This window comes from Streptomyces sp. NBC_01244, assembly GCF_035987325.1.
Lineage (GTDB): Bacteria > Actinomycetota > Actinomycetes > Streptomycetales > Streptomycetaceae > Streptomyces.
In genome coordinates this window covers 6,732,434-6,847,776 of sequence record NZ_CP108488.1, presented here as the reverse complement: position 1 = coordinate 6,847,776, position 115,343 = coordinate 6,732,434, and the positions used below count along the sequence as shown (strand labels likewise).

At 71.6% G+C, this 115,343-nt stretch carries 82 protein-coding genes, 2 tRNA genes, 3 rRNA genes and 2 pseudogenes (2 of these 89 running past the window's edge); 25 read left to right on the top strand and 64 right to left on the bottom strand.

Going from position 1 to position 115,343, the window contains the following annotated elements; genetic code table 11:
* A protein-coding gene (locus OG247_RS30850; RefSeq protein WP_442813461.1) for an AI-2E family transporter crosses the window boundary here: on the bottom strand, nucleotides 1-738 show its 5' portion. Its footprint begins 507 nt before the window's first position; 738 of the gene's 1,245 nt are visible here — the first part of the coding sequence; its start codon is at nucleotides 736-738; its stop codon lies beyond the left edge, outside the window.
* 97 nt (nucleotides 739-835) lie between these two features.
* Nucleotides 836-1,030, bottom strand: coding sequence for a DUF3046 domain-containing protein (locus OG247_RS30845; protein WP_254386113.1), 195 nt, complete (start codon nucleotides 1,028-1,030; stop codon nucleotides 836-838).
* 81 nt (nucleotides 1,031-1,111) lie between these two features.
* Here OG247_RS30845 and OG247_RS30840 point away from each other — a divergent pair, with 81 nt between their 5' ends.
* Nucleotides 1,112-2,083, top strand: coding sequence for a hypothetical protein (locus OG247_RS30840; RefSeq protein ID WP_327255240.1), 972 nt, complete (start codon nucleotides 1,112-1,114; stop codon nucleotides 2,081-2,083).
* Here the strand turns inward: OG247_RS30840 and OG247_RS30835 are convergent.
* Nucleotides 2,052-2,360 carry an AzlD domain-containing protein gene (locus OG247_RS30835; RefSeq protein ID WP_327255239.1) on the bottom strand — a complete coding sequence of 103 codons (309 nt, stop codon included), beginning with the start codon at nucleotides 2,358-2,360 and terminating at the stop codon, nucleotides 2,052-2,054. The genes OG247_RS30840 and OG247_RS30835 overlap by 32 nt on opposite strands.
* On the bottom strand, nucleotides 2,357-3,112 hold the full coding sequence (locus tag OG247_RS30830) for an AzlC family ABC transporter permease (RefSeq protein ID WP_442813460.1): 756 nt from the start codon (nucleotides 3,110-3,112) through the stop codon (nucleotides 2,357-2,359). The genes OG247_RS30835 and OG247_RS30830 overlap by 4 nt, the downstream gene beginning before the upstream one ends.
* Nucleotides 3,113-3,178: 66 nt before the next feature.
* Between OG247_RS30830 and OG247_RS30825 the strand changes: the two genes are divergently transcribed.
* Nucleotides 3,179-3,979, top strand: coding sequence for a DUF4037 domain-containing protein (locus OG247_RS30825; protein ID WP_327255238.1), 801 nt, complete (start codon nucleotides 3,179-3,181; stop codon nucleotides 3,977-3,979).
* Here the strand turns inward: OG247_RS30825 and OG247_RS30820 are convergent.
* On the bottom strand, nucleotides 3,976-4,875 hold the full coding sequence (locus OG247_RS30820) for an AraC family transcriptional regulator (protein WP_327255237.1): 900 nt from the start codon (nucleotides 4,873-4,875) through the stop codon (nucleotides 3,976-3,978). The genes OG247_RS30825 and OG247_RS30820 overlap by 4 nt on opposite strands.
* Nucleotides 4,876-4,955: 80 nt before the next feature.
* On the opposite strand from OG247_RS30820, the gene OG247_RS30815 reads away from it, so the two are divergent.
* Nucleotides 4,956-9,560 (top strand): ATP-dependent helicase, encoded by a 4,605-nt coding sequence (locus OG247_RS30815; RefSeq protein ID WP_327255236.1) that lies wholly within the window; start codon nucleotides 4,956-4,958, stop codon nucleotides 9,558-9,560.
* A gap of 101 nt (nucleotides 9,561-9,661) precedes the next feature.
* On the opposite strand, the gene OG247_RS30810 is transcribed toward OG247_RS30815, so the two are convergent.
* On the bottom strand, nucleotides 9,662-10,306 hold the full coding sequence (locus tag OG247_RS30810) for a dihydrofolate reductase family protein (RefSeq protein WP_327255235.1): 645 nt from the start codon (nucleotides 10,304-10,306) through the stop codon (nucleotides 9,662-9,664).
* Nucleotides 10,307-10,581: 275 nt separating this feature from the next.
* Between OG247_RS30810 and OG247_RS30805 the strand changes: the two genes are divergently transcribed.
* Both OG247_RS30805 and OG247_RS30800 read left to right on the top strand, forming a co-directional pair.
* Nucleotides 10,582-11,472: a DNA-formamidopyrimidine glycosylase family protein gene (locus tag OG247_RS30805; protein WP_327255234.1), complete on the top strand. Its 891-nt coding sequence runs from the start codon at nucleotides 10,582-10,584 to the stop codon at nucleotides 11,470-11,472.
* A gap of 36 nt (nucleotides 11,473-11,508) precedes the next feature.
* The gene (locus OG247_RS30800; RefSeq protein WP_327255233.1) at nucleotides 11,509-12,276 is read left to right on the top strand and encodes an SDR family NAD(P)-dependent oxidoreductase; all 768 of its coding nucleotides are present in this window, start codon (nucleotides 11,509-11,511) and stop codon (nucleotides 12,274-12,276) included.
* An 18-nt stretch (nucleotides 12,277-12,294) separates the two neighbouring features.
* Here the strand turns inward: OG247_RS30800 and OG247_RS30795 are convergent, their stop codons facing one another.
* From OG247_RS30795 to OG247_RS30755, 9 genes are all read right to left on the bottom strand, one after another.
* Nucleotides 12,295-12,654 (bottom strand): hypothetical protein, encoded by a 360-nt coding sequence (locus OG247_RS30795; RefSeq protein ID WP_442813458.1) that lies wholly within the window; start codon nucleotides 12,652-12,654, stop codon nucleotides 12,295-12,297.
* Nucleotides 12,655-12,926: 272 nt separating this feature from the next.
* Entirely contained in the window at nucleotides 12,927-13,307 is a 381-nt protein-coding gene (locus tag OG247_RS30790; RefSeq protein ID WP_112451800.1) for a helix-turn-helix domain-containing protein, read from the bottom strand.
* A 109-nt stretch (nucleotides 13,308-13,416) separates the two neighbouring features.
* Nucleotides 13,417-13,971, bottom strand: coding sequence for a CinA family protein (locus tag OG247_RS30785; protein WP_327255231.1), 555 nt, complete (start codon nucleotides 13,969-13,971; stop codon nucleotides 13,417-13,419).
* A 47-nt stretch (nucleotides 13,972-14,018) separates the two neighbouring features.
* Complete coding sequence (pgsA, locus tag OG247_RS30780) at nucleotides 14,019-14,675, bottom strand: CDP-diacylglycerol--glycerol-3-phosphate 3-phosphatidyltransferase (RefSeq protein WP_327255230.1); 657 nt, start codon at nucleotides 14,673-14,675, stop codon at nucleotides 14,019-14,021.
* Nucleotides 14,672-16,180, bottom strand: coding sequence for a 30S ribosomal protein S12 methylthiotransferase RimO (gene rimO / locus OG247_RS30775; protein WP_327255229.1), 1,509 nt, complete (start codon nucleotides 16,178-16,180; stop codon nucleotides 14,672-14,674). The genes pgsA and rimO overlap by 4 nt, the downstream gene beginning before the upstream one ends.
* Nucleotides 16,181-16,293: 113 nt before the next feature.
* The gene (locus OG247_RS30770) at nucleotides 16,294-17,190 is read right to left on the bottom strand and encodes a helix-turn-helix domain-containing protein (protein WP_327255228.1); all 897 of its coding nucleotides are present in this window, start codon (nucleotides 17,188-17,190) and stop codon (nucleotides 16,294-16,296) included.
* Nucleotides 17,191-17,394: 204 nt separating this feature from the next.
* Nucleotides 17,395-20,229, bottom strand: a complete 2,835-nt coding sequence (locus OG247_RS30765) for an FtsK/SpoIIIE family DNA translocase (RefSeq protein ID WP_327255227.1) — start codon at nucleotides 20,227-20,229, stop codon at nucleotides 17,395-17,397.
* Nucleotides 20,230-20,431: 202 nt separating this feature from the next.
* A complete protein-coding gene (locus OG247_RS30760) occupies nucleotides 20,432-21,118 on the bottom strand; it encodes a response regulator (RefSeq protein ID WP_254386099.1) in 687 nt (228 codons plus the stop codon).
* A gap of 229 nt (nucleotides 21,119-21,347) precedes the next feature.
* Nucleotides 21,348-26,858 carry a HAMP domain-containing protein gene (locus OG247_RS30755; RefSeq protein ID WP_327257698.1) on the bottom strand — a complete coding sequence of 1,837 codons (5,511 nt, stop codon included), beginning with the start codon at nucleotides 26,856-26,858 and terminating at the stop codon, nucleotides 21,348-21,350.
* Between the two features lie 255 nt (nucleotides 26,859-27,113).
* On the opposite strand from OG247_RS30755, the gene OG247_RS30750 reads away from it, so the two are divergent.
* Nucleotides 27,114-29,636: a SpoIIE family protein phosphatase gene (locus tag OG247_RS30750; protein ID WP_327255226.1), complete on the top strand. Its 2,523-nt coding sequence runs from the start codon at nucleotides 27,114-27,116 to the stop codon at nucleotides 29,634-29,636.
* Nucleotides 29,637-29,656: 20 nt separating this feature from the next.
* Here the strand turns inward: OG247_RS30750 and OG247_RS30745 are convergent, their stop codons facing one another.
* The 7 genes from OG247_RS30745 to dapA form a co-directional block, all read right to left on the bottom strand.
* Nucleotides 29,657-29,872, bottom strand: coding sequence for a hypothetical protein (locus OG247_RS30745; RefSeq protein ID WP_327255225.1), 216 nt, complete (start codon nucleotides 29,870-29,872; stop codon nucleotides 29,657-29,659).
* Between the two features lie 186 nt (nucleotides 29,873-30,058).
* Nucleotides 30,059-30,134 (bottom strand) — tRNA-Thr (locus OG247_RS30740).
* 5 nt (nucleotides 30,135-30,139) lie between these two features.
* A 5S ribosomal RNA gene (gene rrf, locus OG247_RS30735) occupies nucleotides 30,140-30,257 on the bottom strand.
* Nucleotides 30,258-30,331: 74 nt separating this feature from the next.
* Nucleotides 30,332-33,454, bottom strand: a 23S ribosomal RNA gene (locus OG247_RS30730).
* A 283-nt stretch (nucleotides 33,455-33,737) separates the two neighbouring features.
* Nucleotides 33,738-35,262, bottom strand: a 16S ribosomal RNA gene (locus tag OG247_RS30725).
* Together the 16S, 23S and 5S rRNA genes with 1 tRNA gene alongside form the textbook arrangement of a ribosomal RNA operon.
* Nucleotides 35,263-35,893: 631 nt before the next feature.
* On the bottom strand, nucleotides 35,894-37,579 hold the full coding sequence (locus tag OG247_RS30720; RefSeq protein ID WP_327255224.1) for a ribonuclease J: 1,686 nt from the start codon (nucleotides 37,577-37,579) through the stop codon (nucleotides 35,894-35,896).
* Nucleotides 37,580-37,696: 117 nt separating this feature from the next.
* Nucleotides 37,697-38,596, bottom strand: a complete 900-nt coding sequence (gene dapA, locus OG247_RS30715) for a 4-hydroxy-tetrahydrodipicolinate synthase (protein WP_266904008.1) — start codon at nucleotides 38,594-38,596, stop codon at nucleotides 37,697-37,699.
* Between the two features lie 372 nt (nucleotides 38,597-38,968).
* Here dapA and OG247_RS30710 point away from each other — a divergent pair, with 372 nt between their 5' ends.
* Nucleotides 38,969-39,208: a hypothetical protein gene (locus OG247_RS30710; RefSeq protein WP_266904009.1), complete on the top strand. Its 240-nt coding sequence runs from the start codon at nucleotides 38,969-38,971 to the stop codon at nucleotides 39,206-39,208.
* A 48-nt stretch (nucleotides 39,209-39,256) separates the two neighbouring features.
* Nucleotides 39,257-39,814, top strand: coding sequence for a PH domain-containing protein (locus tag OG247_RS30705; protein WP_327255223.1), 558 nt, complete (start codon nucleotides 39,257-39,259; stop codon nucleotides 39,812-39,814).
* Between the two features lie 57 nt (nucleotides 39,815-39,871).
* Here the strand turns inward: OG247_RS30705 and OG247_RS30700 are convergent, their stop codons facing one another.
* The 6 genes from OG247_RS30700 to eccD all read right to left on the bottom strand — a co-directional run bounded on the left by OG247_RS30700 (nucleotide 39,872) and on the right by eccD (nucleotide 47,029).
* The gene (locus OG247_RS30700) at nucleotides 39,872-40,324 is read right to left on the bottom strand and encodes a hypothetical protein (protein WP_327255222.1); all 453 of its coding nucleotides are present in this window, start codon (nucleotides 40,322-40,324) and stop codon (nucleotides 39,872-39,874) included.
* Between the two features lie 18 nt (nucleotides 40,325-40,342).
* Nucleotides 40,343-41,095: a 4-hydroxy-tetrahydrodipicolinate reductase gene (dapB, locus tag OG247_RS30695; RefSeq protein WP_327255221.1), complete on the bottom strand. Its 753-nt coding sequence runs from the start codon at nucleotides 41,093-41,095 to the stop codon at nucleotides 40,343-40,345.
* A gap of 72 nt (nucleotides 41,096-41,167) precedes the next feature.
* Complete coding sequence (locus tag OG247_RS30690; protein ID WP_327255220.1) at nucleotides 41,168-42,547, bottom strand: M16 family metallopeptidase; 1,380 nt, start codon at nucleotides 42,545-42,547, stop codon at nucleotides 41,168-41,170.
* Nucleotides 42,544-44,766, bottom strand: a complete 2,223-nt coding sequence (locus OG247_RS30685) for a polyribonucleotide nucleotidyltransferase (protein ID WP_327257697.1) — start codon at nucleotides 44,764-44,766, stop codon at nucleotides 42,544-42,546. The genes OG247_RS30690 and OG247_RS30685 overlap by 4 nt, the downstream gene beginning before the upstream one ends.
* A gap of 297 nt (nucleotides 44,767-45,063) precedes the next feature.
* Nucleotides 45,064-45,351: a 30S ribosomal protein S15 gene (gene rpsO, locus OG247_RS30680; protein ID WP_327255219.1), complete on the bottom strand. Its 288-nt coding sequence runs from the start codon at nucleotides 45,349-45,351 to the stop codon at nucleotides 45,064-45,066.
* A gap of 172 nt (nucleotides 45,352-45,523) precedes the next feature.
* Complete coding sequence (gene eccD / locus OG247_RS30675) at nucleotides 45,524-47,029, bottom strand: type VII secretion integral membrane protein EccD (RefSeq protein WP_327255218.1); 1,506 nt, start codon at nucleotides 47,027-47,029, stop codon at nucleotides 45,524-45,526.
* Between the two features lie 262 nt (nucleotides 47,030-47,291).
* Between eccD and eccCa the strand changes: the two genes are divergently transcribed.
* Nucleotides 47,292-51,275 carry a type VII secretion protein EccCa gene (gene eccCa, locus OG247_RS30670; RefSeq protein WP_327255217.1) on the top strand — a complete coding sequence of 1,328 codons (3,984 nt, stop codon included), beginning with the start codon at nucleotides 47,292-47,294 and terminating at the stop codon, nucleotides 51,273-51,275.
* Nucleotides 51,276-51,396: 121 nt separating this feature from the next.
* Complete coding sequence (locus OG247_RS30665; protein ID WP_327255216.1) at nucleotides 51,397-51,642, top strand: DUF397 domain-containing protein; 246 nt, start codon at nucleotides 51,397-51,399, stop codon at nucleotides 51,640-51,642.
* Nucleotides 51,643-51,767: 125 nt separating this feature from the next.
* On the opposite strand, the gene OG247_RS30660 is transcribed toward OG247_RS30665, so the two are convergent.
* From OG247_RS30660 to eccB, 4 genes are all read right to left on the bottom strand, one after another.
* On the bottom strand, nucleotides 51,768-52,076 hold the full coding sequence (locus tag OG247_RS30660; protein ID WP_327255215.1) for a WXG100 family type VII secretion target: 309 nt from the start codon (nucleotides 52,074-52,076) through the stop codon (nucleotides 51,768-51,770).
* A gap of 46 nt (nucleotides 52,077-52,122) precedes the next feature.
* A complete protein-coding gene (locus tag OG247_RS30655) occupies nucleotides 52,123-52,464 on the bottom strand; it encodes a WXG100 family type VII secretion target (RefSeq protein WP_327255214.1) in 342 nt (113 codons plus the stop codon).
* Nucleotides 52,465-52,571: 107 nt separating this feature from the next.
* Nucleotides 52,572-53,813: a type VII secretion-associated serine protease mycosin gene (gene mycP / locus OG247_RS30650; protein WP_327255213.1), complete on the bottom strand. Its 1,242-nt coding sequence runs from the start codon at nucleotides 53,811-53,813 to the stop codon at nucleotides 52,572-52,574.
* Entirely contained in the window at nucleotides 53,813-55,423 is a 1,611-nt protein-coding gene (eccB, locus tag OG247_RS30645) for a type VII secretion protein EccB (RefSeq protein ID WP_327255212.1), read from the bottom strand. Before eccB ends, mycP begins: the two co-directional genes overlap by 1 nt.
* A gap of 221 nt (nucleotides 55,424-55,644) precedes the next feature.
* Between eccB and eccE the strand changes: the two genes are divergently transcribed.
* The 4 genes and pseudogenes from eccE to OG247_RS30630 form a co-directional block, all read left to right on the top strand.
* The gene (gene eccE / locus OG247_RS30640; RefSeq protein ID WP_327255211.1) at nucleotides 55,645-56,955 is read left to right on the top strand and encodes a type VII secretion protein EccE; all 1,311 of its coding nucleotides are present in this window, start codon (nucleotides 55,645-55,647) and stop codon (nucleotides 56,953-56,955) included.
* Nucleotides 56,952-57,665, top strand: coding sequence for a hypothetical protein (locus tag OG247_RS30635; RefSeq protein WP_327255210.1), 714 nt, complete (start codon nucleotides 56,952-56,954; stop codon nucleotides 57,663-57,665). The genes eccE and OG247_RS30635 overlap by 4 nt, the downstream gene beginning before the upstream one ends.
* A gap of 1,276 nt (nucleotides 57,666-58,941) precedes the next feature.
* Nucleotides 58,942-59,382 (top strand): annotated as a pseudogene (locus OG247_RS44910) (SCO5717 family growth-regulating ATPase); the annotation flags it as partial.
* Nucleotides 59,383-59,481: 99 nt separating this feature from the next.
* Nucleotides 59,482-61,943 (top strand): annotated as a pseudogene (locus tag OG247_RS30630) (AAA family ATPase); the annotation flags it as partial.
* On the opposite strand, the gene OG247_RS30625 reads toward OG247_RS30630, so the two are convergent.
* The 9 genes from OG247_RS30625 to rimP all read right to left on the bottom strand — a co-directional run bounded on the left by OG247_RS30625 (nucleotide 61,861) and on the right by rimP (nucleotide 74,154).
* Nucleotides 61,861-62,817, bottom strand: a complete 957-nt coding sequence (locus OG247_RS30625; protein ID WP_327255208.1) for a bifunctional riboflavin kinase/FAD synthetase — start codon at nucleotides 62,815-62,817, stop codon at nucleotides 61,861-61,863. The pseudogene OG247_RS30630 and the gene OG247_RS30625 sit on opposite strands and share 83 nt — an antisense overlap.
* Before the next feature lie 56 nt (nucleotides 62,818-62,873).
* Complete coding sequence (locus OG247_RS30620; protein WP_327255207.1) at nucleotides 62,874-66,635, bottom strand: serine protease; 3,762 nt, start codon at nucleotides 66,633-66,635, stop codon at nucleotides 62,874-62,876.
* Between the two features lie 292 nt (nucleotides 66,636-66,927).
* Complete coding sequence (truB, locus tag OG247_RS30615; RefSeq protein ID WP_327255206.1) at nucleotides 66,928-67,836, bottom strand: tRNA pseudouridine(55) synthase TruB; 909 nt, start codon at nucleotides 67,834-67,836, stop codon at nucleotides 66,928-66,930.
* Nucleotides 67,833-68,291, bottom strand: coding sequence for a 30S ribosome-binding factor RbfA (gene rbfA, locus OG247_RS30610; protein ID WP_327255205.1), 459 nt, complete (start codon nucleotides 68,289-68,291; stop codon nucleotides 67,833-67,835). Before rbfA ends, truB begins: the two co-directional genes overlap by 4 nt.
* Nucleotides 68,292-68,319: 28 nt before the next feature.
* Nucleotides 68,320-68,613 (bottom strand): DUF503 domain-containing protein, encoded by a 294-nt coding sequence (locus OG247_RS30605; RefSeq protein ID WP_030161467.1) that lies wholly within the window; start codon nucleotides 68,611-68,613, stop codon nucleotides 68,320-68,322.
* Nucleotides 68,614-68,776: 163 nt separating this feature from the next.
* On the bottom strand, nucleotides 68,777-71,938 hold the full coding sequence (gene infB / locus OG247_RS30600; RefSeq protein ID WP_327255204.1) for a translation initiation factor IF-2: 3,162 nt from the start codon (nucleotides 71,936-71,938) through the stop codon (nucleotides 68,777-68,779).
* Between the two features lie 151 nt (nucleotides 71,939-72,089).
* Complete coding sequence (locus tag OG247_RS30595; RefSeq protein ID WP_327255203.1) at nucleotides 72,090-72,377, bottom strand: YlxR family protein; 288 nt, start codon at nucleotides 72,375-72,377, stop codon at nucleotides 72,090-72,092.
* Nucleotides 72,378-72,565: 188 nt separating this feature from the next.
* Nucleotides 72,566-73,654: a transcription termination factor NusA gene (nusA, locus tag OG247_RS30590; protein WP_327255202.1), complete on the bottom strand. Its 1,089-nt coding sequence runs from the start codon at nucleotides 73,652-73,654 to the stop codon at nucleotides 72,566-72,568.
* 2 nt (nucleotides 73,655-73,656) lie between these two features.
* Nucleotides 73,657-74,154, bottom strand: coding sequence for a ribosome maturation factor RimP (rimP, locus tag OG247_RS30585; protein ID WP_266904030.1), 498 nt, complete (start codon nucleotides 74,152-74,154; stop codon nucleotides 73,657-73,659).
* Nucleotides 74,155-74,320: 166 nt separating this feature from the next.
* Between rimP and OG247_RS30580 the strand changes: the two genes are divergently transcribed.
* The 4 genes from OG247_RS30580 to OG247_RS30565 are packed head-to-tail and all read left to right on the top strand — an operon-like array spanning nucleotide 74,321 to nucleotide 77,341.
* Nucleotides 74,321-74,932, top strand: coding sequence for a hypothetical protein (locus tag OG247_RS30580; RefSeq protein ID WP_327255201.1), 612 nt, complete (start codon nucleotides 74,321-74,323; stop codon nucleotides 74,930-74,932).
* Complete coding sequence (locus tag OG247_RS30575; protein WP_327255200.1) at nucleotides 74,929-75,390, top strand: ferritin-like domain-containing protein; 462 nt, start codon at nucleotides 74,929-74,931, stop codon at nucleotides 75,388-75,390. The genes OG247_RS30580 and OG247_RS30575 overlap by 4 nt, the downstream gene beginning before the upstream one ends.
* A gap of 52 nt (nucleotides 75,391-75,442) precedes the next feature.
* Nucleotides 75,443-76,345 (top strand): aminoglycoside phosphotransferase family protein, encoded by a 903-nt coding sequence (locus OG247_RS30570; protein ID WP_327255199.1) that lies wholly within the window; start codon nucleotides 75,443-75,445, stop codon nucleotides 76,343-76,345.
* Between the two features lie 42 nt (nucleotides 76,346-76,387).
* The gene (locus tag OG247_RS30565; protein ID WP_327255198.1) at nucleotides 76,388-77,341 is read left to right on the top strand and encodes a slipin family protein; all 954 of its coding nucleotides are present in this window, start codon (nucleotides 76,388-76,390) and stop codon (nucleotides 77,339-77,341) included.
* 200 nt (nucleotides 77,342-77,541) lie between these two features.
* Here the strand turns inward: OG247_RS30565 and OG247_RS30560 are convergent, their stop codons facing one another.
* From OG247_RS30560 to OG247_RS30510, 11 genes are all read right to left on the bottom strand, one after another.
* Nucleotides 77,542-79,245 (bottom strand): proline--tRNA ligase, encoded by a 1,704-nt coding sequence (locus OG247_RS30560; protein WP_327255197.1) that lies wholly within the window; start codon nucleotides 79,243-79,245, stop codon nucleotides 77,542-77,544.
* A gap of 73 nt (nucleotides 79,246-79,318) precedes the next feature.
* The gene (locus OG247_RS30555; RefSeq protein WP_327257696.1) at nucleotides 79,319-79,888 is read right to left on the bottom strand and encodes a GNAT family N-acetyltransferase; all 570 of its coding nucleotides are present in this window, start codon (nucleotides 79,886-79,888) and stop codon (nucleotides 79,319-79,321) included.
* A gap of 89 nt (nucleotides 79,889-79,977) precedes the next feature.
* Nucleotides 79,978-80,823 (bottom strand): GNAT family N-acetyltransferase, encoded by an 846-nt coding sequence (locus OG247_RS30550; protein WP_327255196.1) that lies wholly within the window; start codon nucleotides 80,821-80,823, stop codon nucleotides 79,978-79,980.
* Nucleotides 80,824-81,090: 267 nt separating this feature from the next.
* Nucleotides 81,091-82,248: a flavodoxin-dependent (E)-4-hydroxy-3-methylbut-2-enyl-diphosphate synthase gene (gene ispG / locus OG247_RS30545; protein ID WP_243337575.1), complete on the bottom strand. Its 1,158-nt coding sequence runs from the start codon at nucleotides 82,246-82,248 to the stop codon at nucleotides 81,091-81,093.
* Between the two features lie 197 nt (nucleotides 82,249-82,445).
* A complete protein-coding gene (locus OG247_RS30540; RefSeq protein ID WP_327255195.1) occupies nucleotides 82,446-83,747 on the bottom strand; it encodes a M50 family metallopeptidase in 1,302 nt (433 codons plus the stop codon).
* The gene (gene dxr, locus OG247_RS30535) at nucleotides 83,744-84,997 is read right to left on the bottom strand and encodes a 1-deoxy-D-xylulose-5-phosphate reductoisomerase (protein ID WP_327255194.1); all 1,254 of its coding nucleotides are present in this window, start codon (nucleotides 84,995-84,997) and stop codon (nucleotides 83,744-83,746) included. Before dxr ends, OG247_RS30540 begins: the two co-directional genes overlap by 4 nt.
* A gap of 20 nt (nucleotides 84,998-85,017) precedes the next feature.
* Entirely contained in the window at nucleotides 85,018-86,337 is a 1,320-nt protein-coding gene (locus OG247_RS30530) for a hypothetical protein (protein ID WP_327255193.1), read from the bottom strand.
* Between the two features lie 97 nt (nucleotides 86,338-86,434).
* Nucleotides 86,435-88,408: an acyl-CoA dehydrogenase family protein gene (locus OG247_RS30525; RefSeq protein WP_327255192.1), complete on the bottom strand. Its 1,974-nt coding sequence runs from the start codon at nucleotides 88,406-88,408 to the stop codon at nucleotides 86,435-86,437.
* A 162-nt stretch (nucleotides 88,409-88,570) separates the two neighbouring features.
* Nucleotides 88,571-90,016, bottom strand: a complete 1,446-nt coding sequence (locus OG247_RS30520; protein WP_327255191.1) for an aldehyde dehydrogenase family protein — start codon at nucleotides 90,014-90,016, stop codon at nucleotides 88,571-88,573.
* Between the two features lie 554 nt (nucleotides 90,017-90,570).
* Nucleotides 90,571-92,148 carry a PucR family transcriptional regulator gene (locus OG247_RS30515; RefSeq protein ID WP_327255190.1) on the bottom strand — a complete coding sequence of 526 codons (1,578 nt, stop codon included), beginning with the start codon at nucleotides 92,146-92,148 and terminating at the stop codon, nucleotides 90,571-90,573.
* Between the two features lie 220 nt (nucleotides 92,149-92,368).
* Nucleotides 92,369-94,564 (bottom strand): ATP-binding protein, encoded by a 2,196-nt coding sequence (locus OG247_RS30510; protein ID WP_327255189.1) that lies wholly within the window; start codon nucleotides 94,562-94,564, stop codon nucleotides 92,369-92,371.
* A 262-nt stretch (nucleotides 94,565-94,826) separates the two neighbouring features.
* On the opposite strand from OG247_RS30510, the gene gabT reads away from it, so the two are divergent.
* Complete coding sequence (gene gabT, locus OG247_RS30505) at nucleotides 94,827-96,176, top strand: 4-aminobutyrate--2-oxoglutarate transaminase (protein WP_327255188.1); 1,350 nt, start codon at nucleotides 94,827-94,829, stop codon at nucleotides 96,174-96,176.
* 480 nt (nucleotides 96,177-96,656) lie between these two features.
* Nucleotides 96,657-97,211 carry a phosphatase PAP2 family protein gene (locus tag OG247_RS30500; RefSeq protein WP_327255187.1) on the top strand — a complete coding sequence of 185 codons (555 nt, stop codon included), beginning with the start codon at nucleotides 96,657-96,659 and terminating at the stop codon, nucleotides 97,209-97,211.
* On the opposite strand, the gene OG247_RS30495 is transcribed toward OG247_RS30500, so the two are convergent.
* The 8 genes from OG247_RS30495 to OG247_RS30460 all read right to left on the bottom strand — a co-directional run bounded on the left by OG247_RS30495 (nucleotide 97,196) and on the right by OG247_RS30460 (nucleotide 107,075).
* Nucleotides 97,196-99,007 (bottom strand): chitinase, encoded by a 1,812-nt coding sequence (locus OG247_RS30495; RefSeq protein WP_442813669.1) that lies wholly within the window; start codon nucleotides 99,005-99,007, stop codon nucleotides 97,196-97,198. The two genes, OG247_RS30500 and OG247_RS30495, sit on opposite strands and share 16 nt — an antisense overlap.
* Nucleotides 99,008-99,158: 151 nt before the next feature.
* Nucleotides 99,159-99,623 (bottom strand): hypothetical protein, encoded by a 465-nt coding sequence (locus tag OG247_RS30490; RefSeq protein WP_327255185.1) that lies wholly within the window; start codon nucleotides 99,621-99,623, stop codon nucleotides 99,159-99,161.
* A gap of 188 nt (nucleotides 99,624-99,811) precedes the next feature.
* On the bottom strand, nucleotides 99,812-101,230 hold the full coding sequence (locus OG247_RS30485; RefSeq protein WP_327255184.1) for an NAD(P)/FAD-dependent oxidoreductase: 1,419 nt from the start codon (nucleotides 101,228-101,230) through the stop codon (nucleotides 99,812-99,814).
* A 22-nt stretch (nucleotides 101,231-101,252) separates the two neighbouring features.
* Nucleotides 101,253-102,059 (bottom strand): ABC transporter permease, encoded by an 807-nt coding sequence (locus OG247_RS30480; protein WP_327255183.1) that lies wholly within the window; start codon nucleotides 102,057-102,059, stop codon nucleotides 101,253-101,255.
* Nucleotides 102,059-102,988, bottom strand: a complete 930-nt coding sequence (locus tag OG247_RS30475; RefSeq protein WP_327255182.1) for an ABC transporter permease — start codon at nucleotides 102,986-102,988, stop codon at nucleotides 102,059-102,061. The genes OG247_RS30480 and OG247_RS30475 overlap by 1 nt, the downstream gene beginning before the upstream one ends.
* Nucleotides 102,985-104,136 carry an ABC transporter ATP-binding protein gene (locus tag OG247_RS30470; RefSeq protein WP_327255181.1) on the bottom strand — a complete coding sequence of 384 codons (1,152 nt, stop codon included), beginning with the start codon at nucleotides 104,134-104,136 and terminating at the stop codon, nucleotides 102,985-102,987. Before OG247_RS30470 ends, OG247_RS30475 begins: the two co-directional genes overlap by 4 nt.
* A gap of 84 nt (nucleotides 104,137-104,220) precedes the next feature.
* Complete coding sequence (locus tag OG247_RS30465) at nucleotides 104,221-105,471, bottom strand: polyamine ABC transporter substrate-binding protein (protein ID WP_327255180.1); 1,251 nt, start codon at nucleotides 105,469-105,471, stop codon at nucleotides 104,221-104,223.
* A gap of 74 nt (nucleotides 105,472-105,545) precedes the next feature.
* Entirely contained in the window at nucleotides 105,546-107,075 is a 1,530-nt protein-coding gene (locus tag OG247_RS30460) for a gamma-aminobutyraldehyde dehydrogenase (protein WP_327257695.1), read from the bottom strand.
* Nucleotides 107,076-107,269: 194 nt separating this feature from the next.
* Here OG247_RS30460 and OG247_RS30455 point away from each other — a divergent pair, with 194 nt between their 5' ends.
* The 3 genes from OG247_RS30455 to OG247_RS30445 all read left to right on the top strand — a co-directional run bounded on the left by OG247_RS30455 (nucleotide 107,270) and on the right by OG247_RS30445 (nucleotide 109,909).
* Entirely contained in the window at nucleotides 107,270-107,821 is a 552-nt protein-coding gene (locus OG247_RS30455) for an NADAR family protein (protein WP_327255179.1), read from the top strand.
* A 61-nt stretch (nucleotides 107,822-107,882) separates the two neighbouring features.
* Nucleotides 107,883-107,944 (top strand) — tRNA-Ser (locus OG247_RS30450).
* A 336-nt stretch (nucleotides 107,945-108,280) separates the two neighbouring features.
* Nucleotides 108,281-109,909, top strand: coding sequence for a TROVE domain-containing protein (locus OG247_RS30445; RefSeq protein ID WP_327255178.1), 1,629 nt, complete (start codon nucleotides 108,281-108,283; stop codon nucleotides 109,907-109,909).
* Between the two features lie 88 nt (nucleotides 109,910-109,997).
* Here OG247_RS30445 and OG247_RS30440 read toward each other — a convergent pair whose 3' ends face one another.
* Nucleotides 109,998-110,768 carry a DUF4190 domain-containing protein gene (locus tag OG247_RS30440; protein ID WP_327255177.1) on the bottom strand — a complete coding sequence of 257 codons (771 nt, stop codon included), beginning with the start codon at nucleotides 110,766-110,768 and terminating at the stop codon, nucleotides 109,998-110,000.
* 121 nt (nucleotides 110,769-110,889) lie between these two features.
* On the opposite strand from OG247_RS30440, the gene OG247_RS30435 reads away from it, so the two are divergent.
* Both OG247_RS30435 and OG247_RS30430 read left to right on the top strand, forming a co-directional pair.
* The gene (locus OG247_RS30435; RefSeq protein ID WP_327255176.1) at nucleotides 110,890-111,915 is read left to right on the top strand and encodes an adenosine deaminase; all 1,026 of its coding nucleotides are present in this window, start codon (nucleotides 110,890-110,892) and stop codon (nucleotides 111,913-111,915) included.
* A 20-nt stretch (nucleotides 111,916-111,935) separates the two neighbouring features.
* Entirely contained in the window at nucleotides 111,936-112,625 is a 690-nt protein-coding gene (locus OG247_RS30430; RefSeq protein WP_327255175.1) for a glycerophosphodiester phosphodiesterase, read from the top strand.
* On the opposite strand, the gene OG247_RS30425 is transcribed toward OG247_RS30430, so the two are convergent.
* The 3 genes from OG247_RS30425 to OG247_RS30415 form a co-directional block, all read right to left on the bottom strand.
* Nucleotides 112,570-113,139 carry a hypothetical protein gene (locus OG247_RS30425; RefSeq protein ID WP_327255174.1) on the bottom strand — a complete coding sequence of 190 codons (570 nt, stop codon included), beginning with the start codon at nucleotides 113,137-113,139 and terminating at the stop codon, nucleotides 112,570-112,572. The genes OG247_RS30430 and OG247_RS30425 overlap by 56 nt on opposite strands.
* Nucleotides 113,140-113,237: 98 nt before the next feature.
* Entirely contained in the window at nucleotides 113,238-114,416 is a 1,179-nt protein-coding gene (locus tag OG247_RS30420; RefSeq protein ID WP_327255173.1) for a polyamine ABC transporter substrate-binding protein, read from the bottom strand.
* Between the two features lie 131 nt (nucleotides 114,417-114,547).
* Nucleotides 114,548-115,343, bottom strand: the 3' portion of a protein-coding gene (locus OG247_RS30415; protein ID WP_327255172.1) for a gamma-aminobutyraldehyde dehydrogenase. 644 nt of this gene lie beyond the right edge of the window; only the last 796 of its 1,440 coding nucleotides appear in the window; its start codon lies off the right edge, out of view — the gene reads right to left on this strand; it ends in the stop codon at nucleotides 114,548-114,550.

The window sequence follows — 115,343 nt, the reverse complement described above, 5'->3', positions numbered from 1 at the left end:
GGCGATCTCCCACGCCCGCAGCACCTCCGCCTGCTTCGCGGGCGGCAGTACGGAGCACAGGGCGCGGCGCAGTCGCGGCCCGTCGGCGGCGAAGTAGAAGGAGAACAGACCGATCGTCAGCAGCTTGAACAGTCCGCCGAGCACGGTGGCGGACACGTCGAGCACGCCGGTCGCACTGTTCTGCACGTACTTCTGCAGCCAGTCCGAGTGCAGCAGGCTGTCCTGGATCTCCAGCCGGGACAGGTCCGTGTGGAAGGTGTCGTTGATCGATCCGATCAGCGAGTCGAGATAGCCGGGGAAGCTCTCCACCAGGTCGACGATCTGCCCGGCGAGCACCGAGCCGAGCAGGACGAGGAATCCGGCGGCCGCGACGAACACCCCGAGGAACACCAGGAAGGTGGCGAGCCCGCGGCGTATCCCGCGGGCCGCCATCCGGGCCACGGCCGGCTCGATCGCGAGCGCGAGGAAGAACGCGATCAGGATGTTGACGAGCAGCCCGATGAGCTGGTGGAAGGCCCAACTCCCGAGCTGGAAACAGGCCACCAGGGCCAGTACGAGGACCACGGCGCGCGGCAGCCAGCGCGGCATCCGGGCATCCGCCGGAGCCGGCACCCCGACCGGGACCGGCACCTCGGGCGCTTCCGTTACGGGGCCTGCGGCCGAGGGGGCCGCCGGACGGGGCGGCGGCGTGCCCTGGGGGTCTTCGGGCCGGTCGGTCGTCTCATCACTGGCTGCCACGCCGACCAGTCTGTCCCACCGGCGCCGCGAACCACGAAGCGGTCACCGCGACCTCGCCCGGGCCGGGCGCAGCGGGCGGCCCGCCGGGCGCACTGCGCTAGCGCAGCGAGGCGGGCACGTCGACCGCCGAACACACCGCGCGCCACACGTCCTTGGTCTCCCAGCCCGCGTCCAGCGCCTCGTGGACCGTGCGTCCCCCGAGCTCCGTCATGACGTGGTCCCGCGCGAAGGAGTCCGCGTAGCCCGCGCCGAAGTGCTCGGCCATCCGCTCCCAGAAAATCGTCAACCGCATGCCTCCAGTATCCCGCCCCGGAGAGTGCACCCTCCCCGTTCGGGCCACCGCGGCGCCGCCCGGGCCCCTACGGTTCCTGGCATGCCTGGAGACGAAGCTTGCGCCCCGGCGGCGCCGACGGCGACGAGTGCGCCGGCCCGCGCCGAACAGTTCATCTGGCTCACGGCCCGCGTGCTGGAGCAGCGGAGGTTCGCGTTCCACTTCCTCGGCGGGGACGCCGACCCGGTCGATGCCGCCCTCGGCGCCTACCTCGGCGGCGACGGCGGATACGGCCACGCCCTCGACCCGGATCTGCGCGGTCCGCTGAGCCACCCGCTGCACACCGCCCACGCCCTGCGCGTCCTGGACGGCCTGGGCCGCTGCGGCGGACAGCGCATCGAGCGGCTCTGTGCCCACCTGACCCGGGTCTCCACCCCCGAAGGCGCGCTTCCGGCGACGGCTCCGGCGTCCGGCGGCTACCCGGCGGCCCCCTACCACCCGCTGCACGACGATCCGCCGGGCGACCTGCTGGCCACCGGCCCCGTCGTCGGAATCCTGCACCGCAACCGGGTGTGGCACGCATGGCTGTTCCGGGCGACGGACTTCTGCTGGGACCGGGTGGAGAACCTGCGCCACTGGCACCCGTACGAGATCCAGAGCGCGGTGGCCTTCCTCGACGGGGTCCCCGACCGGGCTCGGGCCGCGGCGGCCGCCGACCGGCTGGGGCGCCTCGTCCGCGAGCAAGGGCTCGTCGTACTGGACCCCGCGCGCCAGGACGCGCACCCGCCGCTCCCCGGCCATGCGCCGGGCGAGCACCTGTACCCGTACGACTTCGCCCGCCGCCCGGAGTCCCTCGCCCGCGGCTGGTTCACGGACGCGGAGCTGTACGGCTCGCTGCGCTTCCTGGCCGGACTCCAGCAGCCGGACGGCGGCTGGCCGGTGCACCGCGGGGCGTGGGCGCCGGGCAGCTCGCTGGAGCGGCGCCCGATCGCCACGCTGGAGGCGCTGCTGACCCTGCGCGCGTACGGCCGGCTCCCCGGCCCTAGCCTCCCAGGGCCCGCAGCCCCGCGGTGACGGCGACGGCCGCCGCGACCACGACGAGGAACGGGGCCCGCAGCAGCAGCGCGACCGCGGCGGCCGCGAGGCCGGCGGCGCGGGCGTCGAGCACGAGCTCCTGCCCGGTGGCGAAGGTCTGCTGCGCGGTGAGCGCGGCGAGCAGCGCGACCGGCAGGAGCGCGGCGAGCTTGCGCACCGCGGGCCGCTCGAGGGCTCCGGCGGGGACGAGCAGTCCGGCGAGCTTGACGGCGTAACAGCCGACGACGGTGAGCCCGATGGCGATCCAGACGTTCACGAGCGGCGTCCCTTCATCCACAGCACGATCGGCGCGGCCAGCGCCGCGATCAGCACGGGCACCCCGGCGGGCAGCACGGGCAGCAGGCCCAGCCCGAGGACGAGGGCGAGCGCGGCGACGGCCCGCTCGGTGCCGGTCTTCAGCATCGGCGCGAGCAGCGCGAGGAACACGGCGGGCCCGGCGGCGTCCAGCCCCCACGCCCTGGTGTCCCCGATGGCCTCGGCGCCGAGCGCGCCGAGCAGGGTGGTGAGGTTCCACAGGACGTAGAGGCTCAGCCCGGTCACGGTGAACCCGAGCCGCGCGGACTTCCGGTCGGGCTGGGCCAGGGCCACGGCGGTGGTCTCGTCGATCACCCAGTGCGCGGCGAACGGGCGCACGCCCTTGGGCAGCGCGAGCAGTTGGGACAGCCGCAGTCCGTAGAAGGCGTTGCGGGTACCGAGGAAGAAGGCCCCGGCCGCGGCCGTGAACGGATTCCCGCCGGCGGCCAGTGCCCCGACCAGCGCGAACTGCGAGGCCCCGGTGAACACCAGCAGGCTCAGCACGCAGGCCTGGAGGGTGCTGATCCCGGCCCCGGCGGCGGTCACCCCGAAGGCGAACCCGGACAGCCCGACCGCCACGCCGACGCCGAGCGCGTCCCGGACCACGGCGGCGCGCGGCTTGTCCACGGCGAGCGCCCCGCCGGGAAGCTCCCGGCCGGGTACCTGGTCGGGCACTTGGTCAGGCACTTGGTCGGGTTCGTTTTGTATGGCCATCCGATGTTCTCCCACGCCCCGAAATTACGCGGGCCCCGGCATCCCGGTCTTGTACGTTCTTGCACCATGCATGAAGTGATCAAGGAAATGGCGGACCGGCTGGCCGAGGTGCCCGGCGTCCGCGGAGTCATGCTCGGCGGCAGCCGGGCCCGCGGCGAGCACCGCCCCGAATCGGACTGGGACCTCGGCGTCTACTACCGCGGCACCCTCGACCTCGCCGCGCTGGGCGCACTGGCCGGCCCGGACGTGGAGGTGGCCGGCCCGGGCGGCTGGGGCCCCTGGGTCAACGGCGGAGCCTGGCTGCGCGTCGACGGCGTGGCGGTGGACTGGATCCTGCGCGACCTGGACCGGGTGGAGCGGGTGTGGCAGGACTGCCGCGAGGGCCGCTACGAGGTGGGCGTGCAGCCGGGCCACCCCCTCGGCTTCTGGTCCCCCTGCTACCCGGGCGAGGTGGCCCTGGGCCAGGTCCTGGCGGACCCGGCGGGCGAACTGACGGCCCTGCGCACCGCGGTCTCGGCCTACCCGGAGCCCCTGCGGAAGTCCCTGATCGCCGGAGCCTGGGAGGCGGAGTTCCTCGCCGCGGGCGCCGCGAAGGGCGCGGCCCGCGGGGACGCCCTCTACGTCTCCCTCTGCCTGTCCAGGGCCTTCGGCGTCCTCGTCCAGTCCCTGTACGCGGCCGACCGCCACTGGTGCCTGAACGAGAAGGGCGCCCTGTCCGCGGCCGAGCTCCTGCCCTCCGCACCGCCCGCCTTCGGCAAGCGCGTAAGGGCCCTGCTGGGCGCCCAGGGCGCCACCCCCGAGTCCCTGACGGCAACGGTGACCGAGGCCCGCACCCTGATCGAGGAGACCCGCGCGGGGCTGGTTTAGCCGGAGGGGTCCCGGCGGGCAGCGGGCCCGGAATCCCCCGCGCCGCCCCCCGCGCCGCCCCGCCCCCGCCGGTACGCCCCCGGCGGCACCCCCACGATGCGGGTGAAGTGCCGGTTCAGGTGCGGCTGGTCGGTGAAACCGACGGTGACGGCCGCTTCCGCCGGCGGGATCCCCGCGTCGAGCAGCCGGCGCGCCCGCCGGACCCGGGCATCGGTCAGCCAGGTGTGCGGGGGCATGCCGTACCGGTCCCGGAAGGCCCGCAGCAGGGCGAAGGGGCTCGTCCCCAGCTCCGCCGCGAGCTGCTCCAGCGACGGCGGCTCCCCCATCCGCTCCTCCAGTACTGCGCGTGCCCGCTCCGCGTCGGCGGCCCCCGCGCGACCCGCCGTACGGGCGGGCAGCGGCCCGGCGTGCCGGGTCAGCATCCGCGCCACCACCCCGCGCAGCAGGGTGTCGGCGGCCAGCGCGTTGCCGGCCTCGGCGGCCCGGTGGACCTCGGTGATGGCCCGCGAGGCCTGCGGGTCGGCGACCATGTCGGCGGTGAAGCCGGGGGTCCCGCGCAGGGTCCCGATCTCGGTGGCGACCTCGGTGATCAGCGCCCGGGACGGGTAGAGGGTGGCGTAGGCCCAGCCCTCGGGGACCCCGGCGCGGGCGGTGTGCGGGACCTCGGGGTTGATCAGGACCACGCTGCCGGGCCCGGCGCGCAGGGTGTCTCCCGGCAGGCCGATCTCCTCGACGCCGCCGGTGACGGCCGCGATGACGTACCCGTCGTGGGCGTGGCGCGGGAAGGTGTGGCGTACGTAGTGGGCACGCAGGAGGTCCAGCCCGGGCAGTTCCGCGTACTGCCAGTGCCGCGCCCACTCGCGGCGGCCCTCGTCCGCTCCGGTCCCGGTCCCCATCCTCCCATTCTGCGCCCGGCCCGGCCGGGGTGTTTCCACAGGTCCGGCCGGTTGTCAGTGGGCGGGTGCACGATGGGGGCATGTCCGGTACCGCGCTCGACTCGTTCTCCCCCGCGACCCGTTCCTGGTTCACGGGGGCCTTCGTCTCGCCCACCTCCGCCCAGGAGGGAGCCTGGCGGGCCATCGGGGCGGGCTCGGACGTGCTGGTGGTGGCCCCCACCGGCTCCGGCAAGACCCTGGCCGCCTTCCTCGCCGCCCTCGACCAGCTCGCCTCGACCCCGCCCCCGGCCGAGCCGAAGAAGCGCTGCCGGGTGCTGTACATCTCGCCGCTGAAGGCCCTGGCGGTGGACGTGGAGCGCAATCTCCGCAGCCCGCTGACCGGTATCCGGCAGGAATCGGTGCGCCTGGGCCTGCCCGAGCCGGAGATCCGGGTCGGGATCCGCTCCGGCGACACCCCGCCGGCCGAGCGGCGCGCGCTGGTGACCCGGCCGCCGGACATCCTGATCACCACGCCCGAGTCGCTGTTCCTGATGCTGACCTCAGCCGCCCGCGAGGCCCTGGCCGGGATCGAGACGGTGATCCTGGACGAGGTGCACGCGGTCGCCGGGACCAAGCGCGGCGCCCATCTCGCGCTGTCCCTGGAGCGGTTGGACGAGCTGCTGCCCCGCCCCGCGCGCCGGATCGGCCTGTCGGCGACGGTCCGCCCGGTGGAGGAGGTGGCCCGTTACCTCGCCCCGCGCGGCAAGGTGGAGATCGTCCAGCCGCCCTCCACCAAGGAGTTCGACCTGTCGGTGGTCGTCCCGGTCGAGGACATGGGCGAGTTGGGCGGCTCCCCCGCCACCGAGGGCAAGGAGGGCGGCGACAAGCCCTCCATCTGGCCGCACGTGGAGGAGCGGATCGCCGATCTGGTCCAGGCCCACCGGTCCACCATCGTCTTCGCCAACTCCCGCCGACTCGCCGAGCGCCTGTGCAACCGGCTCAACGAGATCGCGTACGAGCGGGCCACCGGCGGCCCGCTGCCCGAGGGCCCGCCCCCGGCCGAGATCATGGCCCAGTCGGGCGCCGCCCAGGGCGCTCCCCCGCTGCTGGCCCGCGCCCACCACGGTTCGGTCTCCAAGGAGCAGCGGGCGCTGGTGGAGGAGGACTTGAAGGCGGGCCGGCTGCCCGCCGTGGTCGCCACCTCCAGCCTGGAGCTCGGCATCGACATGGGCGCCGTGGACCTCGTCATCCAGGTGGAGTCCCCGCCGTCGGTGGCCTCCGGGCTGCAACGGGTGGGCCGGGCCGGGCACCAGGTGGGCGCGGTCTCCACCGGCGTCGTCTTCCCCAAGTACCGGGGCGACCTCGTCCAGGCCGCCGTGGTCACCGAGCGGATGCGCACCGGCTCGATCGAGTCCCTGCGGATCCCCTCCAACCCGCTGGACGTCCTCGCCCAGCAGCTCGTCGCGATGACCGCGATGGACACCTGGCAGCTGGACGACCTGCTCGCCCTGGTGCGCCGGGCGGCCCCCTTCGCCGCGCTGCCCGACTCGGCGTTCACGGCGGTGCTGGACATGCTGGCCGGCCGCTACCCCTCGGACGCCTTCGCCGAGCTCCGCCCCCGGGTGGTGTGGGACCGCGTCGCCGGGACGATCACCGGCCGGCCCGGCGCCCAGCGGCTCGCGGTCACCTCCGGCGGGACCATCCCGGACCGCGGCCTCTTCGGCGTCTTCCTGGCCGGAGCCGACCCGAAGAAGGGCGGCGGCCGGGTCGGGGAGCTCGACGAGGAGATGGTCTACGAGTCCCGCGTCGGCGACGTCTTCACCCTCGGCACCACCTCCTGGCGGATCGTGGACATCACCCGCGACCGCGTCCTGGTCACCCCCGCCCCCGGGGTCCCGGGCCGCCTCCCGTTCTGGAAGGGCGACCAGCTGGGCCGCCCGCTGGAACTGGGCCGCGCGGTCGGCGCGTTCCTGCGCGAGCTCGGCGGCCTCACCGCCGAGGACGCCCGGGTGCGGCTGCTGGCGGCGGGCCTGGACGCCTGGGCCGCCGAGAACGTCCTGTCCTACCTCGCCGAACAGCGCGAGGCCTGCGGCCACGTACCGGACGACCGGACCATCGTCGTCGAGCGGTTCCGCGACGAGCTCGGCGACTGGCGGGTCGTCGTCCACTCCCCGTTCGGCGCCCAGGTGCACGCCCCCTGGGCGCTGGCGCTCGGCGCCCGCCTCTCCGAGCGGTACGGGATGGACGCCCAGGTCATGCACGCCGACGACGGCATCGTGCTCCGCCTCCCGGACGCGGACCTGCTGAACATGGACCTGGACCTACTGGACCACGACCCGGCGCGAGGACCCTCCTCCGCCTCCTTCGACTTCGACGACGACAAGCCCCCGCTGGGCGCCGCGGACGTGGCCTTCGACCACGGGGACGTCCAGCAGATCGTCACCGACCAGGTGGGCGGCTCCGCGCTGTTCGCCTCCCGCTTCCGCGAGTGCGCGGCGCGCGCCCTGCTGCTGCCGCGCCGCAATCCCGGCAAGCGCACCCCTCTGTGGCAGCAGCGCCAGCGCGCCTCGCAACTGCTCCAGGTGGCCTCCGAGTTCGGTTCGTTCCCGATCGTGCTGGAGGCCGTACGGGAATGCCTGCAGGACGTCTTCGACGTGCCCGGCCTGACCGAGCTGATGGGGGACATCGAGGCACGCCGGGTCCGCCTGGTCGAGGTCACCACCGTCGAGCCCTCCCCCTTCGCCCGCTCCCTCCTCTTCGGTTACGTCGCCCAGTTCCTCTACGAGGGCGACTCGCCGCTCGCCGAGCGCAGGGCGGCCGCGCTGTCGCTGGACTCCCGGCTGCTGGCCGAGCTGCTCGGCCAGGCGGAGCTCCGCGAGCTGCTCGACGCGGAGGTGCTGACGGAGCTGGAGCGGGAGCTCCAGTGGATGACGGAGGACCGTCGGGCCAAGGACGCCGAGTCGGTGGCCGACCTGCTGCGCCTGCTGGGCCCGCTGACCCCGGAGGAACTGACGGCACGCGGCGCGGACCCGCAGTGGGCGCAGTCCCTCTCCGCATCCCGCCGGGCGATCCGGGTCCGGATCGGCGGCGCGGACCACTGGGCGGCCATCGAGGACGCGGGCCGGCTGCGCGACGCGCTGGGCACGGCGCTCCCGGTGGGCGTCCCGGAGGCGTTCACCGAGCCGGTGAAGGACCCGCTCGGCGACCTCCTGGCCCGGTACGCCCGCACCCACGGCCCCTTCACCACGGTCACCGCCGCCGCCCGCTTCGGGCTCGGCACGGCCGTGACGGACGGTGCGCTGCACCGGCTCGCGGCGGCCGGGCGGGTGGTCCAGGGCGAGTTCCACCCGGCGGGCATCGGTCAGGAATGGTGCGACGCGACGGTGCTGCGACGGCTGCGCCGCCGCTCGCTGGCAGCCCTGCGCCAGGAACTGGAGCCGGTCCCTCCCGCCTCCCTCGCCACCTTCCTCCCCCAGTGGCAGCACCTGGGCGGAGCCCTGCGCGGCGTCGACGGCCTGGCCCGCGCGATCGAGCAGCTCCAGGGCGCGGCGGTTCCCGCCTCCGCCCTCGAGCGCCTGATCCTCCCCTCCCGCGTGGCGGACTATTCCCCGACCCTCCTGGACGAGCTCACCACCACCGGCGAAGTGATTTGGGCCGGCGCGGGGGCCCTGCCGGGCAAGGACGGCTGGATCTCCCTCTACCTCGCGGAGGCGGCCCCCCTCCTGCTCCCCCAGCCCCACCCCCTGGAGCTCTCCCCGCTCCACGAAGCGGTCCTCTCCGCCCTCTCCGGCGGCTACGGCCTGTTCTTCCGCCAGCTCACCGACCGGGTCCGCGCACTGCACCCGGACGCCTCCGACGCGGACCTCTCCTCCGCTGTCTGGGACCTGGCGTGGTCGGGCCGCCTGACGAACGACACCCTGGCCCCCCTGCGCTCCCTCCTCGGCTCGGGCCGCACGGCGGGCGCCACCGCCCACCGCGCCCGCCGGACGATCCCCCGCGGCCGCTACGGCACCCTCACCACCCCTGCCTCCCGTACGGGCCCGCCCACGGTGTCGGGCCGCTGGTCCCTGCTCCCGGTCCACGCCGCGGACCCGACCCACCGCGCGCACGCCCTGGCCCGCACCCTGCTCGACCGCCACGGGGTGGTGACCCGGGGCGCGGTGGCCGCGGAAGGCGTGGAGGGCGGTTTCAGTGCGGTCTACCGGGTCCTGTCCGCCTTCGAGGACAGCGGCCAGGCCCGCAGGGGTTACGTGGTCGAAGGCCTGGGCGCGGCCCAGTTCGCCATGGACGGCGCGGTCGACCGTCTGCGCGCCGCCGAGCGGACCCCGCCCCCGCTGGCCGCCGTGGTCCTGGCAGCCGCCGACCCGGCGAACGCCTACGGCGCGGCCCTGCCCTGGCCGGAGCCCCCGTCCGGAGCCACCCACAAACCGGGCCGCAAGGCCGGCTCCCTGGTGGTCCTGGTCGACGGCGAGCTCACCCTCTACCTGGAGCGCGGCGGCAAGACACTCCTGGCCTGGCCCGACCCGGACGCCCCTCACCTCACGGCCGCCCTGACGGCCCTCACCACGGCCTCCCGCAAGGGCACGCTCCCCACCCTCACGCTGGAACGCATCAACGCGGCGCCCGCCCTCACCTCCCCCTACGCCCCGCCCGTAGAAGCCACCGGCTTCCACGCCACCCCCCAAGGCCTCCGCCTGCGCCACTGACCGGCCCCGCCCCACGACCTGGAGACCGGAGTCGGGGCGGGCGTCCGGGGCTGCTTGGAGACCGGTCGCTGCCTGGAGACCGGTCGCTGCCCGAAGGCCGGTCACTTCCGCCAGAACACGTGGTGCGTCACCCCGCTCGGGCTGGGCACGACCTCCAGGTGGAACCGGTCGAGCAGCTCGTCGGGGGACTCCCAGAGCCGCACCCCGGACCCGAGCTTCACCGGTGAGACCACCACGTGCAGGGTGTCGACGAGGTCGGCGTCGAGGAACTGCCTGATGGTGGAGGCCCCGCCGCCGAGCCGGACGTCCTTGCCTTGCGCAGCCTCCCGGGCCTGAGCGAGGACCGTGGCGGGGTCGCCGCCCACGAAGTGGAACGTGGTGTCGGAGAGCGTGAGCGAAGGACGCTCGTGGTGGGTCATGACGAACACCGGGGTGCGGAACGGGGGCTCATCACCCCACCATCCCTGCCACTCGTAGTCCTGCCAGGGCCCGCGCTGGGGCCCGAACTTGTTGCGGCCCATGATCTCGGCCCCGATGTTGCGCGCGTAGTCCCGCGTGAAGTAGTCGTCGAGGCCCCGGCTGCCCCCGGGGTCGGTGCGCATGGGCCAGCTCGCCGTGGCACCGGCCCAGGAGAACAGCCTCTCGGGCTTCACATGACCGAATGGCCTCTCCAGGGTCTGGTCCTCACCGGCACCGATGCCGTCACTCGAAACGCCGAAGTTCTGCACCCTCAGCAGCTGAGCCATGTATTCCTCCTGTGATGGCGACAACAGTGATGAGACTCTCCGAGCCGGGCAAACTCATCGCTGCCGCGACCGGCCAGTACCGACGCCCGGTCCGATGGACAAAACACTGCCGCGTGAAGGTGACCGAGGCCACCGGACCGAGGCGCAGTCCGGAAACGGCCTCCCGGGGCGCAGCCCCGCCGAACGAACGAGGGGCGGGGCGGCGCGGGGAGCAAGCACCGCGCGGCGGCGCCCCGGCCTCACCCCACGATCCCGACCCGCAGGAGAATGAGCGCATGCCCGAAGGAGACACCGTCTACCGCACCGCGGCCCGGCTGCGCGAAGCCCTCGCGGGCAAGGAACTCATCCGCTCCGACCTCCGCGTCCCCCGCTTCGCCACCGCGGACCTCACGGGCTTCACCACCCTCGAGGTGGTCACCCGGGGCAAGCACCTCCTCATGCGCTTCGGCCCCCCGCCGGCGCCCGACACCGGGTCCGGCGCCGGCACCGACACCGGACGTGGCGCCGCCCCCCACCCCCTCCTCACCCTCCACACCCACCTCCGCATGGACGGCACCTGGCGCATCCTCCCCGCCACCACCGGCGCCCCCACCGGACCCCCCACAGCCGCCCCCGCCCGCCCCCGCCCACCCGGCCCCGCCCACGAGATCCGCGTCATCCTCGGCACCGCCACCCACACCGCCGTCGGCTACCGCCTCCCCGTCGTGGAACTGCTCCGCACCGCGGACGAGCACCGCGCCGTCGGCCACCTCGGCCCCGATCTCCTCGGTCCCGACTGGGACGAGGCCACCGCCGCCGCGAACCTCCTCGCCACCCCCGCCCGCCCCCTCGGCGAGGCCCTCCTCGACCAGCGCAACCTGGCCGGCATCGGCAACATCTACAAGGCCGAGCTCTGCTTCCTCGCCCAGGTCACCCCCTGGACCCCGGTGGGGGATCTGCCGACCAGCACCCTGCCCCGCCTCGCCGCGGCCGCGCACCGGCTCCTCGACGCGAACAAGGCCCGCCGCCGCAACACGACCGGCAGCCGTCGCCCCGGCCAGGACCTGTTCGTCTACGGCCGCGCCCACCGCCCCTGCCTGCGCTGCGGCACCCCCGTCCGCGAGGCCCCCCAGGACGACCGCCCCACCTACTGGTGCCCCCGGTGCCAATCCGGCCCGACACCATAGTTGACGCCCCGTCAGATACGGTCGTACCGTCCCCGCATGCCTACACCCAGCGCGTACGAACTCACCGGCCGGACCGCCCTGATCACCGGCGCCGCCAGCGGCATCGGCCGGGCCACCGCCGTACTCCTCGCCGAAGCCGGAGCCGCCGCGCACTGCGCGGACCGCGACGCCCAGGGGCTCCAGGAGACGGTCGAACTGATCACCAAGGCCGGCGGCCGGGCCACCGCCCACCCCCTCGACGTGACCGACCGCGCCGCGATCAAGGCGGCGATCGCACAGGCCGGTCCGCTCGACATCACCGCCGCGATCGCCGGGATCATGCACAGCAGCAGCGTCCTGGAGACGTCCGACGAGGACCTCGACCGGGTCCTGGACATCAACTTCAAGGGAGTGCTGCGCACCTGCCAGGAGGCGGCGCGAGCCATGATCGCGGCCGGCCGGCCCGGCTCGATCATCACCATGGCCTCCGGCGCCGTGGACGCCGCCCAGCCCGGCCTGCTCTGCTACAGCGCCGCCAAGGCCGCCGTCGTCCAGCTGACCAAGACCCTCGCCACCGAGGCCGGCCCGCACGGCATCCGCGTCAACGCCGTCGCTCCCGGCTGGATCCGCACCCCGATGACCGGCCGGCACAGCCCCGAGGTCCAGGAGCAGACCGAGGCGATGATGACGCGGATGTCCCCGCTGCGCCGCGTGGGCGAGCCCGAGGACATAGCCCAGGCAGTGCTCTACCTCGCCTCGGACGCTTCGTCCTTCATGACGGGCCAGATCCTTCGCCCGAACGGTGGAGTCGCCATGCCCTGGTAACCACCCACCCGACCCCGATCACCCGGCCCCCGGCTCCCCGACGCCCCCCGGCGTCACCGCCCCCGGCCCCCCGACCGCCACCGACCCGGCGGCGGCAGCCCGCTCCGCGCCGCCCCCCGGGACGCCACCGGTGCCCGCGACGCCTCCGCCGCCACCCCCGACCCCGCCCCCGGCACCCCGCTCATCCGCGCCCGCCGCACCACGGCGACGGCGACGCACAGGCCCCGGCACACAGTGCACGGGCAGCAGCCCCAGCCCCCAGCCTCCGACGGCGACCGCACCCTCCACCGGCCCGGCCTCCTCGGGCGCCAGCACGAGCCGCAGCACGGCCCACCACCACAGGACGCCCACCGACAGCGCGAGGGCCAGAAGACCCACGGGTATACCCAGCAACCGCCGCACGGCCACCTCCAGGGGCCGGAGACCCGAACGGGCCCATCCTCCCGCACCCCGCCCGTACCCGCACCCTGCCCGCTCCCCGTCCGCGCCGCACCGGAACGACACCCACACCACCCCCGCCACACCCACCCCCGGAACGGCAAGGAGCCCCGGCCGGTACCCAAGGGGCACCGGCCGGGGCTCCGGCCACACTCATACGCTCAGCACGCACGCCACACACTCAGGCGCACACGCAGACGCTCACGCACGCATCACGCGGCTACGACATTCACCGCTTCCACGGGCGCCTTGATGGTCACCCGTTCCGGGCCACCCGTGACCGAGGCCACGGATACCGAATTGAGCATCGGACGGACCGGTGCGGACACCGGTTCGCTCGCCGCGGCGGACTGGGCCAGCTCGGCGAGCGAAAGCTCGTCGCTGACTTCCCGCATCAGCTCTGACATCCGTACGTCAAGCGCGTCGCAGATCGCGGAGAGCAGCTCGGAAGATGCCTCCTTCTGCCCCCGCTCCACCTCGGAGAGATAGCCGAGCGAAACTCGGGCGGACGAGGAGACTTCGCGCAGAGTACGGCCCTGGCGCTGGCGCTGCCGACGCAGCACGTCACCCAGCAGGCGACGGAGCAGAATCATCGGTGGCTCCCTCCTCTGACCGTGTAGCCGTAACCTTCACGCCCCACCGTACCGCCTCGCGCGGCGGCCGTGCGGGGAGCGATGTCGTGTTCACTCAGGGCTGCAAACATCAAATCCCCCCGTCCTGTTCCGTATCCTGCCCCCGCAGATTCTCGCGGAGTTCGCTCGCGAGCAGCTCGAGCACTGTCCGTGCACTCTCCCTACGGATTTCCGCGCGGGAGCCTTTCAACCGCAGCCGGGCCGTTTTCCTGACCCCGGGACCCGCCACGGCGATGAAAACGGTGCCCACGGGCTGCCCGTCCTGCGGGTCGGGGCCGGCCACTCCGGTGGTCGCGATGCCCCAGGAAGCGCCGAGTACGCGCCGCACTCCGGCCGCCATCTCCTCCGCGACCTGCGGGTTCACCGCGCCTTCGGCCTCGAGCAGCCCGGCGTCCACGCCCAGCACCCGGTGCTTGAGCTCGGTCGCGTACGCCGTGACGGACCCGCGGAAGGACTTGGAGGCGCCCGGGACGGCCGTCAGCTCCGCCGCCACCATCCCGCCGGTCAGCGACTCCGCCACGGCGACCGTACCGTTACTCTCCGCGAGGAGCCTCAGCACATCGGCCGCGACCGACCCGCCGTCCCCGGCAGCCCCTGCGGCATTCCGCGGCGCTTCACCGGCCACCGAAGATCCACCCGTCTCTTGCACCACCGCGTCGTCCCCCGGCAGGTTCACCGCGCGGCACGCTCCGCGGCGAGCCCCTTGCGCCGGAGCACGACGGCCTGCCGGACGTAGTCCAAACCGGTGACGACGGTCAGGACGACGGCGGCCGCCATCACCCAGAACCGCAGCGTCGCCAGCGGCCCGGTCAGCGCGAGCACGTACATGCCCACCGCCACGCCCTGGGTCAGGGTCTTCAGCTTCCCGCCCCGGCTCGCCGGAATCACTCCGTATCTGATGACCCAGAAACGCATGAGAGTGATCCCGAGTTCCCGGCCGAGGATCACCCCGGTGACCCACCAGGGAAGATCGCCGAGCCACGACAGACACACCAATGCCGACCCCATGATCGCCTTGTCGGCGATGGGGTCGGCGATCTTGCCGAAGTCCGTGACCAGGTTGTACGTACGGGCCAGGTGCCCGTCGAAGATGTCGGTGATCATGGCGACGGCGAACGCCGCCCACGCCAGCGCCCGCCAGACGGGGTCATAGCCCCCGTCGGCGAGCAGCAGCATCACGAATCCCGGCACCAGGACCAGCCGGATCATCGTCAGGATGTTGGCGATGTTCCACAGGCTGGCCTGATTGACCGCCGCGGCGCCCAGCTTCGCGCCGGGCGCGGGCCGGCGGCCGGTCCCGCCCGCCGCAGATGCCGGGGCTCCGGTCATCCGGCCGCCTCCTCAAGATCCACGCCCAGGGGCTCCGCCACCAGGTCCACACCCAGGGTGCCGACCACCTTCGCCGTGACGATACGCCCCGGGACCAGGCCCGCGCCGTCCGTGAAGACGACCTGGCCGTCGGTCTCGGGGGCCTGGTGTGCGGCGCGCCCGTAGGCGCCCTCGCCGTCCTCCGCCTCGTCGATCGGGACGACCGTCTCGACGAGCACCTCCAGCGTCTCTCCGATCCGCTCCTCCGCGCGCTGCGAGGTGAGCTCCTCGGCGAGGCGCTGCATGTGGGCGAGGCGCTCGGCGATGGTGTCGGCGTCCAGCTTGTTCTCGTACGTGACCGCCTCGGTGCCGTCCTCGTCGGAGTAGCCGAAGACGCCGATGGCGTCGAGGCGCGCGCTGGTGAGGAAACGCTCCAGCTCGGCGAAGTCCGACTCCTTCTCGCCGGGGAAGCCGACGATGAAGTTGGACCGGACGCCGGCCGTCGGGGCCTTGGTGCGGATGGTGTCGAGCAGTTCCAGGAACCGGTCGGTGTCACCGAAGCGGCGCATGGCTCGCAGCACGTCGGGGGCCGAGTGCTGGAAGGAGAGGTCGAAGTACGGGACGACCTTGGGGGTCGAGGTGAGTACGTCGATCAGGCCGGGCCGCATCTCGGCGGGCTGGAGGTAGCTGACGCGGACGCGCTCGATGCCGTCCACCTCGGCCAGCTCGGGCAGCAGGGTCTCCAGCAGGCGGATGTCGCCCAGGTCCTTGCCGTACGAGGTGTTGTTCTCGGAGACCAGCATGATCTCCTTGACGCCCTGCTCCGCGAGCCAGCGCGTCTCGCCCAGCACGTCGCTGGGGCGGCGGGAGATGAAGGAGCCGCGGAAGGACGGGATGGCGCAGAAGGAGCAGCGCCGGTCACAGCCGGACGCGAGCTTGACCGAGGCGACGGGGCTCTTGTCCAGCCGGCGGCGCAGCGGCGCGCGCGGACCGGAGGCGGGGGCGACGCCCTCCGGGAGGTCCGCGGGGGCGGCTGCCGGCTCCTCGACGGGCGTCGACTGCGCGTGGCCCGGCAGGGCCACGTCGGCGTCCTGGCGCTCGGCCGGGCTGATCGGCAGCAGCTTGCGCCGGTCACGCGGGGTGTGGGAGGCGTGGATGCCGCCGTTGAGGATGGTCTGGAGGCGGTCGGAGATGTCGGCGTAGTCGTCGAAGCCGAGTACGCCGTCGGCCTCGGGGAGCGCTTCGGCAAGTTCCTTGCCGTAGCGCTCGGCCATACAGCCGACGGCTACGACGGCCTGCGTGCGGCCGTGATCCTTGAGATCGTTGGCCTCCAGCAGGGCGTCTACGGAGTCCTTTTTGGCGGCTTCGACGAAGCCGCAGGTGTTGACGACGGCTACGTCCGCATCGGCGGCGTCCTCGACGAGCTCCCAGCCATCCGCCGCCAAGCGGCCTGCGAGCTCCTCCGAGTCCACCTCGTTACGGGCGCAGCCAAGAGTGACAAGGGCGACGGTACGGCGTTCGGGCATGGACTCAAGACTACTTCGTCCCGGCACCGGCCCCCGCCTCCCGTCCCGGACGACAAGATCCCCGGGGTGCGGCGCGGCACCCCGGGGATCCGGAACGTTTTATTCCCTGCTGGTCAGCCCGCCTGGGCCTGGCCCTCACGGGGGTCGTCCTTGGTGTATGTGAGACGTTCCACCTGTCCGGGCTGGAACTCGTCCTTGATCTCCTTGCCGTTCACGAAGAGCTTCACGACCCCGGCATCGCCGAGCACCAGGTCGATGGACTCCTTGTCCGTGAACGTCTTCGACTGACCCTGTTCGAGGGTGCCGTCGAAGAGGAGCCGGCCGCTGTGGTCCTTGGCCGAGATCCAGCTCTCCCCGTCGTGGGCCGTCAGGACGACCGTGACGAGGCCCTTGGGCGCGGCGGCGATGGCGCTGTCGGACGGCTCCGGCTTGGGAGCCGTGGGCGCCGGCGGCGCCTGGACCGAAGGCTTGGAGGCGTTGGGGGTGGGTGCGGGCTTCGGCGCGGCGGAACCTTCCGCCACCGGCCGCTTGGCCTTCTCGTCGGCGCCGCCGAAGGCCGTGAAGCCGACGAAGCCGATCACGGCGACGATGGCGGCGACCATGGCGGCGGTCCAGTTGGGCCGCTGCCGCTCGGGGCGGATCCGCTCGGCTTCGAACATCGGCGCGGCGGGGGTGGGTGCCGGCCGGCCGCCGTGGGCCGCGTCGTAGCTGTCGATCAGGGGTTCCGGATCGAGTCGTACGGCACGGGCGAGCGTACGGATGTGGCCGCGGGCATAGACATCGCCGCCGCAGCGCGTGAAATCGTCGGATTCGATCGCGTGCACGATCGGAATGCGCACGCGGGTGGTGGAACTGACCTCGTCGACAGTCAGCCCGGCGGCGATCCGGGCCTTCTTGAGGGCCGTCCCGATGGACGGCTCTTCGACGGAACGTTCGACGAGCCGGTCCTCGGACCGGTCGTCGGTCGAAGGCCGCTCATCTTCGGGGGAGTTGGCGTTGCCGATGGACACGAGGGCGCCTTTCGAGCGTGTAGCCACCTGCTGGAAGTCCAGTCTAGGGGGGTGACGAAAGGGTGAGGCAACCGGAGGGGGGCATCCCTACGCCATACGAATGGCCAAAGCGCTCCCGCCCGGTGCGGCGACCCGGAACGGGCCGCCACCTCCCTCAACTAGACACGCGACCCGGGGAAACGGTTGCCCCCGATCCTTTGCGCGTTACTCGGGAGTCTCCCCCCGGATCACCGCGAGCACGCCGTCCAGTTCGTCGGCCTTCAGCAGCACGTCGCGCGCCTTGGACCCCTCGCTCGGTCCGACGATCCCCCGCGACTCCATCAGGTCCATCAGCCGCCCGGCCTTCGCGAAGCCGACCCGCAGCTTGCGCTGGAGCATCGAGGTGGACCCGAACTGCGTCGAGACGACCAGTTCGGCCGCCTGGCACAGCAGGTCCAGGTCGTCGCCGATCTCCTCGTCGATCTCCTTCTTCTGCTTCTGCCCGACGGTGACGTCGTTGCGGAAGACCGGCGCCATCTGGTCCTTGCAGTGCTGCACGATCCCGGCGATCTCGTCCTCGGTGACGAAGGCGCCCTGGAGCCGCACGGGCTTGTTCGCGCCCATCGGCAGGAACAGCCCGTCGCCCTTGCCGATGAGCTTCTCCGCGCCCGGCTGGTCGAGGATGACCCGGCTGTCGGCGAGCGAGGAGGTCGCGAAGGCCAGGCGGGAGGGCACGTTCGCCTTGATCAGACCGGTCACCACGTCCACCGAGGGCCGCTGCGTCGCGAGCACCAGGTGGATGCCGGCCGCGCGGGCGAGCTGGGTGATGCGGACGATCGAGTCCTCCACGTCGCGCGGGGCCACCATCATCAGGTCGGCGAGCTCGTCGACGATCACCAGCAGGTACGGGTACGGGCTGAGCTCCCGCTCGCTGCCCGGCGGCAGTTTGATCTTGCCGTCGCGGATCGCCTTGTTGAAGTCGTCGATGTGCCGGTACCCGAAGGCCGCCAGGTCGTCGTAGCGCAGGTCCATCTCGCGCACGACCCACTGGAGGGCCTCGGCGGCCCGCTTGGGGTTGGTGATGATCGGCGTGATCAGGTGCGGGATGCCCTCGTACGCCGTCAGCTCCACCCGCTTGGGGTCCACGAGCACCATCCGGACGTCCTCCGGGGTGGCCCGCACCATGACCGAGGTGATCAGGCAGTTGATGCAGGAGGACTTTCCGGAACCGGTGGCTCCGGCGACCAGCACGTGCGGCATCTTCGCCAGGTTGGCCATGACGTAGCCGCCCTCGACGTCCTTGCCGAGCGCGACCAGCATCGGGTGGTCGTCCTCGGCGGCGTCCGCCAGCCGGAGCACGTCCCCCAGGTTGACCATCTCGCGGTCGGTGTTCGGGATCTCGATGCCGACCGCCGACTTGCCCGGGATCGGGCTGATGATGCGCACGTCGGGCGAGGCCACGGCGTAGGCGATGTTCTTGGCCAGTGCCGTGATCCGCTCGACCTTCACGGCCGGGCCCAGCTCCACCTCGTAGCGGGTCACCGTCGGACCCCGGGTGAAACCGGTGACCTTCGCGTCGACCTTGAACTCCATGAACACGTTCGTCAGCGAGGCCACGACCGCATCGTTCGCGGCGCTGCGCGTCTTGCCCGGTCCGCCCTTCTCCAACAGGTCCAGCGAGGGCAGGGAGTACGTGATGTCCCCGCGCAGCTGGAGCTGCTCGGCGCGGGGCGGCAGGGCCTGGGTCTCGGGCGGTGCCTTGGTCAGGTCGGGAACGGACAGCGTCCCGGAGGCCGCCGCGGTGGTGTCGTGCGGCGGGGCCGCGGCGGCGGCGGGCTTCTCCTCGCGCTTCTCCTCGCGGACGGGCTGCTCCTCGCGGGTGGGCCCCTCCTCCCGCGCCGCCGGGACCGGAGCGGTGATCTCCGAACCTTCGCGGCCTTCGCGCTCCACCGAGATGCCCTGCGTGAGGTCGGCGACCAGCGGGGAGGGCGGCATCCCGCCGTACACCACCCCGTCCAGCGCGGCGGCGGCCGCCGCGGCCACGTCGACGGCGTCCATCCCGCGGTCCATGGACCGGCCCGCGGACCGCCGGGGGCGCCGCCGCCGGGCGAGCGCCTCCTCCTCGGCGGCCTCCGCCGGGTCCCCCGGTCCGGCAGCGCCGGAGCGGGCCCGCCACTGCTCGGCATCATGCCGGTCCGCGGCGGCCGAGGCCGCGCTCGCGGAGTCGTCGTGCTCCGCGTACTCGGCGTACTCGGCGTCGTGTTCGTTCGGAGCGATGACCCCCAGGCGGATCCCCGCGCTCCGCAGCCGCTGCGGGATCGCGTTGACGGGGGTGGCGGTGACCACCAACAGCCCGAAGACGGTGAGCAGCACCAGCATCGGCACGGCCAGCGGCGCGCCCATCGTGAAGATCAGCGGCTTCGAGGCGCCCCAGCCGATCAGCCCGCCGGCGTTCTGCATGGCGGTGGTGCCCTCGTCGCGCCCGGGGGCTCCGCAGGCGATGTGCACGAGACCCAGGACCCCGATGACCAGCGCGGAGAGCCCGATGCCGATGCGGCCGTTGGCGTCGGCCTGTTCGGGATGGCGGATGAAACGTACCGCCATGACGCCGAGCAGGACCGGCACGAGCAGGTCGAGCCGCCCGAAGGCGCCGGTGACCAGCATCGTCACCAGGTCCCCGACGGGCCCGCTCAGGTTCGACCAGGTCCCGGCGGCGACGATCAGCGCGAGCGCGAGCAGCAGCAGGGCGAGGCCGTCCTTGCGGTGGGCCGGGTCGAGGTTCTTCGCGCCCTGCCCGATGCCGCGGAAGATCGCGCCGACCGCGTGCGCGATGCCGAGCCAGAAGGCGCGCAGCAGCCGCAGCACTCCCCCGGTGGGGGACGGCGCGGGCTTGGCCGCGACCTTCTTGACGGGGGCGCGCTTGGCGGCGGGCGCCGCCTTCTTGGCGGGCGGTTTGCGGGCTGGGGCAGCCTTCTTCGCCGGCGCCGTCGTACGGCCGGTGCGGCCCTTCGCGGTGCCCGCCGTGCTCTGGGAACCCTTACCGGACGTACTTGAGGCCATGCGCCCGAGGTTACCGGTGCGCGCGCCGGTGGACACGCGTGCCCACCCCTTCACCCGTTCGTGTCGTTCCGAGACCCGGACCGGAGACGCCCGCGCCCTCGGCCCGTACCGGCGGCCTCCCATGACGCCCCGCCAGACCTGACGGACCGCCAAGCGGGGCCGCACGCCGGGCCACGCCGGGCCACGAGGGCCCGCGCGGAGCTCAGCCCTGAGCGGGCAGGACGGGAGCCCCGCCCCCGGTTCCCGGCTCCAGCGCGTCGAGCGCCCGCCGCAGCCCGGTGAGCTTGCGCTCCAGATGGGCCGCGGTGGCCACCACCGAGGGGTCGGCCGCCTCTTCGCCGAGCTGCTTGGTCAGTGCCTCCGCCTGCTCCTCCACGGCGGCGAGCCGCGCGGAGAGCTCGGCCAGCAGGCCGGCCGTCTCCTTGGAGCCGTCCACCGCGCCGTTGGAGCTGCCGCCCTCCAGCTGGAGCCTCAGCAGCGCCGCCTGCTCGCGCAGTTGGCAGTTCTTCGTATACAGCTCGACGAACACCGAGACCTTGGCCCGCAGCACCCACGGGTCGAAAGGCTTGGAGATGTAGTCCACCGCGCCCGCCGCGTACCCGCGGAAGGTGTGGTGCGGACCGTGGTTGATCGCCGTGAGGAAGATGATCGGGATGTCCCGGGTCCGCTCCCGCCGCTTGATGTGCGCGGCCGTCTCGAACCCGTCCATGCCCGGCATCTGCACGTCGAGCAGGATGACCGCGAAGTCGTCCGTCAGCAGCGCCTTGAGCGCTTCCTCCCCCGACGACGCCCGGACCAGTGTCTGATCGAGCGCGGAGAGGATGGCCTCCAGCGCCAGCAGATTCTCCGGCCGGTCGTCGACCAGGAGGATCTTGGCCTTCTGCACCATGCCCTGTCCTCCTCGCCCCGGCATGGGGCCTCCCCGGCTCCTGGCTCCGGCCTGTGCGCCGGGCCCCGCCCCAGAGGACGGCATCCTTGCGCCGTCCGTCCTTGTGCCGGTCATCGTAGCCCCAGTCCCGAGATCGCCACACCCTGTCACCAAGATGTCACAGCGCACGAAGCGGAAACGTGGTGGAAGGGCAGAAGGTTCCCACGGGAGTTGTCCCCCGCCCGCCCGGTCACGCCCCGGCCCCGCGCATGTGCCCTTCCATGACCGACAGTAGGTAGTCGGGCTCGACCGGCTTGGTCACGTAGTCCGAGGCACCGGACTCGATGGCCTTCTCCCGGTCCCCCTTCATGGCCTTCGCCGTCAGCGCGATGATCGGCAGCCCCTCGAACTGGGGCATCCGCCGGATCGCCGAGGTCGTCGCGTACCCGTCCATCTCCGGCATCATGATGTCCATCAGCACGAGCGCCACGTCGTCGTGCTGCTCCAGGACCTCGATGCCCTCCCGGCCGTTCTCCGCGTACAGCACCGCCAGCCCGTGCTGTTCCAGCACGCTGGTCAGCGCGAAGACGTTGCGCACGTCGTCGTCCACGATCAGCACCCGCTCGCCGTGGAAGTCGTACGTCCGCGGCGCCTGGGGCAGCGGATCCTCGACGGCCCACGCGTCCGCGTCTCCCTGTCCGGGCACTTCCGCCCGCAGCGGCGGCTCGGCCATCGCCTTGCGGCGCCGCCGGAACAGCGCCGACGACCCCTGCCCGACCGGTTCCCCGGCCCGCGGCAGCGCCATCGGCCCCATGGGCGCTACGGGGCCCTGCGCGACCGGCGCCGCCGGCAGCTCGGGCCGCACCTCCTCGGCGGCCGGGCGGCGGTACAGCTCCCCGCGCGCCCCGCCGGGCGTCGGCGGCGCGTACCCCTGCGGGGGCAGCTCGCTCGGGTGCAGCGGCAGGTACAGCGTGAAGGTCGACCCGCGGCCGGGCTCGCTCGCCGCGTGGATCTCCCCGCCCAGCAGCCGGGCGATCTCCCGGCTGATGGACAGTCCGAGGCCGGTGCCGCCGTACTTGCGGCTGGTGGTCCCGTCGGCCTGCTTGAACGCCTCGAAGATCACCAGCATCTTGCTCGCGGCGATCCCGATCCCGGTGTCGGTCACCGAGAAGGCGATCAGGTCGGCGTCGGCCTCCCGCAGCGAACCGGCCTCCAGGAGCTGTTCGCGGATCGCGATCGGCACATCGGCCCCGGCGGGCCGGATCACCAGCTCCACCGCCCCGGTGTCGGTGAACTTCACCGCGTTCGACAGCAGGTTGCGCAGCACCTGGAGCAGCCGCTGCTCGTCGGTGTGCAGGGTCGCCGGGAGCTCCGGGGAGACCCGCACCGAGAAGTCGAGGCCCTTCTCGGCGGTCAGCGGCCGGAAGGTGGCCTCCACGTAGTCGACGAGCTGGACCAGCGCGATCCGGGTCGGGGAGACGTCCATCTTCCCGGCCTCGACCTTCGACAGGTCGAGGATGTCGTTGATCAGCTGGAGCAGGTCGGAGCCGGCGCCGTGGATGGTCTCGGCGAACTCCACCTGCTTCGGCGAGAGGTTCTCGTCCGCGTTGTCGGCGAGCAGTTTGGCCAGGATCAGCAGGGAGTTGAGCGGGGTCCGCAGCTCGTGCGACATGTTCGCCAGGAACTCGCTCTTGTAGCGCATCGAGACCGCGAGCTGCTCGGCACGCTCCTCCAGGACCTGCCGGGCCTCCTCGATCTCGGTGTTCTTCACCTCGATGTCCCGGTTCTGCTGGGCCAGCAGCTCGGCCTTCTCCTCCAGCTCGGCGTTGGCGGCCTGGAGGGCCTTCTGCCGGTTCTCCAGCTCGTCGGAGCGCTCGCGCAGCTGCTCGGTCATCTCCTGCGACTGCTTGAGCAGCATCTCCGTCTTGGAGTTGACGGAGATGGTGTTGACGCTCGTACCGATCATCTCGGCGATCTGGCTGAGGAAGTCCTTCTGGATCTGCGTGAAGGGCTGGAAGGAGGCCAGCTCGATGACGCCGAGCACCTTCCCCTCGAAGAGCACCGGCAGCACGATCACGTGCGCCGGCGGGGCCTCGCCGAGCCCGGAGGAGATCTTCAGGTAGCCGGGCGGGGTGTTCTCGATGAGCACCATCCGCTTCTCCTCGGCGACCATCCCGATCAGTCCCTCCCCCGGCCGGAAGGAGATGGGCATCTGGCCGCCGGCGTACGCGTAACTCCCGCGCATCCGCAGCTCGTACGAGCCGTCCGCGCCCCCGTCGGTCCCGATCTCGGTGCTGCCCCCGGTCGGCAGCGCCAGGAAGAACGCCCCGTGCTGCGCGGAGACCACCGGGGTCAGCTCGCTCATGATCAGCGAGGCCACGTCGTCCAGCTCGCGGCGGCCCTGCATCAGGGCGGAGATGCGGGCGAGGTTGCCCTTGAGCCAGTCCTGCTCCTTGTTGGCCAGGGTGGTGTCGCGCAGGTTGGCGATCATCGTGTTGATGTTGTCCTGGAGGACCTGGATCTCGCCCGCCGCGTCCACGTCGATCTTCAGGTTGAGATCGCCCCGCGTCACCGCGGTGGCCACGGCCGCGATGGCGCGCACCTGCCGGGTGAGGTTCCCGGCCATCTCGTTCACGGACTCGGTCAGGTCCCGCCAGGTGCCGTCCACGTCCCGGACTCGGGCCTGGCCGCCGAGGATGCCCTCGGTACCCACCTCGCGGGCGACGCGGGTCACCTGGTCGGCGAAGGAGGAGAGCTGGTCGACCATCGTGTTGATCGTGGTCTTGAGCTCCAGGATCTCCCCGCGCGCGTCGATGTCGATCTTCTTGGTCATGTCGCCCTTGGCGATGGCGGTCGTGACCATGGCGATCTGCCGCACCTGGCCGGTGAGGTTGGAGGCCATGAAGTTCACCGAGTCGGTGAGGTCCTTCCAGGTCCCGGAGACTCCGGGCACGTGCGCCTGGCCGCCCAGACGGCCCTCCGTACCCACCTCGCGGGCCACGCGCGTGACCTCGTCGGCGAAGGAGGACAGGGTCTTGACCATGGTGTTGACGGTGTCGGCGAGCTGCGCGACCTCGCCGCGGGCCTCGACGGTGACCGTCTTGGTCAGGTCGCCGTTGGCCACCGCGGTAGACACCTGCGCGATCCCGCGCACCTGGGCGGTCAGGTTGCCGGCCATGGTGTTGACGTTGTCGCTGAGGTCCTTCCAGATGCCGGTGACCCCGCGCACCCGGGCCTGGCCGCCGAGGATTCCCTCGGTACCCACCTCCCGGGCCACCCGCGTCACCTGCTCCGCGAAGGACGACAGCTGGTCCACCATCGTGTTCACGGTGGTGACCAGTTCGAGGATCTCGCCCTTCGCGTCGACCGTGATCTTCTTGGAGAGGTCGCCCATGGCCACGGCCGTGGTCACCTCGGCGATGTTGCGCACCTGCGAGGTCAGGTTGTTCGCCATGAAGTTGACGGACTGGGTGAGGTCCTTCCAGGTGCCGGAGACGCCCTTCACCTCGGCCTGGCCGCCCAGGATGCCCTCGGTACCCACCTCCCGGGCCACCCGCGTCACCTGCTCGGCGAAGTTCGAGAGCTGGTCCACCATCGTGTTGAGGGTGTTCTTCAGCTCCAGGATCTCGCCCCGGGCATCGACCTCGATCTTCTGCGACAGGTCGCCGCGCGCCACCGCGGTGGCGACCTGCGCGATGTTGCGCACCTGGGACGTCAGGTTCCCGGCCATGCCGTTCACGGAGTCCGTCAAATCGCGCCAGACGCCGGCCACACCGGGCACCTGCGCCTGACCGCCGAGCCGGCCCTCCGTACCCACGTCCCGGGCCACCCGGGTGACCTGCTCGGCGAAGGCCGAGAGCTGGTCGACCATGGTGTTGATGGTGTTCTTGAGCTCCAGGATCTCGCCGCGCGCGTCCACGTCGATCTTCTGGGAGAGGTCGCCGCGGGCCACGGCCGTGGTCACCTGGGCGATCTGGCGCACCTGGGAGGTCAGGTTCCCGGCCATGAAGTTGACGGAGTCGGTGAGCTCCTTCCAGGTGCCGGACACCCCCTCGACCCGTGCCTGGCCGCCGAGCCGGCCCTCCGTGCCCACGTCCCGCGCCATCCGCGTGACCTGGTCGGCGAAGGAGGACAGCTGGTCCACCATCGTGTTCACGGTGTTCTTCAGCTGCAGCATCTCGCCGGAGACGTCGACCGTGACCTTCTGCGACAGGTCGCCGTTGGCCACCGCCGTCGTCACCTGGGCGATGTTGCGGACCTGCCCGGTGAGGTTGCGGAAGGCGGTGTTCACCGAGTCGGTGAGGTCCTTCCACGTCCCGGCCGCGCCCGGCACCTGCGCCTGCCCGCCCAGTTCGCCTTCGACGCCGACCTCACGGGCCACGCGCGTCACTTCGGCACCGAAGGACTGGAGCTGGTCCACCATCGTGTTGACGGTGTTCTTCAGCTCCAGCATCTCGCCGGCCACGTTCACGGTGACCTTCTGCGACAGGTCGCCGTTGGCCACCGCCGTCGTCACCTGGGCGATGTCGCGCACCTGCGTGGTGAGGTTGCGGAAGACCGTGTTCACCGAGTCGGTGAGGTCCTTCCACGTCCCCGCCGCGCCCGGCACCTGCGCCTGCCCGCCGAGCAGGCCCTTCGCCCCGACCTCGCTGGCCACGCGCGTGACCTCGTCCGCGAAGGTCCGTAGCGTCTCGGTCATCTGGTTGATCGTTTCGGCCAGCTGCGCGACCTCACCGCGCGCGCTGACCCGGACCTTCTGCGACAGGTCGCCGTTGGCCACGGCCGTGGTCACCTGCGCGATGCCGCGCACCTGGGCCGTCAGGTTGCCCGCCATCGTGTTGACGGAGTCGGTCAGGTCCTTCCACACGCCCGCGACCCCGGGCACCTTCGCCTGGCCGCCGAGCTCACCCTCCGTACCCACCTCGCGGGCCACGCGGGTCACCTCGGAGGAGAACGAGGAGAGCTGGTCCACCATCGTGTTCACGGTGTTCTTCAGCTGCAGCATCTCGCCGGCCACGTGCACCGTGACCTTGCGCGACAGATCGCCCTTGGCCACCGCCGTCGTCACGAGAGCAATGTCACGCACCTGGGCGGTGAGCCGGTACGCCATCGTGTTGACGGAGTCGGTCAGATCCTTCCAGGATCCGGACATTCCACGCACTTGCGCCTGGCCGCCGAGCTTGCCCTCGGTGCCCACCTCCAGCGCCACCCGCGTCACCTCGTCGGTGAACGCGGAGAGCTGATCGACCAGGTTGTTGACCGTCCGCCCGACCTTCAGGAACTCCCCGCGCAGCGGGTGCCCGGCACCCTCCGCGGCCTGGGTCCGCAGGTCCATGCGCTGGTCGAGATCACCCTCGGCGACCGCCGACAGCACCCGGCCGACCTCGGACACCGGCCGGGCCAGATCGTCCACCAGCTGGTTCGAGGCGTCGATCGCGGCCGCCCAGGAGCCCTCGCAGGCACCCGTTTCCAGCCGTTCGCTGAGCTTGCCCTCACGGCCCACCATCCGCCGCACCCGGGACAGCTCCCCGGTCAGGTGGAGGTTGCGGTCGGCCACCTCGTTGTAGACGGCGGCGATCTCCGCCATCACACCGTCGCCGGACACCGTCAGGCGTTTGCGGAAGTTCCCGTCCCGCATCGACACCAGGGCCGTGAGCAGCCTGTTCAGGGCCGCGGTATCGACTTCCGTCGTCACGCCCCTCCGGGAGCGTCCTCCCTTCGGGCGCGTTCCCGTACGCCGCACCGCCGCGCCAGCCTCCACCGTGTCCCTCCCGAAGGGGTCGACCACTGTTCCACCGGGCATCTTGTTCATCAGACTGCGTCCATCTACGCCGTGCCCGTCTCCTGCGTGACTCCAAGCCTGCCCAGTGTTTCACCCCGGCCGAACCTGGCCATAACACTCCGGCACCATCGCACACCGGCCACACCCTGCGGGTGGATTCCCAGACGACGGCACCATGGCGACCGCGAAGGTAAGTAACCTGGCATCCGTTGTCCACCGCGTCGAAGGAGACTTGTGATCACGGCACGGGCGGCTGCCAGTTTCGATCCACAGGGGCGTTCAGTCGCTGCTGCCCGCGCATTCGTCCGCGACACCCTCCAGGGCTGGGGTTTCGCGGACATCGTCGACGACGCCGTGGTCCTCACCAGCGAGCTCGTCACCAACGCCGTGGTCCACGCCGGCACCCGCGCCGAAGTCCTGTGCCTGCGCACCGAGGACGGCGTACGGGTCGAGGTCGCCGACCGCTACCCGGAGCGCGAGCTCCCGCTCCAGCACCCCGGCGACCGCCCGTACGCGGACCCCGACCGCGAGAACGGCCGCGGGCTCATGCTCTGCGCCGCCCTCGCCACCCGCTGGGGCGTCGAGTACACGGCCACGCACAAGCACGTGTGGTTCCGGCTCGACATGCCGGACCGTCCGGTCGGTACCCGCTCCGCGGGACCCGTGGTCCCCGACCAGCTCCTGCCCCTGGCCGACAGCCGGGTCCGCGTCGCCGTCCTCCAGATCGACTCCGCCGGCATCGTCTCCGCCTGGAACGAGGACGCCGAGATCATCTTCGGCCACCTCGCCTCGAAGGCGGTCGGCCGCCCGCTCGCCGAGCTCGCCGCCTGGCCGCAGACCCCCGGCACCGGCACCGGCATCGCCGAGGCCCTGCGCCTGTCCCGCTGGGAGGGCAGCTACGGCATCCGCGGCGCCGACGGCCGCGTCATCCCGATCTACGCCTCCCACCTGCGGGTCCGCGATGCCCACGGCGAGCCCTCCATCGTCTGTCTGCTCGTCCACGACGACGAGCGCGCCCTGCTGCAGAGCCCCGTACGCGTCCCCATGGACGGCGGCCACCTCACCGAGGCCCGCCCCACGGACCCCTTCGAGATCTTCATCGGCTCCCCCGCCCCCGACGACCTCGACGGCCTCCTCCAGCGCACCGTGGAACGCGCCCGCGACCTCCTCGACGCCGACTCCGCCTTCCTCCTGCTCGCCACCGACGACGAGACCGAGCTCGAAGTCCGCGCCACCACCGGTCTGCCCTCCACCCGCCAGCGGTTCGCCCGCGTCCCCGTCGAGGCCGGCACCAACCGGTACGGCAGCGCCCGCATGCCCGCCGTCCACGAGGACCTCATCGTCGTCCCCGGTGCGGTACCCCTCCTGGAAGCCACCGGCATGCGCTCCGCCATCACCGTCCCCCTCAAGGTGGAGGGCCGTCTCACCGGCTCGCTCGGCGTCGCCGCCGAGATCCCCGGCCGCTACTCCAACGACGACGCCCTGCGCCTGCAGTTCGCCGCGGACCGCATCGCCCTCGCCGTGGAATCGGCCCGCCTCGGCGAGCTCGAACGACTGCGCCGCGGCTCCCTCTCCTTCCTCGTCGAGGCCTCCGACCTGCTCGCCGGCACCCTGGACCGGGACCAGACCCTGGCCCTCATGGCCCAGATGACCGTCCCCACCCTCGCCACCTGGTGCGCCGTCTACACGATCGCCGACCAGTCCTCCGACCCGTTCCTCTCGTACGTCCTGCACGAGGACGAGGAACGCATCGACGGTCTCAAGGCCCTGCTCGCCCAGGTCAGCCCGCCCGACCCGGTCCGCGAGTCCGGCGCCCGTCCCTGGCCCGAGACCTCCCTGGCGGTCGGCGGCGAGACCGTGGTCCTCCCGCTCCTGGCCCGCAACCGCGTCATCGGCATGCTGACCCTCGGCAAGCCCTCCGAGGAGCACTTCCGGCAGGAGATCCTCGAACTCGCCGAGGACCTCTCCCGCCGCGCCGCCCTCGCCCTGGACAACGCCCGCCTGTACTCCGAGCGCACCGCCATCAGCCGCTCGCTCCAGCGCAGCCTGCTGCCGCCCGGCTCCCCCACCATCCCCGGCATCGAGGTCGAGGTCATCTACCGCGCCGCCGGCGAGGGCAACGAAGTGGGCGGCGACTTCTATGACGTCTTCCCGATCCGCCCCGGCGTCTACGGCTTCGCCATCGGCGATGTCTGCGGTACGGGCCCGGAGGCGGCCGCCGTCACCGGTCTGGCCCGCCACGCCCTGCGTCTCCTGGCCCGCGAGGGCCTCGGCGGCCCGGCCGTACTGGAGCGCCTCAACGCGGCCATCCTCGACGAGGGCGACCGCAGCCGCTTCCTGACGCTCCTCTACGGCGAGCTGCACCCCCAGCCCGACGGCGGCGCCCACATGAAGGTCGTCTGCGCGGGCCACCCCCTGCCGCTGCGCCTGCGCCCGAACGGCGAGGTGACCTCCGCCGCCGACCCGCAGCCGCTCCTCGGAGTCCTGGACGACCTGGACCTCTACGAGCAGACCCTCACCCTGGACCCGGGCGACGTCCTCCTCTGCGTCACCGACGGCGTCACCGAGCGCCGCGAGGGCACCCGCATGCTCGGCGACGACGGCCTCGCCGAGGTCCTCACCACCTGTACGGGCCTCACGGCCGGCGCCGTCGCCTCCCGCGTCCTGCGCGCGGTGGAACGCTTCGCCGCCGAACCCGCCTCCGACGACATGGCCATCCTGGCCTTCCGTATCCCCCAGCAGCGCGACGGCGACTGAACGCCGTCGCGCCACACCACTCAGCGACGGGGCCCGGCCACCAGGATCATGAAGGACGGGGCCGCCATTTCCGTGGTCCAGGGCGTACTGCTGCCCGTATCGACGACCGCGTCGCGGCCGGTGCCGGACCGGGAAGGTGACGGAGACGGGGACGGGGACGGAGACGGGGAGCCGCCGTGGGCAGCCACGGTCGTCCTGACCGTGCGGGCGAGGTGTCGGATCCGTTCGGTACTCATGAGCGTTCCTCCCGTGGATCGAGGGGCTTGGAACTCCTGCTGATCCCATTGCGCCCCGAACCCCACCCCCGGTCACGGCCCGAAGATTCGGGGCTTGACAGGAGGTCCCGGACCCCTCTCACGCGCAACGGGGAAAACTCGGGGAACGCAAAAAGGCCCCCGCCAATGGCGGGGGCCTTCTCGTTTTGGAGCCCTTTAACGGAATCGAACCGTTGACCTTCTCCTTACCATGGAGACGCTCTACCGACTGAGCTAAAAGGGCGGGTTGTTCGGCGGCGTCCTACTCTCCCACAGGGTCCCCCCTGCAGTACCATCGGCGCTGAAAGGCTTAGCTTCCGGGTTCGGAATGTAAACCGGGCGTTTCCCTAACGCTATGACCACCGAAACACTATGAAGTTAACCAAACCGGATATGACACAGTTCGTTACTTCAGAACTAACACAGTGGACGCGAGCAACTGAGGACAAGCCCTCGGCCTATTAGTACCAGTCAGCTCCACCCGTTACCGGGCTTCCACATCTGGCCTATCAACCCAGTCGTCTACTGGGAGCCTTACCCTCTCAAGGAGGTGGGAATACTCATCTTGAAGCAGGCTTCCCGCTTAGATGCTTTCAGCGGTTATCCCTCCCGAACGTAGCCAACCAGCCATGCCCTTGGCAGGACAACTGGCACACCAGAGGTTCGTCCGTCCCGGTCCTCTCGTACTAGGGACAGCCCTTCTCAATATTCCTACGCGCACAGCGGATAGGGACCGAACTGTCTCACGACGTTCTAAACCCAGCTCGCGTACCGCTTTAATGGGCGAACAGCCCAACCCTTGGGACCGACTCCAGCCCCAGGATGCGACGAGCCGACATCGAGGTGCCAAACCATCCCGTCGATATGGACTCTTGGGGAAGATCAGCCTGTTATCCCCGGGGTACCTTTTATCCGTTGAGCGACGGCGCTTCCACAAGCCACCGCCGGATCACTAGTCCCGACTTTCGTCCCTGCTCGACCCGTCGGTCTCACAGTCAAGCTCCCTTGTGCACTTACACTCAACACCTGATTGCCAACCAGGCTGAGGGAACCTTTGGGCGCCTCCGTTACTTTTTGGGAGGCAACCGCCCCAGTTAAACTACCCATCAGACACTGTCCCTGATCCGGATCACGGACCGAGGTTAGACATCCAGCACGACCAGAGTGGTATTTCAACGACGACTCCACAACCACTGGCGTGGCCGCTTCAAAGTCTCCCACCTATCCTACACAAGCCGAACCGAACACCAATATCAAACTATAGTAAAGGTCCCGGGGTCTTTCCGTCCTGCTGCGCGAAACGAGCATCTTTACTCGTAGTGCAATTTCACCGGGCCTATGGTTGAGACAGTCGAGAAGTCGTTACGCCATTCGTGCAGGTCGGAACTTACCCGACAAGGAATTTCGCTACCTTAGGATGGTTATAGTTACCACCGCCGTTTACTGGCGCTTAAGTTCTCAGCTTCGCCACACCGAAATGTGACTAACCGGTCCCCTTAACGTTCCAGCACCGGGCAGGCGTCAGTCCGTATACATCGCCTTACGGCTTCGCACGGACCTGTGTTTTTAGTAAACAGTCGCTTCTCGCTGGTCTCTGCGGCCACCCCCAGCTCACGGAGTAAATCCGATCACCAGTGATGGCCCCCTTCTCCCGAAGTTACGGGGGCATTTTGCCGAGTTCCTTAACCATAGTTCACCCGAACGCCTCGGTATTCTCTACCTGACCACCTGAGTCGGTTTAGGGTACGGGCCGCCATGAAACTCGCTAGAGGCTTTTCTCGACAGCATAGGATCATCCACTTCACCACAATCGGCTCGGCATCAGGTCTCAGCCTTATATGAGGGACGGATTTGCCTACCCCTCGGCCTACACCCTTACCCCGGGACTACCACCGCCCGGGCTGGACTACCTTCCTGCGTCACCCCATCGCTTACCTACTACAAGTCTGGTTCGCCGGCTCCACCACTTTCCTTTCCCCGAAGGGTCCGGAACGGCTTCACGGGCTTAGCATCGCCTGATTCGATATTGGGCGTTTCAAAGCGGGTACCGGAATATCAACCGGTTGTCCATCGACTACGCCTGTCGGCCTCGCCTTAGGTCCCGACTTACCCTGGGCAGATCAGCTTGACCCAGGAACCCTTAGTCAATCGGCGCACACGTTTCTCACGTGTGTATCGCTACTCATGCCTGCATTCTCACTCGTGAACCGTCCACAACTAGCTTCCGCTGCTGCTTCACCCGGCACACGACGCTCCCCTACCCATCACAGCGGGCGTTGGCCCTATTGCTGCAATGACACGACTTCGGCGGTACGCTTGAGCCCCGCTACATTGTCGGCGCGGAATCACTTGACCAGTGAGCTATTACGCACTCTTTCAAGGGTGGCTGCTTCTAAGCCAACCTCCTGGTTGTCTCTGCGACTCCACATCCTTTCCCACTTAGCGTACGCTTAGGGGCCTTAGTCGATGCTCTGGGCTGTTTCCCTCTCGACCATGGAGCTTATCCCCCACAGTCTCACTGCCACGCTCTCACTTACCGGCATTCGGAGTTTGGCTAAGGTCAGTAACCCGGTAGGGCCCATCGCCTATCCAGTGCTCTACCTCCGGCAAGAAACACGTGACGCTGCACCTAAATGCATTTCGGGGAGAACCAGCTATCACGGAGTTTGATTGGCCTTTCACCCCTAACCACAGGTCATCCCCCAGGTTTTCAACCCTGGTGGGTTCGGTCCTCCACGAAGTCTTACCTCCGCTTCAACCTGCCCATGGCTAGATCACTCCGCTTCGGGTCTAGAGCGTGCAACTCAATCGCCCTATTCGGACTCGCTTTCGCTACGGCTTCCCCACACGGGTTAACCTCGCTACACACCGCTAACTCGCAGGCTCATTCTTCAAAAGGCACGCAGTCACGACCGTTATTCCGAAGAATAACGGCGACGCTCCCACGGCTTGTAGGCACACGGTTTCAGGTACTATTTCACTCCGCTCCCGCGGTACTTTTCACCATTCCCTCACGGTACTATCCGCTATCGGTCACCAGGGAATATTTAGGCTTAGCGGGTGGTCCCGCCAGATTCACACGGGATTTCTCGGGCCCCGTGCTACTTGGGAGATTCTTAAGCAAGCCGCTGATGTTTCGTCTACGGGGGTCTTACCCTCTACGCCGGACCTTTCGCATGTCCTTCGACTACATCAACGGTTTCTGACTCGCCGACCGGCCGGCAGACCGATCAAAAGAATTCCCACAACCCCGCATGCGCAACCCCTGCCGGGTATCACACGCATACGGTTTGGCCTCATCCGGTTTCGCTCGCCACTACTCCCGGAATCACGGTTGTTTTCTCTTCCTGCGGGTACTGAGATGTTTCACTTCCCCGCGTTCCCTCCACACTGCCTATGTGTTCAGCAGTGGGTGACAGCCCATGACGACTGCCGGGTTTCCCCATTCGGACACCCCCGGATCAAAGCTCAGTTGGCAGCTCCCCGGGGCCTATCGCGGCCTCTCACGTCCTTCATCGGTTCCTGGTGCCAAGGCATCCACCGTGCGCCCTTAAAAACTTGGCCTACAGATGCTCGCGTCCACTGTGTAGTTCTCAAGCAACGACCAGCCACCCATCACCCTCATCCGGAGACGAAGTTCACTGGGGCCGGCATCGCGAAGATAAAGCCTTTCGGCCGTACCCTCAGATACCCAACAACGTGCCAAGCACGATCCCCGCCACTCAAACTGTTTTCCACGCCGAAGCAGTACTCACAGAAGGTTTTGGAAACCGTGCCAACTAATCAACGTTCCACCCTGAGCTGACCGTGCAGAACGTTTGTCTGCAATCGGTACTGTGCTCCTTAGAAAGGAGGTGATCCAGCCGCACCTTCCGGTACGGCTACCTTGTTACGACTTCGTCCCAATCGCCAGTCCCACCTTCGACAGCTCCCTCCCTTACGGGTTGGGCCACCGGCTTCGGGTGTTACCGACTTTCGTGACGTGACGGGCGGTGTGTACAAGGCCCGGGAACGTATTCACCGCAGCAATGCTGATCTGCGATTACTAGCAACTCCGACTTCATGGGGTCGAGTTGCAGACCCCAATCCGAACTGAGACCGGCTTTTTGAGATTCGCTCCACCTCACGGTATCGCAGCTCATTGTACCGGCCATTGTAGCACGTGTGCAGCCCAAGACATAAGGGGCATGATGACTTGACGTCGTCCCCACCTTCCTCCGAGTTGACCCCGGCGGTCTCCTGTGAGTCCCCATCACCCCGAAGGGCATGCTGGCAACACAGGACAAGGGTTGCGCTCGTTGCGGGACTTAACCCAACATCTCACGACACGAGCTGACGACAGCCATGCACCACCTGTATACCGACCACAAGGGGGGCACTATCTCTAATGCTTTCCGGTATATGTCAAGCCTTGGTAAGGTTCTTCGCGTTGCGTCGAATTAAGCCACATGCTCCGCTGCTTGTGCGGGCCCCCGTCAATTCCTTTGAGTTTTAGCCTTGCGGCCGTACTCCCCAGGCGGGGAACTTAATGCGTTAGCTGCGGCACCGACGACGTGGAATGTCGCCAACACCTAGTTCCCAACGTTTACGGCGTGGACTACCAGGGTATCTAATCCTGTTCGCTCCCCACGCTTTCGCTCCTCAGCGTCAGTAATGGCCCAGAGATCCGCCTTCGCCACCGGTGTTCCTCCTGATATCTGCGCATTTCACCGCTACACCAGGAATTCCGATCTCCCCTACCACACTCTAGCTAGCCCGTATCGAATGCAGACCCGAGGTTAAGCCTCGGGCTTTCACATCCGACGTGACAAGCCGCCTACGAGCTCTTTACGCCCAATAATTCCGGACAACGCTTGCGCCCTACGTATTACCGCGGCTGCTGGCACGTAGTTAGCCGGCGCTTCTTCTGCAGGTACCGTCACTTTCGCTTCTTCCCTGCTGAAAGAGGTTTACAACCCGAAGGCCGTCATCCCTCACGCGGCGTCGCTGCATCAGGCTTTCGCCCATTGTGCAATATTCCCCACTGCTGCCTCCCGTAGGAGTCTGGGCCGTGTCTCAGTCCCAGTGTGGCCGGTCGCCCTCTCAGGCCGGCTACCCGTCGTCGCCTTGGTGGGCCATTACCCCACCAACAAGCTGATAGGCCGCGGGCTCATCCTTCACCGCCGGAGCTTTTAACCCCCGCCCATGCAGGCAGGAGTGTTATCCGGTATTAGACCCCGTTTCCAGGGCTTGTCCCAGAGTGAAGGGCAGATTGCCCACGTGTTACTCACCCGTTCGCCACTAATCCACCCCGAAGGGCTTCATCGTTCGACTTGCATGTGTTAAGCACGCCGCCAGCGTTCGTCCTGAGCCAGGATCAAACTCTCCATGAATGTTTACCGGTAATCCGGTGCACACGCACTTAGAGCGGGACAGTCATGTCGGAATAAGACCGACCGTCCACTGCATCCTCGCTGTGTAATTGCCTGCAAGCATCCCAGCCGAAGCCGTGACCTCACAGGTCTTTTTCAAAGGAACCTCATCCACCGAAATGGACGGGGTATCAACTTTTTGGCGTTGATTTTTGGCACGCTGTTGAGTTCTCAAGGAACGGACGCTTCCTTTGTACTCACCCTCTCGGGCTTTCCTCCGGGCTTTCGTTCTGTTCTTGCGTTTCCGACTCTATCAGACTCTTTCGTGTCCGATTCCCGGTCGAAGCGGGTTTCGCTTTCCAGTTCTTCGCTTTCGCGTTTTCCCTTTCCTGCGATTCCAACTCTACCAGATCATTTCCGTGTCGCTTCCGACTTGGATTTGAATTGGACGGCCATTGGAGAGCCATTCCCTTTCGGGCGAGCCAGACTTTATCAGGTTTCCCTGCTCTGGAATCCCACCCGCCCGCATCGACATGGCCGGGCACACGTGTGTGCCGGGGTGTCGTGCGAGGTGGAGACGTAAACGTACTGGAGCGGGGCCCTCGGATGCAAATCCGGTTGCCCCGCTCCGGTGTGGTCGCTACGGCGAGGCTCAGACCTCGACGACGACCGGGAGGATCATCGGGCGGCGGCGGTAGCCGTCCGAGACCCACTTGCCCATCGTGCGGCGGATGAGCTGCTGGATCTGGTGCGGCTCGGCCACACCGTCCGCTGCGGCGCGGGCGATGGCTTCCTCGATCTTCGGCAGGACGGAGGAGAACGCCGAGTCCTCGATGCCGGAGCCGCGGGCCTGGATGTTCGGGCCGCTGACGATCTTGCCCGTGGTGCTGTCCACCACGACGTAGACCGAGATGATGCCCTCGTCACCGAGGATCTTGCGGTCCTTGAGGTGGGCTTCGGTGACGTCGCCGACCGAGAGGCCGTCCACGTAGACATAGCCGGCCTGGACCTTGCCCGAGATGCGGGCCTTGCCGTCGATGAGGTCGACGACGACGCCGTCCTCGGCGATGACGATGCGGTCCTTCGGTACGCCCGTCAGGGCGCCGAGCTCGGCGTTGGCGCGCAGGTGGCGCCATTCGCCGTGGACCGGCATCAGGTTCCGCGGCTTGCAGATGTTGTAGAAGTACAGCAGCTCGCCGGCGGAGGCGTGGCCGGAGACGTGCACCTTGGCGTTGCCCTTGTGCACGACGTTGGCGCCCCAGCGGGTCAGGCCGTTGATCACGCGGTAGACCGCGTTCTCGTTGCCCGGGATGAGCGACGAGGCCAGGATGACCGTGTCGCCCGGGACGATCCGGATCTGGTGATCGCGGTTCGCCATGCGGGACAGGGCAGCCATCGGCTCGCCCTGCGAACCCGTGCAGACCAGGACGACCTCGTGGGCCGGCAGGTCGTCGAGGGTCTTGACGTCCACGACCAGGCCTGCCGGAACCTTCAGGTAGCCCAGGTCACGGGCGATGCCCATGTTGCGGACCATCGAGCGGCCGACGAAGGCGACCCTGCGGCCGTACTCGTGAGCGGCGTCGAGGATCTGCTGGATGCGGTGCACGTGGCTCGCGAAGCTCGCCACGATGATCCGGTTGTTGGCGTTGGCGAACACCGTGCGCAGCACGTTGGAGATCTCGCGCTCGGGCGGGACGAAGCCCGGGACCTCGGCGTTCGTCGAGTCCGAGAGGAGAAGGTCGATGCCCTCTTCGCTCAGGCGCGCGAAGGCGTGCAGGTCGGTGAGGCGGTTGTCCAGCGGGAGCTGGTCCATCTTGAAGTCGCCGGTGCACACGACCATGCCGGCGCCGGTGCGGATGGCCACGGCCAGGGCGTCCGGGATGGAGTGGTTGACCGCGATGAACTCGCAGTCGAAGGGGCCGAGGTTCTCGCGCTCGCCTTCCTTCACCTCGAGGGTGTAGGGGCGGATGCGGTGCTCCTGGAGCTTGGCCTCGATGAGCGCCAGCGTCAGCTTGGAGCCGATCAGCGGGATGTCCGGCTTCTCCCGGAGGAGGTAGGGGACGGCGCCGATGTGGTCCTCGTGGCCGTGCGTGAGGACGATGCCCTCGATGTCGTCGAGCCGGTCCCTGATGGACGAGAAGTCCGGCAGGATCAGGTCGATGCCCGGCTGCTCCTCTTCGGGGAACAGGACACCGCAGTCGACGATGAGCAGGCGGCCGTCGAACTCGAAGACGGTCATGTTGCGGCCGATCTCACCGAGCCCGCCCAGGGGGGTGACCCGAAGGCCGCCCTTGGGGAGCTTCGGCGGCGGACCGAGTTCAGGATGCGGATGGCTCAAAAGGTTCTCCTTCACCACGCGCGGCCACGTACCCGTCGAGGCACGTGGCGCGCATGTCAATTCGTGCACTTGCTGTTGTCTTGTGTGGTTCTGCTTATTCAGTTGTGAAGTCTGATGTCAGAGCTGTACCCCGCCGGCGGCAAGATCGATCTTGAGCTGCGCCGTCTCCTCGGCGGTCAGCTCGACCAGCGGGAGCCGCAGCGGGCCCGCGGGCAGGCCCTGCAGGTTCAGCGCGCCCTTGGTGGTGATCACACCCTGGGTGCGGAACATGCCGGTGAAGACGGGGAGCAGCTTCTGGTGGATCTCGGTGGCCTTCTGGACGTCGCCGCCCAAGTGGGCCTCGAGCATCTCGCGGAGCTCGGGGGAGACCACGTGACCGACCACGGAGACGAAGCCGACCGCGCCGACCGACAGGAGCGGCAGGTTCAGCATGTCGTCGCCGGAGTACCAGGCCAGGCCGCTCTGTGCGATGGCCCAGCTGGCGCGTCCGAGGTCGCCCTTGGCGTCCTTGTTGGCAACGATACGGGGGTGCTCGGCCAGCCGGACGAGTGTTTCCGTATTGATCGGGACACCGCTGCGGCCCGGGATGTCGTAGAGCATGACCGGGAGCTCGGTGGCGTCGGCGATCGCCGTGAAGTGCCGGAAGAGGCCTTCCTGCGGCGGCTTGCTGTAGTAGGGGGTGACCGCGAGCAGGCCGTGGGCGCCGGTGCGCTCGGCCTGACGGGCCAGCTCGAGGGTGTGACGGGTGTCATTGGTCCCGATGCCGGCGACCACGTGGGCCCGGTCTCCGACCGCTTCGAGTACGGCTCGTACGAGGTCGTTTTTCTCCGCGTCAGTGGTGGTCGGCGACTCACCGGTGGTGCCGTTGATGATCAGGCCGTCGTTGCCTGCGTCCACCAGGTGGACGGCGAGCTGCTGCGCGCCATCGAGGTCAAGTGCGCCATCCGCCGTAAACGGCGTGATCATGGCGGTGAGGACCCGCCCGAAGGGGGTCTGCGGAGTCGAGATCGGAGCCATGGGTAACACGCTACTCGCTGCCATGCTCGCGGTGTCCCCTCGGGGGACGTGATGAGGGTGTTGGAGCCCGGCACTGCCTGCTCGGGGGTTCAAGCAGTGCCGGGTCCGTTTGATCAGCCTAGATGAACTTTACGAAACGTGGCAATACGGACACTTCGGACTTGTTCCGCACATCCGTGCGGAACAAGGGTGATCGGGCCGTACGGGGCACCGACCGGCCGTCATCGGCGGAGCTGACGCGGTGCCATAAAATTTGGTTAATGTCCCGAAAAACGGCACCGATCGGGCCTTTCGCGCGTCCTACCCGGTAGAACGTCCGTCCATCCCGCACCCACCGCCCCCAGGGCCCCGACCGTGAGGAGAGTCGTTCCCATGTTCCGCCGGCGCGAACCCGTCCCGTTCGCCTTCGTCGCCGAGGCCGACCGATTCCGCAGCAACGTCACTCCGCCGCCGCGCGAGAGTCTGGGCAAGACCCAGATCGCCGCCCGTAGTCTGGTCGGGCTGACCGTCGTGGCGGGACTCGTCGGATCGCTGCTCTTCGGCATCCCCGCACTGCAGCCGAGCCACGCACCGGCGAAGTCGCAGCAGTCGGAGGCATCCGAGGGACGGTAGCCTCACGGGCACAGCCCAACCGAACGTGCATGTGAGTGAGGTCCTGCCGTGCCCCTGCCCTTCCTGACGGCCGACGGCGCATTCGACGCGCACGACAACGGGGAGACGCTCCCCTACGAAGACCCGGACCGCTGGCGTCGCCCCTACCGTCCGGGGCCCTGGCGGGTGGCCATCGCCGCGCTGATGCTGCTGCTCGGCTCGTTCATGCTCTTCGCCACGGTGATCATCGTGGCCGCCGGCACCTGGACCGGCGCCCTGGGCGGTCTGCTCGCCTCGCTCGTCGTGGTCGGCTCCGCCCTGCGGCTGCTGCGCACGGGCGTCTGGGTGAGCCCCAAGGGGCTGCGCGTGGCGGGGTTCTTCACCACCCGCTCGATCCCCTGGAACCAGGTCGGCGAGGTCCGCACGGTGCAGCAGCCCGTGCGCTGGCTCGGGCTGCCGAGGACCGTGCAGGGCCAGGCCCTAACGGTGGCCGCGCGCGGCGGCGCCGAGCTGCCGGTGCTGCTGACCGACCACAGCGCCGATTTCCTGTCGCGGACCGAGGCCTTCGACCGGGCCGCCGACTCGGTCGAGGCCTGGGCCGACGAGTACCGGGCCGTGCCCGCCTGAGGCGGCCGCCCCAGCGCCCCTGAGCGGGCGTCACGCGCACGGGAAGCCCGTACAGGCTCAGGCTTGTACGGGCTTTCCGTCGTGCAGGGAGATGGCCCGCTGCATGGCTTTGCGGGCCCTCGGGGTGTCGCGGGCGTCGTGGTAGGCGACGGCGAGGCGGAACCAGCTGCGCCAGTCCCCCGGCGCGTCCTCGGTCTCGGCCTTGCGGCGCGCGAAGACCTCGTCGGCCGAGTCCCGCAGGATCCGGCCGTACTTGTCCCGCTCCAGCTCGTCCACGGGCAGTCCGCCCTCGGCCTCCAGCTCGGCTCCGAGCTGGTTGGCCCTGGTGACGAACCGGGTGTTCTTCCAGAGGAACCAGACACCGATGACCGGCAGGATCAGCACGGCCACCCCGAAGGTGACGGTGAGCCAGGTCCCGTGCCGGAGCAGCATCAGGCCCCTGCTGCCGACCAGGACGAAGTACACGACCAGGACCGCGGCCGTGATGAAGTAGAGGATCTTCGCGCGCATGGTGCAGCCGCCTGCTCGTCAGCCGAGTTCGAGGAAGTTTTCCAGGCCGAAGGTGAGGCCCGGGGTCTGCGTCACGCGGCGCGCGCCGAGCAGGATGCCCGGCATGAAGCTGCTGTGGTGCAGGGAGTCGTGACGGATGGTCAGGGTTTCGCCCTCGCCGCCGAGGAGCACCTCCTGGTGGGCCAGCAGGCCGCGGAGGCGGATCGCGTGCACGGGGACGCCGTCGACGTCCGCGCCGCGCGCGCCGTCGAGCGCGGTGGCGGTGGCATCCGGCTGCGGGCCGAGGCCGGCCTCCGCGCGGGCGGCCGCGATGAGCTGCGCCGTACGGGTCGCCGTGCCGGAGGGGGCGTCGACCTTGTTCGGGTGGTGCAGTTCGACGACCTCGACGGACTCGAAGTAGCGCGCGGCCTGCGCGGCGAACTTCATGGTGAGGACGGCGCCGATGGAGAAGTTCGGGGCGATGAGCACACCGGTCGCCGGGGAAGCGGCGAGCCACGTGTCGAGCCGGGCGAGGCGGTCCTCGGTCCAGCCGGTGGTGCCGACCACTCCGTGGATGCCGTGCCGGACGAGGAACTCCAGGTTCTCCATCACCGAGGCGGGGGTGGTCAGCTCGACCGCGACCTGGGCGCCGGCTTCGGCCAGCGTCTCCAGCTTGTCTCCGCGGCCGAGGGCGGCCACCAGTTCCATGTCCCCGGCGGCCTCGACGGCCTTGACCGCCTCGGAGCCGATGCGGCCCTGGGCGCCGAGAACTGCCACGCGCAGCTTGCTCATGTCATTCCTTAAAGTGCGTACGGGCCCGGGCCCTGTCCCGGGGCCCGGGCGACGTGCTCCTGAGATGCCTGGCTAGGCGACGGCCTCGTCGAGACGGGCCGCCTGCTTCTCCTTCAGCGGGCCGATCACCGCGAGCGAGGGCCGCTGTGCCAGGACGTCCTGCGCGACCGAGCGCACTTCGTCCGGGGTGACGGAGGCGATCCGGGCCAGCAGGTCGTCGACCGACATCTGGTCGCCCCAGCACAGCTCGCTCTTGCCGATGCGGTTCATGATCGCGCCGGTGTCCTCCAGACCGAGGACGGTGGAGCCGGACAGCTGGCCGACGGCCCGCCGGATCTCCTCGTCGGTGAGCCCGTCGGCGGCGACCTTGTCCAGCTCGTCCCGGCAGATCCGCAGGACGTCGTGGACCTGGTTGGGGCGGCAGCCGGCGTAGACGCCGAAGAGGCCGGTGTCGGCGAAGCCCGAGGTGTACGAGTACACGCTGTAGGCGAGACCGCGCTTCTCCCGGACCTCCTGGAAGAGGCGGGAGGACATGCCGCCGCCGAGCGCGGTGTTCAGTACGCCGAGCGCCCAGCGGCGCTCGTCGGTGCGGGCCAGGGCCGGCATGCCGAGGACCACGTGGGCCTGCTCGGTCTTGCGGTTGACCAGCTCGACGCGGCCGGAGGTGCGGATCCGCTTGGTGCCGGAGCGCGGGCCGACCGGTTCGGCGTCGGTGCGGGTCAGGGCACCGGCCTTCTCGAAGGCCGCGCGGACCTGGCGTACGACCTTGTTGTGGTCGACGTTGCCCGCGGCCGCCACGACGAGGTGGGTGGGGTCGTAGTGCTTCTTGTAGAAGCGGCGGATCCGGTCGGCGGTGAGCGCGTTGATCGTGTCGACGGTGCCGAGGACGGGGCGCCCGAGCGGGGTGTCCCCGTACATGGTCTGGGCGAACAGGTCGTGGACCATGTCGCCCGGGTCGTCCTCGGTCATCGCGATCTCTTCGAGGATGACTCCGCGCTCGGCGACGACATCGGATTCGAGGATCAGCGAGCCCGTGAGCATGTCGCACACGACGTCGATGGCCAGCGGCAGGTCGGTGTCGAGCACCCGCGCGTAATAGCAGGTGTACTCCTTCGCCGTGAAGGCGTTCATCTCTCCGCCGACCGCGTCGATCGCGGAGGAGATGTCGAGGGCACTGCGCTTCTCGGTGCCCTTGAAGAGGAGGTGCTCCAGGTAGTGCGTGGCGCCGTTCAGCGAAGGCGTCTCGTCCCGGGATCCGACGTGCGCCCAGATCCCGAAGGTGGCGGAGCGGACGGACGGCAGGGTCTCGGTGACCACGCGCAGTCCGCCGGGGAGGACCGTGCGACGGACGGTGCCGATGCCGCCTGCGCCCTTGAGCAGTGTTTGGGTACGGGCGACGGCCCGCCCCTCCGAAGAGGGGCGGGCCGTCACACGGGAACTACGCGACGTCACTTGTCGGAGTCGTCCTTGTCAGCGTCGTCGCCGGCGGCCTCGCCGTCGATCACGGGGACCAGGGAGAGCTTGCCGCGGGAGTCGATCTCGGCGATCTCGACCTGGACCTTGGTGCCGACCGCGAGCACGTCCTCGACGTTCTCCACGCGCTTGCCACCGGCGAGCTTGCGGATCTGCGAGATGTGCAGCAGGCCGTCCTTGCCGGGCATGAGGGAGACGAAGGCACCGAAGGTGGTGGTCTTGACGACCGTACCCAGGTAGCGCTCGCCGACCTCCGGCATGGTCGGGTTGGCGATCTGGTTGATCGTGGCGCGGGCGGCCTCGGCGGCCGGACCGTCGGCGGCACCGATGTAGATGGTGCCGTCGTCCTCGATCGTGATCTCGGCGCCGGTGTCCTCCTGGATCTGGTTGATCATCTTGCCCTTGGGGCCGATGACCTCACCGATCTTGTCCACCGGGATCTTGACGGTGATGATCCGGGGGGCGAACGGGGACATGGCGTCCGGCGTGTCGATCGCTTCCATCATCACGTCGAGGATGTGGAGGCGGGCGTCGCGGGCCTGCTTGAGGGCGGCGGCCAGAACCGAGGCCGGGATGCCGTCGAGCTTGGTGTCCAGCTGGAGCGCGGTGACGAACTCCTTGGTGCCGGCGACCTTGAAGTCCATGTCGCCGAAGGCGTCCTCCGCACCGAGGATGTCGGTGAGGGCGACGTAGTGGGTCTTGCCGTCGATCTCCTGCGAGATCAGGCCCATGGCGATACCGGCGACGGGGGCCTTGAGGGGCACACCGGCGTTCAGCAGCGACATGGTGGAGGCGCAGACCGAGCCCATGGACGTCGAGCCGTTGGAGCCGAGAGCCTCGGACACCTGGCGGATCGCGTAGGGGAACTCCTCGCGCGTCGGGAGGACCGGCACGATCGCGCGCTCGGCGAGCGCGCCGTGGCCGATCTCGCGGCGCTTCGGCGAACCGACACGGCCGGTCTCGCCGACCGAGTACGGCGGGAAGTTGTAGTTGTGCATGTAGCGCTTGCGGGTCACCGGGGAGAGGGTGTCCAGCTGCTGCTCCATGCGGAGCATGTTGAGGGTGGTGACGCCCAGGATCTGGGTCTCGCCACGCTCGAACAGCGCCGAGCCGTGCACGCGCGGGATGGCCTCGACCTCGGCGGCGAGGGTACGGATGTCCGTGATCCCGCGGCCGTCGATGCGGACCTTGTCCTTGATGACGCGCTCGCGGACCAGGGCCTTGGTCAGGCTGCGGTACGCGGCGGAGATCTCCTTCTCGCGGCCTTCGAAGGCCGGGAGGAGCTTCTCGGCGGCGATCTCCTTGACGCGGTCCAGCTCGGCCTCGCGGTCCTGCTTGCCCGCGATGGTCAGCGCCTGGGAGAGCTCGCCCTTCACCGCGGCCGAGAGGGCCTCGTAGACGTCGTCCTGGTAGTCCAGGAAGACCGGGAACTCGCCCTCGGGCTTGGCGGCCTTGGCGGCCAGGTCGGCCTGGGCCTTGCAGAGGGCCTTGATGAAGGGCTTCGAGGCGTCGAGGCCGGCGGCCACGACCTCCTCGGTCGGCGCCTCGGCGCCGCCCTTGACCAGGGCGATGGTCTTCTCGGTGGCCTCGGCCTCGACCATCATGATCGCGACGTCGCCGTCCTCGAGCACGCGGCCCGCGACGACCATGTCGAAGACGGCGTCCTCGAGCTCGGTGTGCGTCGGGAAGGCAACCCACTGGCCGCGGATCAGCGCGACGCGGACGCCGCCGATCGGGCCGGAGAAGGGCAGGCCGGCCAGCTGGGTGGACGCGGAGGCGGCGTTGATCGCCACGACGTCGTACAGGTGGTCGGGGTTGAGCGCCATGATCGTCGCGACGACCTGGATCTCGTTGCGCAGGCCCTTCTTGAAGGACGGGCGCAGCGGGCGGTCGATCAGGCGACAGGTGAGGATCGCGTCCTCGGAGGGGCGGCCCTCGCGGCGGAAGAAGGAGCCGGGGATCTTGCCGGCCGCGTACTGCCGCTCCTCGACGTCCACCGTCAGGGGGAAGAAGTCGAGCTGGTCCTTGGGCTTCTTCGACGCGGTGGTGGCGGAAAGCACCATCGTGTCGTCGTCCAGGTAGGCAACGGCGGAGCCGGCGGCCTGGCGGGCCAGACGGCCCGTCTCGAAGCGGATGGTGCGGGTGCCGAAGGAACCGTTGTCAATGACGGCCTCGGCGTAGTGGGTCTCGTTCTCCACTAGCGTTTTCTCCATTTTCGTCGTCTCCGTCCGCCACCCGTGTGGTGGTGGACGGTTGCGGAGAAGCGCTCCTGGCGTGCGGGCCGGTCTTCGATCGAAGCAGCCGGGCGAAGCCGCGTGCGGGCTTTCCGGATGCCACTACCGAGGACCGGCGGCGTAGGGAGGGCGCTCCTCCTCTTCAGTTGTGCGCGTCTCGCGACGCGGACGCTTCCAGACTACAAAGCGTCCGGTACGTCGCGCACGTACAGCAAAGGGAGCGGCCCCCTCAATGTGGGAACCGCTCCCTTCACAGCGTCTTTACTTGGCGCCGGCCGCACCGCGGCGGATGCCGAGGCGCTCGACCAGCGTACGGAAGCGCTGGATGTCCTTCTTGGCCAGGTACTGCAGCAGGCGGCGACGCTGGCCGACCAGGATCAGCAGACCACGACGGGAGTGGTGGTCGTGCTTGTGGGCCTTCAGGTGCTCGGTCAGGTCCGAGATGCGGCGGGACAGCATCGCGACCTGGACCTCGGGGGAGCCGGTGTCGCCCTCCTTGGCACCAAACTCTGCGATGAGCTGCTTCTTGACTGCGGCGTCGAGCGGCACGCGTACTCCTTGTAATAGGTCTACATAGCCACCGAGTGCCCCAGGTCGAATTCTCTGGGGATCTTCCGTAACTCGGGAGGCGGGGTCCGCTGAGCGCAGCCTCCGGATGATTCCGGGGGCGCGTACACAAGCGGCCGTCACACAGCGTACCAGGCTGCCGCAGGCCCTCGTCTCAGCTGGTGAGAGCGCGGGCCCGGGCGTAGACGTCCAGCACGGCCAGGGTCAGCGGGACCAGGCAGAGCAGGACCGCCGCCTCGGTGAGGTCGAGCAGCCGCCCCCAGAAGGGTGACAGACCTTTGCGGGGAATGACCAATGCAATTCCGGCGAGGAGGGCCGCGCCGGCGGCCACGGCGGCGGAGAGCGAGAGCGTACGGATCTCCAGGCCGCTGTGGTCCCCGTACCGGGCGAGCTCCTGGAGCAGGGCGTCCGGCGGGTGCACGGCGAGGCCCAGGACGAGCAGGCAGAGGGCGGCGAAGCCGGCCACGAGGGCGCAGGCGACCTGGGCGGTGTAGCGGAAGAGCCGGGCGCGCAGCAGCATGGCGAGCCCGGTGGCCAGGGCCAGGAGCCGGGCCCAGGTGTCGTCCGCGAAGCCGAGGACGGCGGCGGATCCGACGGTGACGGCCGCGCAGCCGCCGACGAGGCCGAGGAGCATCTCGTGGCCGCGGCGGGCCCGGGCGGCGATGGCGTCGGCGTCGAGCGCGGCTCCGGATTCGTGCCCGTCGGCGGCGGAGCGCTCACCGTACGGCTCGCTCTCGTGGCGGTCCGGGGTCTCGTACCCGGCTACGCCGCTCCGCGGGGCGGCGTAGCCGATGGGGAGGCGGGCGAAGCCGGCGGAGAGGCCGGGGAGGAAGGCGACGAGGCCGATGGCGACGGGGGCGCAGGCGGCCGCGGCGGAGGTCGCGCCCGCGTCGGCGGTGATGGCGGCGAAGGTGGCCAGGGTCCCGGTGGCGGCGAGGAAGGTGGCCGCGACGAAGGGGGCGTCGCCGTCGGGGGTGAGGGCGACGAGGGCGACGGAGGCGACGAGCACGCAGACGCAGCCGAGGAGGAACTGGAGCCGGCCGGGGCCCTGCCCGGCGGCGAGGGCGATGATGCCGGAGCCGGCGAGCAGCAGGTGCGGTACGGCGGCGAGGCCGAGGGCCACGGCGGAGCCGCGGTCGCGGTAGACCCGGGCGCGGACGCCCGCGGCGGCGGTGAGGAGCGCGCCGACGGTGCCGGCGATGATGCCGGGGAGTCCGTGCATGTCGTGCAGGACGGGGTCGGCGTACCAGAGGACGAAGCCGAGGAGGGCGAAGAGGACGGCGGCGCCGGTCAGGCCCGCGCCGCGCAGCATGTCGTCGCTCCAGCGGTGGCGGCCCCGCACCACGGCGGCGGCGACGGCGTCGGAGACGTCGTCGAAGACGGCGGGCGGCAGGGACTCGGCGAAGGGGCGCAGGCTCAGCACTTCGCCGTCCAGGACCTGCTGGGCCGCGAGGGTGCGGGCGCCGTCGAGGACGGTGCCCGAGCGCAGGACCAGGTGGAAGCCGGTGGGTGCGCCGACGGGCTGGGTCTGGCCGGTGAGGCGCAGCAGCTCGGGGTAGATGTCGGCGACGGCGATGCCCTCGGGGAGGGCGACGTCCATGCGGCTGTCGGGAGCCACGACGGTGACCCTGCGGAAGCCCGTCGCCTCGGCGGTGTTCACCTGGTGCCCCCGGTGGGTGTGTGTGGTGGGTGGTGCGCGCGGTGGGTGGGTGCGCTGGTGTTCGTGGGTGCGCCGGCCGCGGTGGTCGGCCCGCCGGTGCGCGGCCGATTCGCGGATGCCAATGCCGCGCGCAACCTTACCGGGAGTGCGGATGCCCGTCGGCAAGTAGCATCACCCTTCTGTGGAGAAGAACCCCTTCGCACCCGGGACTTGAGAGTGCTGAGTGCGAACGCCAGTCTGTTTTCTAGGGATTGATGCTCCGGTGAGCCAGATCGTCGTCAAGCGCCTGCCGCGGGCACTGCCACCCGAAGTCCCTTCCGGCGAACTGAGGCTCGAGGCACCGCCGGAGCTCCCCCGGGGGCAGCAGGAGGGCGTGCTGATGCAGCTCCTCCCGATGCTCGGGATGGGCTCGTCCGCCGTCTTCTTCTTCCTGCCGGGCATCCCTCGGTTCATGCGCATCATGGGCGTGCTGATGATGGTGTCGACGGTGGGCATGCTGGTGGCGCAGTTGGTGCGGCACCGCCGCGGTACGCAAGGGCACATGGCCGACGCCCGGCGGGACTATCTCACGTACCTGTCCCAGACCCGCCGTCGCGTACGGAGGACGGCGCGGGCCCAGCGTGACGCGCAGCTGTATCTGCACCCGGCTCCGGAGCAGTTGTGGTCGGTGGTGGCCGAGGGTTCGCGGCTGTGGGAGCGGCGGGTCGGCGACTCGGACTTCGGGCAGGCCCGGCTGGGGCTGGGCGCACAGGGCCTGGCGACCCCGCTGGTCGCTCCGGACACGGCGCCGGTGGAGGAGCTGGAGCCGCTGGCGGCCGGCGCCATGCAGCGGTTCCTGCAGGTGCATTCCTCGCTGGACGGGCTGCCGATCGCGGTGTCGGTGCGGGCGTTCTACCACGTGACGGTCTCCGGGGAGCCCGAGTCGGCGCGGGGCTCCGCGCGGGCGCTGGTGGCGCAACTGGCGACGCTGCACTCCCCTGAGGACCTGGTGGTGGCCGTCGTGGCGGCGCCGGGCGCGGTGGCGGAGTGGGACTGGGTGAAGTGGCTGCCGCACAGCCAGGTGCCGGGTCGGATCGACGGGGCCGGAACGAAGCGGCTGTTCGGCGACGACCTCGCAGAGCTGGAGGGGCTGCTCGGTTCCCGGCTGGAGGGGCGGCCCCGGTTCAGCCGGGAGGGCTCGCCGGTGCTGGACCAGCCGCACGTGGTCCTCGTACTGGACTCGGGTTCCCGTGGCGGTCTGGTGCCGCCGGACTCGGTGTTCGCGGCGGCCGAGGGGCTGCAGGGGGTCACCGTCCTCGAGGTGGTGGCGGGTGAGCTGGACGAGGCGCGCGGCGGGCTGTCGGTCGTGGTGCGGCCGGGCCGGCTGCGGCTGGAGTCGCGTGCGGGCATCGTGTACGAGGGTCTGCCGGACACCCTGTCGCTGCCCGCGGCCGAGGCGCTGGCCCGGCAGCTGGCGCCGCTGCGGACGGGCGGCGGGGACGAGGACGAGCCGCTGCTGGCCGATCTGGACTTCACCGATCTGCTGAACCTGGGCGACGCGGCCGGCGTGGACGTGGCCCGCACCTGGCGGCCGCGTTCCGCCGGGGAGCGGCTGCGCGTCCCGATCGGGGTCGGCGAGGACGGCTCCCCGGTGATGCTGGACCTGAAGGAGGCCGCGCAGGAGGGCATGGGACCGCACGGGCTGTGCGTGGGCGCGACCGGTTCGGGCAAGTCGGAGCTGCTGCGCACGCTGGTGCTGGGGCTGGCCGTCACGCACACCTCGGAGACGCTGAACTTCGTACTCGCGGACTTCAAGGGCGGTGCGACCTTCACCGGGATGGGGCGGATGCCGCACGTCGCGGCGGTCATCACCAACCTGGCGGACGACCTGACGCTCGTGGACCGGATGGGCGACTCGATCCGCGGCGAGCTGCAGCGCCGGCAGGAGCTGCTGCGTTCGGCGGGCAATTACGCGAACATCCACGATTACGAGAAGGCCCGCGCGGCGGGTGCGCCGCTGGAGCCGCTGGCCTCGCTGGTGCTGGTCATCGACGAGTTCTCCGAACTGCTCACCGCGAAGCCGGACTTCATCGACATGTTCATCCAGATCGGCCGCATCGGCCGGTCGCTGGGCGTGCACCTGCTGCTGGCCTCGCAGCGGCTGGAGGAGGGCAAGCTGCGCGGGCTGGACACGTACCTGTCGTACCGGATCGGTCTGCGGACCTTCTCGGCGGCGGAGTCGCGGACCGCGATCGGCGTGCCGGACGCCTACCACCTGCCGTCGGTGCCCGGTTCGGGCTACCTGAAGTGCGGTACGGACGAGATGACGCGCTTCAAGGCGGCGTACGTCTCGGGCCCCTACCGCTCGGGCGGGCCGGACCTGTCGGTCGGGCCGTTCCCGGTGGAGCGGCGGCCCGTGCTGTTCACGGCGGCGCCGGTACCGGTCGTCCACGCGGCTCCGGACCCTGCCTGCCTCTCGGCGCGGGCGGCGGAGGCCGAGCGGGCCGCGCAGGGCGACGACGCACTGGCGGACACCGTGCTGGACGTGATCGTGGGACGGCTGGAGGGGCAGGGGGTGCCTGCGCACCAGGTGTGGCTGCCGCCGCTGGACCAGGCCCCGCCGCTGGACCAGCTGCTTCCGGCGCCGGCACCGAACGCGGAGCGCGGGCTGCACGCGGAGGGGTACACGCGGCCGGGCGGGCTGGTCGTGCCGCTCGGGCTCATCGACAAGCCGTTCGAGCAGCGGCGCGAGGTGCTGTACCGGGACTTCTCGGGTGCGGCGGGCCACATGATGGTGGTCGGCGGTCCGCAGTCGGGCAAGTCCACGCTGATGCGGACGCTGATCTCCTCGTTCGCGCTGACGCACACCCCGCGCGAGGTGCAGTTCTACGGGCTGGACTTCGGCGGGGGCGGTCTGTCCTCGCTGGCCGAACTGCCGCACGTGGGCGCGATCGCGTCCCGGCTGGACCCGGAGCGGGTGCGGCGCACGGTCGCGGAGGTGGCCGGGGTGCTGCGCCGGCGCGAGGAGTTCTTCCGCGCGAACGGCATCGACTCGATCGGCACCTACCGGCGCCGGCGGGCCGCGGGCGAGCTGCCCGGGGAAGCCTGGGGCGACGTGTTCCTGGTCGTCGACGGCTGGGGCGGCTTCCGGGGCGAGTACGAGGCCCTGGAGCAGGTCGTCACGGACATCGCGTCCCGCGGACTGGGATACGGCATCCACGTGGTGATCACCGCCGCCCGGTACATGGAGGTCAGGGCCGCGCTGAAGGACCAGATCCTCGGGCGGCTGGAGCTGCGCCTCGGTGATGTCATGGACTCCGAGTTCGACCGCAAGGTCGCGGCGAACGTCCCGACGGGGATGCCGGGACGCGGCCAGGTCGCGGAGAAGCTGCACTTCCTGGGGGCGCTGCCGCGGATCGACGGCTCGCACGCCGCGCAGGACCTTTCGGAGGCCACGGCCGCCTTCGTGGACGCCGTGAAGCGGAACTGGGCGGGCCCGCCGGCCCCCGGCGTACGGCTCCTGCCACGGCTGCTCCACGCGGACCGGCTCCCCAAGGGCGGGGAGCACCCCGAGCGCGGGATCGCGATCGGCATCGACGAGACCGAGCTGGAGCCGGTGTTCGTCGACTTCGAGACCGACCCGTTCCTCCTCGTGTTCGGCGAGAGCGAGTCGGGCAAGACGAACCTGCTGCGGCTCATCGCGCAGCGGATCGCGGAGCGCTACGGCCCGGACCGGGCACGGCTGGTGGTCGGCGACTACCGGCGCGGCCTGCTCGGCGCGCTGCCGGAGGAACACCTGCTGGAGTACGCGCCGATGGCGGGCTCCCTGCAGATGCACATGGAGGCGCTGGCCGGGGTGTTCGCCCGCCGGCAGCCCCCGCAGGACGTCACTCCGCAGCAGTTGCGCGACCGCAGCTGGTGGACGGGCCCGGACGTGTTCATCATCATCGACGACTTCGACCTGGTGGCCACGAGCCAGGGCAATCCGCTGGCGCAGCTGGTGGAGTTCCTGCCGTTCGCGCGCGACACGGGGGTCCGCTTCATCATCGCGCGCAGCTCGGCGGGGGCCTCGCGGGCGCTGTACGAGCCGTTCATGCAGCGGATCAAGGAGCTGGGCGCGCAGGGCGTGGTGCTGTCCGGCGATCCGTCCGAGGGCGATCTGGTCGCCGCCGTGCGGCCGCGCCCCATGCCTGCGGGCCGGGCCTCCTTCGTCTCGCGCAAGCGCGGGACCTCGCTGATCCAGATCGGGCGGATGCCGGGGATGTAGGGCGGGGCGCCGGCCGGAGTGCGGAGGCCGGGGGTCTGCGAGGGTTCCGGAAAGCCTCCCGCGCGCGGCCGGCCACCGTCGATAATCGGCAGGGATCGCACCACCGAAGGAGAGGCCTCGCATGGGCACTCAGCAGGAGAAGGACGAGCTGTACGGGCTCGACATCAGCGCCGTCGAGTGGGAGGGCCCGCCCGGCACCTCTCCCGACGAGGAGCGGGTCGAGATCGCCCGGCTGCCCGAGGGGGCGGTGGCGATGCGGTCCTCGCTGGACCGGGACACGGTGCTGCGCTACACCGCGGCCGAGTGGGAGGCGTTCGTACTCGGCGCCAGGGACGGGGAGTTCGATCTCGACCGGGGTCCGCGCTAGAACCCGTACGGCCCCCGCGGACGGACGAAGGGGCGCGCCCGGTGCGGGAGCGCCCCTTCGTCGTCTTCGGCGGTGCTTCCCCGTCTACGGTCTACGGTCTACGGGGGCTTCGCGCTGCCGCGGGCCTAGTAGGCCTCGGTGAACAGGCGCGAGGCCTTCACGTCGGTGGCGCGGTAGTCGTTCTTGCCGCGCTCGATGAGGTCCGCGACGAGGCGCAGCTGAGCGCGCATGTGGTCGGCCTTGCCGTTGTACTTGCGCTGCAGCTCGACGTATTGGGCGTGCGCCTCGCCGTCCCAGGTGTCGGTGACGACCGTCAGGGCCGCGCCCATCTCGTCGAGGTCCTTCTTGATGTTGTCCGAGACGATGCGGATGCGGTCCGCCATCCCCTGGAGGCTTTCGTACCGGACCTTGGTGTGCCCGTCGTTCGCGGTCATGCTCTTCTCCTTCGCACGGGGCTGGGCAGGTGGGTGGGAAAGCGGGTCAGATCCCGTTCAGGGCCGAGGTGTTGCCCCCGCCGCTGCCGGCCTTGACCGTCTGGAACGCCGAGACCACGTCGTCGTCCTGTGCGTTGCTCAGGTTCTTGGTCTGGCCGACCGCGTGGTGCAGGACGCCGAGCAGCCGTCGGATCTCGTCGTGGTCCTCGTTGACGACCGTTTGCGCGGAGGCGAACCCCGACGCACCCACGCCGGTCCAGCCCGCGCCGACGGTGGCGAGGATGTCCGCCAGCTCCCGGGACTGCCGGGTGACGCTGTCGGCGGTCTCCGAGATCTTGTTCAGCGCCTGCTTCACCGGGTCGTCGGCGAGTCCGAAATTGCCGGTCATCCGAAGCTCCTCATCTCTTGGGGTCTGGATCTCTGGGGGTCTGGATCTCTGGGGTCTGGATCTCTGGGGGTCTGGATCTCTTGGTCTGGTGGTGGACCCGTGAACGTTCACCGCAGACGGTGTCTGCGGTTCCTGGCATCCCGGACCACCGTCGCGGTCCCGGCGATCACGGCGATGAGCACGCCGCCGATGCCCAGCGCGTACGTGCCGATCCGCTCGTCGCGTTCGCGCGCCGTCTCGCTCGCGCGCATCACGGCCGGTTCCGGGGCTGCCGCGCGGGGCGGCCCCGGGTCCGGTACGGGGGCCTTGGGGGGCTCGGCGCCCACGGCGGACCGGGTGAGCGCGCGGACCGGGTCGACCACGCCCCAGCCCACGTAGTCGTCGTGGCCGTTGACGGAGCGCTCGGCGGTGTTCTGGAGCTGCCAGATCACCTCCTGCGCAGTCCACTGGGGGTGTTTGGCGCGCAGCAGGGCGGCGACCCCCGCGACGTAGGGGGCGGAGAAGCTGGTGCCGTTGTCCACGCATTGGCCGAAGCCGGGGACGGTGGAGACCATGTCGACCCCGGGCGCCGCGATCCCGATGAAGGCGCCGGGCTGGGAGAAGGGGGCGCGCTCGTTGTTGCGGTCCGAGGAGCCCACGGCCAGGACGCCGGGGAAGGCCGCCGGGTAGGTGGGGCGCTTCTCCCCGGTCAGGCCGTCGTTGCCCGCCGAGGCGATGACGACCACGTCGGCCTCCACGGCCTTCTTGACGGCCTGCCCGAGCCTGGAGTCCCGGGGCATCGCCGCCTCGGTGTCCTGCGAGATGTTGATGACCTGGGCCCCCTTGGCCACCGCGTGCGCGATGGCCTCGCTCAGGGTCCCGGCGTCGCCGCCGCCCCGCCCGTCGTTCTGCCGGATGGGGATGATCGTGGCCTCGGGGGCGAGCCCGACGAAGCCGGTACCGGGCTTCGGGCGGGCCGCGATCAGCCCGGCGACCTTGGTGCCGTGCCCGACGGTGTCCGCGGTGCCGTCGCCCCCGGCGTCGAGGAAGTCGCGGCCGGCCCCGACGTCGAGGGCGCCGCCGAGCTGCGGGTTGACCCGGTCGACGCCGCTGTCGATGACGGCCACGCGGACGCTCTTGCCGTCCTGGGAACGGCCCCTGGTCTGCGCCCACAGTTCGTCGAGCAGCAGCCGCTGGAGCGACCAGGGCCGGTCCTCCAGCTGCTTCTTCATCGGGAAGCTGCACTCGCCGGCGCCCGCGCGCCGCAGGGGGTACGAGGGCTGCGGCGCGGCGCCCAGGGTGAGGGCGGCGGCCGCCAGCAGGGCGGCGAGGGCGGGCTTCGACGTGTTCGCGGCCGCCGTGCTCCGCATCACGAACCCTGGGGCTGGCGGGCGGAGTTGCTGTCGAGGCGGGGCCCCTTGGAGAGGAACTCCGACCACGCGATCGGCACCGTCACCGGGACCACCTCCGCGTATCCGAGCCTGTCCTGGGCCTGGCTCGGCGCGGGGCGGCCGTCGGCGGTGGCCGGCCCGCTCCGGCCGGTGTTCGCGCTCGGTCCGGGTGAGGGCCGGGCCGCGTCGCTGTCGCCGTTGGCCTGGACGGCGTACCGCAGGCCGGTGTCGGTGACCAGGAAGAGCGTGCCGCCCGCGGTGGTCTGGCGGCCCTGCGCCTGGGTGTAGAGCAGGCCCGTGCCCGGGGTGACGTAGGCGCCCGTGCCGCCGGCGGTGATGTCCGCTGGGAATCCGGTGCCGGCCCAGGTGCTCAGGGTCTGGCCGCCCTGGGCGTCGACGGAGCGCAGCACGCTGCAGACGGTGTCGCGGCCCCCGTCCGCGGCGGAGGCGGAGGCGGAGGCGGAGGCGGAGGCGCCTGCGTCGACCTCGTTGACCCGGTCGGCCTTCCTCTGCGGCCATTTCTTCGCGCCGCCTTTGAAGAAGGTGCGGTCCGGGTTGACGGACTGGAGGTCCACCTCGTGGGCCTTGCCGTACATGTCGAGCCGGTCGGTCGCGGGCGAGGAGATCATCAGCCAGGCGACGAAGTCGGAGACGGGGACGACCTCGCCGGGCAGAACCAGGTAGTGCTGCACGCCCGAACCGGTCACGGCCTTCAGGACCATGCCGACCCTGTCGTCCGTGCCGGACAGCCCCTCGACCCCCGCGGCCGTCCCGGCCTTGGCGCCCGGCAGCTCGGGGAAGGCCAGGTCGTCGCCGGACCCGAGGGTGGCCAGCCACTCCTCGGTGACCGGCTGCGGGACGGCGCCGCCGCCGACGAGGGCGCGGGTCATCGTGCGCGCGTCCGCGGTGCCCTCGGGGAACCTGTACTTCGAGCCCGCCGCGTCGACGAGGTAGCGGGCCTTGTCCGGGCCGGTGCTCCGCACGTACAGGGCCTGGGAGTCGGAGAGTCGGCGCCCGTCGTCCATCAGCTTCGCCTCGCGGTCGGCCAGGACGAAGGCGGCCGTCTGCACGCCCTTGCCGTTGCCGCCGGGCTGCTGGCACACCGCCCAGCGCTTGGCGGTCCCCGCGTCCGCCGGGGCGGGCAGCCGGTCGGGGGCGTACGGGATGCCGATGACGGGACCGCGCGGGAGCTTGCCCGCGTCCAGCACCTTGTCCGCGACCTGGACCACCTTGCCCTTGGACGGGTCGAGCAACAGCCGTGCGGAGGCGAGGTTCAGCACCGGGTGCAGCCGGGTCCGGTCCTGGCCGCCGGCCTCGGTGGTCAGGACGACGTAGCGGGTCGTCGACTCCTTGCCGACGATGACGTGGTCGCCGGGGGTGTCCCACCCCCTGGGGGCCGTCGGCTTGAGCATCCCCCAGGCGCCGAAGCCCACGAGGACGAGCGCCGCGGTGATCACACCGGGAAGAACGGCGCGCAGCGGTCGCGGAGCGCCCTCCTCGGAGCCGCTCGCGGAGGGCTGAAGGAACGCGGCCACCGTGCGTCGCTTCGCAAAGGTGTACGCGTTGAGCTCGTCACGTCGTGAGGCCATGACCGCCTGATTCTCCCGCACGGCCCGGTCGGTGGGTACGGTCCCCGGGCCTCTTTCGTCCGACCGGAACCTACTATGCCGCTTGGCGGAGGGTGGGTGCGGCACGGGTAGGGTGAGGCAGCCCCTCAAGGCCCTCCAGGCCGGATCCGACAGGGGTGTTGGCGCGGATCAGGAGATCCCGGGGGCCAGGGGCACGAACCCCGGAAAGGTGAGGTGCGCGAGTGACGGCCACCGCCGCGAGGCCGCGGACCGGGGCGCCCGGACCCGAGCGCGCCGGAGTGACGCCGCAGCCGAAGTCCGGGCCCGGACGTTTCGGTCCGTTTCGATTGCAACAACTCGTACTCCTCCAGATCGCCGCGGCCGCGCTGTTGACGGCCCGGGTGGTGGAGCCACTGCTGCTGGCGCCGGCCGGCGTGCTCGCCCTGGTCCTCGCCCTGCTCGCCGTCGTACGCAGACACCGGCGTTCGCTGCCCGAGTGGATCGGCGGCGCGCTGGCCCTGCGCGCACGCCGTCGCCGGGCCGCGGCCACGGCGGTGCCGGCCGGCACGGAGCCGGGGCTCGCACCGCTCGTCGAGGCCGCTCCGGCGCTGCGGACGCTCACCTTCGGCGAGCCGGACCGTGGCCGGGAGCGGGACCGTGGCCGGGACCGGAACCGGCGACCCGTCGGGATGATCGGCGACGGCACCTTCCTGACCGCGGTGGTCCAGGTCGACACGGATGCCACCGCGCTGCGGCCCGACCGGGCGGCGCGGCCGCTTCCGCTGTCCCTCGTACGGGACGTCCTCGAAGTGGACGGCATCCGGCTGGAGTCGGCGCAGCTCGTACAGCACACCCGGCCGGCGCCGGCGCCGCACCTGCCGGCCCGGTCGATGGCCGCACTCAACTACGCCCCGCTCCAGGCCCTGACCGGAAGCCCGGCCGTACGCCTCACCTGGATCGCGCTCAAGCTGGATCCGGAGCTGTGCCCCGACGCGGTCACCGCACGCGGGGGCGGGCTGGCGGGGGCGCAGCGGTGTCTGGTGCGGGTCGCGGACCAGTTGGCGAGCAGGCTCGCGGGGGCCGGGTTCCGCGCGACGGTGCTCACGGAGCAGGAGCTGACGGGCGCGCTGGCCACCTCCTCGTGCGCGAACCCGATGGCGATCACCCAGGCGGGGCGGTCGGCAGCCACGGGACGGCGTACCGAGGAGACCTCGCGGACCTGGCGCTGCGACGACCGGCGGCACACCACGTACTGGATCGGCCGCTGGCCCCCGTTGGGCGGCAGCGGGGCCGGACTGCCGCAGTTCGTCGCGCTGTTGACCTCGCTGCCGGCGCTGGCGACGAACTTCAGCCTGACGATGGCCCCGGCCGCGCGCCACGAGGTGACGCTGACCGGGCACGTACGGGTCACCGGGCGCAGCGACGAGGAACTGGTCACCGCACGGCGCGGACTGGAACAGACGGCTCGGGGCATCAAGGCCGGGCTGGTACGGCTGGACCGGGAACAGGTGCCGGGGCTGCTGGCGTCGCTGCCGCTGGGAGGAGCGCGGTGAGGGGCTCGCGCCTGGTGCGCGGCGGGTTCGGGCTGGTCGGCCCGCGCCGGGGGCGGCACGCCGTCCGGGCGGCGGAGCTGGACGCGCTCGCGCTGCCGGTCGGGGACGACGGGGTCGTCATCGGTGTGGACCCGGCGGGCCGCCCGGCGGTCCTCGGCGTCAACCGGCCGACACCGTACGAGGTCACGCTGATCGGCGGCCTGTGGACGGCGCAGGTCCTGGCCCTGCGGGCGGCCGGCACGGGCGCGCGGGTCACGGTCGAGACCGGGCGCGCCCAGGTGTGGTCCGGCCTGGCGCAGGCCGCGGGCGGCGGCCAGCCGTGCGTGACCCTGCACGACGTGGGCCGGGTGCCGCCGCAGGGCGCGTCGGCGGGCAGTCCCGTCCTGGTGATCCGCGACTGCGGCATGCGGCCGCCGCGGGGCCGGGTGGCGGCGGGACCCTGGCAGTCGGTCCTGACCCTGCTCCCGTACCTGAGCCCGACGGCCCCCCGACTGGTGCGCAAGGCCTCCCTGGTCGGCATCCAGCGGGTCTCCCCGGACGAGGCGGAGCAACTCGGCCGCCTGCTACGACTGCCCGCGGCGGCGGAGTCCCTGCCGACGCTGGGCGACGGGGTCACCCTGTGGTGCACCGGGCAGGACCGGCAGTTCGTGATGACGCAGCCGACGGACGGGGAGACGGGCCTGCTGGGTCCGGCACGACGCATCGACTGAACCGGGGCGGAGCCTTTGCCGGGGCGGAGCCGGGGGCGCAGGGGCCGGCCTGGGGCGGAGCCTTTGGAGGGCGGAGCCCAGCCGGGGCGGAGCTGGGCGTGCGGGACCCGGCCGGGGGCGGAGCCCGGGAGCGGAGCCGCGCGGAGGGCTGACCCCGGCCGAGGGCGGAGCCCGGCGTGAGGGCTGAGCCCGACCGAGGGCTGAGCCCGGCGTGAGGGCTGAGCCCGACCGAGGGCTGAGCCCGGCGTGAGGGACCCGGCCGGGGCCGAGCTGGGGGTGCGGGGCACAGGGTGCCTGGGCTCCCGCCTGCCGAGCCGGGGGGCCGCGAGGTTCATCCTCACGGGGGACCCGGGGTCGCGGGGTGGACACTCGGGAGGTACCGGTTCGAGGGATCGTGTCTCGGGGACGCCGGTTGGGTGGGTCCGGCCGTGCAGGTCACTCAGGGCTTCCACGGACCGGTAGTTCGGGGGAACCGCTGTCCGGGAGCGGCAGCCCGGGAATCGGAGCTCGGGAACCGGCAAGACGGGAACCAGCAGGACGGGAACCGGAGCTCGGGAACCGGCAGGACGGACCGAGCAGGCTGGTCAAGGGAGATCGGGAGCGGTCAGGCCCGGGGTGGCCACGCGGGAGCCGTCCCACGGAGTGGTGCGCCGGGAACGGGCGGGGCGTGCTCACGCGTGCCACCCACCCACCGACCGGCCCGGAAAGGGCACACCAGGAACCGGCAGCCCGAGCCGGGCAAGCCGAGACCCGCCGGACCGGGAACCGGCGGACCGGCGGAACCGAGCCGGCCTGGAACCAGACGACCGGCACGGGCGTGGCATTAACCGACGGCCCCCGAACCGGTGAGCCCGGACGGGCAGGCCAAACACCGGCAGGGCCGATCCGAACGAGCCGGGGCGAAGGGTCAAGAGCAGGCAAGCCCCCATCCGACAGCCCCAGGAGGGACGGAGCAGGAAGCGGCAGGCAGAGCCGAACGAGCCAGGGGCCCCGCCGGCCCGTCCGGCGTTTGAGGGCCGGGTCAGGGCGGAGCCCTGGGAACGGCGGAAGGGTGGGTAGGGGACTTCGCCCCGCAGGGCCGACCCACCCGCACCAGGCGAGCGGCGCCGCACCGGGCACCGGCAGGCCGAGCCGAACGGAGCCCAGCCGAACCGAACCGAACCGAGCAAGCCCGGGACGAACCAGCCACGAGCACGCAAGCTCCGAACCACCAGGCGGGAACGCACAGCGCCGGAACGGGCACGACCGACAAGCCCGCGCCGGGAAGTACGGGCGGATGGGGGGCCGCAGGGCAGGAGCCGGCGGACGGCCACCGCCGGGCGGGAACCGGCAGGCACCCTCCGCCGGCCGCGAAAGCGCATGCCCGGCCGCCGGATCAAGACCGGGCCGAGACGCGGTGACGCGGCACGTCGGGGAGGCGGGGATTGGCCGGGGGCCCGGCCGTATGGGCAGGATGGAGGCGGCCACCGGCCCGTGTTCGGCCTCGGTACGGGCCGACGGGGGCGGATACCGGCTACGGGACCCGATTAGGCTGGGCGACGGCGTGGCGCGGTGGGACGCCGGACCAGTGTTCGATAGACCAGGAGGACCAGTGAGCGGCGATCGGAACGAGAGGCGCGGCGGGACGTGGGACGTCCCGACGGACGATCAGTCCGACGCGGAGCCCGAGCTGACGGGCGAGTTCACCATCGACTACACCACGCCGGCCTGGTACACGCAGGGCGCGGATCCGGCGGCCGCCGCGATCCCGGGTCTGCCCGAAGGCAGCGGTTTCGAGCCCCACCGGCCGCCGTCGGACCTGGAGACCCCTCCGACGATGCGCATCGCCCGACCGGCTCCGCGCACGGCCCCGTCGGACGCACCGGCACCAGCACCGGCACCGGCACCGGCACCGGCACCGGCCATGCCGTACGCAGGCACCCCCGGCGCATCCACGGCGCCGACCCCGGACTCCGCGACCGCCGCACCGTACGCCCCGGCCGCGGACGCCCCGTACACGGACGCCCCGTACGCTCCGGCAGCAGACACCTCCGCCCCGCCGTACCCCCCGGTCCAGGACGCTGCCGTCCCCCACCCGCCGGTCCCGGACACCGCACAGCCGTCATACCCGTCGGCCTCGGACAGCGCCGCCCAGGCCGGCAGCCCGGCCTCGGACGCCGCCCGGCCGTCGACCCCGTCGACCCCGTCGGTCTCGGACAGCCCCGTCCCGCCGCACACGCCGGGCCCGGACTCCGGACTGCCGTCGTACCCGGGTACCGCCGCCGCGTCGTCCCCTGTTTCCCCGGACACTTCGGACACCGCCGCCCCGCCCCACATCCCGGCGTCGGGCACCGACCTGCCGCCGGCCCCGCAGAGCCCGACCGGTTCGGGTTCCGCGGGTTCCGCCGCGCCCGCGGGCGCACAGGGCTCCCCCGGCGAGCCGTACGCACCGGCGCCGTATCCGAGCGACGCCCTGCCCGTCGAGTCCCCGGCCGACCGGAGCCCGTTGAGCGACCCGTACGCGTCCGCGCCGGTCGACCGCACGCCGCCCGCTGACGTGCGTACGCCCACTCCCCCCGCGGGGACGGTCGTTCCGACACCGCGCGCGACGAACACGTTCGAGGGATCCGCCGGATCGGACCCGGCCTCCGGCGCCGAACTCCCCCAGCGGCCCGCCGAGTTGTATCCGTCCATCGATCCGCGGGCCGGCTACGACATCCTCCCGCCCGAGCAGCCCCAGCCCCAGCCCCGGACGCCGGACGCCGGGTACGGATTCCCGCCCGCGCAGCAGACCCCGCAGCCGCAGACGCCGCAGCCCCAGACGCCGGACGGTTACGGGTTCCCCCCGCCCGCACAGCAGCAACAGCAGCCGCACCCGTACGCCGACCCCCGCAGCGGCCAGTGGCCGCAAGGCCCGCAGGGCCCCCAGGGTCAGGACCCCCGCTACGGCTCCGCCCAGCCCTCCGGCGGCGCCCCCCTCGGCTACACCGCCGCCGTCGAGCTGTCCTCCGACCGCCTGCTCCGCGGCAAGCAGAAGGCGAAGAGCGGCAACAACGCCCCCGGAGGCGGCGGCCTGTTCCGCTTCGGCGGCAAGGCGGCCGAAGCGGAACGGCGCCGCAAGCTGGAGCTGATCCGCACGCCGGTCATGTCCTGCTACCGGATCGCCGTCATCAGCCTCAAGGGCGGCGTCGGCAAGACCACGACCACCACCGCCCTCGGCGCCACCCTCGCCACCGAGCGCCAGGACAAGATCCTGGCCATCGACGCGAACCCCGACGCCGGAACCCTCGGCCGCCGCGTGCGCCGCGAGACCGGGGCCACGATCCGGGACCTGGTCCAGGCGATCCCGTACCTGAACTCGTACATGGACATCCGCCGGTTCACCTCCCAGGCCCCCTCCGGGCTGGAGATCATCGCCAACGACGTGGACCCGGCCGTCTCGACGGCCTTCAATGACGAGGACTACCGCCGCGTCATCGAGACGCTCGGCCGCCAGTACCCGATCATCCTCACCGACTCGGGCACCGGCCTCCTCTACTCCGCCATGCGCGGGGTCCTGGACCTGGCCGATCAGCTGATCATCATCTCGACCCCGTCGGTGGACGGCGCGAGCAGCGCCAGCACCACCCTCGACTGGCTCTCCGCGCACGGCTACGCCGACCTCGTCTCGCGCTCCCTCACCGTGATCTCCGGGGTCCGCGAGACCGCCAAGATGATCAAGGTCGAGGACATCGTGCGGCACTTCGAGACCCGCTGCCGCGGTGTCGTCGTGGTCCCGTTCGACGACCACCTCGCGGCCGGCGCCGAGGTCGACCTCGACATGCTCCGGCCCAAGACGCGCGAGGCCTACTTCAACCTCTCCGCCCTGGTCGCCGAGGACTTCATCCGCGCCCAGCAGCAAACGCCCCCGAACCACTGGGGCCAGCAGCAACAGCAGCCGCAACAGCCGCAGCCCCAGCCCCCGTACGGGCAGCAGCAGTACCCCACCCCCGGCCAGGCCTGGCCCCAGCAGCCCGGTCAGCCGCAGCCCGGCGGGCCCCCGCGCGACCCGCGCCTGGGCTGACGGAGCCGGCACACGCACGAGGGCCCGTACCGCCCCCGGAATCCCCGGGACGGTACGGGCCCTCGCCCGTTGTCCAGCCGCTCGTACCCTCAGGCGGTCAGGCGGTCAGGCGGTCAGGCCGTCCGGCCGTCCGGCCGCCGATCCGCCGGGCCGTCAGCGCTCCGCGTCGTACGAGTCCGTCAGGCCCCGCGCGCGCTTCACGTCGTCCGCGATGGCCTCCAGCAGCCCGTCCAGCGACTCGAACTTCGCCATCCCGCGCACGTAGGCGAGGAAGTCGATGGACACGTGCATGCCGTACAGGTCCAGCCCGACCCGGTCGATGGCGTACGCCTCCACGGTCCGCTCGGTCGCGTCGAACTGCACGTTCGTGCCGACCGAGATCGCCGCCGGCATCCGCTCGCCGTCCGCCGTCAGCCAGCCCGCGTACACCCCGTCGGCCGGGATCGCGGTGTGCGGCTGCGTCTCCACGTTCGCCGTCGGGTAGCCGAGCTCGCGCCCGCGCTGCGCACCGCGCACCACGACGCCCTCGACCCGGTGCGGGCGGCCCAGGATCTCGGCCGCGCCGTCCATGTCGCCCTGCGCCACGAGCTTGCGCGCGAGCGTGGAGGAGAACGGCACGCCGCCGCCCGCCTCGCCGCGCTCCACCAGGTCCACGACCTCGACCTCGTAGTCGTAGGTGGCGCCGAGCTGCCGCAGGAACTCGACGTTTCCGGCGGCCTTGTGGCCGAAGCGGAAGTTCGGTCCCTCGATGACCGCCAGCGCGTGCAGCTTGTCGACGAGCACCTTCACGATGAAGTCGGCCGGGGACAGCTGCGAGAACTCCGCCGTGAACGGCAGGATCAGCAGCGCGTCCACGCCCAGCCCGGCCATCAGTTCGGCGCGCCGGTCGTAGGGGGCCAGGATCGGCGGGTGGCTGCCGGGGCGGACGACCTCGCTCGGGTGCGGGCTGAAGGTGACGACGACGGAAGGGACGCCCAGCTCGCGGGCCTTGGCCACGGCCCGTCCGATGATCAGCTGATGACCCCGGTGGACCCCGTCGTAGGAGCCGATGGTGACGACGCCGCGTCCCCAGTCCTGGGGGATGTCCTCCAAGCCACGCCAGCGCTGCACTGTGACCGCTCCTCGCCCGAACCCTGTAGGCCCTGTCCTGGTTGCCGATTGCAGGTCTAAGACTGCCATGCCGGTGGCCGCTGCCCATCATCGGCGTCTTCCGACGGGCACGCGCTGTGAGCGAGGGTCTCCACGGTCCGGCGCGCGCTGGGCCCCAGCAGCGCCGCCGCCTCCTGCGGAGCCCGCTCCAGCCAGGAGGCCACGAGTGCGCCGAAGGCCGGTTCGGCCCGGGCCAGCTCGACCGTGCGCCGCTCGAAGACCGCCGGCCCGCCCGGGGCCCGCAGCAGTTGCCGGCCCGTGCGCCGCAGCAGGTCCCGGGTACGGTCCGGGGCGCCGGCGGCCGCCCCCGCCGCCAGCGCTCCGAGGAAGGTGTCGAGCACCGAGGGGTCCAGTTCCTCGCGGAGCAGCGCCTCGGCCAGCTCGCCGCGGAGCGTGTACGAGGACTCCGTGCCCGGAGCGGCCAGTACGCCGGCCAGCGCGGCCCGCACCGGGGGCGGACCGGAGCCCAGGAGGTCCCGTACGAGCGGACGGAGCACGGGGGCGGCGGCCAGCCCCTGCTCGAGGCGCCGGTCCACGAACTCGGCGGCGTGCGCGGCGTCCTGCGGGTGCCCCGCCAGGTGGTCCCGTACGAGCTCGGCCGCGCGCCGCGCCAGGCCCGGCGTGGTCAGCGCGGCCAGCGCGCACACCACTTCCCCGTCGGCCCGCTCCCGCAGGGCGGCGAACACCGCGTCCGGGTCGGGGAGCACGGGGAGCGCGGCCACGAGCGCGGTGGCGGGCAGCCGCCGGCCGCGCCCTGGATCGCGGAAGCAGGCGAGGGCCTCGGGGAGGTAGCGGGCCCGTACCTGGGGGTCGCGGAGCAGGATTCCGAGGGCGCTGCCGTGCAAGGAGGCGTCCGCGGGGCGGGCGAGGAGGGTCTGCGCGGCGTAGCGCAGCAGCTCGCGGTCGGCGGGGGTCCGCACGTGCGGGGCGGTGAGCGGCCCGTACGCGGCGGCGGCGACCCTGCGGCCGGGCCGCTCGTCGTGCGCCCAGCGGTCCACGGCCCGGCTGAGGGCGGAGGGCTCGTCCTCGGCGAGTACGGCGAGCAGTTCGTCGGCGCGGGGGTGCGCGGCGGTGACGAGTGCCTCGGTGAGGTCGTCGACGGCAAGGCTGCGGTGGGTGTGCAGCAGCGCCTGCGCGGCGGTGGCGACGGTGGCCCCGGGCCGCCCGAGCAGCCGCCGCTCGTCGCGGAACCAGCCGCAGAGCAGCGGCTGCACGAGCCGCGGCGCCCGGACCAGCCGCCGGGCGGCGGCGTCGAGGAGGCGGTGGTCGTGGGGCACCAACCGCCGCAGCAGCTCGAACCGGTCGTCCTCGGCGACTCGCACCCGGGTCCAGAACCACCCCCCGAACTCCCCCTCGTCCTCCCGGCCCTGACCGGGCTCGGGCGGGCTTCCGGGCCCGGTGTGCCCGCCGGTCCCCGGGCCCCCGGAGTCGCCGGTGTCATCGGCGGCCGCTCCGGGGCGGAGCCCCGGTGGCCGCCCGGCCCGCCCGCCGGGTCCGTCGGCCACCGGGGCTCCGCCCTGCGCGGGGATCCGCAGGGGCCCGGCGGGGCCCGGGGCACCCAGGGAGCCCGCGTACGCCGCGGAGCCGGCCGGCGGCGGTGCGGGAGCCGCGGGAGCCGGTGCGGGAGCCGCCGGAAACGGTGCTGGAGCCGCCGGAGAAGGTTCCGGTTCTTCCGCCCCGGACGGCGCGGGCCGGGTCAGGTGGGCGGCGAGGGCGTGCAGGACCGGGAGGTACGGCGTGGCATCGGGGACCCGGAGGAGCGTCTCACCGACGAGCCGGGCGGCCCACCAGAGGGCCTCCGGGTCGGTGGCGCCGTCGAGCACGGCCACGAGCCGCTCCAGCGCTGCTCCCCGCTCTCCGGGCGGCAGCAGGCGGATGCCCTCCAGTACGGGCCCGATGCGGTGCCGGGGGACGTCCCGGCCCAGGGTGTCCAGGGCGGCGGGGAGGTCCAGGTGGGCGGCCTGCACCCAGTCGGCGAACTCCTCGTGGGCGAAGCGGTAGCCCTCCCCGCCGGGCACCAGCAGTCCCTCGGCGAGCACCGCGGAGGCCCATCCCGACCGCCACGGGAACAGTTCCTCGAAGGAGCCCCGGTCCAACTGCCCCTGCCCCGGGCCCAGACAGCGCCGCGCGGCCTCGTGAACCCGCCCGGCCACGCGCGCGGCCAGCCTGCCCGCGCCGGGCCCGAACACACCGGGGTCGCACGCCCCGGCCGGGTCCTCCCCGCCGGCGCCGTCCCCGCCCGCGCCGTCCCCTCCGATGCCATCGCGGCAGGCGCCGTCCGGCCCGAAGGCCCCGCGGGGTCTACGGGGCTGCGGGAGCGCGGCCGACACCCGGACGGCCACGCGCAGGCACAGCAGGTCCAGGTGTGCGGCGAACACCTCGTCGCGCGACGGACGGCCCGCGGTGACCCCGGCCGCGCGGAGTTCCGCGAGCAGCCGCAGCGTGAGCGGGTGCCGGGCGTCGGCTCCGTCGACGGCGCCGGCCGGGATCCCCAGCCGGGCCCGGACCGCCTCCGCTTCCTCCGGGGTCAGATCGCCGATCGGGACCGCGGGCGGCAGCCCCCGGGCCGGCCGCGCCGGGGTGTGGAGCATCCGCGGCGGGTAGAGGCGCCCGGCCGCCTCCCAGTGCTCGGGGCGGGCGGCCACGACCAGCCGGGCCCCGCTCGCGCCGAGCCAGGCGGCGGTGGCCCCGGTCCACGGCGCGGCCCGCCCGGCGAGCCGCGGCGGCATCTCCTCGGGCCCGTCCAGGACCACGAGCAGGGGCCGCCCGGCCGAAGCCACGAGCGCGGCCAGCGCCGACGCGGGGTCCGGCCCCGGCCCGGCGGCGGGCACCTCCAGGATCCGGCCCGCCTCCGTCAGTGCCCGCGCCACGGCGTCGGCCAGCGAGGCGTCGTCGGCCCGCAGGTCGGCGCCGCGCAGCCAGAGGGTCGGGGCGGGGTGCGGGCCGCGGGCGCGGCGGACCGCCAGGGCGGCGAGGGCCGTGGTGCGGCCGGTGCCGAGCCGTCCGACGAGGGCGAGGACCGGGCGGTCTCCGGCGGTGAAGGCGTCGAGTTCGGCGGCGATCTCCGGGCGGTCCACCGGCTCCGGTCCCCCCATGGCGAGGGCCGCTCCGAGTGTGGTGCCGGTGAGCTGCAGGGCTCCCGCGAGGTTCAGGTCGGCGCCGTGGCCCGGCACGGTGGCGGCGTTGCGTTCCAGGAGCGCGGCGAGGGGTCCGCCCGGATCGGCGGCGGCCGCGGCCGCGAGGGGCACGGCGAAGCCCCCGGAGCGGTGTTCCGCCCGCAGAGCGGTGCACAGGACCGCGAGCACCGCTCCGGTCCCGGCGTCCAGGACCGGGCCTCCGCAGGCCTCGCCGCCGAGCCGCAGCGCGTCGCGCCCGTCGGTCCCGATGGCGAGTTCCAGGGCGGCCGGGAGCAGGTGGAGGCGGTCCGTCGCAGGGTAGGTGGCCTCGGCGGCGCCGAGCACCCGCGCCTGGCGCCAGCCGCGCGCGGCCAGCCGTACGTACGTCCCGGGAGCGATCGCCCCCCGCGGCGCGACCGGCAGCGGCCGCGCCCCCAGCCCGTCGCTGCGTACGAGCGCCAGCCCCAGCTCCGGCAGGGCGGTCACGTCCGAGGCCCCCGCCGTCCAGGTCCGCTCCCCCGGCGCCGGCCCGTGCAGGACCAGCCGGGCCAGTCCGTCCACGGCTTCGTGGCTGGTGAGCACCGTCCCGCGGTCGTCCGCGACGAACCCGCTCCCCCGCGGCCGCCCGGCGAGATCGCAGATCCTGATCAGTTGCGCCGTCACCGCACCACTCCCCGCCGCGCGTGCCCCGTAGGCACGACGGTAGGCAGATGAAGATCAGCGGGAACAGCACGCGTGGCGAAAGCGCCCCCTTACGCTCCCTCCATTCACTCCGAGCGCCTGCTCGCACGGGTGAATAAGGGGGTCCGGGTGGATAGAGACCTACCCGAGGGGGGTCGTGGAGCGGTGAGCAGCAGTCCTTGTGCGCTCACCGCTCCACGTCAAACGAGCACAGGCCGGAAAAGCGAACCGGCCGGCCCGAAGGCCGGCCGGTCAACAGCATCAGGGGAACGGATCAGGCGAAGACGGCGAGCGACTTGGCCTTGCCGTTCTTGCTCTCCACGAGCCCGAGCAGCTGCCCGTCCGGCCCGTAGACCGCGACCGCCTTGCCGGGCTCGTACTCCTCCGGCATGTCGATCCGCACGCCGTTCGCCAGCAGCGACGCCCGCCGGGCGTCCAGCTGCCAGCGCGGGAACGCGGCGGCCGCCGCGTCGCCGATCGGCATGACGGTCAGCTCCTCCTGGAGCTGGTCGAGCGTGCGCGCCCGGTCGATCTTGTACGGACCCACCCGCGTGCGCCGCAGCGCCGTGAGGTGCCCGCCGACGCCGAGGTCGGCGCCGAGGTCCCGCGCGAGCGCGCGGATGTACGTACCGCTGGAGCAGACCACGGAGACGACGAGGTCGACGACCTTGGTGCCGTCCTCGGCCTCCGCCTCCCGCATGTCGTACACCTGGAAGGAGGAGACGGTCACCGGCCGGGCCGGGATCTCGAAGTCCTCGCCGTCGCGGGCGCGCTTGTAGGAGCGCACGCCCTTGATCTTGATGGCGCTGACCTTGGACGGGACCTGCATGATCGCGCCGGACAGCTTGGCGATGCCCGCGTCCACGCCTTCGCGGGTGACCCCGGTGGCGTCCGTGGACGAGGTGATCTCACCCTCGGCGTCGTCCGTCAGGGTGTTCTGGCCCAGCCGGATGGTGCCGAGGTATTCCTTCTCCGTGAGCGCGAGGTGGCCGAGGAGCTTGGTGGCCTTCTCGACGCCCAGGACCAGCACGCCCGTCGCCATCGGGTCGAGCGTGCCGGCGTGGCCGACGCGGCGGGTCCTGGCGATCCCGCGCATCTTGGCGACCACGTCGTGCGAAGTGAATCCGGACGGCTTGTCGACGATGACCAGGCCGTCCGGAGTCTTTTCTGCGTTGGTGCTCATTCCGCGGCTGCGTCCTCGTCCGAGTCGTCGTCCTCGTCGGGCTTCTTGTACGGGTCGGCTTCGCCGGCGTACTGAGCGCCCGAGGAAACCTCCCGCACCTGGGCGTCGGAGGTGCGCGCCTTCTCGAGGAGGTCCTCGATGCTCTTGGCGGTCTCCGGAAGGGCGTCCGCCACGAACGTCAGGGTCGGCGTGAACTTGGTCTGCGCCGCCCGGCCGACCGCGGAGCGCAGTACGCCCTTGGCGCTCTCCAGGCCCGCCGCCGCGCTGACCCGCGCCTCGTCGTCGCCGTACACCGTGTAGAAGACCGTGGCCTCCCGCAGGTCGCCGGTGACCCTGGTGTCCGTGATGGTCACGTGCGTACCGAGGCGGGGGTCCTTGACGCCGCGCTGCAGCTTCTCGGCCACCACCTCCCGGATGAGGTCCGCCAGCTTCTTCGCCCGCGCATTGTCGGCCACTGGTCCGTCTCCTTCTCAAGTCTTGCGGTCAGTCTTCATCACCGTGGAGCCGTCGTCGTACCGACAGCAGCTCCACTTCCGGACGTGCCGCGACCAGCCGCTCGCAGCGGTCCAGTACATCCGAGAGGAACCCCGTGTCCCCACTCACCAGAGCGACCCCTATACGGGCCCTGCGGTGCAGGTCCTGGTCGCCCACTTCGGCCGCGCTCACAGAGAACTTGCGCTGGAGCTCGGCCACGATGGGCCGGACGACGGAGCGTTTCTCCTTCAGCGAGTGAACGTCGCCGAGGAGCAGATCGAAGGACAGAGTCCCCACGTACATGCAGTTCCGGATATCCCGCCGGTGCGGGTTCGGTGGCCTGCCGGCCGTCGCGCGGCAGGGTCATCAGAACCGTACACGCAACGGCCGGGGCCGATCGACGGATATTCCGCCGACCGGCCCCGGTGTTACAGCTGCCTACGACACGGTGCGAACCGCCTCGCGCTTACGCGCGGGGCTTCTCGCGCATCTCGTACGTCGCGATGACGTCGTCGATCTTGATGTCGTTGAAGTTACCGAGGTTGATACCGCCCTCGAAGCCTTCGCGGATCTCGGTGACGTCGTCCTTGAAGCGGCGCAGACCGGAGATGGTGAGGCTCTCGGCGATGACCTTGCCATCGCGCAGGAGCCGCGCCTTGGTGTTGCGCTTGACCTCGCCGGACCGGATGAGGACACCGGCGATGTTGCCCAGCTTGGACGAGCGGAAGACCTCGCGGACCTCCGCCGTACCGAGCTCGACCTCTTCGTACTCCGGCTTGAGGAGGCCCTTGAGAGCCGCCTCGATCTCCTCGATGGCCTGGTAGATCACCGAGTAGTAGCGGACGTCGACACCCTCGCGCTCCGCCATCTGCGCGGCACGGCCGGCCGCACGGACGTTGTAGCCGATGACGATGGCGTCGGAGCCCATCGCCAGGTTGATGTCGGACTCGGTGACCGCACCCACACCGCGGTGCAGGATGCGGATGTCGACCTCTTCGCCGACGTCGAGCTGGAGCAGCGAGGACTCGAGAGCCTCGACCGCACCGGACGCGTCGCCCTTGATGATGAGGTTGAGTTCCTGGACCAGACCGGCCTTGAGGACCGAGTCGAGGTCTTCCAGGGACACCCGGCGGACGCGCTTGGCGAAGTTGGCGTTGCGCTCACGCGCAGCACGCTTCTCGGCGATCTGACGGGCGGTGCGGTCCTCGTCGACGACGAGGAAGTTGTCGCCGGCGCCGGGGACGTTGGTGAGACCCAGGACCAGGACGGGGGTCGCGGGACCCGCTTCCTCGACGTTGTTGCCCTTGTCGTCGAGCATGGCGCGCACTCGGCCGTAGGCGTCGCCCACGACCATCGTGTCGCCGACGCGGAGGGTACCGCGCTGGACGAGGACGGTGGCAACGGCACCGCGGCCGCGGTCGAGGTGGGACTCGATCGCAATACCCTGAGCGTCCTGCTCCGGGTTGGCGCGCAGGTCGAGCGAGGCGTCGGCGGTGAGGACGACGGCCTCGAGCAGGGAGTCGATGTTCAGACCCTGCTTGGCGGAGATGTCGACGAACATCGTGTCGCCGCCGTACTCCTCGGCGACCAGACCGAACTCGGTGAGCTGACCGCGCACCTTGACCGGGTCGGCACCCTCGACGTCGATCTTGTTGACCGCGACGACGATCGGGACGCCGGCGGCCTGGGCGTGGTTGAGCGCCTCGATCGTCTGCGGCATGACGCCGTCGTTGGCCGCGACCACGAGGATCGCGATGTCGGTCGACTTGGCACCACGGGCACGCATGGCGGTGAACGCCTCGTGACCCGGGGTGTCGATGAAGGTGATCTTGCGCTCTTCACCGTTGACCTCGGTACCGACCTGGTACGCACCGATGTGCTGCGTGATGCCACCGGCCTCGCCCGCAACGACGTTCGTCTTGCGGATGGCGTCGAGCAGTCGGGTCTTACCGTGGTCGACGTGACCCATGACGGTCACGACCGGCGGACGCGGCATGAGGAATTCCTCGCCGCCCTCGTCCTCGCCGAACTCGATGTCGAAGCCCTCGAGGAGCTCGCGGTCCTCTTCCTCCGGGCTGACGATCTGAACGACGTAGTTCATCTCGCCGGCCAGCATTTCGAGGGTCTCGTCGGAGACGGACTGCGTGGCAGTGACCATCTCGCCGAGGTTCATCATCACGGCGACGAGCGACGCCGGGTTGGCGTTGATCTTCTCCGCGAAGTCGGTGAGGGACGCACCGCGCGACAGGCGAACGGTCTCGCCGTGACCACGCGGCAGCATGATGCCGCCGACCGACGGGGCCTGCATGGCCTCGTACTCCTGGCGACGCTGGCGCTTGGACTTGCGCCCACGACGCGCGGGACCACCGGGACGGCCGAAGGCGCCCTGCGTGCCACCACGGGCATTGGGACCACCGGGACGCCCGGCGAAGCCGGGACGACCGCCGCCACCGGCACCAGCCGGACCGCCGCCGAAGCCGCCACCGGGACGGGGACCGCCGAAGCCGCCACCGCCGCCGGGACGCGAGCCCGGACCGGCCGGACGACCGGCGAAGCCGCCGCCCGCGGGACGACCGGCGCCACCGGCGCCGCCGGGACGGGGACCGCCCGCACCGGGACCACGGCCACCGGGGCCGCCACCGGGACGGGGACCGGGACCACCGGCAGCGGGACGCTGCGGCATCATGCCCGGGTTGGGACGGTTACCACCGGGGGCACCACCGGGACGCGGGGCGCCGCCCTGCGGACGCGGCATGCCGCCCGGGGTCGGACGACCAGCACCGGCACCCTGCGGACGCGGAGCGCCACCGGGGCCGCCCTGCGGACGGGGAGCGCCACCCTGGCGGTCACCGGCGCCGGGGGCACCGGGACGGGGAGCGCCGGCCGGACGGGGCGCCTGCGGGCGCGCCATGCCGGTGGAGCCACCAGAGGTGAACGGGTTGTTGCCCGGACGGGGACCGGCCGGACGGGCGCCCTGCGGACGCGGGGCCGAGGCACCGGGACCTGCGGGACGCTCGGTGCGCGCCGGAGCGGCACCGGCCGGACGCGGGGCGCCGGGACGGGCGCCGGACTGGCCGCCCTGGGCCGCCGGACGCTCGGGGCGCTGCTGCGCCGGGCGCGGGCCGGGGGTCGCGCCGGGACCGGCGGGACGCTCGGTGCGCGCCGGAGCCGCGGCGGCCGGAGCCGCCGGGGGCGCGGAGAACTCGGTCGCCACGGGAGCCGCCGGAGCGGGCTTCGGGGCGGCCGGAGCCTTGGGACCGGGACGCGGACCACCGGGGGCGGCGGTCGGGGTCACCGGGGCGGGGGCGCTGACGGCCGGGGCCTCGGCAACGACCGGCTTGGGGGCCGGTGCGCCGGGCTTCGGGGCAGCAGAACGTGCAACAGCACCCGGGGTGGGAACCCCGGGCTTGGCGGGGGCGGCCTTGCGGGGCTCACCCGGCTTCGCAGCGGACTTGCCGGCGTTGCCGCCGGGGCCCTGCAAAGCATCGGTCAACTTGCGTACGACCGGCGCCTCGATCGTCGAGGACGCCGAACGGACGAACTCACCGAGTTCCTGGAGCTTGGCCATGACGACCTTGCTCTCAACTCCGAACTCCTTGGCGAGTTCGTATACCCGGACCTTAGCCACTTCGCTCCTTTTAGGTCCGGGTTACGCCGGACCGTCTCTACTTCATGCTCGTACTCATCGCGTACTCATCGAGGGGTGCTCATCGCAATCTCGACCTACTTCCAACTCGCGAGGTACCTGACCGCACGGTGATCCGTGCCGTACTACGTGCCTACGGTGTCGCCTCGGCCTCATCGGCCAGGGCTTTGTGCAGTTCCGCCGTGTCGAACGGTCCTGCGGACTTGAAGGCCCGGGAGAACGCCCTACGGCGGACAGCCTGGTCGAGGCAGACCACGGCGGGGTGCACGTAGGCACCCCGGCCGGGCAGCGTACCGCGAGGATCGGAGACACATTTGTCACCGACCGCCACGATGCGCAGCAGATCGCTCTTGGCCGCTCGCTCCCGACACCCCACACAGGTGCGTTCGGGGCATGCGCGGGCTTGCGTCCGGCCAGACACGCTTAAGTCTACCTCCCCGCACCGACCTCACCCCTTCGGGCGAAAAATCGAACGGATGTTGTCGTGATCACGAGTGCCGGGTCCGGCCGCCGAAACCTCGGCGGCGGACGGCCCTGCACGTCGAGCAGGGCTCTTGTCGCCCCTGCAGCTCTTGTGTACCGCTCGGACAGCTCCGGGCGGTACCGGTTTTATTCCCCGCGGCGGTCGTCGCGCCGGTCGTCCCGGCGGTCGTCACCCCGGTCGTCGCGGCGCTCGTCGCGGCGCTCGCCGCGGTCGCGGTCGCGGTCGTCCCCGTCCGAGGGCTGCTCGGTGTCGGGACGGATGTCGATGCGCCAGCCGGTCAGGCGAGCGGCGAGGCGGGCGTTCTGGCCCTCCTTGCCGATGGCCAGCGACAGCTGGTAGTCGGGCACGGTCACCCGCGCGGACCGGGTGTCCCAGTCCACGACCTCGACCTTGCTCACCCGGGCGGGTGACAGGGCGTTGGCGACCATCTCCGCCGGGTCGTCCGACCAGTCGACGATGTCGATCTTCTCGCCGTGCAGCTCGGCCATCACGTTGCGCACGCGGCTGCCCATCGGGCCGATGCAGGCGCCCTTCGGGTTGAGGCCGGAGCGGTTGGCGCGGACGGCGATCTTGGTGCGGTGACCGGCCTCACGGGCGATCGCGCAGATCTCGACGCTGCCGTCGGCGATCTCCGGGACCTCCAGCGCGAACAGCTTCTTCACCAGGTTCGGGTGGGTGCGCGACAGGGTCACGGACGGACCGCGGACACCCTTCGCCACCCGCACGACGTACGACTTCAGGCGCAGTCCGTGCGTGTAGTCCTCGCCGGGGACCTGCTCCTGCACCGGCAGCATGGCCTCCATCTTGCCGATGTCGACGAGGACGTTCTTCGGGTCCTTGCCCTGCTGCACCACGCCGGTGATGACATCACCCTCGCGGCCCAGGAACTCGCCGAAGGTCAGGTCGTCCTCGGCGTCGCGAAGACGCTGGAGGATCACCTGCTTGGCGGTCGTCGCGGCGATGCGGCCGAAGTCCGACGGGGTGTCGTCGAACTCCTTGGCCTCCTGGCCCTCTTCCAGGTCCCTCGGGTCCTCGGTCGCCCACACGATCACGTGACCGTTGGTGCGGTCGAGCACGACGCGTGCGCGCCGGAAGCTTCCCTCGGTGCGGTGGTACGCGATGAGGAGGGCCGACTCGATCGCTTCGACGAGCAGGTCGAAGGAAATCTCCTTCTCCCGAACCAGACCCCGCAGGGCACTCATGTCGATGTCCACGACTACGCCTCCTCTTCCTTCTTGTCCTTGCGGTTGAACTCGATCTCGACACGCGCCTTGGCGATGTCGGTGAATACGATGCGGCGGGCGGTCGCCTTGCGGCCCTTCACGCCCGGGACTTCGAGGTCCATGCCCTCGTCGTCGACGTCGAGGATGCGGGCGATCACTTCCCCGCCGTCCGACGTCTGGAACTTCACGAGCCGGCCGATCGCCCGGATGTAGTGACGGTGCTCGGTCAGCGGGCGGTCAGCGCCCGGCGAGCTCACTTCGAGGACGTACTCGTCCTCACCCATCGCGTCGGTCTCGTCCAGCAGGTCCGAGACCTCGCGGCTCAGCTCGGCGCACGCGTCCAGCTCCACGCCCTCGTCGGAGTCCACGATGATGCGCAGCATCCGGCGCTTGCCCGCCTTGGACGTCTCGATCTCCTCGAGGTCCAGGCCCTTGGCGGCGACGAGCGGCTCCAGCAATGCGCGCAGCCTGTCGCTCTGGGTGGTGCTCATCCGGGTGACTCCTCGGCCGCGTGTGCTGTTGTGATGTCCGTCGTGCGTCAGGTCAAAGGGTATCCGGTCGCGGGGGGTGTTGCCGTCCGCCCTGTGGGCGGGCCCCCGGGTACCGTGATCACAGCCTGCCAGCCATCAGCCCGGTCAACACCCCAAGGACGTCTCCGTGCCCTCGACCCTGCCGTCGCGAAGAGGCCTGCTCGCCGGTGCCGCGGGCATCGCCGGAGCCGCACTGCTCAGCGGTTGCTCCGACGACCGGCCGCCCGCAGCGGCCCCCGAGGTTCCACTCGAACGGCGGATGCGCGAGACGGCCGTTCGTGACAGCGAGCGACTGCTGGAACGTTACGACGCCACGACCGCGGCCCATCCGGCCCTCGCGCAGCGCCTCGCACCGCTGCGCGCCTCGGTCGCGGCGCACACGGCGGCCCTGGCCGACGAGGGGTCGTCGGCCGCGTCGTCGTCATCGGCCTCGCCTTCCCGGCCCGCGGCCCCGGCCTCCGCCTCCTCGTCCGCTTCCCCCTCCCCCTCCGCCTCCCCCTCGTCCGTCCCGTCCGGAGCCGCGGCCGCCGCCCCGCCCGCTTCCGGGACCGTACCGGTGCCCCCCGCGCCCGCCGACGCGCTGACCGCCCTCGCGGACGCCGAGCGGAGCCTGGCCGAGGCCCGGACGATCGCCCTGGCCGGCGCCCCCGGGGAGCTGGCGCGGATGCTGGCCTCGGTGGCGGCGTGCGGCCACGTGCACGCGTACCTGCTGACCTCGAACCCGGGAGCCTCCTCGTGACCCCCGCCCCCGTCCCCTCCCCCGCCGGCCGGGTCCTGGAGGCCGCGCAGGCGGCGCTGGCCGCCGAGCACGCGGCCGCGTACGGCTACGGCGTGATCGGGGCCCGGGCCTCGGCCGCCCGCTCCGCCGAGGCCCGCGAGGCGTACGTCGGCCACCTCGCGCGCCGCGACGCGCTCGCCCGCACCGTGCGTGAGCTGGGCGGTTCCCCTCGCCCCTCGGAGGCCGCGTACACGCTGCCGTTCACCGTGCGCACGCCCGCCGACGCCGAGCGGCTGGCCGCCGGGATCGAGGACCGGGTGGCGGGCGCGTACTCCGATCTGGTGCGCGCCGCCGAGGGCCGGTTGCGCCGCGAGGCGGCTGACGCGCTCACCGCCGCGGCCGTGCGCGCGGCACGCTGGCGTGGTGTCGGCGTAGCCTTCCCTGGGCTCACGGAACGCGCGGACACACCGCCGACCTAGCGCGCAAGCATGCGCGACGAGCCCGGGCACAGCTGAAAGGGACCACGCACGCATGGCTTTCGAACCGCCGCAGCGGCTCGTACGGGCGCTCGGCGAACTGCCGGAATCGGCGCACGTCTCGGACTGGCTGGGGCAGCTCCCCCGGCTGGCGGAGGGGGCGCTGGCCCGGCGCGGGGTGCACGCCCAGCGGGTGCAGGCCCCCGGCGGCCGCAGCAGCCTGGTCGTCCTCGTCCGGTACGCAGACGGGACCCCGGCCGCGCTGAAGTTGGCCCCGCCGGGGCTCCGGCCCGACCGGGAACTGGCCGCGCTCGCGCACTGGGGCGGCTTCGGGGCCGTACGGGTCCTCGACACGCGCCACCACGAGGAGGACGGGGCGCTGCTGCTGGAACGGCTGCACCCCGAGGTCTCGCTGCGCTCGCTGCCGGAGGCGAAGGCGCTACTGGAGGCCTGCGGCACGCTGCGCAGGCTGTGGGTGGCCCCGGCGCGGGGGCACGGCTGGGAGACGGTCGCCGAGCGGACCGCCGAGCAGGCCGAGGTGCTCCGCAAGGCGCCCCCGGAGGCGGCCGAGCTGGCCTCGGCGGCGCTCGCGGCCCGCGAGGAGCTGACGGCGGCGCCGGCCGAGGAGCTGTTGCTGCACGGGAACTTCCGGCAGGGCAAGGTCCTCGCCGGCGAGCGCGCCCCGTGGCTGGCGGTGGGCCCCGACCCGATGGTCGGCGAGCGGGCCTACGACCTGGCACGGCTGGTACGGGACCGGCTGGAGGACCAGATGGCCTCCTCGGCGGGGGCCTCGGGCGCCCGGCGGCGGGTGAACAAGCTGGCCGACGCCCTGGAGGTGGACCGGGACCGGCTGCGGGGCTGGACGCTGTTCCGGGCCGTCGAATCGGGCAACCGGGCGCTGGCGGCGGGCCGGCGGCGGGATGCTGAGCTGCTGCTGGAGTTCGCGGGCTGGTTGTAGGGCATAAGTCCCTTGGGGGGACGTGCCCGGCAGGAGGCCGCCATGCTCCAGGAACTGCTGACAGCCGGCGCCGTCGCGGGCGTCGGGATCGCGGCCTACGTGGGCGCCGCCGCCCGGGTGGTGAAGCAGTACGAGCGGGGCGTGGTCTTCCGCCTCGGCCGGCTGCGGGGCGGCGTCCGGGGGCCCGGCTTCACCTTCGTGGTCCCGGTCATGGACCGGCTGCGCAAGGTCAACATGCAGATCGTGACGATGCCGGTGCCCGCCCAGGAGGGGATCACCCGGGACAACGTCACGGTGCGGGTGGACGCGGTCGTGTACTTCAAGGTGGTGGACGCGGCCAGCGCGATCATCGAGGTGGAGGACTACCGCTTCGCCGTCTCCCAGATGGCGCAGACCTCGCTGCGGTCGATCATCGGCAAGTCCGACCTGGACGATCTGCTGTCCAACCGGGAGCAGCTCAACCAGGGCCTGGAGCTGATGATCGACAGTCCGGCGGTGGGCTGGGGCGTCCAGATCGACCGGGTGGAGATCAAGGACGTCTCGCTCCCGGAGACGATGAAGCGGTCGATGGCGCGGCAGGCGGAGGCCGACCGGGAGCGGCGGGCGCGGATCATCAACGCGGATGCGGAGCTCCAGGCCTCGAAGAAGCTGGCGCAGGCGGCGGAGGTCATGTCGGAGCAGCCCGCCGCGCTTCAGCTGCGCCTGCTCCAGACGGTCGTGGCCGTCGCCGCGGAGAAGAACTCCACCCTCGTCCTCCCGTTCCCGGTGGAACTCCTGCGCTTCCTGGAACGCGCGGCCCCGTCGCCCGCGGCGCAGCCGTCTCCGGGACCGGCGGCCCCCGCACCTGCGGCGCCGTCCCCCGGCCTCGCGGGCCCCGCTCTCGCGGTGGCGCCTGCGGACGCCGGTGCGGGGCTCGGCCCCGGGGCGGCGGACGAGCCCTGCCTGGACGGCGCCCCGTCGCCGCCGCCCCCGGCGGAGCCGGACGAGCGCGGCTAGGCGCTGCGCGGAGCCGTCCCCTACCCGCCCTTCCACCGTTCCCCGGGCTGCGCCCGGACCCCCTGGGGCTCCGCCCCAGACCCCGCGCCTCAAACGCCGGCGAGGCTGGATCGATCCAGCCCGTCCGGCGTTTGAGGACCGGGTCCGGGCAGAGCCCGGGGAACGGGCGAAGGGCGGGTAGGGGACCCGGCCCCGCAGGGCTACGCGCCGGCGGTCAGGCGGGACAGGGCCTCCGCCAGGGGGAGCTCCTCGCGGGTGCCGGAGCGGCGGTCCTGGAGCTCCACCACCCCGTCCGCGGACCGGCGGCCCGCGACCAGGATCCACGGGACTCCGATGAGCTCCGCGTCCGTCAGCTTCACCCCGGGCGACAGGCCCGGCCGGTCGTCCAGGAGGACGCGGAGACCGGCCCCGGCCAGGGACTCCGCCGCCGACTCCGCCAGCGCGAGCGGCACCGCCTTGCCCGCCGCCACGACGTGGACGTCGGCCGGGGCGACCGCGGCGGGCCAGCACAGGCCCCGCTCGTCCGCCGTCTGCTCGGCCAGCGCGGCCACCGCGCGGGAGACGCCGATCCCGTAGGAGCCCATCGTGACCCGGACCGGCTTGCCCTCCTTGCCGAGGACGTCGAGTCCGAACGCGTCCGCGTACTTGCGGCCGAGCTGGAAGATGTGCCCGATCTCGATGGCCCGGTCGAGCCGCAGCCCGGCTCCGCAGGAGGGGCAGGGGTCGCCCTCCTCGACGACGACCACGTCCAGGTACCGGTCCACCTCGAAGTCCCGCCCGCAGACCACGTTCCGGGCGTGCGTGTCGGGCCGGTTGGCCCCCGTCACCCAGGAGGTGCCCGGTGCGACGCGGGGGTCGGCGAGGTAGCGGACCTTCTCCAGGCCCTGCGGGCCCACGTAGCCCCGTACGAGGTCGGGCCGGCCGGTGAAATCCTCCGCCGTCACCAGCTCCACGACCGCCGGGGCCAGGTGCTCCCCGAGCTTGCCGAGGTCGACCTCGCGGTCACCGGGCACGCCGACGGCGGTGATCTCGCCGTCCACCTTCACGAGGAGGTTCTTCAGCGTCGCGGAGGCGGGGACGCCCAGGTGCGCCGCCAGGGTCTCGATGGTGGGGGTGTCGGGGGTCGGGATCTCCTCCAGCGGGGCGTGCTCCCCCGGGGCCGGGGTCAGGGCGAAGGTCACCGCCTCCGTGTTGGCCGCGTAGCCGCAGGAGGGGCAGTCCGCGAAGGTGTCCTCGCCGGCCGGGGCCGGTGCCAGGAACTCCTCCGACGCCGAGCCGCCCATCGCGCCGGAGACCGCCGACACCACCCGGTGGTCGAGGCCGAGCCGCTCGAAGATGCGTACGTAGGCCTCGCGGTGGAGCCGGTAGGACTCCGCCAGGCCCTCGTCGGACACGTCGAAGGAGTACGAGTCCTTCATCTGGAACTCGCGACCGCGCAGGACGCCCGAGCGGGGCCTGGCCTCGTCCCGGTACTTGGTCTGGATCTGGTAGAGCATGACCGGCAGGTCCTTGTAGGACGTGCACTGGTCCTTGACCACCAGGGTGAAGATCTCCTCGTGGGTGGGGCCGAGCAGGTAGTCCGCGCCCTTGCGGTCCTTGAGCCGGAAGAGCAGGTCCCCGTACTCCGACCAGCGCCCGCTGACCTCGTACGGCTCCTTCGGCAGCAGTGCCGGGAGCAGCACTTCCTGCGCCCCGATCCCGTCCATCTCCTCGCGGACGATGCGCGAGACGTTGTCCAGGACCCGCTTGCCGAGCGGCAGCCAGCTCCACACTCCGGCGGAGCTGCGCCGGACGTAGCCGGCCCGGACCAGCAGGCGGTGGCTGAGGGTTTCCGCGTCGGCGGGGTCCTCGCGGAGGGTCTTGGCCATGAGGCGGGACATGCGCTGCACGTGTTGCGTTGACATGACGGGAGGCTACCGGGGCCCGCGGGGGCCGCGGAAACCGGTTTGAGGGCCCACCGGGTCGGGGCGGACGGGGTCAGGGCCTGCGCAGCGGCAGCGGGGCGCCCATGACGGCGTACGGGAGGCTCGCGCTCGGGAAGAGGACCTGGCGGGCGAGGTCCGTGTAGCCGAGGGACCGGTAGAGGCCGCGGGCGGGGCTGTCGGTGTCGATCGCGGAGAGGATCGAGCGTTCCTCGGCGGCGGTGTCGGTGATCAGGGTGATGAGGGCGCGGCCGACGCCCTTGCCCTGGAACCCGGGGTGCACGTGGAGCTCGGTGATCACGAAGGAGCCGTCGAGCCAGCTCTCGTGCCCGCCGGTCCGCAGGTAGGGCTCGACGACTCCGGACCACCAGTGCGTGCGGTCGTTGGGCATGCCGTAGACGAACCCGGCGAGCCCCCCGTCCTCGGTGAACGCACCGAGCGCGCGGGCTCCTCGGCAGGTCATGTGGCGCTGGACGATGTAGCGCCGGATGCCGATCTCTTCCTCGCTGAGCCCGAAGGCCATGGCCTGCACGCGCAGGGCCTCGTCGACCCGGGCGGCGAGGTCGAGGGGCCCGATGCGCAGTCCGGCGGGCCGGCCGGGGTCGTCTCCCGCGGGGGTTGGCATCATGCGGCGACTTTACTGGCCGACCGCGGGGTCGAACAGGAAGATCGGAACAGGACGCACACATCGGCACGGCACGGGCGGCGATGCGCTCAGAACAGCACGCTCATGAACGCGCCGACCTCGCGGAAGCCGACCCGGTGGTAGGAGGCGCGCGCCGCGGTGTTGAAGTCGTTGACGTACAGGCTGACCACGGGGGCCACGTCCCGGAGCGCGTACGCGACGACGGCGGCCATCCCGGTCTCCGAGTGCCCGCGGCCGCGGAACTCGGGGGCCACCCAGACGCCCTGGATCTGGCAGGCGCGGGTGGTCGCGGCGCCGATCTCGGCCTTGAAGAGGACCTTGCCGTCCTGGACGCGGGCGAACGAACGGCCACTGGCGACCAGCTCGGCGACCCGGGCCTGGTAGAGCAGGCCGCCGTCGCCGGTCATCGGGGAGATGCCGACCTCTTCGGTGAACATGGCCACGCAGGCGGGCATGATCAGGTCCATCTCGTCCTTGCGGATCCGGCGGACCCGGGGGTCGGCGGTCACCGCGGTGGACGGCTGCTCCATGACCATGAGCGGCTGGCAGGAGCGGACGTCGCGGGCCGGGCCCCAGTTCGGCTCCAGGAGCTGCCAGAGCAGCCCGGTGGCCTCGGCGGGGCCGACGATGGAGGAGCAGCGGCGGCCGGTGCGCCGGGCGCGGTCGGCGAAGGCCCGTACGGCGTCGGGTTCGGCGCAGACGGGCACCAGGTTGGCGCCGGCGTAGCAGAGGGAGCGGAGTACGCCGTCGGCGTACCAGCCCCACATCTCGCCGCCCAGACGCCACGGGTCGAGCCCGGCGATCTGGACCCGGGAGGTGACGAAGGCGTTCTCGACCGGCTCGCGGCCGAGGATGTCGAGCGCGGCGTCAAGATCACTGGGCTCAAGGACCCGGGTGGTGGTCTGCGTCAACACTGGGGCCTCACCATGCAAGTCTGCTGATCTCCGCACTGTACCCGGACCGGCTCCGAGATGCCCCCGAGGCCCCTCGGAGGCGCTTCACGGGCCCTTCACGGGCCGGCGCCGTCCGTCGGGGAGGCCGAGGAGGTGCGAGCGGCCGGCCAGGGCCCCTCGCCCGCACGGCACGCCGGGAGCCCGCATGCCGACGGGCCCGGGGCCGCACCTGCGGTCCCGGGCCCGTCACCGTTCCTCCTGCGGAGCCGCGCGGCTCCCCGCGGGGAACTACACGCCGATGGCGACCGTCGGCTCGCCCGACATCACGCCGTCCTTCTCCATCTGCTCGGCGATCTTCATCGCCTCTTCGATGAGGGTCTCGACGATCTTCGACTCGGGGACGGTCTTGATGACCTCGCCCTTGACGAAGATCTGGCCCTTGCCGTTGCCGGAGGCGACGCCCAGGTCGGCCTCACGGGCCTCGCCGGGGCCGTTGACGACGCAGCCCATGACGGCGACGCGCAGCGGGACCTCCATGCCCTCCAGGCCCGCCGTGACCTCCTCGGCCAGCTTGTAGACGTCCACCTGCGCACGCCCGCAGGACGGGCAGGAGACGATCTCCAGGCGGCGCGGCTTGAGGTTCAGCGACTCCAGGATCTGGATGCCGACCTTGATCTCCTCCACCGGCGGGGCCGACAGCGAGACGCGGATCGTGTCGCCGATGCCCTCGGAGAGCAGCGCGCCGAAGGCGACGGCGGACTTGATCGTGCCCTGGAACGCCGGGCCGGCCTCGGTGACGCCGAGGTGCAGCGGGTAGGTGCACTGGGCGGCGAGCTGGCGGTAGGCGTTGACCATGACCACGGGGTCGTTGTGCTTGACCGAGATCTTGATGTCGCTGAAGCCGTGCTCCTCGAAGAGGGAGGCCTCCCACAGCGCGGACTCGACCAGCGCCTCGGGCGTGGCCTTGCCGTACTTCTTCAGCAGTCGCGCGTCGAGCGAGCCGGCGTTGACGCCGATCCGGATCGGGGTTCCGGCGTCCTTGGCGGCGCGCGCGATCTCCTTGACCTTGTCGTCGAACTGCTTGATGTTGCCCGGGTTCACGCGGACGGCGGCGCAGCCGGCGTCGATCGCGGCGAACACGTACTTCGGCTGGAAATGGATGTCCGCGATGACCGGGATGTTCGACTTCTTCGCGATCACGGCGAGCGCGTCGGCGTCGTCCTGCGTCGGGCAGGCCACGCGGACGATGTCACAGCCGGAAGCGGTCAGCTCGGCGATCTGCTGGAGCGTGGCCCCGATGTCGGAGGTCCTGGTGGTGGTCATCGACTGCACGGAGATTTGGGCGTCGCCGCCGACGGCCACCGAGCCGACCTGGATCTTGCGGCTGACCCTGCGGTCGGCGAGCTTCGTCGGCACGGCCGGCATTCCGAGAGAGATGGCAGTCATCTGCTGTGCAACCCCAAGGTGTGGATATAGGTGCCGGGATCGGCGGGCCCCAGCGTCCGAGATTACGCCAAGCGGCACGTCTCCCGCGCATCGCAGGGGGTGTGCCACCCGAACGTAGGGAGCCGGGCACGATGCGTGCCCGGCTCCGGTCCTCTTGCTGTACAGGCGTCCCGTACGACGATCCGCCGATCTTTCGATCAGGTGATTCTGATGGGGTTGACCACGTCCGCGGCCAGCACCAACAAGGTGAAGCAGAGGAAGACCCCGGCCACCACGTACGCGGCCGGCATCAGCCGCGCCACGTCGAAGGGGCCCGGGTCGGCGCGCCGGAAGACCCGGGCGAAGGCCCGCCGCACCGACTCCCACAGGGCGCCCGCGATGTGCCCGCCGTCCAGCGGCAGCAGGGGCAGCATGTTGAACAGGAAGAGGGAGAGGTTGAACATGCCCAGGACGTTCAGCATGATCGACATCCGCTGCTCGCTCGGAATGTCGAGGTTCGCGATCTCCCCGTTGATCCGGGCGGCGCCGATGATGCCCATCGGGGAGTCGGCCTCCCGCTCGGCCCCGTTGAAGACCGAGTTCCACAGGGCCGGGATCTTGCCCGGGAGCTGGGCCAGGCCCTGCAGGCTGCTCTGGACGACCTCGCCGACCCGGTCCGCGGACTGGGTGAAGGTGAGCGGGGCGATCACGGACTTCGGGCCGACCCCGAGGTAGCCGGCCGAGACGTACTCGCCCTTGACGTAGCCGCCGTGGCCGTCGCTCTTGCCCACGCGGTTCTCCACGAGGCTCGCCTGGAGGGTCACCTTCTGCCCGTCGCGCAGGACGGTGAGGGTGGCGGGTCCGATGGTGTCGCGGATGTTCTTCTGGAGGGTGGCCCAGTCCTCGATCGGCTTGCCCTGGAAGCCCACGATCTTGTCCCCGACCTGGAGGCCGGCGGCCTTGCCCGGGGCGGCCGGGTCGCCGGCCCGGCACTCGTCGCGGTTCTCGCTCTGCTTGATCACGCAGTCGGTGACGGTCTGGACCTGGGTGGTCGTCTGCTGCACCCCGAAGGTCATCCACACGCCGAAGAAGATCGCCATCGCCAGGACCAGGTTCATGAACGGTCCCGCGAACATCACGATCACGCGCTTCCACGGCTTGCGCGTGTAGAAGAGCCGCGATTCGTCGCCCGGCTGCAGCTCCTCGTACGCCGCCGAGCGGGCGTCCTCGATCATCGTGCGGAACGGCGACGTGGAGCGGACGGTGACCTTGCCGTCCTCGCCCGGCGGGAACATTCCGATCATGCGGATGTATCCGCCCATCGGGATGGCCTTGAGCCCGTACTCGGTGTCGCCCTTCTTGCGCGACCAGATGGTCCGGCCGAAGCCGACCATGTACTGGGGCACGCGGATGCCGAAGAGCTTGGCCGTGGAGAGGTGACCGAGCTCGTGCCAGGCGATCGAGAAGAGCAGCCCGACCGCGAAGACGAGCACGCCGATCAAGGTGAGCAGTATGGTCATGCGCGCGCCTCCACTGCGGCCCGTGCCGCCGTCTCCTGTGCCCGGGCCCTGGCCCAGGTCTCCGCTTCAAGGACGTCCGCGACCGTGAGGGAAGTTCCCCCGGCGGGGGTTCCGTGCTCATCGACCACGGCAGAGACCGTATCCATGATTGCTGTGAACGGGAGCCGACCGGCCAGGAACGCCTCTACGCACTCCTCGTTCGCCGCATTGAACACGGCGGGCGCGGTCCCGCCCAGGGCGCCGACGTGCCGGGCCAGGCCCACCGCGGGGAAGGCCTCGGTGTCCAGCGGGAAGAACTCCCAGGTGGACGCCTTGGTCCAGTCGAAGGCGGTGGACGCGTCCGGGACCCGCTGGGGCCAGCCGAGACCGATGGCGATCGGGCCGCGCATGTCCGGCGGGGTGGCCTGGGCCAGCGTGGAGCCGTCCGTGAACTCCACCATGGAGTGCACGTAGGACTGCGGGTGGACCACGACCTCGATCCGCTCGAAGGGGATGTCGTAGAGCAGGTGCGCCTCGATGACCTCCAGCCCCTTGTTGACCAGGGTCGCCGAGTTGACGGTGATCACCGGGCCCATCGCCCAGGTCGGGTGGGCCAGCGCGTCCTGCACCGTCACCGAGGCCAGCTCGGCTCGGGTGCGGCCGCGGAAGGGCCCGCCGGAGGCGGTCACCACGAGCTTGCGCACCTCGGCGCGGGTGCCCGCGGCGAGGGCCTGGAAGAGCGCCGCGTGCTCGGAGTCCACCGGGATGATCTGGCCGGGCTTCGCCAGGGCCTTCACCAGCGGGCCGCCGACGATCAGCGACTCCTTGTTGGCGAGGGCCAGCGTCCGCCCGGCCTTCAGCGCGGCGAGGGTGGGCGCGAGGCCGATGGAACCGGTGATGCCGTTGAGCACGGTGTGGCACTCGGAGGCGGCGAGCTCGGTCGCCGCCTCCGGTCCGGCGAGGATCTCGGGCAGCGGCTCACCGGGGCCGTACTCGGAGTCCAGCGCCTCCTTGAGGGCCGGTACGACGTCTTCGCGCGCGACTGCCACGGTCCTCACGCGCAGCAGCCGGGCCTGCTCGGCCAGCAGCGCGACCCGGCCGCCGGCGGCGGACAGGGCCGTGACCCGGAACCGGTCCGGGTTGCGCAGGGCGAGGTCGATGGCCTGGGTCCCGATGGACCCGGTGGAGCCGAGGATGACGATGTCCCGACGGCCGGCCGCGGGGTCGAAGAGGAGGTGCGGATCGGCGAGGGGGGATGGGCGGTCGCTCATGGACCCATTGTTGCCGCAACTCAGGGGCGCCCGGACACGGAGCCCCCATCCGTGACCCGAAGGAGAAGGTGCGGGAGCGTCCCGGCGAAGTCCGGGAGGGTACGGGCCACCCGCCACCAGGCGTCCGGATCGGAGCCGAGGGCCAGCGCGAACAGCCGGTCGGCCTCGGACCGCGCGGCGACCACCGGGGCGGACGGTTCGTGGCGGTCGGGGTGGTCCACCTCTCCCAGCCAGTGGTCCTCGTCCAGGGCCCAGCAGGCGGGCGCCTTGTGCCGGATCACGTCCTCGCCGGTGAGCAGCCCGCGGGCGAGGCAGTCGCGCACCCACCGGATGTCCTCCTGGACGGACTCCATGGGCACGGCCAGGCTCGCCAGGGCCAGTTCGCGGTCCACGCCCGCGACGGGCTCGGCGGACCCGGGCGCCACGGAGCGCACCGCCTCCGCGAGTCCGGGGACCGGTGGTCCCCCGGCGGGCTCCGGCAGGGTGCCGCGCACGATCCGTGCGACCAGGACCGGCAGGGTGCCCGGGAAGGCGGGGGCGTGGCGCAGCAGCTCCGCCCAAAGCCGGGGGTCGTCGCGCAGGGGGCGCAGCGCCCGGGCGGCGGCCGTGCGCATCCCCGTCCGCTCGGGCAGGCTCCAGCGCAGGCCGCGGGCCCCGGACAGGTCGGTGAGGAGCAGGGTGCGGTGCGCGGGGGCCACGTGGGCGACGAGCTCCTCGTGCGTGACCCGGCCCATCCGCACGGCGCGGACGGCGGGCCGGTACCAGGTGCGCTCGTCCGGCGCCGCGGTGGCGAGCAGCCCGTGGACGGTCTCCCGGGGCAGGTCCTCGACGAGCAGCAGGGCTTCGACGGAGCCGGCCGGCAGCGGCAGGCGGAGGTGTTCGGCGAGCAGCAGCTCCGGGTCGGGTCGGTGGCGGAGCGCCAGGATGTCCAGCGGGACCCGCGGCCCGCGCCGGCCGTGCCGGCGGAGCAGGCCGATGAGCTCGGCCGCGGTGAGCGGCTCCTCGCCGGCGTCCCGGCCCAGTTCGGCGCGGAGCACCGGGAGGAGTTCGGCCGGGGTCCTGCGGCGGGCGTACCGGGCGGGCCCGGGCAGGCCGGGCAGCGGCCGGCCCACGACGCGGGGGTTGCGGGCCACGTAGGTGCGGTCGGCCGCGCCTCCGTGGCGCAGCAGCAGGGTGACGGTCGAGGCCGCCAGCCATTCGTCCCGGCACAGGTACTTGAAGGCGGGCTCGTCGAGCCGGCCGATCATGTCGGTGACGACGTGGTCCGGTGCGTGGCGCAGGAGGTGCGCCACGCACCAGGCCAGCCGTCGGCTGGCGCGGTCTTCCTCGGCCGTGGGCATCGTTCTCGTCCGCCTCGCGCTGTGCTCGTACGCGTACCCGTGCTCGTACCCGTACTCATCCTCGTACGTCCGTCCGACGTCCGGCGATGATTGCAGGTCAGCGCAGAGGTCTGTGGACGTTTTCGCGGGTGGAGGGGCCGGGGGCGGCGTCGGCGATCCACGGGCCGTCGCCGGAGGGGTCGAGCACGCCCTCCTCCAGCCAGGTGTAGGTGCCGTTCAGGACCCCGGCGACGACCTTGCGGTCCAGGTCGTCGGTGTTGTCCCAGAGCCGCCCGAAGAGCTCCTCCACGCGGAGCCGGGACTGCCGGCAGAAGGCGTCGGCCAGCTGGTAGGCCTCTCGGCCGTGCTCGCCGGAGGTCCGCAGGTGCTCGGCGCGCACGCAGGCCGCGCTCATCGCGAAGAGCTCGGCGCCGATGTCGACGATCCGGCCGAGGAACCCCTGCTTGGTCTCCATCCGGCCCTGCCAGCGGGACATGGCGTAGAAGGTCGAGCGGGCGAGTTTGCGCGATCCGCGTTCGACGTAGCGCAGATGGGTGGCGAGGTCGGGGTGGCCGTTCGGGTGGAAGGCCCGGTAGGTGCCGGGGACCTGGCCGGGCCCGGTGGCGAGTTGGGGGAGCCAGCGGGCGTAGAACCCGGCGGCGCGGGCGCCGGCCTTCGCCTTGTCGCCCAGTGCCTTCTCCGGGTCGATGAGGTCGCCGGCCACCGACAGGTGGGCGTCCACGGCCTCGCGGGCGATCAGCAGGTGCATGATCTCGGTGGATCCCTCGAAGATCCGGTTGATGCGCAGGTCGCGGAGCATCTGCTCGGCCGGCACGGCCCGCTCGCCGCGGGCGGCGAGGGACTCGGCGGTCTCGAAGCCGCGCCCGCCGCGGATCTGAACCAGCTCGTCGGCGATCAGGCAGGCCATCTCGGAGCCGTAGAGCTTGGCGAGGGCGGCCTCGATGCGGATGTCGTTGCGGTCCTCGTCGGCCATCTGGGAGGCCAGGTCGACCACGGCCTCCAGGGCGAAGGTGGTGGCCGCGATGAAGGAGATCTTGGCGCCGACGGCCTCGTGCAGGCCGACCGGCCGTCCCCACTGCTCGCGTACGCCCGACCACTCGCGGGCGATCTTCAGGCACCACTTCCCCGCGCCCACGCACATCGCGGGCAGCGACAGCCGGCCGGTGTTCAGCGTGGTCAGCGCGATCTTCAGCCCGGCACCCTCGGCGCCGATGCGCTGGGCCGCGGGGACCCTGACCCGGTGGAAGCGGGTGACGCCGTTCTCCAGGCCGCGCAGGCCCATGAAGGCGTTGCGGTGCTCGACGGTGATGCCCGGAGAGTCGGCCTCGACGACGAAGGCGGTGATCCCGCCGCGGTGGTTCTCGCTCCTGGGGACCCGCGCCATGACGACGAGCAGGTCGGCGACGACCCCGTTGGTGGTCCAGAGCTTCACGCCGTCCAGGACGTACGCGTCCTCCCCGTCCGGGACCGCCGTGGTGGCCAGACGTGCCGGGTCGGAGCCGACGTCCGGCTCGGTGAGGAGGAAGGCGCTGATGGCGGTGGTCGCGCAGCGCGGCAGGTAGGCGTCCTTCTGCTCCTGCGTGCCGAACATCTTCAGCGGCTGGGGTACGCCGATCGACTGGTGGGCGGAGAGCAGGGCGCCGATGGCCGGGCTGACGGAGCCGACGAGGGCGAGCGCCTTGTTGTAGTACACCTGGGTGAGACCGAGACCCCCGTACTTCGGGTCGATCTTCATGCCCAGCGCGCCGAGCTCCTTGAGCCCGCGCACGGTCTCGTCGGGGATCTTCGCCTCGCGCTCGATGCGCGCCCCGTCGACGGAGGTCTCGCAGAACTCCCGCAGCCGGGCCAGGAAGGCCTCTCCGCGCCGGACGTCCTCGTCGGCGGGGAGCGGGTGGGGGTGGATCAGGTCGAGCCGGAACCGTCCGAGGAACAGCTCCTTGGCGAAGCTCGGCCGCTGCCAGTTCTGTTCCCGGGCCGCTTCCGCGACCTGCCGTGCCTCGCGCTCGGTCACCTTGGGCCGTACGGGCCGTTCGGGCTGGGTCTCGCTGTCGCCGGGCTGTGTTGCGGACATGAGGGGGCTCACCTCGCCGCCGAGAGAGGGGGTGCTTACCGGTGGGTGCTACCAGTGAGTCGTACCCGTTTCGGGCGGCGGGGAAGCGGCGGTAAAAGGGGGACGGCCGGAGCCCCCGCACAGTAGGCTCCGGCCGTCGGCTTGGTGGCCGTACGAGTTCGGTCAGATGTCGAGGCCGCTGAGGACCAGGACCCGCTCGTAGGTGTAGTCGTCCATCGCGTAGCGCACGCCCTCGCGGCCCACACCGGACTGCTTGACGCCGCCGTACGGCATCTGGTCGGCGCGGTAGGACGGGACGTCGCCGACGATCACGCCGCCGACCTCCAGCTCGCGGTGGGCACGGAACGCGGTCTGGATGTTCCGCGTGAAGACGCCGGCCTGCAGACCGAACTTCGAGTCGTTGACGGCGGCGAAGGCCTCGTCGGTGTTCTCGACCCGGCGCAGGGTGAGGACCGGTCCGAAGACCTCCTCGGTGGCGAGGGTGACGCCCGCGGGCACCTCCGCGACGACGGTGGGCTCGTACGAGGCACCCTCGCGCTTGCCGCCCGTGAGCAGCTTGGCTCCGGCGGCCACGGCCTCGTCGACCCAGGACTCGACCCGCTTGGCGGCGTCCTCGGAGACGAGGGGGCCGACGTCGGTGGCGGAGTCGTTCGGGTCGCCGGTGACCTGCTCGCGGACCTTGGCGACGACCTTCTCGACCAGGCGGTCGTAGACCGTCGCGTCGGCGATCACGCGCTGCACGCCGATGCAGGACTGGCCGGCCTGGTAGTTCGAGAAGGTCGCGATGCGGGTCGCGGCCCAGTCGAGGTCGGCCTCCGAGGACCAGTCCTCCAGGACCACGGCCGCGGCGTTGCCGCCGAGCTCCAGGGTGCAGTGCTTGTGGGGCACGGCCTGCTGGATGGCGTAGCCGACCTTGTCGGAACCGGTGAAGGAGATGACGGGCAGGCGCTCGTCCTTGACCAGCTCCGGCATCTTGTCGTTGGCGACGGGGAGCACGGACCAGGAACCGGCCGGCAGATCGGTCTCGGCGAGCAGCTCGCCGAGGATCAGGCCGGAGAGCGGGGTGGCCGGGGCCGGCTTCAGGATGATCGGCGCGCCGACGGCGATGGCGGGGGCCACCTTGTGGGCGCACAGGTTCAGCGGGAAGTTGAAGGGCGCGATGCCCAGGACCGGACCCTTGACGAAGCGGCGGGTCAGGGCCAGGCGGCCGACGCCGCCGGCGTCGGTGTCCAGGCGCTGGGCCTCTCCGCCGTTGAAGCGGCGGGCCTCTTCGGAAGCGAAGCGGAACACGGACACCGCACGGCCGACCTCACCGCGGGCCCACTTGATCGGCTTGCCGTTCTCGGCGGAGATCAGCAGCGCGATCTCCTCGGTGCGCTCGGCGAGCCGGCGGGCGACGTGGGCCAGGGCCTCGGCGCGTACGTGGGCCGGGGTCGCGGAGAACTCCGCCGTCACGGCGTAGGCGGCGGCCACGGCCTCTTCGACCTGGGCGTCGGTCGGGACGCTCACGGTACCGACGAGGCGGCCGTCCCACGGGGAGTGGACGTCGAAGCTGTCGTCGCCCGTGGCCTGGCGGCCGGCGAGCCAGAAGGCGTGGGTGGAAGTCATGCTGATCCCGGCCCTTCGGAGTGTGTGCGGTGGGTCCTTGTCCCCTCCACCGTAGGACTCCGCCGCGGATTCGGCGTTTGTCCGGGGTGGAGTACGTGCGTGGCGCGGCGCGCCGCTTTGTCAGTGTCGGGGCGGCCGCCGCCCGTGCGGGGCCCCGCCGGGGGCGCGTACGGGGCACCGGGCGGCCCTGCTGGGCGCGGCGGGCGGGCTCGTCCGCGCCACGCGGGCCCCCGCTGCGCGGGGCGAAGTCCCCTACCCGCCCTTCGCCCGTTCCCCGGGGCTGTGCCCCGGCCCCCTGGGGCTGCGCCCAGACCCCGCGCCTCAAACGCCGGCGAGGCTGAAATGGCGCTCCGCGCCTTCCAGCCCGCACCGGCCGAATCCAGCCCCTCCGGCGTTTGAGGACCGGGTCCGGGCGCAGCCCGGGGAACGGTGGAAGGGCGGGTAGGGGATCCAGCCCCGCAGGGCCGACCCACCCGCACCCGCCCCCCGGGCCCCACGCCGGGACGGCAGTGGCGGGCACCCGGCCCAGCCACCGACGGACGGAGTCCGGCGCGTCAGGAAGGTGTGGTCGCCTTCAGAGCGAGCCAGAGCTCCATGCGGACGTCCGGGTCGTCCAGGGAGCGGCCGAGGATCTCCTCGACCCGCCGCATGCGGTAGCGCAGGGTGTGGCGGTGGACGCCCAGGTCGGCGGCGGCCGCGTCCCACTGGCCGTGGCGGGAGAGCCAGGCCTGGAGGGAGGCCACCAGGTCGCCCCGGCCCTTCTCGTCGTGCTCGCGCAGCGCCCGCAGCGTGCCGTCCGCGAAGGCCCGTACCGCGTCGTCGGCGAGCAGCGGGAGGACCGAGCCCGCCGCCAGGTCCTCGTGTTCGACCATGGGGCGGCCGCGCCGCCGGGCCACGGCCAAGGCTTGGTCGGCCTGTTTGAAGGCCGCCGCCACGCCGGAGGCCACCGCGGGCGCCGACAGGCCGAGGACCAGCTCGTCCGGCTCCGGTTCGGCCGACTCCCGGCCGCGCCGGGATTCCAGGACCTCCGCGTGTTCCGCGCACGCCTGGACCGCCGAGCCCCCGTCGGCCGCCAGGACCACGAGCCGCCCGGGCTCCGGCACCACCAGCAGGCTCTCCCCCGTGCGCGCCGCCGCCGATTCCACGGCGTCGGCCAGCAGCGCCAGGCCCTCCGGCTGGGCCGTGCCCGCCAGGGCGGGTTCCGCCACGAGGATCCGGAAGGGTGCGTCGAGCAAGGCCCCGTACAGGTCCCCGGCGACGGCCTGGGCGTGCTCCGCCTGGCCGGCCAGCAGCATGCGCAGCACGGCGGCGCCGAGCCGGGACTCCGCGTCGTGCAAGGAGCGGGACCGTTCCGTGGTGAGGGTCAGCAGGGCCACCGCGGAGTGGACGGCGTACCGCTCCGCCGTGCCGAGCGGGGCCCCGGTGCCGACCGCGAGGGCTCCGCGGGCCCGCCGCCCGGTGCCCAGCGACTGGAGTTCGACGCGGTCCTCGGAGCCGCCCACCACGGCGCTGGCCGGCGCCGGCCGCTCCCGCAGCCGTTCCACGTCGGGGGTGAGCCGGGCGGCCCGGCGCGCGGCCCAGTCGGGCGCGGCCGCGACGACGGCGCCCGAGGTGTCGTAGAGCGCGGCCCAGCCGTGCACGTGCGCCGCCAGCTTCGTCAGCAGTTCGGCGGGCCCGTCGGCGGACAGCGCGGCGCGGGTCAGCTCGCGCTGCGCCTCGAAGCCTGCGGTCACGGCCCGGTACTGGTCGGCGGCGAGTGCCGCGGAGACCGCCTTGCTGATGGCGAGGAACGGGGTGCGCCGGGGTACCTCCAGCAGCGGCAGGTCCTCGGCGGTGGCGGCTTCCACGAGCGCCTCGGGCACGGCGTCGTAGTTCACGCCGACGGCGAAGCCGATGCCGACGACCCCGGCCGCCGCGAGCCTGCGGACGTAGCGCCGCATCTCCTCGGGGTCGTCCGCGTCCAGCTTCATCGCCGTGATGAGGAGGAGCTCCCCGCCCTCCATGTACGGGACGGGGTCGGCGAGCTCACTGACGTGGGCCCAGCGCACGGGGGTGTCGAGACGGCCCTCCCCGGCCCGGACGCTGAGTTTGAGCGCCGAGTGCTGGACGAGCGAGGCGAGGGTGAGCGGCATGGGTACCGGGGCGCCTTAGGGAGAGGAGGGGTTCGGCGGCGAGGTGCCGATGGAGGATTCTCGCCGTGGACCACCACCGCGGATTTCGCCGTGTCGTACGAACGGCTCCCTTGATTCTGCCATCCCGTACGGGTTCGCTCCTTCCGGTCGCCTCTCCCTCCCAGCCCCGGCCCTGCCATCCATGGCCCTCCCATCCATGGCCCCCTCCGCCCTGTCCCCCTCAGCCTCGTCCCCCGAGCCGCACCAGCAGCGGGGCGGCGCGCTCGCCGCGGACGGAGGTGAGGGAGAGCACGGCGTGGCCGGGGGGCACCACGTGCGCCAGGTCGGAGGCCGACCAGCGTTCCCGCTCCACTTGGCGCACGGTCACGGCGTCGGTGGTCACCGCCTTTCCCGAGACCAGCTTCCGGAAGGCGTGGATGGCCCGGGTGAGCGGCTGGTCGGCGAAGACCGTCCGGTGGGTGACGTCGCGGGTCTCCACCCATTCGGTGCCCCAGGTCTCGGCGAACCGCTTGCCGTCCCAGGTGGTGACCCCGGAGAAGGCCATCCGGCAGCCCACGGCCCCGAGCAGCGGGGTGCGCAGGGCCTCCGGTACGTCGTCCAGGGTGCGCAGCGTGAGCAGGACGCCCGCGTTGGCCGAACGGAGCCGCTGGATGCCGCGCACCGCTTCCGGGGTGAGGGTGTGGGAGGCGTCGTCGAAGGCGAGGAGCGCGAAGAGCGTGCGGTCGGTGCGGGCGGCGGCAGCGGCGTTGAACTGGGCGAGCAGCAGCCGGGCCAGCATCCGGGAGGCGTCGGCGTGCCCGCGCTCGGGAAGGTCCACGCGGACCCGCAGCGGATGCTCCAGGGCCCGCAGGGAGAACGGCCGCCCGGCGCCGGTGGTGTCGAAGAAGCCCGTGAAGGCGGGCCGGTCCAGCAGCGCGACCCGGTCGGCGAGGGCCGGGCCCGGGTCGGCGGGGGCGCCGTGCTGGCGTTCGCGCGCGTCGAGCTCGCGGAGCATCCGCTGCTGCCCGGTGGCCTCCAGGGCCTCGCGCAGGGCGGCGAGGGCCACGGGCACGCGGTCGACGAGCTCCCGCAGTTCGGGCACGGCGGGGAAGCGGCCGTACGCGGCCCGGAACGGGCCGAGGAGCTGGGCGAGGGCGGTGGCGGCGCGGCGTACGTCGATCCCCGGCAGGTCGCCCACGAACCCCTCCGCGAGGAGCATGGCGGCCTCGTCGGGGTCGGTGGAGCCGCCGTAGAGGTCCAGGTCGTAGACGGAGTCGGGGTCGCCGACGCGGACGACGACGTCGTAGCCCGCGTCGGGTCCGAGGGCGGTTCCGGCGGAGGCGACCACGACGACGGCGGCCTGGCCGGCCAGCGCCTGCAGGGCCAGCGACTCCACGACGGGGCGGACCAGGAGGGAGGTCTTGCCGGCGCCGGAGGGGCCGATGGCGAGCAGCGAGGTGCCGAGGACCGTGGGGTCGAGGGCGAGGCCGCTGCCGCGGCGGGCGTACGGGTTGCGCTCGCCGTCCTGGACGGTGCCGAGCAGCACCTGCCGGGCGAGCAGATCGTGCCGGGCGGCGCGGGCGGGCAGATCGCGCGCCCCCGACGGGTGCACGCAGGCTCCGGCCCCCTTGTCCCGTACGGCGTCGGCGAAGGCCCGCGTCCGCGAGGGGTCGGCCCGCACGGTCTCCCAGGCACGCCGGATCCGCACGTGGTCCACGTCGTTCATCCGCCCGGCCCGCACCTCCGCCCCCAGCCGGTCGGCCGCCTCCACCAGCCCGGCGGCCCGCACCTCGGTCCAGGCCGCGGGGTCGTCGGGGCCGCCCGGTTCCACCGGCCGCGGCGGCGGGGCCTGGGCCCGCGCGGCGCGGCCGCCGAAGATCCGGCGGGCCAGCTCGGGCCAGCGGCCGAGACGGCCGAATCCGATGGTGAGGGTCGCCGCGACGATGGCGTACCAGATGTAGGAGGCGACGACGGCGGGCAGCGTCCCCGCCCAGGAGTCGGGGGTGAACATGTAGAGCGGCCAGAGCCAGAAGCCGCCGAGGTAGCCGTTCCAGAGGAGGGACCACAGCAGCAGCCCGGCCAGCAGGGAGATGAGCGCCCCGCTGACCAGCTGGCGGGTCGGGGTGACCTCGGGCTCCTGCGCGGCACGGGGGACGTGCCCGTACGACCAGACGCCCGGGCCGGCGGCCGGGCGCGGGACGCGCAGCCAGTCGGCGAGGGTGGGGCCCGCCACAGGGCCTGCCGCCGGGCCTGCCGCCGGATCCGCCGCCCGGTCTCCCGCCGGGCCCGGCACCGCCCCGGTGGCCGTTCCCGGGGCCGGGGCGTGGGCGGGCTTCGGCGGGAGGCCCTGGAGGCCCGGGGGCCCGGCCGGGCGCGGGACGTGCCCGGCGGCGAACGGCGTCCGCCGCTCCCCGCCCTGCGTGCCGTCGGTGTCCATGTAACCGCTGCCCCCTGCCCGTTACCGCACTGCCCTGCGCTGCCCTGCACCGCGCCGCGCGCTCAATCTAGTGGCCGCCGACGCCCCGCGGCCCGTACCCGGTCATGATCCACAGGACATGCCGCGGATTCCTTCCTATGGCCGTCACGGACAAGGACACGCGGGCACCACTCCCGAACGGAGCATGCAGGACCACGCCTCCCGGGCCTAGCCTGCGGACAAAGACACAAGTGCGTCCGAAAACACCCCCCAGGAGCCCCCTATGACCGCTGTCCCGCAGGAGCGCCGCATCGTCACCGCGATCCCCGGCCCCAAGTCGCAGGAGCTGCAGGCCCGCCGTCTGTCGACGGTGGCCGGCGGCGTGGGCTCCGTGCTCCCCGTCTTCACGGCCCGCGCGGGCGGCGGCATCATCGAGGACGTCGACGGCAACCGCATGATCGACTTCGGCTCCGGCATCGCCGTGACCTCGGTCGGCGCCTCCGCCGAGGCCGTCGTGCGCCGCGCCGCCGCGCAGCTCGCCGACTTCACCCACACCTGTTTCATGGTCACCCCCTACGAGGGCTACGTGGAGGTCTGCGAGGCCCTCGCCGAGCTCACCCCGGGTGACCACGCAAAGAAGTCGGCACTGTTCAACTCCGGCGCCGAGGCCGTCGAGAACGCCGTCAAGATCGCCCGTTCGTACACCAAGCGCCAGGCCGTCGTCGTCTTCGACCACGGCTACCACGGCCGTACGAACCTCACGATGGCCCTGACCTCGAAGAACATGCCGTACAAGCAGGGCTTCGGCCCGTTCGCCCCCGAGGTCTACCGCGTCCCGGTCGCCTACGGCTACCGCTGGCCGACCGGCGCCGAGAACTGCGGCCCCGAGGCCGCCGCCCAGGCGATCGACAACATCGTCAAGCAGATCGGCGCCGAGAACGTCGCCGCGATCATCATCGAGCCGGTCCTCGGCGAGGGCGGCTTCATCGAGCCGGCCAAGGGCTTCCTCCCGGCGATCGTGAAGTTCGCCAACGACAACGGCATCGTCTTCGTCGCCGACGAGATCCAGTCCGGCTTCTGCCGCACCGGCCAGTGGTTCGCGTGCGAGGACGAGGGCATCGTCCCCGACCTCATCACGACCGCCAAGGGCATCGCGGGCGGCCTGCCGCTCGCCGCGGTGACCGGCCGCGCCGAGATGATGGACTCCGTGCACGGCGGCGGCCTGGGCGGCACCTACGGCGGCAACCCGGTGGCCTGCGCCGGCGCCCTCGGTTCCATCGAGACCATGAAGGAGCTCGACCTCAACGCCGCGGCGAAGAAGATCGAGTCCATCATGAAGGCCCGCCTGACGGCCATCCAGGAGAAGTACGACATCGTCGGCGACATCCGCGGCCGCGGCGCCATGATCGCGATCGAGCTCATCAAGACCGACACTCCTGAAAACGTCGCGTCCAAGACCCCGAACCCGGAGGCGGCCGGCGCGCTCGCCAAGGCCTGCCACGCCGAGGGCGTGCTCGTCCTCACCTGCGGCACCTACGGCAACGTGCTCCGCTTCCTGCCGCCGCTCGTCATCGGCGACGACCTGCTGAACGAGGGTCTGGACGTCATCGAGGCCGCGTTCGCGGCTCTCTGATCGAACGTCTGACACAGTCGGTAGAACGCGGAGGCGTGATCCTCGATCACCAAGCGATCACTACCGCGGGTAACGGTCGGACGCTGTGAAGAAGGTGTGGGGGGCCGATGGCGGGAGCGTTTTCCCGCTGTCGGTCCCCCTTCCGCTGCCGTACGGTTTCTGCAGATGAGTGAGACACCCCGCTCCCGGGAAACCGGAAGCGACACCAGTACCGGGCTTCCCCAGCGCCGCACTGGGCATGCGTTCGCGCACACTCCTCAGCGATCGGACGACCGTACGCCCCAAACCCCCCGGGGCGCTCGGCGATCCGATCCGGGCGGCCGCCCCGGAACCACCCCCCCTGTTCCGGGGCGGCCGGCCACTCTCCGCTCCGCGGCCTCCTCGATCTCCGCGATCTCCGCGCGCTCGGCGCGCTCCGCGCGTCGTGCGGTCTCCGCACTCTGCGTCACGCTCTTCGCCCTGACCACCTGGCAGGTCCTCGTGTCAGGGCCGCTGCTGGTCCCGGACGCCGGCCTCAGCCGGGCGCTCGTGCGCACCGTCCCCGACGCGGTCACCCAGCGCCTCTCCGACCTCGGCAACGTCCCGGTCGCGCTCCCCGTCCTGCTCCTCGCGGTCCTCTACGCCGCCCGGCGCGGCAACCGCCGGGGCGCGGCGGCCGCGGCGCTGGCCATGGCCCTGGTGCCCGCCCTGGTCGTCCCGCTGAAGGAGTGGACCGGCCGGCCGGGCCCCCTGGAGCCCTGGGCCTCCGGCTACTACCCCTCGGGCCACACGGCCACCGCGTACGTGGCCTACGCGGGCGCGGCCCTGCTCGTGCGCCCGTACGCCCGGGGCCGATGGCCCCTCCCCCTCGCGGCCGCCCTCACCGCCCTGACGGCGGCGGGACTGATCCTGCGCGGCTATCACTGGCCCCTGGACGTCCTGGCCAGCCTCCTGATGTGCACGCCGCTGCTGCTCGCGGTGCGAAGCGCGGCAGGGCCGGGGCGTGCGCGCCCCGGCCCTGCCGCGTCCGAGTCGGTCGGTCAGCCGCCGAAGTAGGCGTCGAAGTTCTTCGAGAACTCCCAGCTGCCGAAGCGGTCCCAGTTGATGGACCAGGTCATCAGGCCGCGCAGGGCGGGCCAGGTGCCGTGGGTCTGGTACGAACCACAGTTCGTCTTCTTGGTCAGGCAGTCCAGCGCCTTGTTGACCTCCGCCGGGGAGGTGTGGCCGTTGCCCGCGTTGGTCGTGGCCGGCAGGCCGATGGCGACCTGGTCCGCGCGCAGCGGCGGGAAGACGCGGGCGGTGTTGCCGGCGACGGGGAAGCCGGTGAGCAGCATGTCCGTCATGGCGATGTGGAAGTCGGCTCCGCCCATGGAGTGGTACTGGTTGTCGAGGCCCATGATCGAGCCCGAGTTGTAGTCCTGGACGTGGAGCAGGGTGAGGTCGTCGCGCAGGGCGTGGATGACGGGGAGGTAGGCGCCGGCGCGCGGGTCCTGGCCGCCCCAGGGGCCGGATCCGTAGTACTGGTAGCCGAGCTGGACGAAGAAGGTCTCGGGGGCCATCGTCAGGATGAAGTCCGGGCCGTACTTGGCCTTCAGGGTCTTCACGGCCGAGATCAGGTTGACGATCACCGGGGTGGTGGGGGCGCGGAAGTCGGTGTCGCCCGTGGCGAGGGAGAGGGAGTGGCCCTCGAAGTCGATGTCGAGGCCGTTGAGCCCGTACTCGTCGATGATCTTGCCGACCGAGGAGACGAAGGTGTCGCGGGCCGCCGTGGTGCCCAGCTGGACCTGGCCGTTCTGGCCGCCGATGGAGATCAGGACCTTCTTGCCCGCGGCCTGCTTGGCCTTGATGGCGGCCTTGAACTCCGCGGCCGATTCGACGGTCGGGCACTCGCTGACGGGGCAGAGCTGGAAGCGGATGTCGCCGGAGGTGACCGAGGTCGGTTCGCCGAAGGCCAGGTTGATGACGTCCCACGAGGCGGGCACGTCGGCCATCCGGACGTAGCCGGAGCCGTTGGCGAAGCTGGCGTGCAGGTAGCCGACCAGGGCGTGGGCGGGCAGGCCCGGGTTGCCGGGGTCGCCGCCGCCGGGCGTGGTCACGGGGACGGCGGCGCTCCTGGGGGATTCGCCGGCCGCGTTCACGGCGCTGACCTGGAAGGAGTAGGTCGTGGAGGCGGTGAGGCCGGTGACCGTCGCCGAAGTGCCGCTGACCGTGGTCGGGTTCGCGCCGTCCCGGTAGACCTTGTACGAGGTGGCCCCGGTCGCGGCCGACCAGGAGAGGCCGACGGTGGTGGCGGAGGAGGCCGACGCGGTGAGTCCGGCGGGGGTCGCCGGGGCCTGCGGGTCACCGGGTCCGGAGCCGCCGGGGTCGGGGCCGACGAGGGTCACGTCGTCGGTGAACTGCGGCGGCTGGCCGTACCAGCCCTGCGTGTACACGGTCACCGAGGTGGTGCTCGCGCCGGTACGGAAGCTCGTGCTCAGCTGCTTCCAGGCACCCGGTGTCTGCGTCCAGGTCTGCGGGTCCGTGGTCCCGGTGCCGGTCGCGCCGAGGTAGACGTACGCACCCTGCACCCAGGCGCTCAGGGTGTACGCGGAGTCGGGCTTGACGGTGACGGTCTGGGAGCAGCGGGCGTTGTCCTGCCCGGCCGGCGTGCCCTTGAGGGCCGAAGTGCCGCCGCGGACCGGGGTGCTGACGACGGTTCCGCTGCCGGCCGTGCAGCTCCAGCCGGCGAGGCCGGCTTCGAAGCCGCCGTTGCGGATGAGGTCGGCGTCGGCGGCCGCGGCGGGCTGACCGGTGGCGAGGAGGCCGGCCGCCGCGAGGGCGGCGGCGGTAAGGAGGGACAGAACGGAGCGTATGACGGTGGGTCTGGCGGCGCGGGTGGGGCGAGCAGGACGGGTGGGGCGCACAACTGCCTCCGGTACGTGGGGGGATGGAGCCTGGCCGCGCGCGGGGAAGCGGTGGGGGAAGGCGCAGCGGCGCCCAAGATGGTCCAGACCAATGTTCTTGTCAAGACTTCCCGCCTCCCCGCCCCACGGCGCGCGCCGCCGCCTCGTGCATCGCGAGCTCCAGTACCGCCGGATCGGTGAGCGTGCCCTGCCCGTCCGGGACCACGAGCCAGCGGACCCCGCCCGTGGCCCGGCCGGGGTACGGGACCACGATCCAGGTCCCCCGGCCGGCTCCCCGTACGCCCGTCCCGACCCAGCGGGACGCCGTGCCCGCGGGCACGAAAAAGCCCAGCCTGGAGTCGCCGAAATCGGCGAGCACCGGGCCGGGCCGTTCCAGCAGCGCGTCCAGCACTTCGAGGGTGGTGTGCCCCAGCTCCCCCGGCAGGATCAGCACGTCCCACCGGCGGCCGGCGGGCAGCAGGGCGACCCCGAGGGGGTTGCGCTCCCACTCCCGCCGGCAGGCGTCCGGATCGGGCGCCACCGAGACCAGCCATTCCACTGCCGTTTTCTCGCCCGGGATCGTCATCGCCCGGCCTCCGCTCTCTGTGATGAGGTGAAGCGTTCTCACAGGAGAGAGCGGGGCCGGGCGCAGGTATGACGCGGGTTTCGTTACTCCATGGTAGTGAAGCAGGTCACACCACCCGGGGCGATGTGCGCCCGGGGCGCGCGGAGGTCGCTTACCCGATCAGCGCACCGGTGCGCCGCCGTCGAGCCTCAGCTGTCGAAGCCGAGACCGAGGCGGTCCAGCGTCTTCAGCCACAGGTTGCGGTGCCCGCCCAGCCGGTCCGCCCGGGCCAGCGACCACTTCGTCATCGTGATGCCGGTCCACGCGAAGGGCTCCGGCGGGAAGGGCATCGGCTTGGAGCGGACCATCTCCAGCTCCGTGCGCTCGGTCTTCTCCCCCGCCAGGAGGTCGAGCATCACGTCGGCGCCGAAGCGGGTGGCCCCGACGCCGAGCCCGGTGTACCCGGCCGCGTAGGCCACCTTGCCCGCGTGCGCGGTGCCGAAGAAGGCCGAGAAGCGCGAGCAGGTGTCGATCGCCCCGCCCCAGGCGTGGCTGAATTTCACCCCTTCCAGCTGCGGGAAGCAGGTGAAGAAGTGCTCGGCGAGCTTGAGGTACGTCTCGGGCCGGTGGTCGTGCTCGGCGTCGAGCTTGCCGCCGTACGGGTAGATCGCGTCGTAGCCGCCCCACAGGATCCGCCGGTCGGGGGTGATCCGGAAGTAGTGGAACTGGTTGGCGCTGTCGCCGAGTCCCTGCCGGTTCTTCCAGCCGATCGAGGCGAGCTGCTCCTCGGAGAGCTGCTCGGTCATCAGCGCGTAGTCGTAGACCGGGACGGTCAGCGGGCGCACCCGCTTGACCAGCGACGGGAAGATGTTGGTGCCCAGCGCGACCCGGCGGGCGAAGATCCGCCCGTACGGGGTGCGCACGGCCATCCCGGCTCCCGAGCCGGTCAGGTCCAGCCCGCGCGTGTTCTCGTAGATCCGTACGCCCAGCTCCAGGCAGGCCCGCTTCAGGCCCCAGGCGAGCTTCGCCGGGTTGAGCATGGCGACGCCGTCGCGGTCCCAGATCCCGCCGAGGAAGGTCGGGGAGTCGACCTCGGCCCGTACGGCGTCCGCATCCAGCCATTCGGAGCGGCCGGCGAGGCCGAGCCGCTCGGCCTCCGCGTGGAACTCGCGGAGCTCCGCGACCTGGTGCGGCTCGGTGGCCACGTCGATCTCTCCGCTGCGCTCGAAGTCGCAGTCGATGCCGTAGCGGGCGACCGCCTCCTCGATGGCGTCGAGGTTGCGGGCACCGAGGTCTTCCAGCGTGGCGAGCTCGTCCGGCCAGCGGGCCATCCCGTTGGCGAGGCCGTGGGTGAGGGAGGCGGCGCAGAAGCCGCCGTTGCGGCCCGAGGCGGCCCAGCCCGCCTCGTGGCCCTCGATCAGTACGACGTCCCGGGCGGGGTCGCGCTCCTTGGCGAGCAGCGCGGTCCACAGGCCGCTGTAGCCGCCGCCGATGACGAGCAGGTCGCAGTGCTCGTCCCCGGTGAGGGCGGGCTCGGCGGCGGGCTTGCCGGGGTCGTCCAGCCAGTACGAGACCGGCTTCGCTTCGGAAAGAGATCGTGCAGCGGTGCGCATGGCGTCTGGGGCCATGTCTTCCAACTCCCTACAGGTGTTACTTGGGCTGTGCTTTCTTGCGGCGGTTGGCGACCATCTGGCCGCCCAGCACCACCAGGACCGCGATGACGAACATCGCCGTGCCGATGACGTTGATCTGTACAGGCGTACCGCGCTGGGCCGATCCCCACACGAACATGGGGAAGGTGACGGTGTTGCCCGAGTTGAAGTTGGTGATGATGAAGTCGTCGAAGGAGAGGGCGAAGGAGAGCAGCGCACCCGCCGCGATACCGGGGGCCGCGATCGGCAAGGTGACGCGCAGGAAGGTCTGCACGGGTCCGGCGTAGAGATCGCGGGCCGCTTCCTCCAGGCGGGGGTCCATGGAGAGCACCCGGGCCTTCACGGCGGCGACGACGAAGCTGAGGCAGAACATGACGTGGGCGATCAGGATCGTCCAGAAGCCGAGCTGGATGCCCATGTTGAGGAAGAGGGCGAGCAGCGAGGCCGCCATCACGATCTCGGGCATGGCCATCGGCAGGAAGATCAGCGAGTTGACCGCGCCGCGCCCGCGGAAGCGGTAGCGGACCATCGCGAAGGCGATCGCGGTGCCCAGCACCGTCGCCCCGATGGTGGCCCACAGGGCGATCTGCAGCGACAGGGACAGGGACCCGCACATGTCGGCGACCCCGCAGGGGTCCTTCCACGCGTCGAGGGAGAACTCCTGCCAGGCGTAGTTGAACCGCCCGGTGGGGTTGTTGAAGGAGAAGGCCGTGACGACGACGTTCGGCAGGATCAGGTACGCGAGCGTGCCGAGCCCCGCGATCACGACGAGATTGCGGCGCAGCCAGGTGGTGGCGCTCTTCATCAGACCAGGTCCTCCGTCCCCGCTCGGCGGATGTAGATGGTGACCATGACGAGCACGATGGCCATGAGGATGAAGGACAGCGCGGCCGCCGTCGGATAGTCGAGGATGCGCAGGTACTGCGACTGGATGACGTTGCCGATCATGCGGGTGTCCGTGGAGCCGAGCAGTTCGGCGTTGACGTAGTCGCCGCTCGCCGGGATGAAGGTGAGCAGGGTCCCGGAGACCACGCCCGGCATGGACAGCGGGAAGGTCACCTTGCGGAAGACCGTGGCGGGACGGGCGTACAGGTCCCCGGCCGCCTCGTGGAGGCGGGTGTCGATGCGCTCCAGCGAGGTGTAGAGCGGAAGGATCATGAAGGGGAGGAAGTTGTACGTCAGACCGCAGACGACCGCGAGCGGCGTGGCGAGGACGCGGTCGCCCTCGGTCATTCCGAGCCAGCTGGTGACGTCCAGGAAGCCGACGGTGTTGAGGACGCCGACCACCGGACCGCCGTCGGCCAGGATCGTCTTCCAGGCGAGGGTGCGGATCAGGAAGCTGGTGAAGAACGGGGCGATGACCAGCACCAGGAGCAGGTTGCGCCAGCGGCCCGCCTTGAAGGCGATCAGGTAGGCCAGCGGATAGCCCAGCAGCAGGCACAGCGCGGTCGCGGTGCCGGCGTAGAGCAGGGAGCGCAGGAACTGCGGGTAGTACTCGGTGAAGGCGTCCCAGTACGTCTGGAAGTGCCAGGTGACCTCGTAGCCCTCTTCGAGGGAGCCGGTCTGCACCGAGGTCGAGGCCTGGTAGACCATCGGCAGCACGAAGAAGACGAGCAGCCACAGGATGCCCGGGAGCAGCAGCCAGTACGGGACCAGGCGCTTCTTCAGGGACGGCTTGTGCACCGGGGGCTCGGCCGAGACGGCGACCTCGGGCAGGGTCGCGGGGGCGCTCACGCGCTCTCCTCGACCGTCTCGATGCCGGCGTCGATGTCCTGAGCGGCGTCCAGCCCGAAGGTGTGGTCCGGGTTCCAGTGCAGTATCACGTCGGCGCCGGGGACGAGGCGGGCGTCGCGCTCGATGTTCTGCACGTACACCTCCAGCTCCGGGCAGACCGGGCTGTCGATGACGAACTGGGTGGAGACTCCGATGAAGGAGGTGGCCGCGATCTTGCCGGCGATCTTGTTGCGGCCGGCCTCGACGGTGTCCGCCGCGTCCGCGTGGACCAGGGAGATCTTCTCCGGGCGCACCCCGACCAGCAGCTTGCCGCCGGCGCGGGGTGTGGTCGAACATCGCGACGCCGGGACGCGCAGCTTCGTACCGGCCGAGGAGACGACGACGTCGGACGCGCCGGCTTCCAGGACCTCGGCCTCGATCAGGTTGGAGGTGCCGAGGAAGTTCGCCACGAAGGTCGTCTTCGGGTTCTCGTAGAGCTCGGCGGGGGCGCCGAGCTGTTCGACGCGGCCGCCGTTCATCACGGCGACCGTGTCGGCCATGGTCATGGCTTCCTCCTGGTCGTGCGTGACGTGCACGAAGGTGATGCCGACCTCGGTCTGGATGCGCTTGAGCTCCAGCTGCATCTGACGGCGCAGCTTGAGGTCGAGGGCACCGAGCGGCTCGTCGAGGAGCAGCACCTGTGGGTGGTTGATGAGCGCGCGGGCGACGGCGACGCGCTGCTGCTGGCCGCCGGAGAGCTGGTGCGGCTTGCGCAGGGCGAACTGGCCGAGCTGGACGAGGTCCAGCATGTCGTCGACCTGCTTCTTGACCGACTTGATGCCGCGGCGGCGCAGCCCGAAGGCGATGTTCTCCGAGACGTCGAGGTGCGGGAAGAGGGCGTAGCTCTGGAAGACGGTGTTGACCGGGCGCTTGTACGGCGGCAGGTGCGTGACCTCGCGGTCGCCGAGGCTGACGGTGCCGGTGGAGGGCTCCTCCAGGCCGGCGATCATGCGCAGGGTGGTGGTCTTCCCGCAGCCCGAGGCGCCGAGCAGGGCGAAGAAGGAGCCCTGGGGGATGGTGAGATCCAGCGGGTGCACGGCGGTGAAGGATCCGTAGTGCTTGCTGATCCCGGCGAGGCGGACGTCGCCGCCTTCGGTCTTGTCAGTCATGGGCCTGGGCCTTCGGTGGTGTGTCGTGGAAGGGGCAGGTGCCGGTACGGGTGTCATCGCCGGCGGGGGACGCGGCGGGACCCGTCAGGCTCCGATGAGCTTGGCGAACTTCTCCTCGTACGCCGTCTCTTCCTCGCTGGTGAGGGAGCGGAAGGCGTGCGACTTGGCGGCCATCGCCTTGTCGGGGACGATCAGGACGTTGTCCGCGAGCTCCGGGTCGATCTTGGCCAGCTCGTCCTTGACGCCCTCGACGGGGCAGACGTAGCTGATGTACGCGGCGAGCTGGGCCGCGACCGGGGGCTCGTAGTAGTAGTCGATGAGCCGCTCGGCGTTGGCCTTGTGCCGGGCCTTCACGGGGACCAGCAGGTTGTCGCTGGAGGTGATGTAGCCGGGCGCCGGGATCGCGTACTGGATGTCCGGGTTGCCGGCCTGGAGCTGGATGACGTCGCCGGCCCAGGCCAGGCAGGCCGCGAGGTCGCCCTTGTCGAGGTCCGCCGTGTAGTCGTTGCCCGTGAAGCGGCGGATCTGCTTCTTGTCCACACCCTTCTGGAGCCGGCCGATCGCCGCGTCGTAGTCGGCGTCGGTGAACTTCGCCGGGTCCTTGCCCTGGTCGAGCAGGGTCATGCCGACGCTGTCGCGCATCTCGGTGAGGAAGCCGACGCGGCCCTTGAGGGAGGGGTCGTCGAGCATCTGCGTGACCGAGTCGACCTTCTTCCCGCCGGTCGCCTTGGTGTTGTAGGCGATGACGGTGTTGATGCCGGTCCAGGGGTAGCTGTACGCGCGGCCCGGGTCCCAGTCGGGGCTGCGGAACTGCGGGATCAGGTTGGCGTAGGCGTGCGGCAGCCGGGAGGGGTCCAGCTTCTGGGCCCAGCCGAGCCGGATGATGCGCGAAGCGAGCCAGTCGGTGACGACGATCAGGTCGCGGCCGGTGTCCTGGCCCGCCGCGAGCTGGGGCTTGATCTTGCCGAAGAACTCGACGTTGTCGTTGATGTCCTCGGTGTACTTGACCTTGATGCCGGTCCGCTTGGTGAACTCCTCCAGCGTGGGACGGGACTTCTCGTCCTCGCTGGTGTCCATGTACTCGGTCCAGTTGGAGAAGTTGATCTCCTTCTCCTGTGCCGAATGGTCGTCGGAGGCCGCGGCGTTCCCCTCCGCGCGCTTGGCCGGCGGGATGCCGCAGCCGGCCAGCGCGGACAGGCCGCCGAGGGTGAGCGCTCCGACTCCGGAGGCGCGCAGCACGGAGCGGCGGGTGAGGGCGCCGCGCCCGCTGGTGAGGCTGCGCCGCATGGCGGCGAGTTGCGCCGCCGAGAGGCGGTCGGGCTCGAACTGCTCCATGGGAGGTGCCCTTTCGGGATGGGTGCGGGCCGCTGGTCGGGCGGCAACTGCCCCGCGGCGGGAGCCGCGAAGTGTTAGGTTCTGTCCCCGAAGATCGTGCGGTGCCAGTCCTTCGCCGCCACCGCGGTGTTGTCGTACATCACGTGCTTGACCTGCGTGTACTCCTCGAAGGAGTACGTGCTCATGTCCTTTCCGAAGCCACTGGCCTTGTAGCCCCCGTGCGGCATCTCGCTGATGATCGGGATGTGGTCGTTGACCCAGACGCAGCCCGCCTGGATCTCCCGGGTGGCGCGGTTCGCCCGGTACACGTCCCGGCTCCAGGCGGAGGCGGCGAGACCGTACGGGGTGTCGTTGGCCAGCGCGATGCCCTCGTCGTCGGTGTCGAAGGGCAGGACGACCAGGACCGGCCCGAAGATCTCGGACTGGACCACCTCGCTGTCCTGGGCGGCGCCGGAGATCAGCGTGGGCCGGTAGTACGCGCCGTCCGCGAGCTCTCCCGCGGGGATCTCACCGCCGGTGACGACGGTGGCGTACGCGCGGGCGCGCTCGACGAACCCGGCGACCCGGTCGCGGTGGGCGTGCGAGACCAGCGGCCCGAGGTCGGTCGACGGGTCGAAGGGGTCGCCGACGCGGACGGTCTCCATCAGCTCGGCCACCCGGGCGACGAAGGCGTCGTGGAGGGGGCGCTGGACGTAGGCGCGGGTGGCGGCCGTGCAGTCCTGGCCGGTGTTGATCAGGGAGGCGGCGACGGCGCCGTTGGCGGCGGCCTCCAGATCGGCGTCGTCGAAGACGAGGAAGGGGGCCTTGCCGCCGAGCTCCAGGTGGAGCCGCTTGACGGTGGCGGTGGCGATCTCGGCGACCCGCTTGCCGACGGCGGTGGACCCGGTGAAGGAGGTCATGACCACGTCCGGGTGGCCGACCAGGTGCTCGCCCGCGTCCCGGCCGGCGCCGGTGACGATGTTGACCACGCCGTCGGGCAGGCCCGCCTCCTTGGCCGCCTGGGCGAACATCAGGGAGGTCAGCGGGGTGAGCTCGGCGGGCTTGAGGACGATGGTGTTGCCCGCGGCGATCGCCGGAAGGATCTTCCAGGCGGCCATCTGCAGCGGATAGTTCCACGGCGCGATGGAACCCACGACGCCGATCGCCTCGCGGCGCACGTAAGAGGTGTGGTCCCCGGAGTACTCGCCGGCGGCCTGCCCCTGGAGGTGACGCGCGGCGCCCGCGAAGAAGGCGGTGTTGTCGATGGTCCCCGGCACGTCGAACTCCGTCGACAGCTTGACCGGCTTGCCGCACTGCAGGGACTCCGCGTACGCGAACTCCTCCGCCCGCTCGGCCAGCACGCCGGCCAGCCGGTGCAGCGCGTCGGAGCGCTCCCCGGGGGTGGCCCCCGACCAGCCGGGGAAGGCCCGCTTGGCGGCGGCGACGGCGGCGTCCACGTCGGCGGTGGAGGCCAGCTCGTAGGTGAGCACCTCCTCGCCCGTGGCGGGGTCGACCACGGTGTGTGACCGACCCGAGGTGCCGGGCCGCAGCTGCCCGTCGATGTACTGCGCGCCTTCGGCGAATCGGTCCTTGACCTGGACCTTGACCTGGAAGCGGTTGCCCATCACGCTCTCACGCTCTCCGTAGCTACAGTTCGAGCTACAGCTCGAATTGAGTGCCGATCCTGGCAGAGGTACACCCCTCGGCCAAGTGATTCCGTTGTTGCCTTTTGATTACGCGACGGAATCGGTCGACCATGTGTCGAGGCGCGCCCGAAATCCCGTACGAAGTGTCCGGTGCTCCTGCGAGACTCGCATGCATGGAGAAGATCGAGGAACTGATCGGGCAGGTCAGCCGGGGTGAAAGGCTGAAGTTCCTGCCGTTCTGGGGACACCGTCCGAGGCCCGACGGAACGCTCGGGCCGAGCTGCCTCAGTCAGTGGTGGCCGTCCGAGTTCACCGTGGGTGACGTGCGGTACGCGACCGCCGAGCACTGGATGATGGCCGGAAAGGCTCGCCTGTTCGAGGACGCCGAGGCGGAGCGCGCGGCCCTGGAGGCGAAGAGTCCGGCGGCGGCGAAGGCGGCCGGGCGGCTGGTGCGCGGCTTCGACGACACCGTGTGGAAGCGGGAACGGTTCGCGCTGGTGGTGGAGGGCAGCGTGCACAAGTTCGGCTCCGACCCGGCACTGACCTCGTACCTGCTGTCGACCGGGAAGCGGGTCCTGGTGGAGGCCAGCCCGATGGACCGGATCTGGGGCATCGGGCTCGCCGCCGACGACGAGCGGGCGCTGGACCCGGCGCGCTGGCGCGGCCTGAACCTGCTGGGCTTCGCGCTCATGGAGGCGCGCGAGCGGCTGCGGGCGGAGCTGTAGTGCCGCGTTAATCGATCGCGCGGGCCCGGCCGGACGTCTAGCGTGTTCCTTGTCCAGGTGCGCAGGTGAGACCTACTTCCACTGTTAATGGGGCGGCCGCGGGTTCGAGTCCCGTCACCGGCTTCGGGCCGGTGTAGCTCAGTTGGTAGAGCACCACGTGGTTTCGCCGACCTCGATCTCTGGACACCTACGTTCGCACCTCCCGGTGCGCCGGCCACGGCTACTTCCTCCACGAAATGACGCCGCGGCCACTTCTTCCTCGGGAGGCACACGTGCGGAGTGCCCGGTGCGCAGGCAACGGTTACTTCCGGATCAACGGGTCGCGGGTTCGAGTCCCGCCCGGCTCCGGCCGGTAGCTCAGTCGGATAGAGCAGTCGACACAGTCCGTCGCCGACTTCGATCTCGGGCATTCCGCACGTCACGCCTCCCCCGCTTTCCACTGAATTCGGGGGGATTCTCATGGCTCGTTTCAACCTGCTCCGCTCCAAAGCGGCGCCCACCGCATCCGCCGCGTCCACCGCACCCGCCTCTCCGGTCCGCTCGACCGGCCGCCGCGCCGCCAACGCGCACGGCAGCGCCGGCTTCGTCCGCGACGCGCGCTCCGAGCTGTTCCTGCTCGCCGTCGCCAACTTCGTGACGCAGCAGACCGCTTACGAGTCCGGCGGGGCCCGCGACGACCGGTTCGGCGCGCTCGTGCGCACCCTTGCCGTGGAGGATCCCGAGTGGACCGCGGGCCTGCTCGGCTGGCTGCGGCGCGACGGCAACATGCGGACGGCCTCGCTCGTCGGAGCCGCCGAGTACGTCAAGGCACGGCTCGACGCCGGAGCGACCGGGGGGCCCTCGAACCGGCAGGTCGTGGACTCCGTACTGCTGCGCGCGGACGAGCCCGGCGAGCTGCTCGCCTACTGGACGGCCGCCTACGGGCGGAACGTCCCCAAGCCCGTCAAGCGCGGGATCGCCGACGCCGTGCGCCGCCTCTACTCCGGCACCTCGCTGCTGAAGTACGACACCGCTTCCCGGGGATACCGCTTCGGCGACGTCCTGAACCTGGTGCACGCCTCCCCCGACCCCGCCAAGCCCTGGCAGGGCGAGCTGTTCCGGCACGCCCTCGACCGCCGGCACAACCCGGAGACCGCCGAGGTCCCGCCGGGCAACCGCACCCTGCTCGCGCACCGGGCCCTGATGGAGCTGCCCGTGGCCGAGCGCCGGGCGGTGGTCACCGCGGCGGACGGAGCCGAGCGGCTCGCCGCGGCGGGCATGACCTGGGAGGCGCTGGCGGGCTGGCTGCAGGGGCCGATGGACGCGGCCGCCTGGGAGGCGGTCATCCCGTCCATGGGCGCGATGGCGCTGCTGCGCAACCTGCGCAACTTCGACGGGGCCGGGGTGTCGGACGCGGTGGCCGAGCGGGTCGCGGCGAAGATCTCCGACCCGGAGACCGTCGCCCGGGCCCGGCAGTTCCCCTTCCGCTATCTGGCCGCTCACCAGCACGCGCCGTCGCTGCGCTGGGCGTACCCGCTGGAGCGGGCGCTGGGCCACTCCCTGGCCCACGTACCGGCGCTGCCCGGGCGGACGCTGGTCCTCGTGGACCGGTCGGGGTCGATGTGGTCACCGCTGTCGGACCGCTCGCAGCTCAACCGCGCCGACGCGGCGGCCGTCTTCGGGACGGCGCTGGCGCTGCGCGCCGAAGACGCGGACCTGGTGCAGTTCGGATCCACCAGCAAGGCCGTCGACTACCGGCGGGGAGAGTCGGTGCTGAAGGTGCTGGAGCGGTTCGAGGACCTCGGCGGCACCTACACGGCCAAGGCCGTGGCCGCGCACTACGCCGGGCACGACCGGGTCCTGATCGTCACCGACGAGCAGGCCACGTACTCCTACGGCGGCGATCCGACGGCCCTGGTGCCGGACACGGTCCCGGTCTACACCTGGAACCTGGCCGGATACCGGGTCGGCCACGCGCCCTCCGGGTCCGCGAACCGGCACACCTTCGGCGGGCTCACCGACGCGGCCTTCCGCATGGTGTCCCTGATCGAGGACGGCCTGGACGCCAGGTGGCCCTGGGAGACCGGGCAGGCGGACAAGGCCGCCTGACGGCACGGCACGGTGCAGCACGGCACGGGGCCGGGCAGGGGCGTTACACGTCCCCGCCCGGCCCTGCGTCGTACCTGCCGGGCGCGGCTCAACCCCGGTGGAGGACCTGGGTGTTCTCGTACGGAGAGAAGTAGTCCGAGTCGGAGTCGGAGCCGCTGTCCCCGTAGATGACGGCGAAGATGACGAGCGCGATCAACACGCAGCTGGTCACGATGCCCACCGCGCCGGTGATGATGCCGGCCAGCGCCAGGCCCCCGTTGTCGGCCTCGCCGCGCTTGGCCTTGCCGCGGCCCAGCACGCCGAAGATGATGGCCGGAACGCCGAACAGGAGGCCGAGGTAACAGGTGACGACCGAGAGGATGCCGAGCACGAGCGCGGTGATCCCGAAGCCGTTGCTCCTGGACGGGTACGCCGGGTGCCCCGGATACCCGCCGCCCGGGTATCCGGGGTAGCCCGCGTAACCGGGGTGGCCCTGGTATCCGGGCTGCTGCTGGAACGGCTGCTGCGCGGTGGGGTATCCGTACCCCGCGGGATCCGGCTCGGCCGGGTACCCGTAGGCGGGCGTCTGCCCCGGCTGGGGCGCGGGCGCCCCGGCGGATATCGGCCCGGTCCCGGCCGGCGGCGTCTGACCCGGCAGCGTCTGACCCGGCAGCGGCGCGCCCGGGTATCCGCCCGTGTAACCACCCGGGTGGCCGCCCTGAGGGCCGCCCTGAGGGCCGCCCGCCCCCGGCATCCCGGTGACGGTCTGCTGGTCGTGCACCCCCGGCGCCCCCGGCCCGCCCCGCTGTTTACCCAGATCGACCGCGGGCTGCTCCGGCGGCGCCCAGGGGTCTCGCGACTCGGGGCTCTGATCGGTCATAAGGCGCCCCCCTCTCGTACGGTCATGCTAAGCGCTCCCTGCGACAAGCCCCTTCGGCGGTGCGGGTCCTGCCTACGATGAAGGCCGTTCCATCCGCACCGCGTCCCTCGGAGGCACCCTCATGTCCGACCTGCACCCCTTCATCGCGGGGCTGCCCAAGGCCGAACTGCACGTCCACCACGTCGGCTCGGCCTCTCCCCGCATCGTGGCCGAACTCGCCTCCCGGCACCCCGACTCCAAGGTCCCCACGGACCCCGAGGCCATCGCCGACTACTTCACCTTCACCGACTTCGCGCACTTCATCGAGGTCTACCTCTCCGTCGTCGACCTGGTCCGCACCCCCGACGACGTGCGCCACCTCACCTTCGAGATCGCCCGCGACATGGCCCGGCAGAACATCCGGTACGCCGAACTCACCATCACCCCGTACTCCTCCACCCGCCGCGGGATCGACGAGAAGGCCTTCATGGAGGCCATCGAGGACGCACGCAAGGCCGCCGAGGCCGAGCTCGGCGTGATCCTGCGCTGGTGCTTCGACATCCCCGGCGAAGCCGGCGAGGAAGCCGCCGCGGAGACCGCCCGCCTCGCCCTGGACCTGCGCCCCGAGGGCCTGGTCTCCTTCGGCCTGGGCGGCCCGGAGGTCGGGGTGCCGCGCCCGCAGTTCAAGCCGTACTTCGACGCCGCCCGCGCCGCCGGACTGCACAGCGTGCCGCACGCCGGCGAGACCACCGGCCCGGAGACCATCTGGGACGCGATCCGCGAGCTGGGCGCCGAGCGCATCGGCCACGGAACCAGCGCCACCCGGGACCCGGAGCTGCTCGCCTACCTCGCCGAGCACCGCATCGCGCTGGAGGTCTGCCCCACCTCCAACATCGCCACCCGCGCCGTCGCCACCCTCGACGAGCACCCCGTCAAGGAGATGGTGGCGGCCGGCGTGCTCGTCACCATCAACAGCGACGACCCGCCGATGTTCGGCTCCGACCTCAACAACGAGTACGCGGTGGCCGCCCGTCTGCTGGACCTGGACGAGCGCGGTCTCGCCCAGCTCGCGAAGAACGCCGTCGAGGCCTCCTTCCTGGACCCGGCCGGCAAGGCGAGGCTCACGGCCGAGATCGACACGTACACCGCCGCCTGGCTGGCTTCCTGACGCTTGCGCAGAATGGGTGCATGCGCACCCTGACTGCCGTAGGCCACCGCGGGGATCCCTACCGCGTCCGCGAGAACACCCTGCCCTCGATCCGCTCCGCCTTCGACCGGGGGGCGGACGCGGTGGAGATCGACGTGCGGATGACCCGCGACGGGGTGCCCGTACTGCTCCACGACGAGGATCTCCAGCGGCTGTGGGGCCATGGCGTACGGCTCCAAGACGTCACGGCCCCGCAGCTGCGGGAGCTCACGGACGGCGGGATCCCGACCCTGCGCGACGCCCTGATGGCCGCCGGTGCGGGCCGGGTCATGGTCGACCTGCCGGGTGCGACTCCCGAGACCGTACGGACCGTCGTCGGCCAGGTCCGCGAGTGCGGCGCCCGTGACCGTACGTACTACTGCGCGGGTCCGGCCACCATGCTGGCGGTGCGCGCCGCCGATCCGGGCGCCGAGATCGCGCTCACCTGGACCACCCTGGCTCCCCCGCGCCGGGTGCTGATCGACGCCGTGGCGCCGACCTGGCTCAACTACCGCTTCGGGCTGGTCGGCCCGGAGCTGGTGGACGCCCTGCACCGGGACGGCCTGCTGGTGTCGGCCTGGACCCCGGACACGAAGCGCGCGATGCGCGCGCTGGTCAGGGCCGGGGTGGACTCGATCACGACGAACCGGGTGGACGCGCTGACAGCCGTACGGGCCGCGCTCGGCCGGTAGTACGGGCCCGGGGCAAGGCGCCCTCGCCGTGGTGCCGGCCGCCTTCGCCCGGGGAGGGCATGGCCTCCAGCCGCTTGATCATGCGCCGCAGGATCAGCAGCGGGATCACTCCGAAGACGCCGAACGAGATGTCGATCAGCGACCACCAGACCGGGATGCCCCGGATGGGCCCGCAGATCAGGGCCAGCGGAACGATGCCGGCGCAGGCGATCATGCCGGCCTCGACGATCCAGACGTTGCGGACGGGGTCGCGGTGGACCCCGTAGAAGAACACCGCGATCACCAGGTGGGCGAAGGCGAGCCAGTCCGTGCCGTAGAGGAGGAAGGGGTACTCGGAGTCCGCCCGCTCGAGGCCGTCGCCGACCCGGCGCAGCCATGCGTTGTCCACCAGCGCATTGGCCCAGTGGAGTTCGCTCACCAGGGGGAAGGCGGTGAGTCCGCTCAGCACGAGGCAGACGAGGAACAGGGCAAGCCAGGCACGGATCCGCCGCTGAAGGGCGCTTCTCTCGCTCATGGAAGGAAGCCTACGCATGTTTCTGAACATGTTCAGCAGAATTGCTGAACATGTTCAGTTCTGTGGCCGGACCGAGATCACGCCCCGCCTCCCGGCTCTCACAGACCGACGATGGCGTTCCAGCGCTTGGCGAAGGGCGAGCGCTCCACCGCGGAGATGTCGCGGGCGACGACGAGCCGCTTGCGCATGTCCTCGTCCGGGAAGATCAGCGGGTTCTCGGCCAGTTCGGCGGTCTCCTGGTCGTCGGAGGCGGCCAGGACCTCGCGGGCGGCCGGGACCGGGCAGACGTAGTTGACGTAGGCGGCGAGCAGCGCGGCCACCTCCGGGTCGTAGTAGAAGTCGATCAGGGCTTCCGCGTTGGCCTTGTGGCGGGCGAGGTTGGGGACGAGCAGGCTCTCCGCCCAGAGCTCTCCGCCCTCTTCGGGAACCACGAACTCGATGTCGGGGTTGTCGGCCTGGAGCTGGATCACGTCTCCGGAGTAGGCCTGGCAGGCCAGTACGTCGCCCTTGCCGAGATCGGAGGTGTAGTCGTTGCCGGTGAAGCGGCGGATGTGCTTCTTCTTCACCAGGCTCTCCACCTGGTCGCACACCCGGTGGAAGTCGGATTCGGTCCACTTGGTCACGTCGACGCCGTTGCCCTGCATCAGCAGGGAGAAGGACTCGTCGAGGCCCGAGAAGAGCGTGACCTTGCCGGCCAGGTCCGGGTGCCACAGGTCCTTGACGGACTTGATCTCCCGGCCGAGCGCCTTGCGGTTGTAGGCGATGCCGGTGATCCCCGACTGCCAGGGGACGGTGTGCAGCCGGCCCTCGTCGAAGGCCGGGGAGCGCAGCTGCGGGTCCAGGTGCTTGGCCACGTTGGCCTGCGCCGAGCGGTCCATCTTCTGGGCCCAGCCCAGGCGGACGAAGCGGGCGGCCATCCAGTCGCTGACCACGACCAGGTCGTGCCCGGTCTGCTGGCGGTTCATCAGCGACGGGCTGATCTTGCCGAAGAACTCGTCGTTGTCGTTGATCTCCTCGGTGTACCGGACCTCGATGCCGGTCTTCTCCGTGAAGGCGTCCAGCGTCGGACGCCTGCTCTCGTCCTCTTCGTCGGTGTCGATGTAGAGGGGCCAGTTGGAGAAGGAGACGCTCCGGTCGCTCCCGGAATGGTCCTGCCCCTCCCGTCGGCCCTCGGGAACGTACGCGGCGGGGACACCACAGCCGGGAAGGGCGGCCAGCAGCCCCGCGGCACCGAGGCCGCGCAGCGCCGCGCGGCGGGAGAAGGCGAGTTCAGGCATGGGAAGAGCCTGGTGGAACGCCAAAGGGCGGGCAATAGACATGTTGTCTACTACCCGCCCCTTCAAGGCTGTGCCCTGATCGATGCGGCGGCCGGCCGGCCGCCCGGCAGTCGGTCAGCCGTCGGGCGAGGTCAGCCGTCGAGCGAGGTCATGACGTGCTTGATGCGCGTGTAGTCCTCGAAGCCGTAGGCGGAGAGGTCCTTGCCGTAGCCGGACTTCTTGTATCCGCCGTGGGGCATCTCGGCGACGAGCGGGATGTGGGTGTTGATCCACACGCAGCCGAAGTCGAGGTTCTTGGACATCCGCATCGCGCGGCCGTGGTCCTTGGTCCACACGGACGAGGCGAGGGCGAACTCGACGTCGTTCGCGTACGTCAGGGCCTGGTCCTCGTCCGTGAAGGACTGGACCGTGATGACGGGGCCGAAGACCTCGTTCTGGATGATCTCGTCGTCCTGCTTGAGGCCGGAGACCACGGTCGGGGCGTAGAAGTAGCCCTTCTCGCCGACCTGGTGGCCGCCCGCCTCGACCTTGGCGTGGGCGGGAAGGCGCTCGATGAAGCCCGCGACCTGCTTCAGCTGGTTCGGGTTGTTCAGCGGGCCGTAGAGCACGTCCTCGTCGTCCGGCTGTCCGGTCTTGGTGTCGGCCGCGTTCTTGGCCAGCGCCGCGACGAACTCGTCGTGGATCGACTCGTGGACCAGTACGCGGCAGGCCGCGGTGCAGTCCTGGCCGGCGTTGAAGAAGCCCGCGACGGCGATGTCCTCGGCGGCCTTGGCGATGTCGGCGTCCTCGAAGACCACGACGGGGGCCTTGCCACCGAGCTCCAGGTGGACGCGCTTGACGTCCTTGGAGGCGCTCTCGGCGACCTGCATGCCCGCGCGCACCGAGCCGGTGATGGAGGCCATCGCCGGGGTGGAGTGCTCGACCATG

Bases quoted from the DNA above. Each gene is read 5' to 3' on its own strand.
- OG247_RS30765 (WP_327255227.1), bottom strand. From the start codon at position 20,229: ATGGCCTCAAGTACGTCCGGTAAGGGTTCCCAGAGCACGGCGGGCACC.
- OG247_RS30490 (WP_327255185.1), bottom strand. From the start codon at position 99,623: ATGACGATCCCGGGCGAGAAAACGGCAGTGGAATGGCTGGTCTCGGTG.
- OG247_RS30820 (WP_327255237.1), bottom strand. From the start codon at position 4,875: ATGGGGACCGGGACCGGAGCGGACGAGGGCCGCCGCGAGTGGGCGCGG.
- OG247_RS30840 (WP_327255240.1), top strand. From the start codon at position 1,112: ATGCCTGGAGACGAAGCTTGCGCCCCGGCGGCGCCGACGGCGACGAGT.
- OG247_RS30800 (WP_327255233.1), top strand. From the start codon at position 11,509: ATGCCTACACCCAGCGCGTACGAACTCACCGGCCGGACCGCCCTGATC.
- OG247_RS30790 (WP_112451800.1), bottom strand. From the start codon at position 13,307: ATGATTCTGCTCCGTCGCCTGCTGGGTGACGTGCTGCGTCGGCAGCGC.
- OG247_RS30660 (WP_327255215.1), bottom strand. From the start codon at position 52,076: ATGACCGCGAACGACGGGCACACCAAGGTCCGGTACGAAAGCCTCCAG.
- OG247_RS30480 (WP_327255183.1), bottom strand. From the start codon at position 102,059: ATGAAGAGCGCCACCACCTGGCTGCGCCGCAATCTCGTCGTGATCGCG.
- OG247_RS30430 (WP_327255175.1), top strand. From the start codon at position 111,936: ATGCGCACCCTGACTGCCGTAGGCCACCGCGGGGATCCCTACCGCGTC.
- OG247_RS30665 (WP_327255216.1), top strand. From the start codon at position 51,397: ATGGGCACTCAGCAGGAGAAGGACGAGCTGTACGGGCTCGACATCAGC.
- OG247_RS30565 (WP_327255198.1), top strand. From the start codon at position 76,388: ATGCTCCAGGAACTGCTGACAGCCGGCGCCGTCGCGGGCGTCGGGATC.
- OG247_RS30515 (WP_327255190.1), bottom strand. From the start codon at position 92,148: ATGCCGCTCACCCTCGCCTCGCTCGTCCAGCACTCGGCGCTCAAACTC.
- OG247_RS30510 (WP_327255189.1), bottom strand. From the start codon at position 94,564: ATGGACACCGACGGCACGCAGGGCGGGGAGCGGCGGACGCCGTTCGCC.
- OG247_RS30655 (WP_327255214.1), bottom strand. From the start codon at position 52,464: ATGACCGGCAATTTCGGACTCGCCGACGACCCGGTGAAGCAGGCGCTG.
- OG247_RS30470 (WP_327255181.1), bottom strand. From the start codon at position 104,136: ATGACTGACAAGACCGAAGGCGGCGACGTCCGCCTCGCCGGGATCAGC.
- OG247_RS30805 (WP_327255234.1), top strand. From the start codon at position 10,582: ATGCCCGAAGGAGACACCGTCTACCGCACCGCGGCCCGGCTGCGCGAA.
- gabT (WP_327255188.1), top strand. From the start codon at position 94,827: ATGACCGCTGTCCCGCAGGAGCGCCGCATCGTCACCGCGATCCCCGGC.
- dxr (WP_327255194.1), bottom strand. From the start codon at position 84,997: ATGAGCGACCGCCCATCCCCCCTCGCCGATCCGCACCTCCTCTTCGAC.
- OG247_RS30440 (WP_327255177.1), bottom strand. From the start codon at position 110,768: ATGACCGATCAGAGCCCCGAGTCGCGAGACCCCTGGGCGCCGCCGGAG.
- ispG (WP_243337575.1), bottom strand. From the start codon at position 82,248: ATGACTGCCATCTCTCTCGGAATGCCGGCCGTGCCGACGAAGCTCGCC.
- OG247_RS30825 (WP_327255238.1), top strand. From the start codon at position 3,179: ATGCATGAAGTGATCAAGGAAATGGCGGACCGGCTGGCCGAGGTGCCC.
- OG247_RS30700 (WP_327255222.1), bottom strand. From the start codon at position 40,324: ATGCGCGCGAAGATCCTCTACTTCATCACGGCCGCGGTCCTGGTCGTG.
- OG247_RS30460 (WP_327257695.1), bottom strand. From the start codon at position 107,075: ATGGGCAACCGCTTCCAGGTCAAGGTCCAGGTCAAGGACCGATTCGCC.
- truB (WP_327255206.1), bottom strand. From the start codon at position 67,836: ATGAGCACCAACGCAGAAAAGACTCCGGACGGCCTGGTCATCGTCGAC.
- mycP (WP_327255213.1), bottom strand. From the start codon at position 53,813: ATGCGGAGCACGGCGGCCGCGAACACGTCGAAGCCCGCCCTCGCCGCC.
- OG247_RS30455 (WP_327255179.1), top strand. From the start codon at position 107,270: ATGGAGAAGATCGAGGAACTGATCGGGCAGGTCAGCCGGGGTGAAAGG.
- OG247_RS30560 (WP_327255197.1), bottom strand. From the start codon at position 79,245: ATGTCAACGCAACACGTGCAGCGCATGTCCCGCCTCATGGCCAAGACC.
- rimP (WP_266904030.1), bottom strand. From the start codon at position 74,154: ATGAGCACCACCCAGAGCGACAGGCTGCGCGCATTGCTGGAGCCGCTC.
- OG247_RS30540 (WP_327255195.1), bottom strand. From the start codon at position 83,747: ATGACCATACTGCTCACCTTGATCGGCGTGCTCGTCTTCGCGGTCGGG.
- OG247_RS30555 (WP_327257696.1), bottom strand. From the start codon at position 79,888: ATGCCAACCCCCGCGGGAGACGACCCCGGCCGGCCCGCCGGACTGCGC.
- OG247_RS30845 (WP_254386113.1), bottom strand. From the start codon at position 1,030: ATGCGGTTGACGATTTTCTGGGAGCGGATGGCCGAGCACTTCGGCGCG.
- OG247_RS30485 (WP_327255184.1), bottom strand. From the start codon at position 101,230: ATGGCCCCAGACGCCATGCGCACCGCTGCACGATCTCTTTCCGAAGCG.
- OG247_RS30810 (WP_327255235.1), bottom strand. From the start codon at position 10,306: ATGGCTCAGCTGCTGAGGGTGCAGAACTTCGGCGTTTCGAGTGACGGC.
- OG247_RS30520 (WP_327255191.1), bottom strand. From the start codon at position 90,016: ATGACTTCCACCCACGCCTTCTGGCTCGCCGGCCGCCAGGCCACGGGC.
- OG247_RS30605 (WP_030161467.1), bottom strand. From the start codon at position 68,613: ATGTACGTGGGGACTCTGTCCTTCGATCTGCTCCTCGGCGACGTTCAC.
- rimO (WP_327255229.1), bottom strand. From the start codon at position 16,180: ATGCCCGAACGCCGTACCGTCGCCCTTGTCACTCTTGGCTGCGCCCGT.
- OG247_RS30425 (WP_327255174.1), bottom strand. From the start codon at position 113,139: ATGAGCGAGAGAAGCGCCCTTCAGCGGCGGATCCGTGCCTGGCTTGCC.
- pgsA (WP_327255230.1), bottom strand. From the start codon at position 14,675: ATGACCGGAGCCCCGGCATCTGCGGCGGGCGGGACCGGCCGCCGGCCC.
- OG247_RS30465 (WP_327255180.1), bottom strand. From the start codon at position 105,471: ATGGAGCAGTTCGAGCCCGACCGCCTCTCGGCGGCGCAACTCGCCGCC.
- eccB (WP_327255212.1), bottom strand. From the start codon at position 55,423: ATGGCCTCACGACGTGACGAGCTCAACGCGTACACCTTTGCGAAGCGA.
- OG247_RS30830 (WP_442813460.1), bottom strand. From the start codon at position 3,112: ATGGCCATACAAAACGAACCCGACCAAGTGCCTGACCAAGTGCCCGAC.
- OG247_RS30570 (WP_327255199.1), top strand. From the start codon at position 75,443: ATGGCTTTCGAACCGCCGCAGCGGCTCGTACGGGCGCTCGGCGAACTG.
- OG247_RS30525 (WP_327255192.1), bottom strand. From the start codon at position 88,408: ATGTCCGCAACACAGCCCGGCGACAGCGAGACCCAGCCCGAACGGCCC.
- OG247_RS30745 (WP_327255225.1), bottom strand. From the start codon at position 29,872: ATGAGTACCGAACGGATCCGACACCTCGCCCGCACGGTCAGGACGACC.
- OG247_RS30435 (WP_327255176.1), top strand. From the start codon at position 110,890: ATGTCCGACCTGCACCCCTTCATCGCGGGGCTGCCCAAGGCCGAACTG.
- OG247_RS30445 (WP_327255178.1), top strand. From the start codon at position 108,281: ATGGCTCGTTTCAACCTGCTCCGCTCCAAAGCGGCGCCCACCGCATCC.
- OG247_RS30815 (WP_327255236.1), top strand. From the start codon at position 4,956: ATGTCCGGTACCGCGCTCGACTCGTTCTCCCCCGCGACCCGTTCCTGG.
- OG247_RS30760 (WP_254386099.1), bottom strand. From the start codon at position 21,118: ATGGTGCAGAAGGCCAAGATCCTCCTGGTCGACGACCGGCCGGAGAAT.
- dapA (WP_266904008.1), bottom strand. From the start codon at position 38,596: ATGGCTCCGATCTCGACTCCGCAGACCCCCTTCGGGCGGGTCCTCACC.
- OG247_RS30710 (WP_266904009.1), top strand. From the start codon at position 38,969: ATGTTCCGCCGGCGCGAACCCGTCCCGTTCGCCTTCGTCGCCGAGGCC.
- OG247_RS30420 (WP_327255173.1), bottom strand. From the start codon at position 114,416: ATGCCTGAACTCGCCTTCTCCCGCCGCGCGGCGCTGCGCGGCCTCGGT.
- dapB (WP_327255221.1), bottom strand. From the start codon at position 41,095: ATGAGCAAGCTGCGCGTGGCAGTTCTCGGCGCCCAGGGCCGCATCGGC.
- OG247_RS30530 (WP_327255193.1), bottom strand. From the start codon at position 86,337: ATGCCCACGGCCGAGGAAGACCGCGCCAGCCGACGGCTGGCCTGGTGC.